We start from the raw sequence: 104,566 nt of genomic DNA on the forward strand, positions 1-104,566 counted from the left end.
AGATCGGCGAGAGACGTGGCCAGTTGGCGCAGCAACAGGTGGCCGGGGGAGAGATGGAGCATGTCTGGATGCATGGCCGGCAGTACCGAGTAGCAACGGTGTCCCCGGTACAAGCACAACTGCGCAGCCGCCAGCTTTCCGTCCACGGACATGGATGCGATGAATGCCGTTTCACCACCGCACTGCCGCAGGACATCCAGCCAAGCGGTGGGTTCGGCCCCCTGACGGCGCGAGGCGGGATCGCGTGCCCACCGTGCAGCGTGGAGCATGTTCAGTCCGGGATAGACGTCAAGGAGTTCCTCGGCGGTACGGGTTCTGTGATAGCTCACACGGTATCCGCCGACCGACAGCCGCCGCTCACGCTGGGTGTGCTGGCGCCGGAGCGACTTGGTCATCGACGACATGTCCAGCGGCAGAGCGACAACCGCGCAAAGGAGGGTGGAATGACGCCAACCCGGTTGCCGCAGCATGGCCTGACCAAGCGGAGACTGCATGGAGACGTCCGACAGCTCCACAGACAACCCCTCGTGGGCCAGGCCGACGAGCCGATCCGCCAGGGCGGCTGCGACGGCAGGCTCCTGCGAGCTGGGGCCCACCGCGTCGACGTACTCGCTATGAGGTGCGGCCAAAGGGCGCACCAGCACCTTCCCTGCCTTGTCCCGCTCGCACACCAGAGCCAATGCGGCGCAAACCTTCTTCCCGTCCGCCGCAACGAGCACCAGCGGATCGGCCGGCGGCGTTAGCTGGGAAGCCCAACCCAGGAGCCAGCCCGGCGACTGGAACGGGGAGGCGCCACGATCGTGCTCGTACAGATCGCGCCAGCGCTCTGCCATCCACGCCAACGCCGAAGAACCATCGAGCACGTGGACTTTGATCACTGTGCCGACTCCCCGGTTATAGCCGGCCTGTTGGCGAGGTGAAAGATCGGTCCGTCCATCGGGGTGCTCCTGTGCAGCCGGTGCTTTGGCCGCAATCGTGGAAGCCTTCGCCTGTGGACAGTGACCGCTACCTGGCGGGAGGTCCGGTGGCAGCGGCTACCATGGCGATCACCTCCGCGGCCTGTGAGCACGGGACCGGAATGGGCCGACGGGCCGCAAAGCCCCCAGTTCGGCCCATGCATGCAAGTGGAGGGGGTTTCGCGGCTTCTGTGGGCAAATCGTCCAGCCCTCTCCGCACCTCGGTAAACGCGCTGGCGGACGCCTGGACGCATGCCGGGGAGTTACGCAGCGGGACGCAGGCCGTTGATCGTTTCCCAGAGAGTGTCGCGGTGGCTGCAGTCACCCCGGCAGATCGACTCCGACCAACTCGCCGCTGTGCGCAGCCATATCCAGGACGGCGGCCTCCTCGGCCTGATCCCGGTGCGCCAGCTCCGCGAGCTGAGTGCGCTGTGGCACGAACCCGCCGCCGGCCGGGCCCGCCGCCGACATCCTCAAGGATTTGGCGTGCACCGCACACCACGCCCTCAACAACCGCTCGGCGAGCCCGTCAGGAGGAACGCCGTGCACCTGACCACGAATCACAGGGGGCGTCGTCGCCATCGGAACCGTCCGGGTGATGCGCCGTACCGGCATGGCCTTCGATGCGGTGGACCTCCTCTTCCTGGCAGGTCCTCGTCGTCGCCTGGCCCGCACTCCTGCTGCCCTGGAAGTTCCCAGGAAGACGCTGACAGCTGACTCCCGACAGCCTGCCGCGGCGACCACGTCGAGGCGACGGCAATCGTGCTCGTGTTGTCCGTGAAGGTCGCGGTCTCCGGCGGCCGAGCGCTCGTGCCGCTCACCCTCGGCGCCGCGTTGCTGATCCACTTCACGGGACTGTCCGTGCACGGCGAGTTTCAGGGCTGCCGCGTCCGGCAGCCCTGTGCAGCACGTCCTGCCCCAGGCCGCAGCGAGAAGCAGGGCCCGATCAGCTGGAACTCGATGAGCAGCATGGAGATCACGGAGCCGTCCGACCGCCAGGTTGGACGGCTCCGCATCGCTTCACACGTGCAGGATTACGTCTACGGGACCTGGAGCGGCGCGTTCAGCGGGCGGGCCGAACATGTGCTGGCATGCGTCGAAGCCTTCGACGAGGGTGGGCTGATGGCTTTGTCCACGCCACTGCTCGGCGGTGATGATCGCCTGGTGCTCCTCCACCAGGCGGTCGCCGACGGCGAAGCGGCGAATGCCGTTGGGCGCGTATCCGAACTTCTCGGACACATGGCGGGAGACGGCGTTGTCCGCGAAGGCGGTCGAGGTGACGCGTTCGGCTCCGAGGCAGGCGAAGGCGAGGTGGAGGGCCGCGGCGCGCATCTGGGTGCCGAAGCCACGGGCCTGGAAGCGCTGACCGAGCCAGAAGCCTGTGCGGGCCTCGCGGGTGATGCGGAAATCGCGGGCGGAGAGGTTCTGCTGACCGATGACCTGGTCATCGTGGAAGACGGCAAGGAGGAGGCGCCAGTTGTCCTCGTGCCAGTCACCGCGGGCCCACCAGTGGTTCTGCAGCACGTTGCGGGCAGTCTGTTCGGGGGTGCCGGAGGCCCATGGCTGTGGGAAGTAGAGGATGCCGGGTGGGTGGACGCCATCGGCCGCTACCTGCGCGAGGTCGTCGAGCTGAGTCTCGTTGGGGACACGCAGAACCAGGTCGGGGGTGGTGAGGGTGAGCTGGGTGAGCGGCCAGTGGCGCATGCTGGTGCCTCCAGGGGAGTTCAGAAGCCGTCGATGCCGATCACATTGCCGAACGGATCGGTGAGCTGCGCGATGCGGCGGCCGGTGCCGTCGCCGACGTCGAGGGGGCCGCGGTGGTGGGTGCAGCCGGCGTCGAGGAGGCGCTGGCGTACGTCGCCGACGTCCTCGACGGCCCAGTACGGCACGGGGCTGCCACCGCGGGGGTTGTTCTTCTCGTCAAGCATGTGGAAGCCGAACTCGACACCGGCAACCTCCAGCCACGCGTAGACGGCGTTGCCGTTGATGTCGAGATGGACGTCAGTCTCAAGGACGCCTGCCCACCACCGGGCGGACTTCTCGGGGTCCTCGGCGAAGATCATGATGCTGCGAATGCCGTTGAACATGTTGTCTCCGTTGTCACTGTTCGACGCCATGGAGCGAGCGCAGACCGGTGGCGTCGGCGAAGGCGGCCAGCGCGGTCACGAGGTCGGCATCGCTCCACTGGGCGCCGCGATCATTGATGCACCGACGGTAGACCTGGCGGACCGCGCGAGGAGGCAGATTGCGTCCCTCGGTCTGAGCGAGGTAGGCCAGGGTGATCAGGTCGGGCAGGCCGGTCAGGTCTGGGCGCAGGGTTTCGGCGTCGATGAGGGCGAGGTGCCCGTCGACTCGGCGGCGGCAGTGGTCGGCCTTGAGGTCGAGGTGGCCGAGGGGGACGTGGGCCTCGCCGTGCGCGGCGGCAGTCAGTTGCAGCAGGCGTCGCCATGCTGCCGCGTCGCGTATCCAGCCCGGGGCGGGCTCGCCCATGGTGGTGGCGAGGCGCCATGGGGCCATGGTGTCGGAGACAGCTTGGGGCCACCGTGCGGGCGCGGTGTGGATGGTGGCGACGGTGGCGATCAGTTCCTCGAAGCCGCCTGTGCGGTCGATGTCCGCGGGGTCGTCGAGGAAGTCGACCATCAGGGTGCGGGTGGCGTCACAGGTGCTGTGGAGGTCCGGCAGTACCCGCTCGGTGGCGAGGAGCTGGTAGGCGAGGGCCTCGCCGAGGTAGGCGGCCTCGTCCCCGTGGCGCTTGAGGAGCTGGCGGGGCGGGGCGCCGAGGGTGAAGGTCGCGGTGCGGTAGCGGGCGGTCAGACAGCGCACCGGCCCGGGGACGGTCGGGTGCTGGCGCTGGATCAGGGACCGGGCCTGAGCTTCCGCTTGTGTGCGATCGGTGGTCAGAGGGGTGGCGAGCCACCCGTCGGGCCGCACGTGGGCGGCGCCGGCGAGTGGCCCGGCCAGCACGGTGCTCATGCCACCGCGTCCTGGGTGATGCCGAGCGCGGTGAGGCTGTGGTCGTAGCAGCGGGCGGCCAGGTCGGGACGCTGATGTTCGCCGTAGACGGCGAACAGGGCGTAGACCGGGGAGTCGAGCGCTTCACCAATGTGCCAGCCCTGGTAGGAGCCGCCGACGACGTCCCAGATCTGTGCACGGCCCTCGAAGAGCGCGATCAGGTCCTGGTAGTAAATCTCGATGCCGAACGGGAAGCGCGCCATGGCCTCTTCCCGTCCGGTGGATTCCACCGCCTCCCATGCCGGGCCGGTGATGTTCCAGGCGTAGGACTCGATGCTGCCCTCGGCGCCGGGTGGGTCGAGCAGCCGCAAGACGGCGCGGCGGGAGCCGACGGGGCCGTGGAGGTAGTCGTGGATGCCGGAAGCCAGGGCGCCCATCCGGGTCGCGATCAGCTCGCGAGCCAAGCGCGGCAGTTCCTCGGCGAGCAGCGCCCGAGCAGTGGCCCACTCGCCTTCGGCCAGTGGTTCAGTGATCGGGGTGGGCCCCACCTGCTGGGGGTCGGCGAGGAAGGCACGCTGGTCCGCCAGGGCGCGGGCCTCGGTGGCCTGGTCGAGGTGGACCCACTCGGCGTGGGAGGTGGTGACGGCGCCGGGGCCGCGGGGGACGGTGAGCCGGTCACCGGGGCGGGGGCCGTGCACCTTGAACAGGTGCTGGAGGGCGTTGGCCGCCTCGGCGAGCGCGGTGTGGTCGGCGTACAGGAACGGGCCGTGCGGGCTGCGCGGAGCGGTGAACCCGTTGCCGCACAGGGCGACTTCGCGCACGCCGTCGAGAGGGCGGAGGTAGTCGATTAGCAGTCCGTTGAGGATCTCGATGCCACTCTTGCGGTTGCGGGGGCCGTCCATGCCGGGCAGCAGGTTGTTGTCCGCGCCCAGCGCGCCGTAGGGGACGGTCTGCGCGTTGTTGGACACAATCGCGAGTCGCGGTGGCTTGAGGGCGCCGTCGGTGAGCTGCTCGATGTAGAGGTCGGAGACGTCGGCGTCAACGCCGATGAACACGTCGCTGTCTTGGGCTCCGGCAAGCCGGATGAGGGGCTGGGCGACGCGCTGTTCCCAGAACAGGGTGCGAGCGCCGGCCGGGTAGAGGGTGATCTCGATGTCGCCGACGGTCAGCGGGGTGGTGTGGTCCAGGCGGTGCACGGTGAAGCCGAGGACCGTGATGGCGTCGGTGACGGCGGCCGGGGTGGTCATGCCTGTGTAGACCGGGACCGACTTCGGCAGCAGGTTCAGCGAGGGCAGGTGGAAGTGGTCCAGGTGCTCGTGGCTGAGAATCACGGCGTCGGGGGCGGGCATCGCCGCGGTGTCGACCGTGCGCGGCGGCCAGATCGGGAACTCCAGTTTCCCGGCGCCGAACGCCTCGGCCAGGATCGGGTCGAGCAGTACCGTGGAGAGGCCGTCAGTGATGTGCCACGTCTGGTGGCCCAGGAATGTCAGCTCCAGCCCGGTGGGAGCGGCCATGGTGAATTCTCCTCTACGTGGTCGTGGGACGGTGGGGAGGCGGGACGGCGGCGGCCGGGGACGATTACGGCGTCCCCGGCCGCCGCCATGTCACCAGCCGCGGCGTATCACCGGTGATACGTGGTGGGTGCGTGGCTGGTGGCACCGGTCGCGGCGAACGCCTTCACGCGGCGCTGCAGGGCGCGCACCGCCTGGGGCGTCACCTTCGGGGTGGTGATCGTCTTCGACTCGCTCATTGCGGCTCTCCTCTCGCTGTCCTCGGCCCCGCCCTGCTGGCGGGGTCTTCTGGGAGTACAGCTCAACCGTTCGACCTGGCATAGGAGTTGGGTGTAGTCCCGCTGTAGTCCCGCCGCCACGCGCAGTACGCTTCTCGTCACGCAGGATGATGGGATTGCGCCCGTGGACGACTTGATCCGCCACCCCCTGACCTATGCCCGCATCGCACGCGGATGGTCCCTAGAGGACCTCGCCCGCCGGATCCGGGACGCGGCCCTTCGGCGTGGCTTGCGCTCCGGCGTTGACCGTCAGCGGATCTGGAAGTGGGAGAACAACAGAGCCACTCCCGACGCCGACTCTCAGCTACTCCTCGCCGACGTGTTCGAGATCGACCAGAGCCTCATCGACACCCGCAGCTGGCCGAACTGGCTACCGGGGCGCGAAAGCTCGATTCCTCTTGGGCCGCACAGCACCGTTCCCGCTCTTCGAGAGGCCCTGCGAACTTCCATGGACCGCCGCACCTTCCTCACCCACAGCACCGGCGCCCTCGCCGCCCTCTCCCACCAGTGGGCCACCACCGAACCCGAGGTCCTCACCGCCGCCTTGGACGGCAAGCCCGTAGATGCCGAACTCCTCGACCTGCTGGAAACCACCGCCACGAAGCTGACCAGCCTCGTCACCGAGCAGCGCCAGTACACCGGCAGACTCCTCGAAGCGCACCTGACGACCGTCACCGAACTCATCGACGGCCGTAACTACACACCATCAGTCGGCCAGCGCCTGAACACACTGGCCGCACGCCTTGCCCTGACTCTCGGCTGGTACCGCTTCGACCAGGGCAAACACGCCTCTGCCGGCAATTACTGGCACGGAGCCCTGCACAGCGCGCACGCCTCCGGGGACCGTGATCTGGGCGCCGGCATCCTCTCCGACTTCGCCTACCAGGCCACCTGGCTCAACCAGCCCCACACAGCGGCAACCATCCTCTCCAAGGCCCTCACCCGCACCGACCATCCGACCGCACGCTGCTCCACCTGCGCCTCGCCCGCGCGCAAGCAGCACTTGGAGAGTCTCGCGCATGCCACCAGTCCCTCACGAAAGCCGAGCGGGCACTGGCGACCTCTGCTCACGAGCCATCACCACTCTGGTGTTCGTGGATGTCGACCGCCGACCTCCTGGTGGACTCCGGGCAATGCCTGCTCGACCTGGGCCAGACCACGCGAGCGCACCAACTGATCGGGGAAGGAATGGATCTGCTCCCTCGGGCTCGAAGCAAAACCCGAGCAGTGTTCCTGTCCTTCAAGGCGGGCAGCTATCTCACGGCGGGCGAACCTGACCATGCGGCCGCCGCCGCAACGGAGTCGCTCACCCTGGCCAACAAGATCGGCGCTCCGCGATGTGCGGCTCTCGTCCGCAGCCTGGTGCCCGGATTCAAGAAGCACGTCGGAGCCGAAGGCGTGGATGAATTCCTTGAACGTATGCGGGCCAGGTGATACGAGAGGCCATCTTCCATCCCTCTCTGGCGCTCGCCTCTGGAGCATGCCGCGACTGGCCGCAGTCGATCAGAACGAGTAGGGCCGGTAAGTGCCGCCGAGAGGGTTGGGCGGTCGTCACTGGGCCGCAGCGGAAGCTCCCCGGCCCGCCGATCCCCCTTGCACTCCGCACATCGTGGGTGGGCTTCGCCAAAGGCATCCGCAGCCGCTATTACGGCGACCGACGCCCCATAAGCTGAGCCACCGTCGCCCGCCTCACCATCGTCGGCCGCCCCCGATCTTCTAACGACAACGGCGGTAGCAAGGCTCGCGCGGCCGAGAGGCGTGGCGCTCAGCACTCTCGACAGCTGGCCAGCCTTCTCACGACGCCTACAGGCTCATGGCCCACCCCGATGGCTGGCACGAGCTCGCCCTTGTCGACGCTGCGTGCTGGTGCCTCCGGAGCCCTGCCACCCGGAACGTCCGCCCGCCGTGCCCTCGAGCGCGGCGGGCGTACTGCGTCCAGCTACCTGCCCGACCACCCTCCGCTGGGCGTCGTCACAGTGCTGCTCACCCTTCCGCCCCTCGGCAGGCTGAAAAACGGCCTGCCTCATTTCCCGAACGGAACTGGTGTCCCGGCAAAGCGCAGACGACCCTTCGGCTACCGCCTGCTCGCCCGCCACCGGGCGCTGAGATCCTTGAGCTCCTCACGGAGCTTGACGGCCTTCTGCTCCGGGGCCGCCCAGGACGTTGCGAAGATCATGTACGGGCCGTCCCCGTAGGGAACGAAGCCGACTTTTTCCCAGGTCTGCTGCAGCCGAGTGCGGGCATGCTGAACCTCGTCGTGAGTCATGCCGTGGGAGTCGATGGGCGTGGGGTGGATCAACACCGCGCAGCAGCCACCGGACAAGCGCCGGATGCCGTCGGAGGCCATGATCGGGCCGAGCCCGAACCCGCGCCAGGCTTCCGTCAGTTCGACGCGGTAGACCACCAGGACGTCGGAGCCGCCGAAACCACCCTCGGTGATCTCGTTGAACTCCTCTGAGTAGTCGTCGTGCTCGGCCGAGAAGATGACCTCAGCCATCTCGTAGAGGTTCTGGGACTGCTCCTCCATTGCCCAGAACGGGTTCTGGCTGCCGCCCCAGCGGACCTTGTAGAACTCCAGCGTGCCCACGTGGAGGCGGTGCTCGCATTCCTCGCCTTCATCGACGAAGCCGTCCGCCTCGTAAAGCGCCTGCCACTTCGCCGTGCAGTCTTCACAGGGCGGGATGCGGTCCAGTCCGAAGCTCTCGCCGAGGTGGGCTGTGACGGTCCACTTCTCGATGGTGTCCTCGTACTCATGGTTCCCGAGCGATGCATCCAGCCGGTACGTGAGCTCGATGTAGTCCGGGTTCTGGAGCATGTCGTTGATGGGGCGCACTGCGGCGGCAGATGGAGTCACGCCCGCAGCCTAGCGGTCAGCTGCCAACCCGGGCAGGACACACTTAGCGGCGTTGCCGCATGAGCTGGTGCACACGCGATAGCCGAACCCGCAGAGGCCGTGGGGCGCCCGCACCCCGCCCACCGGCCAGCTCCGGCTCCTGGCCCCTACCGCAGCCAGGACCGGAGGTGGTCGGGCGGCGAACCGGCACAAGATCGAGTTCTCCGCCTTCGCCCCACGATGATCAGTGACGGGGGACATCGTGAACGTCGACCATCTGAATGACGACCTTGTTCTGCTTGTCGATCTGCACGTTCTCCTGGATGCCGACGACGTGGAACGTCGAGCCGCGAGGCATCAGCCGCTCCCGCTCCTCGTTGTCCCAGTAGGACACCGCGGCCACCGGAGCGCCGCGGCTAGAGACGATCTCGAAGACGACACCATGTGATGTCGTGCCGGAATCACCGCTGGAATCCCACCACTTGTTTTTGGAGAAGCCCGCCGCGATGTCAGGACAGTGGGAGACCGACATGTACGACGGGTCCCGGTAGACCCCGCCGACCTTGAAGTTCTCGTGAGCCCACTCCAGGACGCGGTCGGCTTTGCGGACTTCCAACGGAGGGGTGTAGCCGCGGTAGGTGATGTGCGGCTGCTCCGGCCGCTTGGCGTGCTCCAGCCCCGCGTCCAGGTGCGTGGTCACTTCCCGCAGCGGGACGCTCATGCCCTTGACCTTCTCGTCCGGCGACCTCCCCTCGTACAGATGCTTGTTGACCTCGGTGTAGTCGTCCTCCGTATACCCGGTGACGTACTTCTCCTGGTCATCGGTCAGGGCCTGCGACCAGCGGAACGACTCATCCTCGAGCTCTTCCGCCTCCTCCCAGTCCAGCTTGTGGCGGGAGATCGCAGCGGTCAGCCGGTGTCGCCTCCACGGTGTCCCTGGCTGACGGTTGGCCGCGGCCTCGATGACCTGCTCGGCCTGGTCGGCGGGAAGGCGGTCGTAGATGACCTTGCCGTCCTCGGTGCGATAGCTCCAGGGGGAGTCGGCGAGGGCCTGGTAGCGGTCGCGGTCCAGGTCGGTGAAGACCACCCGGGCATGCGGGTGCCCGCCGTCCTCGTCGTCGCCGGGATACACGGTCGCTGAGCCAGCGAAGCCGTCCTGGCTCCACGCGACGCTCTGGCCGCCGTCCCCGCGGCGCACCACCGTCGCGTCGTCCGCGCCCGCGGCACCGGCCAGCACCCGAGCCGAACGCCCCTCGGGAGGCAGTGGCACCTGCCCCGCTCCAGGACCTGTCTCCTCTACCGTGGGATACGGCGTCTCCGCGTCTCGGTCTGCCAGCAAACGGCGTGATGCCTGCCCGCACTGCTTCGCGTTCGCGGCGCACTGCCCGGCGCGGTCGTCATCACCACCGCGGGCCGCCTCCCGCGCCTTGTCAGCCCACAACTCCGCCTGTGCATACGCCTCGGCGGCGGGGTGCCCCTCTCCAGCCTCCGCAACGTCGTGGGCGAGCGTCGAAGAGGCGGCCCGCCGCGCAACGCGCACGCTCGGATGGGAGGCAGTACACCGCCGCCCGCCCTGGGGTATGGATCGGCACACGCATGCCCTCGCTCTCCCCGGGCCGGCCTGCCGACCCGGGCGTCGAACCAACAAGGTCCGAACACGATGCGAAGAGCGGCCTGTGGACAGAGCGCTTCGCCTGGTCCCCGACGGGCCATCGGGAGCCGTCTATCCTCCGGCCCCGCGCGCTAAGCGACGGTGCGCGGGGCGGAGCGCGCCGGCTGGCCTTAGGACAGGTAGGCGAGGACCTGGCTGTAGGCGTCGGCGTGGAAATCGGCCGGCCGGACCCATCGCACTTCGCCCGCCGTAGCATCGAGCGATGCCTTGCCCAGGGCGCGGGCCACCTCGTCCGGCGCGGGCACGAGAATTCCCGGGCACAGGGCACGAGGTGGGTGCCTGAGCCGGGTGCTCATCGGCACGGACGGGTCCGCGTGATGGGGACTGCTGGACCAGCCACGGTCGCTGGACCAGGCAAGAAAGGTGCCGTCGGAATCAGGATGGGCAGGTGCGGGATGTCCCGGCAACAGGACCCAGGCCCCAAGATGCCCAGCGGTGTCGAAGTCGACGCCCCAGCCTTCCCCGCCATCCGCCTCACACGTGATGTCAACAGGAAAGCCAGCCCGCGCCAGAGCACGTACCACGGCGTCGGCGTAGCCGATCTGCAGTCCCGGTGCACATGAGAGAAGGTCCCGCCGAGCATCCCGGGCCGTTCGGGTCGCCGCCCAACTGAGGACGTCACTTCGGGCCATGGTCCAGGAAGGGGCGAGAGGAGTGAGAAACCGCTCGGCGAACTCCCGTGCGGGCAGGCCCCGAAGACCAGTCCCGCGGCACGCCCCGCACAGACAGGTCTGTGCCATGGACGAGTTGGCGGGGTGGTAGTGCGGCCGGTGCACAGCGTGGTCCGCATCTTCGGTCTCGAGCCATCCCGTGCCCTGACAGCCGGAACACGAAGCCTGAGCGGGGGGCGCGGTGCCACCCAGGGCATCGCTGAGCAGGGCCCGGGCAGCAAGGACTCGGTCACCGAGCGTCCGGACAGAGAAACTGCCGTGCACGGCTTCGGTTCCCCATGGCCGGGGGTAGGGAACGGACCGGATCCGCAGCCCGTCGGGCGTGTAGATCCACATCGTCCGCTGCGAGCGATGGCCGGCAACCGGCCTGATTCCGTACACCACATCGGGCACCGCGGACAGCACACCGAACCCGTGGCGAAGCAGCGGCCGCAACGGCCCGTCGAGCGCCGCAGCCACCGCGAACACGTACCGCTGCGAGGCAGCGTGCCACGGCCCCTCGGCCTCCCAGATTCGGCCGGCCCCGCACGGTGGCTGCACGCCAAACCAGTTCTGGTACGAGCGGCGCCCGGCGAGCCGCGCCATGTCTCCGATGGCACGCTGCACTTGTGGCAGCAGCATGTCGGTCATCGCCATCGGCACGCGAAGCCGCTCCGGATCCAGCACCTCGCTCTCGCCGGCAAGGGCATGCAAGTCCGAGCAGAACTCGACGCAGACCTGCGGCGTCGGCCAGTCGTCCGCGGCCGCTCCCACAAGCCATCCGCGGAACCTCTCCCGCCAGCTGTCATGCACGGACGCATCGGCCACCACGGCCCGCAGCGCCTGACGTGCGGCATCGGCGGTCACTGGCTCGGTGAGGCTGCCCGACCGCACGAGAGCGAGAGCCTCGCTCAGCGAGAGCCCGGGATGCCGGGCCTGCAACTCCCGTGCGCGCTGCTGACTGGTCGTGCGCTTCTTGGTCACGATGTCGCTTCTCCCCGCAGTGACATCACCACCACGCCGCATGCCACAACGGAAATTAGGGACAATAAAGGGAAAATGCCACCACGGGGTCCGCAAACCCTTGCCGACGGTGTCATCGACGGGCGTGGACGACGATGACGGCGGCCTTGGCAGTACGTGTCTGGCCAGATCGCCAGCTTAGCCACGCGCCACCGCAGGCAGCAGGCGAATCCCGGGTTCGCGCTCCCATGCGCCCCCGCCCTCAGGACACCTCACGGCGCGGGAGCGGAAATGCACTCCTACAACGCCAGGCCAGTCCGCACGGCCATCCTCACGACCGCGGCGTGCTCGCACCGCTCCTCAGGCCACCGGCCCACACATGAAGGGCAGCGCCGTGGCCCGCCGGAAGCTCCGTGACTGCGACGGTGGCGGTCCGGGCTGACCGAAGGCCACAGCCGCAAGTCCCATCGCACGTGGCCGCGGTGAGAGAAGAAATTGGTGGGCCCCCACGCACTCGCACAGCGCGGGGAGCCCACAGACAGCCTCGCACACACCCCCAGAATCGAACAAATCAACGCCAGTGTGTCGCGCGACCCAAGCTCGACGGCCCCTGCCCAGTACCCCACGTCCACGTCCTGCAGCCGAGCCGAGCACATCCATAGACCAGGCGCGGAATGGCGCGCCTCCTGCAAAGCGAGAAGTACCGGGCACCGCCCGGTCGTTCGCAAGAACTCGACCTGTGAGACATCCGCTGGTCGCGTGCCCGTTCTCCGAAATCGCCAACCGGTTCAGGGCCTCGCAAGCGGCGGATTCCGACCAGCAGACCACCCGAGCGCCCCGCACTGGCGACCGCCACGGAGGCAGTCCGCAGCAGGGCCTGGCCCAGGTTGTCTACCACCACGGCAAGGGAGTAGATATGGTGTCCCTGGGCAGAGACTGCTGCCTCCGTCCGCACTGAGTTGGCCCGGACCCAACGGTGCGACATGGCGGAAAGAGACGCATTCGTCACGTCAGTTCAGCAAGACATATTCCTGCGTCTGTCGGCGCGCTGGTCCGGGGCGTCGTGCCGCGGATGGGTCACAAATGAAAGCCAGCGAACGTCAGCCTGTACGCCTTCGCACCCGCTACACCGGCGAGCCGGCGGCCGCCGCGCGGACCTTCTACCGATACCACGGCCAGCACTTCGGCCTGGTCCCCGATGCGTCCGCCCACGGCCAGCGCATCCTCGAAGCATCCCTGCTGCGAACCCTGGCACATCCTCACCCGACACTCCCCGCACTGGAAGTGGCCGGGGCAGCATACGGTCTGACGGGAGTCAGCCCCGGAGTCGACAGCTTGGTGCTGTGGCCGGCCCCGGAGCACCTGGCGGAGCTTCTGGCCCGGCTGCTGCCGACCCGCACGCCCGACGGCGAAGTGATCGGGGTTCCCGGACTGCGCGCACGCCCCCGCCCCACCCGCCCCAACGACAGCCTCATCCTCGCGCGGGCCGGGCACCGCGCCTACGTCGAGCTGCGCTGGCCCTCTTGGATGCCGCACCGGCCGAAGGTCGAACTCGGTCGTGCCCGCGACATCGCCGAGGCTGCCGGCCGAGAGCCGTTGTGGGAGACAGACGCGAGTTCGCAAGACGAGCAGCGGGCCTGGGCCCGCATCACGGCGGAGATCGACGCCTCGGACATCGAGCTGTGGAGCCGCGCTCTGCGCCGGCTGGGCTTGGCCATCACCAGCCCACCCGGCTGGGAGCACCGTCCGCCCCGGCACGAAGAACTCGAAGGCCCCGATCCCGCGCGGATCGCTCCCCGTGCGAGAGGCCCGCGAGCGGACGGGTTCCGCGGAGTGGTGGCTGTGACCTCCAGTGACGGCAAGGGCGGCCGCGGCTGCACCACCATCACCTACATCATGGCCTGCGTCCTCGCCTACTCCGGAACACGCGTTGGCATTCTGGTACCCGACGACCACTTCGGCCTGCCTGCGCTGCTCGGGCACCGGGACAGGACAGAGCAGTGGCAGGACATCGGCGACCACCTGCCGAATCCCAGGGCGCTGCGGATGGCGACGTTGCCACAGGACACCAAGGCCGCCGAGCAGATGATTGCAGCGGCACGCAACGACTACGACGTCGTCATCGTCGACGCCGGCAACGCCGTCCAGCAACGGCATCTCGCCGCAGCGGCCGATGCGGTCCTGGCGCTGGCCGATGGCAAAACCCAGTGGTACGACACCGAGACCATCGACCACCGCCCCCCAAAGCCCCGGTTCTGGGAATGGATCGACGACGAGTTCCACGACTTTCTCCACCGGCACGACAGTGTCCGCCGCGGGCTGCTGGCCTACCTCGACGTGAGCTTCGAGGCGTACGTGCAGTCGCGGGCCGAGGACGGGGAGACCGCCGTCTACGACGCCTCAGACACTGACGACGTCGAGCGGTGGTGGCTCGACTACGACGGGGACATGCGCCAGATTCATCGGGACGACGACGCCGGCTCGGAACTTCCGGCGGAAGAGGAATCGCCCCACCTCCGGGCATGGCGTGCGGACTACATCGCGTTCCTTTCCAAGGAAGGAGCCGAGCGCTATCCGGACGAGTGGCCGGAGGTAGCCCAGATGTGGGCCGAACGCAACCGGCAGCGCAACTTGGCCGGGCTCGCGCCTGGCATGCCGAGCGAGGACGAAGTGGCCGCCATCTTCGCCCAGTTCAAGGCGGAAATCGAGGACCGGGCCCTTGCAACATGGGGCCAGGAGCTGTGGCAGCAGGAGCTGCCACTGTGGAAGGCCGCCGATGAGGATGAGGAAGAGCAACTCCGTGAAAAGTTCGCTGACCTGATCGAATACCTACACCATCCCTGGCCCGCGGATCGAGTAGTTGAGGAGCTTCGCACTCAGTTCTGGGACCTTCCGGGTGGTGTGCCCGTTGTTGTCGCGCTCAATCACGTACGTGACGACGCCGATCAGCACCAGCTCGCTGACGTCACGGAAGCGCTGCGGGGGCAGGGCTTCGCCGGGCTTGTCCTCATTTCCCGGCACCCCGCGATGGAGTCCTGGGGTGGCGGGCGCCGTCCACTGCACCGGCAAGCTGTCGCCGTGGGCTGGGAGCTCGTTGGCCAGGTGGCCGAGGCGCTGGGAGCTCGCGCATGAGGGCGACCGGCACGCCGCATGCCGACGAAAACTGCTATCCCTCGATCCGGTGTCCCCACCGGCTGTGCCCTTACGTGCACCGTGCCGTTTCCTGGGTAGGTGCCGTCGCGCTCACTCTCTTGGTGCTCACGCTGACCGATTCCCGGGAGCAGCAGGTGGCGATTTTGTTGGCGGCCCTCGCGCTCTTCGTGTTGCTGGCACTGTCCACCAGCCGGAAGAGGAACGACAGCAGCCCGCTCGCCAGCGTGATCACGACCGAGCGCGAAGCGGCAACGCCCGGGCACGTCGCGCATGGCTGGGCCCGGGCCGCCGTTGCGTTCGACTTCGCACGCTTGGCGGGGTTCATCGCCATGGCTGTGTGGATCCCGTCGAGCACCTTCTCCCTGGCCCCTCGCGAGGGCGAGGGGAACATGACATCGGTGGTGCTGACGCTGCCCATTGCCCTGTTGGCGGCGGTCGGCCTGTTCAGGCTGGGATCCCTGCTGCATCGCCGGGCTACGAAGCCACCAGCGCGGACACGCTGATATCGCCACGGCTTGAGACGCGTAAATCGGGGGCAGCCTGCAGAGGCTGCCCCGACTCAAAATCGTGGACATCGCCCCGTACCGCTGCGTGTACGGAGTCTTGGAGGGGAGCCGTGTTCACGGCACCACGGTGCGAAAAGCACCCGATTAGGGTGTCTCGTGCTGGTCGTCGGCCTTCGGCTTCCCGGCATTGAGCAGGATGTCCGGCGGGAGAGGCATCCCGGGGCAGGGGCTTGTGCGGCGAGCCTTGTCCGTTGCGCCGCTCACGGCGTACCCGCGCTCGATGAGGAGGCGTGCGACGGCTGCGGCATTCTGCTGAGGGGTGTTGTACTTCGGACCGCCGCCCTTTGTCTGTCCCATCCACGTCATGAGCCCATCTTGCCCTAGGCAACAGCTAGTTGACTCACGATGCCGTAAAGAGGCAGGGACCGCCTGGCTCAGGTGGTTGGCGCCGCAGGGCTAGTGAACCGGGAAGCTCTCATGGCCACGGTGATCTCGGCAGCTTCGGCTGCATCGCGATGGCGGGCGGTCAAGGGTGGCCCGCCGGCGAGGTGAAGTTCGACAGAGGCAAGTCCCAGGCGACGCTGCCACGGGCCCTGGACCCTGACGACCTGCTGGACCTTGTCGGCCAGGCTGAGATGCACGACGTTACGCAGGAACATCCCCCGACAGGCGCTGACATGGGACGCGTCCGAGAAGTACGACAGCGCGTGGCTGAACGGGGTGACCCAGCGGGCACGGCGCGGCACAGGACGGACGCTCCGCAGAGCCGTGATCGCGTCCGTCCCGTACAGGCGGGCGATCAGACGTTCGGCGTCTTCTCGGGTAGAGACGGGCGCGATGAGCTGCGCCTGCCGATATCCGGCGACCGCCAGCCGGATGCGAACCCAGTCCCTCCGGCGCCACAGCACGGGCTGTTCCAGGATCACGGCCTGAGTGCGCCGGTGGCGGAAGGTCTGGTGCTGAGTGTTGAAGAGGCCGAAGTCGGCCCGGAACCCACCAGGTTCAGCTGTCAGCGTCCAGCCGTGCCAACGCGGCCAGCAGGAGCCGGTCAACCGCCAGACCGGGCCGAGAACACCGGCTACCGACACCAGCGCCAGCGGCTCCTTCGACACCACGTACGGTGCAATCCCCACGACCACGAGCACGGCAGCGCACAGGATCGTGTGGGCATCCAGCAGCAACGACACCGCGAGATCCCGCGGCGCCACCTTGAGCAACACCTGCCCGCCGACCGTCGCAGCCGATGGTGCGCCGCGGACTGCCGCAGGGGTCCGGAGGTCCGCGGCCATGCGCCCGCGCAAAGCGGCCAGGAGCGTCTCGGCCTGCTCGGTTCCCAGATAGGCGAGGTCACTGGACTGGCCGGAGCTTGACAGGCGCAGCGTGCACACCCCGATCAGGCGGCCCAGTAGCGGACGACGAATGTCGGCCGCCTGGAGGTGTGCGAGCTCGAAGCGGCGCCGTTGCTGGAAGAGCAGGCCGCAGCGGTAGTGCAGCGCGTCGGTGGTGAGCCGGTAGGACGTCGCACGCCAGGACGTATAGCCGTAGCCGGCGCCGGCCAGAGAGACGGATACGGCGATCAGTACGAGGATCCATCGCGGCCACCCCTGAGCGGCGTGGAACCACTCTGGGAGGTCGCGGAAGACGAAGCCGACGATGGCGCAGGTCACCGCCCACGCCCGGCGCCAGGGGGTGATGGGGTGCAGCCGCCCCTCAAGGACGGTCGTGGCGGTCAAAGGGCCACCTGCCGTTCGACGCCGAGCCGGGTGAGAACATCGCGCACCCTCTCCGCCTCCGGCAGTGCGAGGTCGTGCACGCACACCTTGTGAAAGGCGCCGGTGGTCACCGTCACTGAGGCGAGCTGGAACCTGCGCTGCAGCGGGCCGGATGCGATCGCGACAGTCTGGATCCGCCCGTAGGACAACGCGACCTCACAGCGGCGGAACAGGCCGCCGCGGATGAGCAGGTCATTGTCGGCGAGGTGGTACCCGGACCGCTGCCAGACGGCACCCATACGCCACCAACGCCACAGGCCCCCACAGGCCAGGGCGCCGGCGACGTTCCAGGCCGGCCAGGCCGGAACGGCCGGCAGGACGCGGGGCACGAGCACGCCGAACAAGCCGCCCACCGTGAAGCAGGCAGCCAAGGTGGCCAGAGAGAGCATCACGCGCCACCGTGCCAGGGCGGCCCGCGGCAGCGGCGTGTACTTCACAGCCTCCAGCTCACAGGGCGGGCCGGTCACAGCTGAGGTCGTCAATAGAGCTCCTCCAGATATTGGTCGCCCTCCGCTGGTGCGCAGGGAGGCGGTCGATCAGGGCTTGCGGTGCCGCTGCCGCGGCGATGCTGGGGCGCCCGGAGGGGGGCGCCCCAGCACTGCGTCAGGTGCGGTTCTCGGCCATCGCATCCAAGGCGGCCTCGAGGTAGTCGCGGACCAGGGCGGCGAACGTCTCCTCGTCGGCCTGCTCGACGCCGAGCTTTTCGGCCTTGGCGACCTTGGATCCGGCCCGCTGGCCGACGACCAGCAGACCCGTCTTCTTCGACACGCTCTCCGTGGGGCTGCCGCCCGCGAGCTTGATCAGGTGCCGCATCCCAGCGCGGTCGAACCCGGCCAGGCTCCCGGACATCGTCCCGGTGACCACGACCGACTTCCCGGTCAGCGGTCCGCCGGTGGTGGTGTCTCCGGCGCTGCCGGAGGCGGAGCCGGTCAGGTTGACGCCCGCCGCGGCAAGCTTGGCGACGACCTTGGCCGTACGCGGCAGCTGGGCGGCGATCAGCGCCGCCTTCTTCGCGCCGATGCCGTCCACCGCCCGCAGCGCGGTGGTGTCGGCGGCGAGCACAGCGCTCATGGAACCGAAGCGGTCGGCCAGCCGCTCCGAGATTTCCCGGCCCGTCCCGATCAGACCCAGCGAGGTCAGGACCTGGTGCAGCGGACGGGCCTTGGCTGCCTCGATCTGCCCGGCCAGCTTGTCCGCCAGCACGGTGCTGCCGCCCGCCGCCTGGGCGAGCTGGTCGTGGTTCAGAGCGAAGAGGTCCCCGATGTCGGCGACGTAGCCATGCCCGATGAGGCCGGAGATGACCGACGGCCCCAGGCCGTCGATGTCCAGCTGGTCGCGTCCGGCCGCGTACAGCAGGGCCGCGGGCAGTCCGCACGACGTCGTCCCGGCGGCCGTCGCCGCGCAGCGCCACCGCTCCTGGCTCTTGTCCAGCCCGCCGCCACACACCGGGCACGTCGTGGGCATCTCGATCGGCTCCGCAGCCTTGGGCCGCAGGTGGACGACCGGGGCGAGCACCCGCGGGATGATGTCCTGCGCGAGGATCACGGTCACCGAATCGCCCAGCCGGAGGTCCAAACGGCCGATGTCCGACGGGTTGTGCAGGGTGGCGGAGGAGACCATGCTCCCGCCCAACTCGACCTCCGCGAGCACTGCCCGCGGCGCCAGCACTCCGGTACGGCCGATGGACCACTTCACGTCCAGGAGCTTTGTGACGCGCTCCGCGGGGGCGAGCTTGTAGGCGACCGCCCACAACGGAGCACGCGCGTCACTGCCCGCGGCGGCCTGCTGCACCAGGGAGTTGGCCTTGATCACCACCCCGTCGATGCCGTACGGCAGCGAGGCACGCTCAGCTTCGATCTGCTCCACACACCGCTGCGCTTCGGCGACGGTGGCGACCACACGGAGCCCGTGCACGGTGGCCGCGGTGGTCTGCACTCCGGCGGCGGCCACCTGCTCCATCAGCTCTGCCTGCGTCTCCACGTCGGCCAGCGGCTTGCCGGTGCCCAGCGGCAGGGCGACGGCGTGGTAGGCGAAGAACGTCATCTCCAGCCGGTAGAGCCGGTTCGTGGCCCGCAGCGTGCCCGCCGCAGCGGCGCGCGGGCTGGAGAACGGCTTCGCACCGTGCTGTGCGCGGATGGTGTTGGCCCGCTCGAACTGCTTGAAGGTGAACACCACCTCGCCGCGGGCTTCGAAGGTGAAGGGCTCAGCGAGCTGTTCGGGCAGTCCGTGGATGTCGTTGCTGATGGCGTGGCTGACGTCGTCGCCGTGCCGGCCGTTGCCACGCAGGAGCAACGCGACCAGACGGCCGTTGACGTAGCGGGCGACGAGCGCAACGCCGTCGAGCTTGTTCTCCACGGTCAGTCCGCGGGAGCGGGAGGGGTCGAGCTTGGCGTACCAGCCGGAGAGTTCGTTGGGCGTGGTGACGTTGTGGAGCGAGCCCATGGGCACCGTGTGCGGGACGGCTCCCGGGGCGAGCGCGCCTTCGGCGACCTTGCCGGTGGGGGAGACGGCGCTGACGTGGCCGGGGTGTGCTCTCTCGTAGGCGGCGACCTCTTGGCGGAGACGGTCGTAGGTGGCGTCGTCCAGCGGGGTCTCACCGTCGGTGTGGTAGGCGGCGGAGGCAGTGCGGATCAGCGTGACGGCATCGAGATAGTCGTCGCGGTTCTGCATCGGGGCAGCGGTGGTCAAAGACAAGCGGAACCTTTCGCAGGGGTAGGGGGCCGCCCGCCCGGCTCTTGGCCGCATCACGCGGTAGATGAGCAACGGGCCGACAGATGAGAGAGGCATCGCCGCACTCAGGCGAGGCGGCGACGTCGATGGGAATGCGCGGAACCGCGCCGGGTGGGGCGGGGCCCGTGGGGCCTATGCGGTGGGGAGGGCCGCGGTCGCGTGAATACTCCGCAGCCTGCCCTCGCCGTGCGGGCTCCACAGCGTTCGGGATGGGGCCGTCCTGCTGGCGGGCCCGGCTGAGCGCCGGGCCCATGCGCAGCTGGTCAGGAGCGGGGGCGCAGCGCGACGAGGGGGATGCCTTCGAGCACGTCGGTGGGGCCCCCTCCGCGCCGGGACTTGGCGAGGCGGGCGGACGAGGTGGGCTCAAGCGTGAGGTTGGCGAAGGTCTCGCCCTTGCGGTTCTTGCCGGTACTTGCGACCGTGCCGACGAGTCCGTTGAGGTACTTCGGACGCATGTTGCACAGCTCGACGGTCGTTCCGATCCGCACCAGGCTGCCCCGGACGGTCCAGACGACCTCCCGGCGCAGCTTGCCCAGCCCCTGGAGGATTTCCAACTCCTCCGGCGTCGCGTGTTCGCGGATGTAGGTGGCGCAGTCGACGGCGCGGGATTCGGTGGTGGAGGTCAAGCGGGTTCCTTACGTTGTAGGCGTTTGTCAGCGGGAGAAGACGCAGGCCAGCGGCACCGTGAGCGAGTAGCTGGTGGCGCCCTTCGGGATGCGGCGGGCGTAGACGTGGTGTCCCTGGAGCGCCCAGAGCGAGTTCTCGTCGATGACGACGACGGCCACCGGACGCCGCGAGGTGAGGTTGATGCTGTGGATCTTCCCGGTCAGGTCGTTGAGCTGCCTGTCCTGGAGCCGGTCCAGGCGGATGTCCTGACCTTCGGTGAGGGAGTCCATGCGCTCCTGGTCCAGCCTTGCCTGGCCCTCCTTGGCGGCCTGGGAGAACAGGTCGAGGTCGTCGAGGGTGGCGCGGTCCGCGGCGAAGCGGACGACGTCCGAGAACGTGGTGGTGGTCATGCGTGGACCTCCTGGCCGGTGAGGGGAATGTGGGCTTGGAGCAGATCGAGTGCGTCCGCCTCGAAAAGGCCACGGATGCGGTCGTGAGTGTCGCCGGTCGGCTCGCGCTGGGCGGCGCGCAGCCGCCTCAGAAGGTCACGGCCAGCCCCTTCAAGGGCGCTCATGCCGTGGCCTGGCCTTCGTCGTCGTCGGGGCCGGAGGCCCATTGGCCGAAGGCACTCATGCGGGCCGCGTATCGGCTTCGGCATCCGGGTCGCGGTGGCTCCAGGCGAAGCCACGCAGCCAGGGAGGGGCGTGGACGCCGAACTCAGTGGTGACGATGAACGGGTCGATCCCCACGTGGTAACGCTGGCGGCTGCGGGATCCTCCGTTGACGGTCCCATCCGCGCGCGGGCGGTGCCCGATGACATCGACGCTGTCCAGCAGCCAGGCACCGAGGTCGCGCCGGGTGTAGGTCAGCAGGAGCTCGGCGGGACGCATCGGGAAGTCGTAGTCGGTGTGCCCGGGGGCCAGATCGTCGGCAGTGCCGGTGTAGCGGAGGATCCGCTCGGCGCAGTCGTCGACGAGATTCAGTGAGAGGGGCAAGCGGGGCTGTCCTTCCGGGACGTTGGCGACCTGCTCTGGTGGCAGGGGACCGGCGGGCCTTTCCCGGGGTGCTCCGGCGGGGCGCCACCCTGGAGAGGGCGGCGCCCCGGGGGAGGGGAAGAGAGCGTCCGGCAGTGGCGGAAGGGGGACTACTTGGACGGGTCGACCCGGATGGGCATCAGCAGGTGCCGGTAGGTGTCCTCGCCGTCGTCGGCGGTCAGCACGATCGGCTTGCGGGCCTGCCCCTCCTCGAACTGGCTGACGTGCAAGGTGACGGACTCCCTGCTGGTGAAGGCGTCGAGCGCGGCGAGCAGGAAGGTGGGGTTGAAGCGGACGCTCATGCCCGCGACGTCGGCGTCCGTGCCGCAAGTGAGAGTGAACGGGACGCTCATGCCCCTGACCCGGGCCTGCTCCCCGGGGGTGGCGATGACGGGGGCGAGGGCGAGGGCGAGCGTGCCCTCGGCGCGCCAGAGCAGGGCGACGGGACCGTGCGTGTCGCCCACGGCCTGCACCATGGCCAAGCCCTTCTTGGCGGCCCGCACCAGCGTCGCCCGGTCCATGCGGGCGCTCGCGGTGAACTCGGTCGGGAAGAGCGCAGAGTAGTCCGGGAACAACCCGTCCCGGGCGCGCACGGTGACCGTGGTGTCCCCCAGCGACAGCGTGGCACGGGGGATGTCGCTGTCCGCGCCCAGCAGGCCGATGCCGACCGGGCCGTCGTAGGTCTTGAACAGCTTCAGCAGCGAGGCCAGGACGGACGCGGGGAACAGGACGCTCAGCGGCTTGTCCGGTGGGCGGACGGTCGCCTCGGCCTGAACCCGGCCTTCGGCCAGGCGGTAGCGGTCGGTCGCGGCCATGATGAGGGTCTGGCCGGACAGGGTGAGATTGACGGCGGTGAGGACCGGCAGGGTGTCGTCACGTCCGGCGGCCGGCAGGACGCGCTTGAGCTCGGCGAAGAACTTCCCCGCCTCGACCGTCGCCATGGCGGGCACCGGCTCCGGCGGCAGGGTGAACTCCTCGCGCTCCAGCGCGGCGATGGGCACGGTCAGGTGCTCGGTGGACAGCAGGTCGCCGGTCAGGGACACCACGGTGCCTTCGGCCTGGCTCTTCGTCTCGCCCGCCACCATGGCCGCCAGAGCCTTCTTCAGCTGTGCGAAGTGCAGCAGGCTGCTGCCCTTCTTGGCCCGGCCCGCCATGGTGACCGACACGGCCGTTTCATAGTCGAACGTGGTGAGCGTCGCGTGCTTGCGGCCCGTCTCGACGAGCACGCCGCGCTGGGCCTCGATGGGAGCCTTCGCGCAGACGCCGAACTCGGCGATCTTCAGGGCGCGGGTGAGCTGGCCGTGGTCGAGGATCATGCGTGCGGTCGGCTTGGCGGGGGCAGAGGTGGCGTTGACGGTGGACTGCGGGGCGGTGGCGGGGGACGCGGAGATGCTGCCTCCTTGGCGGCGGGGCGGGGGATGGCGCCGGCGGCGGTGGGACCGTCGGCGCCGGGCGGTTCGGGGAGCGAGAGCGGCGGAGCGTGCGACCGGTCCAGGCGTGCGGGACTTCGGCCGCGGCGGGCGCTGTCTTCGGTCATCCGGGCCGCCGGGCGCTCCGGCGGCTTTGTGGCGGCACGGCGGCGCGCCGGGGCCGTGGACCCGGCCGCCGGGTGGACCCGGCGGCCGGGAGCGGTCAGGCCGCCAGCGCGAGCAGCTCGTAGGCTCGCTGCTTGGCCTTGTTGCTGTCGCTGGAGGAGGTCACGGCGCGCACCGCACGCATCTCGGCGGCGCGGACCGGGTTCTTTCCGGCGGGGGCGACGTGGTCCAGGTAGCGGGTGACTGCGTTGTACGCGCCCCAGCGGGTGCCCTGGATCGCGGTCTGGGTGGGGTCGTTGAGGTAGATGTTGCGCAGGGAGTTGAGCCGCTTCCGGTGGTTATCGATCTTGCGCTTACCGGGGTTCGGCTCGTCCATGGGCCAGATCTGCTCGCAGACCTTCTCGAACTCACCAAGGGTCATCGACTCATTGATCAGCTTCTCGGCCTCGCGCTCGAAGGACTCGACGTAGGCGAACATGATGTCCAGGGCCTTGCGGGCCTCGGCGATCTTGCCCTTGGCGCTCTTGGTGTGGCGGATGGAGTAGGACGCCTGGGCGTCGCGCTCCGCCATGGCCTGCGTGTTCGCGCAGACGACACGGGTCGGGGTCGCCAGGACACGGAAGGCGCTCTTGCCGTCGTGGCTGTTGAGACCGGCGATGTAGAGGTCGTGGCGGTCGAACCCCCCGATCTGCACGCCCATCGGCAGCTTCATCGTCACGAAGACGTTCTTCCCGCCGTGCAGCGAACCAGCCGTCTCGAAGTGCGCGCCGGACTCGTCCACGAGAAGGTTGAGCATTTCGCAGTGCTCCTCGTTCTGCACCGGCTCATAGACGCTGCCTACGCTGCCGAGGTACTCGGTCCCGCCGGTCTTGGGATTGGTGCGCACAGTGGCGAACTGGCCCGGCATCTCGACCCGAGTGGTGCCGTCTGCGGTGATCTCGGTGGCGCTCACGTCGCCGAGCTTGCGGACGTTCCAACCGGCCAGGTAGCTCAGGGACAGAGCCTCCTCGGCGGTCAGTGCGTCGCGGGTGACGGTACCCAGGCGGTGCCAGGCGTCGATTCCGTTGGCGGATACGAAGGAAGTGGTGCCATCTGCGTGAACCTCAAGAGCGTGCGGCAAGAGCGACTCCTCAGTGTGCTTTGTGGGGCGCTCCTCGCGCCCTCTGACACTTAAGATATTACTCTGGAGCGTGCGTGAAGTCAAATGTTAAGCGTCAATACTGCGTCGGTGTGCCTCGCGCGCCCACTGCACGCCCGGGTGCTCGAGATGGGATGCAGTTCTGCCCGGACTCCGGCCGGGCCGGAGCCGAGCCCTGCAGATGCCCAAGTCCTCGGGAATCCGCAGGAGCCCCCAGATACGCCTGGGTGCCCGGCGACGTGTCCGCGAGCCGGAGTGGCGATTCTCTGTTGGTTGGCCGCTGCCCCGACGAGGCGTTCAGGCAGCGCACTGCTCACGGAGCCGCAGCTCACGCAGCGGCAACGGGCGGCTCGTTCCCCCACGGCGGTCACGCAGGATCGCGACATCGCCGAGGAGCTCGCGCAACTCCTCCTCCTTCGCTTCGGCGTGGGCGTAGCGCTCGGGAAGGGTGGCCAGGAGGTGCTTCCACTGTCGATGGCCGGCGCGCACGCAGGAGCCGAAACAGTTGTTGTGGGAGAACCCCAGTTCGTACAGGCGTGGCGGCCGGAGGCCCAGGGCACGGACTTCCTCCAGGAGCTCGTCCTTGGTGGCGTCCGGACCGTCAGCGAGAGGGAACTCGGTGCGCCAGGGCAGCCAGTTGCGGACGATGGCGGCAATTCGACGCCGGTCACGGTCGTTGGGCTCGATCCCCACGTAGGCGATGGTGTCCCCGGGCGGGGCATGCTCGTCCATCCACTCTCGGCACGGCTTCTGCTTGAGCCAGTAAGTGCACGGAGCGAGCCGGTCATTGCCCAGGAAACGCTGGTCGGCGAATACTTCCCAGGGCGTGCGGCCGTCCCGGACAACCGTGAGCTCCAGCCCCAGTAAGTCGGCAACGTCCTTCGAGAACCGCCACAAGTCCGGGTCTTCGACCCGGGTGTCGGCGATCAGCAGGGTGACCTGCTCCCCCGGGTACCGCTCGGCGACGCGTACGGCGGTCAGGGCGGATCCGGCCCCGCCGCTAAATTGGATTACGTGATGCGGCAAAAGGGCCCTTTCAGATGAGGGGATGATGGCGCGGAGCTGTCAGGCGGCGCTCTGGTCGGAGTTCTCCGGCCGGGCGTGCGGCGGGGGAGAGCAGATGCCCAGGTCCTCGAGCATCCGAAGAGTCCGCAGCTGTGCCACGGTGCTGGCGGCTTTGTCTGCCAACCGGTCGCGGAGCTCCTCGAGCTCGGCGCGAGCTTTGAGGGCTTGCGTGTGCAGGTCGCCCTGACTGAGCACGTTGCCGCAAGCGACAGTGGCGTTCGGTCCCAGGTCCCAGATCAGGAAGTTCACGGCTGCGCCTGCAGCCGCGATGGGGTCGAGGTCCTGCAAATGCCAGGTCCACCGACGAGGGTCGACGCTGCAGGTACGCAGGTGCTGGGCCGCAGCGCGGAACATGCCGCCGGTGCCGCCGGCGCACTCGTACAGCGAGCTCACCGCGGGCGGGTGGGCACCCATCGAGAGCCGGCTCATGGCGTCGGCGACATCGGAGGTCGTGTGGAACTCGCCGAGCCAGGAACGGTCGCCGCGGTGACGCAGGGCGGTGATCGTCCAGGACATTAGGTCGGTGTCGGAGCGTAGAGCTGGGTCGCGGTCGCCGGTGTGGTGAAGGATCCCGTGTTTCAAGGCGGTCAGGGCAACGGCCTTGATCGCGTAGAGGGTGTCGGGGGAGTGCTCGTCCTCGGCCCAGCGCAGAATCGGGGCGGCGGTACTGATCAGGTCGGGACGCTGCACCCAGTGCACGGAGGCGACTTCGCCGACCGTGTCTGGCCACTTCTCCGCGGGCTGGTTGGCGATGAAGTCCGCCAGCTGTTGGGCGTGCCAGGCGCCTTCAGTCTTGGTCGGCCACAGCGCGAGGGTCGCGACGATGCCAGCAGGTATGTCCAGGCGTTTGGCCCCGTGGGTGCGGTGCCAGGTGTCGGCGATCGCCTCGCCGAAGGCGGCGTCGGGGGAGCGGCGGGTGGGGAACCGAGGTGTGTGCCGGGCGGGGCCGGCCGGGCTCGACTCGGGGTGGTGGTTCAGGCAGTGCCTCCTTGGTGGCGGGATGGGTCGGCGCAAGGGAGGACAGCCACCGCGGCGCGCATGGCTGCGGCAGCCTCCCGGGCCGTGCGTCCGGGCTGTGCGCTCATTCGTCGATCAGGCGCCGGTGCAGGTCACGGTCCGCGAGGTCATGAGCAGAGCTCGACCGGTCGGCGGGCACGCCTTCGGGCAAGGCGAATTCGCGGTTAAGCGCGTGGTGTCCCCGGGCCGGCGCTGTGGAGGCGGTCAGACCGGGAGGGAGGAGCCTGCCGGTCCGGCTTGCCTCTGGAGCGCCGGCATCCGCGGTCAGCGCCAAGAGAGACAGCACCTCACCGGGGACGAAGCGGACCGTGGACAGCTCACGCCGAGCGGGGGCGACGGAGCGCGGCATGATCCGGCCCTCCACGGGCGGATTGGGGTTCAACAACGCGAGGATCTGGAGCAGCACATCCGCAGGCACGTCGGAGAGCTTGAGCTCCTCGGCCCGTGACCCGTCGCTACTCAGCCGTACTCTGCCGGACGCACGGGCCCGCGGGGAGTCGGGAGTGAGGGGGGTGTGCGCCCACCACGAGGAATAAGTGCGGGCGGCCGATTCAGACTCGTGGGACGCAGCGTGCAACGCCGGCAGCGTGTGCTCCATGCGTCGGTTCAGCACACGGCGCGCATGCTCGTCCTCCCGGGCCTTGCGCTGCTGAGCCAGAGCAACCTCGAGAGTCTTGAGGTAGTCCGGCAGCAGGTACTGCGCGATGCGGCGCGCCATGTGGTCGGCCGACGTGTTGATGCCGACGTTGACGGGGCTCGCGGTGGGGCCGCAGTACCCGCGCGGGTAGACGCCGCTGACGGTCAGCATCCGCCCCGCGTTTCCCTTGCGGTGGCTGCGTTCGTGGCGGAGGCCCAGTTGCAGACCTCGAGAGTGGAAGAGGTCGAGACTCAAGTAGCAGGCCGGGTTTGCCTGGTGGGTCCATCCGCCGCCTTCAACCCCAGCCTCGTTGAGCGCGTCGGCCAGGTGATGGCCGATCCTGTCGGCCTGCCGGCGGCGCTCCTCGTCCTCCAGTTCCCTGCGTCGTCTGATCTCGATGAATGCATCCAAGGGCAGAGGTCCTTTCGTACCCGGTGCTGGGATGACGAAGTCTGGTGCGGGCCGGCTGGCCGTCAGACCTGGAAGGGGAAGACGTAGGTGAAGCAGTCAGAGCCGTTGCCTTCATGCAGGAAGGTGATCCGGTTGCCCTCGATGCGGCACATGCTCGCCTTGGGCCAGGCCGTGTACGTCTCCTCGTGCTCTGCGCCCGGCCGCCTCGCCCGGATACGCGTGGAACTGATGCCAGTCACGGTGCGCGGCCCGGACCGGTCGGGGAAGCGGTAGTTTTCGACCTCGAAGGTCGTGCACTGCGTGGCGCGGCGCTTGAATTCGGCAAGGCTCAATGGAGCGCTCTCCTCCGGGGTGGGTTACGCGGGCAGTGCGCCGCGAGCAGGTTGCAGTCGTGCCAGGTGGCGGCCGGGCGGTCAGATGGCCGCGGCCGGGGCGCGGTGACGGCCAAGGCGCTCCAGGAGCGGAAACTCGCCGGGATGCCGCAGGAAGAGCGGAGGGAGGACGAACGGGCCCTCCCACTCCCGTTCCCGGCGGTTCAGGTACCACTGGGCCTCCTCGAACGCCTGGGTGTAGGCACTTCGCCGGACCTGGCGGCGACGCCACATCCGGCCAAGGCCAGTCCATGCGTCCGCGACGTACCGGTCAGCTATGCGCTGGTAGAGGAACCGGGCGCCGGCCAGGTGCGGGCGGGCTGCGCGGGCAGCGTTCTTCTTGAGTTGGCCGCGCTCGCTGACCGCGTCTACTGCGCGGTCGATGGCCCGTGACACTGCTGCCCACGCGGCGGTTTCGTCGCGCTGGCGCCGAAGTGAAGACCAAGCCGTCGCAGTCGGAGCGGAGTTGGAAAGGGAAGGGGGCATGGCGGTGTCCTCGGTGGGAGGCAGCAGGGAGGGGCGGCGGAGCGCAGACGCCCGCGTTCGGTGCGGTCCGGCACTCGCACTGGAAGTCAGAGACGCGGGGCAATCCCGCGACAATTAAGAATATACACACATGTGCGCGACATGTCAAACTATAAGCGTCGAAAGTGGGGGTGAGTCCTAGGCCGCCCCTCACCCGCGACTCAGAGCCCTTGTGATCCCAGGACGGTCGGATCGAACGGGGCAGCCTGGCCCCGCCGGGGCCAGGCTGGATGGGCTAGCCCTTCGGTACAGGCTTGTGCTTGCGGATCTTCCAGGTGGAGGTGAGCGCCATCTCCTTCTTGCCGCAGCCAGGGCAGTCCACGAAAGCTCGGGAGCGGCGCTTCTGCCGGTCATCCAGCAGATTCCAGCCATCCAGGCCCGAGGCGCCGCAGACTGCCTCCGGTGCGACAGGGGCGGGCTGCGTCCATTCGACGGGGGCCTCAGGGAAGCACATCGAGCACATGACGGCCTCGCTGCTCCCGCTCGCCTGCTCGGCGAATGTGCGGTATCCATCGCGCCACTCCATGCCGGACAGCTTCGGCAGCCATGCGACCGGGGTGTCCCAGCGCAAGGACTTGCAGGAGCGGGAGGCGTGGATGTGGCCGCCGTTGGACAGGCACAGGAACATCCGAGACCAGCCTCCGCGTCGGTCCCATTCGGCGGCCAGGGTCGCGCCTGCCCCTTGGAGGAGAGTTCGCGTCTCGTCCCGCAGGGACTCGATGGCGTCGAGTGCGCCGACGAGTCCCGCGGCGTATGCGCCACTGGCGGCCACGCCGGCCATGAGCTTGGTGCGCATGTCAGGCTCGGTGCCGTCGGTGAGGTGCTGGCGGGCGCGCTGCTCGGCCTCGTCGTGGGTGATCGGCCACACCTGGCGATACCCGCGGCCGTAGGGCTCGGAGACCTTCGACAGGCACAGGGAGCCGTAGAGGCGGTCCCGCGCACGGTCAAGGGCGGTGTCGATGCGGTCGACCTCGGCGGCGACTGCGGCGTTCAGGGCGTCGATCTGCGGCTCGGTCATCACGGCCAGCGTCTGGGCGGTGGCGGCCTGGGCATCGGCGAGGGTGGCGGTCATCGAAGTCCTTCGACAGGAGGTGGGGCAGTGCCCGTCTGACAATTTAGATATTACTCATATATGCGCGCAGAGGCAAATCTAAGTTGTCGATACTCGTCTTTAATGGGTCGGCACAGGGCCCAACCATCGGTGCACATGGCCGCCAAGCGGTGAGACTGCGGTGGCAGTGGGCATCAGGCAGTTCGTTCGGGTCTGCGGCGGTTGCTCTGCGCCGGGGAGTTAACCGGCAGGAGGCGGTTTGCGACCCGTCGGTCGGCGAGGCGGCTACTGCAGGGCGCGATTGAAGTAGGCGTCGACGTCGGGCCCGGTGCAGCCGGGCGTGCACGGCGACGGCGACAGACCGGCGAGGAGTTCGCGGACTGCGTTGGTACCTTCGGCCGCGATCTGGATGGTGTCCCGGTGCGAGGGGTAGCTGAGGGCCGCGCGCAGCACCTTTCCTGACCGGGCCCCGACGATGACGTGCCCTTTGACGCCGTGCGGTCCGGGCGCGGCCAGGTGGAGCAGATGCTTGACCTTGCCGGTCTTCCAGGTCAGATGCAGATCCTTGGCGTGGGCCAGGAGGACGATGCCACGCGTGTACGCGGTGAGGCCGTACGGGACGACGGGCACCGGCCTGTGGCCGGTGCGTATCTTGACGACGCTGCGGGTCAGCGTGATGGTCAGTGTGTTGTGGCCGGCCCGCTGCGCGCGGAGCAGGTCGGAGTGCAGGCACGCGCGGGTGGCCGGGTCGTGCAGCGGGATCGCGTCGATCACGCGGGAGTCGCCGCCGAAGAGGTCGCTGGCGTCGCCGCCGTCGGGGCCGTAGCCCTCGGCGTACGCGTCGCGCGGGGCCTTCTTGTGGGTGGAGTTGCCGGTCAGGTAAGTGCCGCTGCCGTCCCTGACCCACCACAGGGAGGCGTAGACGGGCTCTGCGCTCTTGGACTGGTCGTAGGTAGGGCGCAGTGTCTTGCGCGGGGAGAACATCGCGTGCGTGGCGACGTCGATGACCTCGTTCAGGGCAAACTTCAGTGTGATCACGGTCGGTTCCTTCGTGTTCGGTCTGGCTCGGTCGCGCTCCGGGCCCACGGGCCTCCGGGCCGGACGGTCGGGGCAGGAATCGCGAGATGGTCAGCCGTCGGCGTTGTGGAGGCCGCGCACGGCCTCCACAACGCCGACGGCGAGGACGTCCAGGCCGTCGGCAGTTCCTTCGAGCGCCGCGGAGCGTCCAGCCGTAGGCCGTCTCATGTCCCCGGCAGGCTGAGCGGCTGCAGGCCGGTGTGCCAGGCCCACTTCGCCTCGAAGACGTCCTTCTGCTTGTCGACGACGTACGCCGGCGCGGTCACCAGGAACTCCTCCGTCACCGGTAGGGTCTTTCCGCGTTCGCGCTTCCACGCGCGCACCGATCCGAACTGCTCCTCGACCTCCAGGCGCGCACCGATCCGCGCACCCACCCGTTCCACGGTTCGGGCAAGGTCGGCAGGCCGGTCGGTGCGCAGCCGGCGTACCGACCGCAGCCACTCACCTGGCTTGGCGGGGTCCTTGGTGCTCGGCGGCAGAAGGCGGCGCAGGTGGTAGACGGCCCAAGGGCACGAGGCCAGTTCCTGGGCGAAGGCGTCCAGCACCGGGCGGTCGCTTTCGCGTGCGGCATCGAACTGCTCAAGCAGAGAACGGCGCCCGAAGAGCTGGGCGTTGGGGTTCAGGCGCATCGCTGTGTACTCCAGGCGCAGCACCCGTCCGGCGATCTCGGGGAAGGCTCGCATCCGGTCCAGGTGCGCGGCCATCGCGCCCATCGAGACCGGGTAGCAGCAGAACGTGCAGTAGCTCTTCTTCCAGCGCACTCCGAGGCGTTCGAGGAGGAAGTCCTCGCACCGCTGCCGCCCCCAGCCCAAGTCAATGAGCGGGTACACGCCCGTACGCAGCGGGTTCTTGTTGGCCAGGCGGTCGCGTTCGCGGCGGCCGGTCTCGTCAGCGTTGAAGCCGATCATCTGGCGGAACGGGCGGCCGCCAGTGGCCAGCTTCAGCCACCGGTCACCGACGTCGCCCTTCGCGCGGATACTGCATTTGCGAATGCCTCCCTGCTGAGGCACGGTGCCGTTGGACTCCATCTCGTCCCACAGAGACCACCGGCCGCGGCGGATGAGACGCTCAGGGCTACGGGAGTCGTCCAGGACATCGATCCCGGCCTGTGCCGCCTGGCCACCGCGGGCCAGCTGCACCAGCCGGACGCCCCGGGCCTTCAGAAGGGGAAGGATGAAGTGCTCGGCGTCGGCGTCCGAGTCCGGCCACTCGTCGCCGGTCGCCATCGTGATGACGCACGCCCGTTCGAGATCGACGCTGTGGCGGGCGGGGTCGTCGAGCATGGCCACCAGGTAGGCGGTGGAGTCGACGCCGCGGCCCCAGTTGATCACGTACTCCACCGGTGCCTGAGTGCTGGCCGGGGTGTCGAACAGGGCTGGGGTCGGAGTGAGTAGTGCGGTAATTGGCAGCTCCATACGGAAGATGGGGAACCGGGCGATGGCCCGCCCGGACGGGGCAGGGCCGTCTCACGGTCCCGCGTTCGGTGTGAGGGCCAGCGCTGGTCAGCTGGCGGTGAAGGTGGCGCACTCCATGAAGCGGTGCTCCGCGTGGGGCCAGTTGCACAGCCGGCAGTAGATGTGTGCTTCAGCCTGCTGGTCCCGGCAGCCGGTGTCCCCGCACGTGGCGCATTCAGTCGAAGGCGGCTCCTGCGCGCCCGGCCCGCTCGGGCCCGAGCAGCGCTCCTCGGCCGCCGAGGCGACTGGCCGCTCCGGAGCCATGACGAGCTCGAGCAGCTCGCAGGCACCTGCCAGCAAATGGTGAGCGCGTCGGATGCGCTCGTCCCTCAGCCGAATGCGTTCCAAGGCGTCCTGCTCGGGGGCGTCGATCGGGATGGTGTGGGCGTGCAGGTCGCAAAACTTCGTCAGCTGCTCGATGGTGAAGGAGCCGCCGTTGTTGCAGCCCGCGAAGATGCGGCCGGTCATCGTCTGGAGGTTCACCGATACCTCGACGTCGGAAGATGCCAGGTACGGCAGGACGTCGTGGTGAACGTGCTCGGCGAGACCGTCAGCACTGATGGCCCACACGGTCAGCGGGGCCGGCGGCTGGCTGCCGTCGCAACCACCGTGACGGCCGACGCGCTCGTAGGTGACACGGAACTGGGTCTGGGTGGTACCCGGTTTGGCGGCCATCTCGTCGAAAGACGGAGTGATAACGGCCTGCTCGGGGGAGCGCAACTCATGGCGACCGGCCTGCCAGTCCGGAGCCGTGGCCATGTTGATGCGCCGCTCGGCCTCGGCGTATGCATCGATGATGCTGGCGAGTTCGGCACGAGTCAGGCTCATTGGGCATCGTCCTTGCGTGTGTAGAAGCGGCGGCCAGGCGTCTCGTGGCGGTCGAGGAGCCCGGTTTCGTGGTGGTGGGCGAGCACGCGGCGGGCGGCACTGTCGTACGGCCCGGGTAGCCCGGCGGCGCGGAGGACGCGCATGGTGCGCTTCTTCGTCCACGGGCCGTCCTGCCGACGGATTGCTGCCGCGACGATCTGGCGGCGCTCGTTCTCTATCGGGTCAGTCACTGGTCGCTCCCGTCGCTCAGGCCGAGGGTGGCGAGGAGCGTGCGGAGGCCGTCGGCGTCGGTGGCGCGGCTGGCCACGTACCGGCGCGCGGCCTCGTTCTCCTCGGGGGTGTTGGCACGGAGCGGGATGGTGTGGCCGCGCGGCTCAGGCTCCGGCCGGCCGATCCCGCGGGTTGCGGCGGATCACCGGCCCTCACCGTCCTCGACCCACGAGCGGGTGGACGCCAGCCCCTCGATGAATCCGGCGAGGACCGCGGCGGACGTCTCTGAGCGTGTGGTCAGCAGCAGCCAGTCGGCCTCGATGTCGCCTCCCTGCTGAGCCCTGCTGCGGCCGCTGGCGTACGCCAGGAGGTACGCGGTCGGGTCGGCGCCCGCCTCGGCTCGTGCGGCAGCCGCGTCGAACGCGGTGTCAGGGCGCAGCCTCATGCGACACCTCGCAGCGTCTCAGAAGGGTGCGAGCCGTCGGCGGTCGGGGAGTGCTGCGGGCAGCACTGTGGCGAGCGGCCGGACAGGCAGATCTCCTCGGTCAGCCGCATCTGTTCGGAGGCTTTCTCGTCCCACTCCACGCGGCGTTCTTCGCGCAGCCGGTCCAGGTTGCGGGTGACCGGAATGAACGGCGACCCGGGGTGTCCCGGCCAGCGATTTCCACTCACCGGGTCGAAGTTCATGTTTCGGTACTTGATCCAGAACTCGTGGTGGAGCCGGCACATTTCCCGCGGCGGACGGACGGAATACCGCTGGTCGGGCGGGAAAAGATTGTTGGTCCCCATGTGGCGCATGCGGCGCCATCGGACTCCTTCCCAGCGGTGCCACTGCGCCTTGATGTCGTCCGGCACCGCGACATCCAGGAAGGTGTCGGGAGGTCCCGGGCTCATGAAGGGGTCGGGAGCGGATTGGGTTTTGGTATGTGTGGTCATGGGCCTCTCTGGGCGGTTGAGAGTTGGGCGGATCCTGCCGCTTGGGGCATGGGCGGGTGTGACGCCCCCGGACGCGCTGGCGGCAGGCAGGGTGGGTGTGGGCGGGGGCGTCGGGCACCGGTCCTGCAGAGTGCGAGGTGTTCGCTGGAGGGCGGGGGATCACCCTGCGTCCTCGTTGCGGTGAATTTGTCGCTGTCTTCGTCCGCTGCACCGACGGTGTTCAAGCCGAGCCAGGTGCTGCTCACACCGCTGTTCTTCTATGCGGCGAGTGGGCACGTTGGCGTCGGCGAGGTCGGCTGGCAGCCCGTCGGAGTAGCGGGCGGGCGGCTGTGGATCGGATGGTTTCGAGGTCGTACGCGAGGGGCCGGCCCCGGGCCACCAGCAGGCAGGTGGTAGCCGTCAGCCCTCATTGGCGGCAATAGCCGAGCCCCGTTGTAGAGCACCGGCGTGTTCCGGGGCACTCTCACTGCGCCGCGGAGCTGCCAGCGCGGTGAGACCGATCTCGCCGTACGCCTCCGGATGGTGGGCTGCATGCCGGAATCGCTGGCGCACCAGCTCCGGCATGGGGAGGTGTATTGATGTCACGTGGTGAGCCCCCAGGCTGGAGGCGTCCAGGAGCGCATCGAAGCCATCGTCATCGGTGATCGTGAAGTTGTCCATGGCGCTCCATTACTTCGCACACTCATCGTGCGGCTCGGCCTCTCAGGGGGCGGTCAGCGGTCCCAGGCGGCACCAAGGGCGAGCAGGGTGCGGCGGTATTCGATGCGTTCGCTCCAGGCCACCGGCCATGCGCCAACGCCGTGGTGAGCGCCAGCGAAGGCGCCGGTGAGGCATGCGATGGAGTCGGAGTCGCCGGACGAACAGGCGGCCCTGCGCAGCGCGGTGAGTGGCTCGTCGGGGAAGAGGAGGAAACACAGCAGGCCGGTGGCCAGGGCCTCCTCGGCGATCCAGCCCCCTCCCGTGGCAAGGCAGGGATCGGCTTCAGGCGATGGGGCGGCAAGTGCCGCATCTAGGCGGTCGAGGGCAGCCAGGACCTCGTCCCAGCCGCGGGCGATGAAGGCACCGGGTGTGCGCCCGGGGCCGCGTTTCCACAGAGCGCCGAGCCACCGCTCGTGGTACCGCATGCGGTTGGCGTGCGCGTACTGCCGCAGCAGATGTGGCAGCACGGTTGGATTGGCACCGTTCGCCAGCAGGCGGACAACGTGCGCGGTCAGGTCGGACGCGGCCAGCGCAGTGGGGTGGCCATGGGTCAGCGCGGCCTGGAGCTGAGCGGCGCCGGCCTGTTCCTCCTCGTCCAGGAAGGGGACGAGACCGACAGGGGCGACGCGCATGTTGGCGCCGCAGCCCTTGGAGTCGGCCTGGGTCGCGGCGAGCCATGGTGTCCCCGACTTCAGCAGGGAGCAGGCCCGCAGACAGGTGCTGCCGGGCGCGCGGTTGTTGTCCGGGGCGTCGTACCACCGCACGAACTCCTCGATGATGGCGCGCTGCAGCCGTATCGGGCTGATGTGGCCGTCGGAGCCGGCAGTGTGCAGGGCGCGGCCGACGGCGATGGTCATCTGGGTGTCGTCGGTGACTATCGCCGGTGTGGGAAGCTCCATCTGCCGCCAGGGGCCGGCGGCCTCCTGGATTGAGGGGATGTCGGCGAACTCGGTGGGGTGGCCCATCGCGTCACCGAGCGCGAGCCCTATCAAAGCCCCGGTCGCTGCGTTCTTGGGGTGGATCTGCGCTGATGTCTTGGTTGTGGGCATGCACTCCTCCGTTCTATTGCCGGTGGTCTCCTGGTCTCCTGATCGGGCCCTGGCCCGCTCGCAGGGGGCGGGCGGGCCGAGGCGGGCTGGGACTAGGGTCAGTTCCCGCTCTGAGCGACCGGGCCGGGAGCCTGGGAGGGCCGGATGGCGCGCCAGATGTGCAGTGAGGGGTCGCGGTTGTCCAGGCGGAGGAACAGCCCCGACCGGACGGCCGTGTCGCAGCCCGCTACCGCGTGGGCGAAGGCACGACGGTCGCCAGCCAGGTGGGCATGCTCGTCAAAGGCCGTGTTGATCGCCTGAGAGAGCAGGGAGTACCGGCGCTCCAGGGTGTCGACCACCTTGCGCACCCATGCGTACGACTCGTCCGGCAGAGTGGACAGCAGCACTTCCAGCGGCTCAATGTCCCCGCTCGCCAGCCGGGTCACCTCCGAGACAGGGCACCCCAGAACCTTGGCTACGTCCTTCGCGGGGTGCGTGTTGAGCCTCTTCAGGCCGCAGTACCGCCAGATGTCCACCTCGTTGGCGTCGGTGGCGATCTTGTGCAGGTGTACGTAGTCGGCGAGCTTGGCCTTGGCCCGGACTCCCGAGTCGAACCGCAGGACGTACCCCTCAGCTGTGAGACCGGACGATCCGTCGGGGTGGACATTTGCCTCGGCGCGGGCCATGAGCTCGCTCAGGTCCATCGATGGCCAGGTGCGCACGACGGATCCGATGCCGTCCCAGTGAGCAGCGGCCTCCTCCAGGTCAAGCTCGACGCCGTCTGCTCCGTATGCGCCGAGGAGGACGAGGTCCTCGCGGTCTCCGTAGTCCACGACGATCCGGTTGCCGGAGTAGATGATCTCCGCCAGGTACGTGGTGCCGGGCTGCAGACGGGAGGTGTCCGAGGCATCGAGCCACCCCCGGGCCCGGTTGGCCTGCGTCGAGTGGAAGGAACCCTTGGTCGCGGCGTGCCAGCGGCCGTTGAAGTGGAAGATGATGCACAGGCTTCCGTCGACCTTGTCGTAGATGCGGAACGGCTCCTTGGGCAGCGGCTGTGCGTAGGCCCGGCCGTTCTCGTGCTCGGCGACGTTGAAGAACTTCTCGAACGGCATGGCGACAACTGTGCTCGTCCGCTCGTCCACAACGAGGCCGCGGCACCGTGTGGTCACGGCGTTCCACGCACCTGCGTACTGGCACGACTGGGTGTAGTTGAAGATCGACAGCGGAAGGTGCCGGTGCTGCTTGCGCACCACATGGCCGTCTGTGATCGCCTTGGCCAGGTCGTCCGGTGAGAAGAGAGTGGCGAGAGGGATCACGGTGGCCTCCAGGCGTGCAGGGACTGACCCGCGGTGAAGCCGCGGCGAAGAAGAAGGTGGTGCCGCCGCCCCGCGCACGCCGGGTTGGGGGACTGCGTGCGTCAGGGCGGCGGGTCATCGACCGGGACAACCGGTCGGGTTTGCCGTGCCCATGGGATAGGGCCGGCGAAGGAAGGGATCCCCTTCCGACGCTTAAGATATTACAGCAGGAGTGCGCGCCACGCAAATCTTAAGCGTCAACGGAACGGTGAGGCAGGGGGGCGAGGGCATTGCGAGGCCCGGCCAGGCTCAGACATGCCAGCGCCGCACCAATGACAGCCACTACGGCCGGCGCCAACGGCCCACGGTCACCGATGAGTCCGGCCAGACCAGTTCCCGCAGCCTGGCCCAGGCCCAGACAAGCGATGAGCCAAGCGGATGCCTCACCAAGCGTCCCATCCGGCGCGAGATGCTCAAGGCTCGCGAAGCACACAACCAACAGCGGTGCCAGAAACAACCCCGGAAGGAATGCCGCAGCTACCGCAGGGACGGGCCCGGTAACCGCAAGGAAGGGAAGCAACCCCACAAACAGACCGACCGCAGCCCCCAGGAGCTGCTCGAAAAGGGAAGCCGACCAGATGCGGCGCCCGTACACGAGCCCACCACTGAGACTGCCGACGGCAAGAGCGGCCGGTATGAGGGTGGTCAGAGCTGGCGCCTGGTGGAGCTCGGCCAGCGACAGGGCAACGACGTTGAGTGCCCCGAGAGCCACCCCGGCTCCCAGCAACGCCACTGCGAGGACGCGGGGCCCAGGGGCACGCAGCGGCCCGAGCCAGTCGGCACGCACCGTCGGCACCGGCCGCAGCCGACGCGAGGGCGGCGCCGCGGCGAAAAGCAAGGTGCCGAAGAGACCGAACAAGGCGGTAGCTGCCAGCACCACCGATGGCCCGACGGTTGAGCACAGGACAAGCACGAGCAACGGGCCCGCGATGAACACGACTTCCTGAGCACAGGCATCCAATGCGAATGCAGCCCGTTGCTGAGCGGGGCTGCGTGCGACAACGGGCCACAGCACCCGCATCCCAGCTTCGAGTGGTGGCGTCGCCAACCCTGCCGCTGCGGTACACGCGGCCCCCACGACAGGCTGACCGGCAGGATCCTGCAGCGCGAGCGCAGCGAAGGCACCGGTTGAGACGAGTGCAGTCACGGTGAACGTCGGTATGTGCCCGCGGCGGTCCAGGAGGCGGCCCCATAGCGGTTGACCGACGGCGGCGCTCACACCGTAGACGGCGGCAAGAGCACTGGCCAGACGCGTCGATCCGCCGCTGGTGCGGACCACCAGGAGGATGGCCAGCGGTGCCATGGCGACCGGAAGGTGCCCTACGATCGCGCCGGCCAGCAGACGTTTGACGTGGGGGAGTTGCAGGACACTGCGGTAGGTGACGGGTCTGCGGACGTCGGCGCGCGGCGCGGGTGCGGTGCGGGTGGTCATGACGGGCCGGTTCCTGTGGGTGTGGAGTGAAGACGAATGGGGTGGGGTAGTAGCGGAGATGGCTGCGCCAGGGTGTTCAGCTGGCCTTGGGGAAGACCGGCGGTGTCCAGCCCATATAGGTGGCGTTCCACTTCGTTTCGAACTGGTCGGCGTCGACGATGTCGATGTAGCCCGGCCGCAAAATGTCGTTCGAGGCAACCTTGTTGTGGCCGAGATAGACCGCGATATGCCCCGCTGGGTGGTGTGTGTCCCAATACATCAGGGCGCCCGGCGGGGGCTTGCGGTCTTTGTCGTGACGCATCGACTTGGGGACAGTGGTGTAGTGGTCCCTCGCGTAGTTGACGCCGCTGGCGTGCCAGCCGTAGACGATCGCGGTGTAGGCCAAACAGCGCTGCTCCCAGTTCTTCGTGGAGTTGCGGCCGGCGTGCGCTTTGGCCCAGGCGATGGCCGCGGCGACCGACCTGGGATTGTGCAGGGTCCAGGTCTGTTTCCCGTCGCTGAACGTGCCGCCCGCTCCGCCGCTGCCGCCCTTCGAAGGCGGCGCGACACCGCAGGCGTTCTTCTTGCTGTGGCTGGTGTCCCCGCCCCCACCTCCTTCGTTCGCGGCAGGGGCCTTCTTGTCTGAGCCGGAGGATTTGCCGGCGCGGTTGAGGTTGACGCCGGCTTCCTTGGCGAGCTTGCGCATCGGGGTCTCGTGACCGGCATACAGTTCCGGGTGGGCGGACCCCTGGACCTTCTGGGCAGCCGTCGCGAGCGGCAGCTTCTGCCAGTTGGCAATGTCCATGAGCCCGGAATTGCTGCCGCGGCCCGCAAAGAACGACTGCGCCGCGTACGCCGGGTCCATGATCTGGGCCTTCGTGCCCCAGCCCATACCGGGCCTCTGCTGGAACAGGCCCACGGAGTCGCGGTCACCGTGATCGAGGTTTTGCAGGGTGGATTCCTGCATCGCGGTCATCAGAGCGATCAAGGTGGCCCGGCCGGGCAACTTGAGCTTGACGGCGACGGAGTCGATGGTCTTGGCGTAGCTGATCTGCTTTTTGTGCAGCGATCCGCTGGCATGGTCACCGCCGGCTGGGGAGACGGCGGAGGAGTCATCCGTTCCTGCGCCGGCGTCGGTGCAGCTCGCTGCCGACGCGCCTCCTGCAGGAACGAGCAGGCCGAGGAGCATCAGGCCGATGACGAACACGGCGAGGGCGATGGCGGAGAACTTGAGCTGGAGGCCCTTCTTGACGAGGCCGGTGGCTTTGAGGGCTGTGTGGGCGACGTCCTTCCCGTCCACGCCTACTCCTCGATGCCCAGCACGCGGGTAACCATCCACGGTGCGCTCGGGTCGGCCCGCGAGACCTCGAGAGTGAGGTGGCGGGTGTAGGTGTAGGGGTCGGTGCCCTTGACCGCGATGGTGACGGTGGCCTGCCGGTAGACGCGTACGGAGGTGTCGGGGGCGGGCCGCTGCTTCTCGGTCGGCTGGGCTATCTCCACCTTGGTGGGCTTGGCTTCGAGTGCTTGGGCGGCGACCAGATGGTCGAAGTCCTTGTCACCGTGGCGCTTGAGGTTCTCGACGAGAGGAGTCGAGGCGTAGGGGGCGGCCCGCTTCACTGCTGCGGCGTGGGAGCCGTCCTGGTAGGGGAGCCGGGTGGTGTAGGCGTTGACGAACTCCCTGGCCACCTTGTCGGGGTCGGTGAGCTCCACCGTGGGGTGGGCCGCAGGCGTGGACGGCGTTGTGGAGGGCGTGCTGATGGGCGCAGCCGGGCCGGCCTTGGGCTTCGACGTCCGGGCGGGCCCGTCGTCGCCCGGCCACAACAGAGTGCCAACAGCGATCGCGGCGGCGACGACCAGCGCGAGCGCTGGAACGGCGAGCGTGGTGGGAGGCTTGCTGCGGGCGTGCCGGATCGCTTGCTCACGTTCCATGCGGCGGGCTGAGCGCCAGCGCTTGGCGGCCCGGCGGCGCTGGCGGCGGGGCAGGTCGGCGAACTCGTCGGGCAATTCGTCTTTGCGTAGCAGGTCGCGCCACTCCGCGGCCGTGCTTGGTGCGCCGGCCGGACCGCGGGACGGGCGGTTGATGGGGGGGCCGGTCGGCTCTTCTTCGTGCTGGTCGTACGTCACAGCAGGCTCCGTAAGAGGAAGGCGGGCAAGGCGAGATGGCCCTGGGGCGTTCCGGCCACAGGGGCCGGATCGCCCCGGGATCTCGCAGGAAGGAGAGGGAGGGGGAGTGCCGCGGGCTCTGGGTCAGTTGCGGGAGGTTCCCGGCGGCAGCGACCGTGGTGTGCCGGCCGGGTTCACCGAGGTCCGGCCGGCGGCCGACCCGGCTGCTCGGCCTGCTGCATGTGCGGGTGCGGACGTGGTCGGCGGGGGCGGGAACTGCCGGAACCTGGCACCCACGGGGTTGGCCGGACCGGCTCCGTCCTTGACGACCGTGCCCTGGATGACCCGGTCCCCGACGGCCTTGGTCTCCTCGGGTACACCGGTACGGGGCGGCGCACCGGGCCGCACTGTGTAGCCGCCGCTGCCCGGCGTGCCGCTTCCGGGACGGCCCGGGCCACCGGGCCCGCGACCACCGTCGGGACTGCCAGGGCCGATCGCGGCCGGGCCGGCTTCGCCGGCCTTGCGCTGTGCCAGGTCGGCCTTGGCACGACGGGCCGCCGCTGGGTCGTTGCCGTCGTGGCCTTGCCTGTCGAGCCTTTCGATCGTGCCGGGCTGGGCCGCGTAGTCGCCGCCAGCGCCGGGCTGGGCCGCGTAGTCGCCGCCGGCGCCGGGCCGGCTGGGCGGGGGCGGGAAGGTGCGGGTCTGGTGGGTGCGGCTATTCGTTGTCGAACGACTGCTTGTGGAGCCGGAGCCGGAGCCGCTGTCCGGGGCGGGATGGCGGTCCATGTCACCGAAGCCTGCACGCTTGGGCTTCAGCAGCTTGCCCATTCTGTGCATCTGGCGCATACGGCCAAGGGTGCTGAGGATGCCGCGGCCGGCCATCTGCGCTCCACCAGCACTGACAATGCCGTCGAGGCGCCCCTTGACGCGGAACGCCATCACCGCGGTGGTGATGTTCAGCGCGGACGCCATCAGCCATCCGTAGGAAGGCAGCAGCTCGAGCATGGCGACGGAGACCACCATCACCGTGCCGAGCAACATCGTGGAAGTGAACGAGACGACGACCAGGCCGAGCAGCATCTCGAACCACTGGACGCCCCAACTTCTCGGCTTACCGGGTATGCACCACAACGTGGCGAAGGCGACCCCGCACACGAGCAGCATCAACGCGCCGATCAAAGAAGCAAGTGTCGCGAACGCCAGGGTGATCACCAGGGCGCAGAAGATGACTGCGGAGACATTGCCGAGGAGCAGCACACCGATCCGGCCGCCGGGCGAGTGCCCCTGGATCCACTGCTCCGCCTCGTCTCCCACCTCGTCTTCGATGTTGTCGATGATGTAGTCCTCACGGGCGTCCATGTCCGTCCCGTGCTTGAGGATCTCGTTGCCCCATTTCTTGCACGCGTTGATCGAGCCAAGGTCCGCAATGCACCAGGGAGTTGCCACGTAGGTGCGCCAAACGGCATCGGACGCGCGCCGGATGGTGTCGTCCTTCGACTTGCCGGACCATGCGGGCTCAGGGGTTTTGAAGGGCATGGTCGCCTTCCCCTGACTGGACAGGCCGGAGCCGATCGTGGTCATCGCCACGTCTGAGCCGAGCTGACGCCCATGGTCCACGCCCTTGACCCAGGTCTGAGGGGCCACCAGGAAGGTGGTGGCGATCACCGCGGAGGCGAAGACCCAGGCGAGCTGGCCGAGCATGCTCTGGTCCGAGCGCTTGGCCCAGGCGATGAACATGCCAACAGCCACTGCCGTCGGCATGAAGACCTTCAACATCGGCCCTGCCGCCGCACCGATGGCATGGGAGATGGTTTGTTCCACCTCGGGCAGGCTGACGACGTTGAAGCACCAGGAGGTGACCACGACAGCGGCCTGGCCGATCATCGTCAGGACAATCATGAGGATGGTGCCGACGCCGTGCAGCCAGCCATCGATGAGGTCGCCGCCGACGGCGCTGTCGGACAGCTGCTTGTCGAGCTGGTAGACGTCGGCGTCGTACATCTCATAGAGGGTGCCCTGGCCGTGCGGATGATCCGGCGAGGGCATCAAGTCGCCGATACCGGCCGGCTTGTACTTGTCATCGGCGGCCGCGAACGGCGCGAAGACGGCGCAGGTCGCCAGGAGCGCAGCGGTCGGGGTGAGCAGAGCCCGAGCCCGCGGCATGCGCACCCACAGGTACAACAGGACGGTACGGAATCGTTTCAGCAGAGTCTTCATCACCTCTCCTCCCGCCCACGAGTCACCAGGCCACTGGATGGAGCGGCGTGGCAGGAACCGAAGCCGGCTGCCGCTGAACGGGGCATCGCCGCGGCGGCCGCGGCTCGGTCCCGGCGATGAATCGTCATGCGAGGCTGCCTCCTTGGCACGGCGCGGTCGGCAACAGCCGGGCCACAGCGGATCGGTGTCATGCGGATTCCGATGCTGCAGGCCCCGGGCTGTGGACAGAGTCGGCCGGTTCCGCCTCCTCGTCCTGGCCAGGCGGGGCGTCGTCCTTGCGCAGGTCAGGGCCGGTGGTGTCCCCGGCTTCGTGGTCTTCGGCCTGGTCCTTGGGGTTGGTGGACAGCGCGCGCAGGAGCTCGGCGCTGGGCGCGTCGACCTGCATGGTGGCGACCCGGTCCCGGCGGTCACGCACGATGCAGTGGCCGTGCCGGATCTCGCCGTGCGCGGTCTTGCCGACACCGTGGATCAGGGCTCGGGTCGATTCACCGACGGGCAGCCGCAGGAGCTCCGCCATGGCGTCCTGCTGGGAGGCGGTGCTCTGCTCGAACGCGAAGACCGTCGTGATCGCCTCCAGCACACCGTCCATGCCCAGCAGACTCTTGGGGTCCTGGGTGTCGATGGCGAGGCTGGTATCGAGGGCGCGGCCGGTACGTGCGATGTAGTCGACGAACCTGCGGCCATCGTCCGTGCCGGTCAGGACGTGCACCTCGGGAATCGAGATGACCTTGGGCAGATCGCGCAGGTCCGGCCGAGCCGACGTGTTCAATGCGTACGCGATCAATCCCCGCATGAGGGCCAGCGAGACGCGTTCGTTCATCGTCATGTCGCGTGGTGCGGTGCCCATCTGCGGCATCGTCAGCCCGGGAACCTGCACCAGCCACAGACCCGGCTCGGGACGTAGAGGGGAGGCGCCCGGACGCGGGGCACCGAGCAGCGGAGCCCCCAGCGGCGTACGCGAGAGCTCTTCCAGCGCCTCGCCAGCCTCGGCAGCCAGCTCATCGGCGCTGTTCTTGAGGAGTTCGACGACGCGCCAGGTCGCCGCGTCGGAGTGGGCGGCTATCTCGTTGCAGGCACGCAGCAGCCGCGTCTCCACGCCGGCATTGCGCAACCGCTCGGGCAGGATGATCAGAAGCTGGGAGACCACCTGGAGCGCGGCGTCACCTTGCGGCAGAAGCCGGAACAGGTCTGCGACGGCCGGGGTTTCGCTGCCGCAGGTGACGTGGTGCGAGGCGAGACCGAGATACTCGCCCGCCTTGACCAACCCTCCTTCATCGCCCTTGAAACCGAGCATCAACGCAAAGCTGCCCTTCAAGGCCGCGATGAGGGTGGCCAGCATCATCGACGTGGTCTTGCCTCGGCCACTGCGCCCCACGAACGCCGTCGTGGTCGCGTCGCCCCTCGCACTGCCGGCGGTGATGTCGATCCTGCACACCCCGGGCGTGGTTCCGGTGAGCAGGCCCATGATCGGCCCCTCGTCGTCACCGGCCTCGCTCCCACCCCAGAACATGCTCGCGGCGAGTGCGTCGGTGGTGCGGATGTGCCGCAGGTCATCGACGCGCAGCATGTCCCCGATCTGGGACTCCAGCCACAGTTCGCGCTGCTCCTCGGAGGCGACAGTCACATCGATCGACAGGCCGGCGTAGTGGCCGATGACCGCGTCGGTGCGGGCGCGCAAGTCCTCCAGTGACTCGGTGGACACGACGATCAGACGCGGGTGGTCCTCGAGCAGGGTGCGGCCGTCGCGGGACATGCCCTTGCGCAGTCCCTCCATGACCAGCTCGGTCTCCTCCGTCTCCGCGAAGGTCTCCCCGGCGCTCCCCTCGGCAGCCGAGCGCCGCTGCTCCTTGGCGCTCTGGCGGACCTTGTCAACGGCCTTGATCGCCTGGCCCTTGCGCCACACCGTGAACCGCACGCTGGCCTCGGGACACACCAGGGCATCGAATCCGGTCTCGGGGTGGGTGTAGGTGATCTCGCTCAGGCACCGCAACCACTCCTGCTCGCCGGGCGTGACAATCTGCTCAGGAAACTCCGGCATCGCCAACACCGACACCCAGGCCGCGGTCTGCCCGCGGCCGTCGATGAGCCGCACATGGTCGGCGTGCGGGATGGCCTTGGACTGCGTCAGACGCACCAGGGAGGCGCCAGTGACGGTGGGCAGACGGGGCGGGGCGGGCTGAGGACGGTAGGACTCGCGGCTGATCGCCCAGGCCAAGAGTTCGACCGGCGCGATCCGCGCTCGCCACGGAGTGGCTTCCAGACGCCGCTCCATGCGGCGGGCGAGCGCGTCCAGCTGGGCGAGCTCCGCCTTCTCCAGCCCCGTACGGCCAATACCCAGCGCGTCACTGGTGGCGCTCTTGACGGTGGCGCTGGTGGCGGAGTCGCGCTCGGCGATGCGGATGCCGAGAAGGATGTGACGCTGCGGCAGGTCGAGGGCGTCCAGGCGTTCCGCCCACATCGACGCGACCGCCTCGACATCGCCGGCAGTGAAGATCCTCCGGGCCTCCTCGCGGTAGATCTCGCCGTCCAAACGCGCCCAGATCACCTTGAGATGGCAGTCGTAGCCGGGCAGCACCTTGGCCAGAGCCAGGCCGGCAGCGTCCTGCTCGGCGTCCTGCACCGCTTCAGGCATCAAATCGGTATTCGAGGCCGACAGGACATACCACGCCTCGGCGGCGGTGTCGGTGACCACGAGTCCGTCCGCCAGGGCGACGAGCTTCGGCTCCTTCATCATGCGCTCGGCGCCCAGCCCGAGCATCCGGCCGAAGCGGGAGACGGACTTCTTGGCCGCCTTACTGGTGGTGCTCATCGTCAATCTCCTTGCGTACGCGGCATCTGGAAAGTGGAGGCGGCCGGAGCGGCGGCCGGCGGCCGGCCCTTTGCACGCCGCAGCGGTCGGGTCAGGCCGTCGGCGGGGGCGGGGGCTTGGGTGGAGGCCAGCTGGGCGGCCTGGAGACCGGTCAGCTGCAGGAGCTGCACGGGGCTGTCACCGCTGCTGCTGATCAGGTGCATCTGTCCGGCGCGAAAGGGTTCGTCCTGCGGCGGCGCAGCACCCGGTGTCCCCACCAGGTGCCATGTGCGCGGGGTGGGAGCGGCCAGCAGGCGGGTGGTGAACAGGCTGCGGGCCACATGCGCGAGCGGAATGGGTACGGCCCGGCAGGCCAGTACGACGCGGATCCCGTACAACCGGCCGGCGCCCAGTACTGCCGTGAGGGCGTCCAGTCCGGTGCCGCCAGGAAAGGGGTAGTGCCGAAACCGCAGCAGGGCGTTGATCGTCAGGTCGCTCTCGACCACCACGACGCGCGGCGCGCCCGAGCGCTGCCCGCGTACCTGGGCGGCCAGGTGGTACAGGTGACGGTGCACGGCGGTGGCATCCCCGTAGAGATGGATGCGCCGTTGGTCGCGTGCCCAGGTGTGCTGGCCGGCGACATCCAGGACATCGACGTGCATCCCGCGTCGGGCATACTGCGCGGCCAGCGTGCGCAGCGCCATCGTGGCGCCCAGACCCGGCCAGGCGACCAGCAGGGTGTGGCCGGCTGCGGGGCCCAGGTAGACCGGGGCGGCTCCGTCTGTGAGGCCGAGCAAGGGGCCCGGCCCCTGATCGATGGCATCGGCGGTCAGATCGTCAAGCCTTACCCGCGGTCCCGTCGGGTGCGGCCCGCTCACGCGGACCCCCGCATGCCGGCGACGTCGGCGGCGGCGGACCGGGCGAATGCCCGGGCCTCGGCGCTGGTGAGGTACAGGGCCTGGAACGGGGTGGCCTCGCTACCGTCGATCACGTGGAACCGGCCGGCGCCCGGCGAGGTCGCTGGCGCCTGAGCGCCGGGTGCCAGGCGCCGCCACAGCGTTTGGCTGCCGTGACCGAGGATCCGAGTGGAGAAGGATCGGTAGCTCACGGGCCCCCGGACCGCCAGACCGCCGCCGGTGTCCCCGGCCAGGACCGTCCAGCCGCAGGCGCGGCCGGACGCCAGCAGCAGCGCGAGCGCTTCCACACCCGGGGCTTCCTCGAGCTGGGTCTCCGGCCGGGTGCGTAGCCAGTAGTGGCGCAGCGCGTCGATGACGCCGTCGAGTTCCTCGATGACCAGGACGTGGCGTTCGCCCCAACCATCGGCCGAGCCGCGGGGGCCGCCGCTGAGGTCTGCCGCAGACATCACGAGGTAGTCGTGGACGGCGGCCACATCGTTGAGGTGCCGTGCGAGGGGCAGGTCCCGCGCCCAGGTGTGTTCGGCGTGTGTGAGGTCGATGATGTCGGTGCGGGCGCCGCGGGCGAGTGCCTGGGCGGAAAGGGCCCGCAGCACCGTGGTGGTGCCGCCCCCGGCGCCGGTGGCGACCAGAACGTGCCCGGTGTGTACGGGTAGAGTCACCGGCTGGTCGCCGCTGGCCAGTCCGATCAGCAGGTCGTGGCCGGCCAGCAGGGGCGGGGTGAAAGGGTCGTTGAAGCGGACCGAGCCGCGCAGGGTGTTCAGGGGCATGGTGGGACGGCTCATTTCTCAGCGCTCTTCGAACGGCGCTGCTTCTTGCGGTACTTGGCGCGTGCCTTGGCCACGGCGTCGGGTCCGTAGGCACGAAGGCGCGGGCGGATGCGGGCCGGCGGCCCGTAGGACTCGGCCCGGTCCGCGTCCTGGACGTCTTCATTGGCGAGCAGGGGCGCGAAGGCGGGCAGGTCGGCGAGCTGGGGTACCTGCTCGCCCAGCCGCCGGGCGCGCAGCTTCAGGCCGGGCTTGGGTGAGGGGATACGCCCGCGGCCGATGACGGGGCGTACACCGGTGTGCAGGTAGTTCAGGCGGATCGCCCAGAGAAGGAGATTGGTGCGCCGCCAGTAGGTGAGCGAACGCTTCGCCCCGAAGTAGGTGAGCCCCAGCGGGGGCAGCAGGAACAACGGGGTCAGGGACTGCGCCGGCAGGCCGAACAGCAGCAGCCAACCGCCCCAGTAGAAAGGGAAGATGACGGCGCCATAGCGCAGGGTGGTGCGCGGCAGCCCCTCGCCGAGATCAAGACCGAGCAGCTCGTGCTGGCGGGTCTCGATGTCCCAGTGCCGGGAGTAGGTGTGCGTGGTACGCATGCCGGCCCCGGTCAGCCGGTGAAGACGGAGGCGAGCTTCTCGCCCAGCATCTTCAGAATCGCGACGGTCTTGGTGGAGCTGAAGATGAAGAACGCGACGACGGCGCCGCCCACGATGTGGGTGATCAGCGCACCGTGCTCCTTCTTGGCCCAGTGGCCGAAGGCCCGCACGGCGAGGACAGCGATGAACAGGGATCCGACCGTGGTCAGGATCCACGAGACGAGGGGGTTGGTTTCGCCCATGGTGCAGCGACTCCCTTGCAGTTGAAGGTGAGCGGGAAGGAGGGGAGGGCGCCGGGGACACCGCCGGCCGCGCTGTGCAGGGTGCAGCTGTCAGAGCTCAGGAATCGGCACTCACCTGCTGGACCTGCCACCGGGCTCCGCTACTGGCGGAGACCCGGATCAGAGTGATCCGGTAGGTCTGCTGAAGCTGGGCGCCGGCGAGTCTCCAGCGCACCGTGGCGGTGCCGACCCGCTTGTCGCCGGACCCGGCGTCGACCGCCCAGTTGTCCAGCGAATCCAGGGACATACCGCTGCCGAGCGGGGCGATATGCGATCCGGGTGCGGCGGTCTGACCCTCGTTGCCGGCCGCCCAGGAATCCAGGAAGTCCTTGACCGTCTGCCGAGTCCGCCCGGCCATCGCCGAATCGGCATCCGCTTCGGACCTGGGTGAGTAGGAAGCCGCAGTCGGCATGCCGATCAGAGCGGGCTGACCGGTGACCAGTACCCGGTCGCCGACCTGTGCGACGGGCACCTCCAGGCCCTGCCACCGAGAAACGGTGGCGTCCTTCTTCTTGACCTTGACCGTGGAGCTGACCCGCACATCGACCACGACCCGGGCGTGCTTCCCACCGGTCTGCGTGACCTTGCCGGGAATCGTCTGCGCTACCGCCTGCGCCCCCTGACCATCCCAGCCCATCTTCAAATCGGCGTCCTTGGGCAGGTCCATGGCCAGGTCCCTGGCCCGCAGCTGGGGAGCCTGCGAACTCCACGTCATGTACGAGCGAGCGAAGCGAGCGGCGACCTGCTGCGCCTCTTCGGTCGGCACGTCGTGCTTGCGTGCTTCGCTCTGCGGGTCGGCTTGCTGGGATACGGCAGGCGGCTTGGCGGGGAACACCCAGCTGCGCACTCCGGTGAACGCGGCCAGCCCGATCACCGCCCAGATCGCGACACGGCCGGCCCGGCGGGCGAAGGAGCGGCCCGAAGACTCGGTCTCCTCAGCCCATCCCCCGTGGCTCCAGCTCGGCTCCGCCGGTGCCGCTCCTGGCGTTGGCAGGGTCTCGAACGGTGCGTCCTCGCCGGGCGCGTCGGCTTTGTGCTCACCGCCCTTGGGTTCTTTGGCGGGAAGATTCAGCATCTTCCGCAAAGTGCTCATGAATTGCTCCTCGGCCCATCGCGATATCCGGCTCCAGCCGGGCGGGTGCGAAAGGTGCTCACACTCGCGCTCTGCGGCGGGAATCTCACACGAGAAAGCTATGAGCGCGGGCCTGTGGATAAAGTCCAGCGCCCCGGAGCCTGGATGCCGACGCACATGCCAATGGCCGCGAAGGGAAGCTCCCTTCGCGGCCATGTCAGGACCGGAACTGCTATTGCCCTCGCGTTTCCTTCAGGGGCACATGCCCTTCAGGTGGACCTTCCTCGGAAGATTCCTGAGCGCTCCCCTCTTCGGGTTCTTCGCCCCATCCGAGGTTGTAGTAGGCGGCGATGGCAGCCATCGTGAACCGCTCCTTCCCGTCGTCCTGCATCGCGCCGACGGGGAAGTCTGCGCGCCGCAGCTTGTGCGTTCGCATGGTGTTGGCGTTCACCTGCACCCCGCGGTCGGCGAACCGCCGGGAGATCTCCGCCAGCGTCAGCAACTCCGGACTGGTCTCAGGCACCGTGGACGCTTCCTCCCACTCCGCCGGTCCGCCCCCGACAGCCGGCGCGGCCTCATCGCCTGCCCCGGCGGCGTCGCTGGACGGCTCACTGCAACGGGCCTCCTCCGCGGCAGTGAAACGCTCATCGAAACGCTCCTGCGCGTTGCGGTCCTGACCTGCGGAATCCCCCTCCAGAGCGGGCCGCGCGTCCGCGGTCTCCTGGACGTCCTGCGGAGCCTGCTTGGTAAACAGCGGGCGGGAGACCTGCAGCAGGGAGGGCAGCCGCTGCGGGCTGCGCACAGGAGGCGAACCGTACAGGTCCTCGGTGGAGTAACCGCGCTCGGCGCGCAGCTTGATGCAGTGGTCGCGAAAGGCGTCGGGCTCGGCGTACGGGACCTGGATCCACACGCGGCGGTTGCCCTCAATGACGAGCATCCGGCCCGCCTTGTCGACGGACTCAGGAACCGGACTCGTGTTCACAATCATTTTCCACTGATTGGCATTGAAGTTACCCAGCATCAGCAGGCGGAACATATTCCGCAGGCCGCGGTTGCCGACTGCAGATTCCCGCAGGTCCTGGAAGACGCCAATGATCGTCACGTTCACATGGCGGCCCATGCGCATGATGGAAGCGATGTCGCCCCAGATCGGGTCGCTGGCCGGATCACCCTTCTCCTTGTTTTCGTTCCACCATTCCTTTGACGCGTCACCGAACTCATTCCCCTCCTCCAGGATGAGGGTGAGCCGGTCAAAATCCTTGCTGGGATTCTGCTGCTTGACGTAGTTGCGCGCTTCGACTTCCCGGGCAGCCCACGAGATGGCTGCCCGCATGTCGCCGATATTGCCCGGGTCGTTGTAGAGGTGGATTCCCTCGACACCTTCGAAGCAGTTGATCGACGCCATCTTCACGTCGATACCGATCACGGTGGCCCGCTGGGCCACGAGCTGCGTGATGATCATCTGCAGGAAGCTCGACTTACCGCCACCGGAGCCCACCGACAGACCCCACATGGCGCTCTCGCCGGTCATCTCCTTCATCAGGCCCTCGGACCGCTCGTCCAGACCGAGGATCAACTGACCGGGCCGGCACTGGCCGATAGCCTGCTGCACCTCGGGCGCGAAGAAGTCCACCCGGTCCGGAATCTCGTAGGTGACCTTCTTCTTCTGCGGCTGGAAGAGCACGTAGAACGGGTGGCGCTTGAGGTTCCACTCCCCAGACCACTGACCGCCGAGCCGGGCGTGGACCAACTCCCGCAGCATCTCCTTGTGGCCGTCCTGCCCGTGCCAGCCGTCCGGCAGGGCGATCTTCACGAACGACCGGTCGAGCGGGATCGTCACCGCGGCCAGCCGCTGGGCGTCGTCCCAGGCCGGCATGACTTCCTTCAACGCCAGGGACAGTGGGACGACCAGAGTCTGCATGTGCCGACGACGTGCACGACCACGGACGTGCAGCACACCGATGACCAGGCCGAGGACCACGGCTGCGGCAGCCGACCACCAGATCACCCGCTCGTGCTCCCCCAGCCGCCACCAAGACCACGCGGCCCAGCCCGCCCAGCCCAGCAGGACGAGGCGCAGCACGACATGCTGCCAACGCGGCAACCCGCCCGGCGCGCGCGGCTGATCGGTCAGTGGCGCGCCGCTCAGGAAACGTCCCACGAACGTCGCGGCGGTCTCGACTCCTTCCTCGATCTGCCGATCCAGCTCCGTACGTGCCATGCGTCCGCTCCTCGGGTCCTGTCTCGTGCCACCCCGGCCAGCCGGGAGATCACCGGACGCTAAGACCGCGGTCCTGTGGACAAGGGACAGACGCGAGAAGCGCACGGACGGAAGCAATGGCTCGTCCGGCAAGAAGCAGCACGGGCGCGGCGTACAGCTGCGCACACCTCATCTGCGAACGCAGCAGCCCGCTGCCCGCGATAGCAGCCGTCTGCTGTGCGTGCTGCCCTTGCCAGCAGCTCATGGCGCCGCTGCTGCAGCTGAAGCAGCACGACGTGCGTTGTTGCCCTGACGGCTCCGGCAGGGCAACAACGGGCGCGGCGGCAGGCGGCTACTCGTGGCTATCAGCGACGGCAAGCTGAAGGCGCTTCTTCTCGGCTTGCTGCCTGACCTTGTAGACCTGGCCGCGGTTGACCGTACGGCCGAAGCGCGCGAGCCAGGTGACGATCGCGCTGTCGTCGGCACCGGCGTTCGCGCCAAGGGCGTAGCGGATCGCATCAGCGTTCGTCCGCGCCTTCGCCACTGCATCACGATGCGCCTGCGAGTCCGCAGCGAGCTCCTCAGCCACATGTGGGTCGTTCTTCTGCTGCGTCTTGCCGGGCGGAGTGGCGGCGCTGTCGTCAACAGCGGGGCGCGGGGCAGCACGCGGTGTCCCCTGGACGGTTGTCTCACGCGCGGAGTTCTCATCGTCCTTGTGCTGTTCCCGGTGCCGGCGCTGCTCGTCAGCCGCCGCTTCGGCAGCAGCACCACTGCGGGGGTTACCTCGAGTCAGGGCAGCGCGCGGCTCGGCTGCTGCGCCGGCCGGCTCCTCCGCGTGATCCTCGGAGCCAGACGGGAGAACCTCGGTAGGGCCCGGGGCGCCGGCCGCGGGGGAGCCCGGGCGCAGGGGCACGCCGAACCGCGCGAGGCGCAGCGGCAACATCTGGTCGATCGGGGCACGGCGCCGCCATTGCCGGCCGTACTGCGAGCGCAGCTTGGCCTGGTGGACGAGGCGGTCCTGTTCGTCACGGATGACGGTCGAATAGCGCCGGAGCTCCCACAGCCGCATCTTGCGCCAGAGCAGAAACGTAGGCAGCGGTGAGAGAACCCACCGGACGGCGCGGACCCCGTCCATGTGCTGGTCTGCGGTGATCGCGCCGAGCCGGCCTACCGCATGCCGTGCGGCTTCGACCGAGACGACGAAGAGCAGCGGAATCGTGGAGTGCATCGCAACACCGATCACGTCGGAGGCCGCCGCGGCGTTGAAGCCAATCGTCGCTACGGTCAGCAGCCACGCGGCCTGACGAAGCAGAGGCAGCGGGATACGCAGCCACGTGAGCAACAAATCCAGGGCGAGCAGCGAGGCGATGCCAGCATCGACACCGATCGGGAAGTACGCCGAGAAGGATCCAAAGCCCTTGCGTTCGGCGAGATCTCGAACCGCGGCGTAGGACCCGGAAAATCCGATGGCAGCGATGATGATCGCGCCGAGCACGACGACTGCGATCAAGGCACGCTGCGTTCGGGTCAGCCTGACGCTGCGGTTGTAGGTGGGCACCACGCCGCTCACTCCTTTGATCACTCCGTACGTACGGAGTGTGCGGAGCGGCGCCTGTGGACAGAGGCGGGGTCGGCCGTGGGCGACGTGGACAAGCTCCCCCTACGGAGCATCCTCAGATGCAGGCAGCAAGTCGCCGCGGCGGAGCCATGCGCGAACCTCTTCGACGTCGCGGGCGCCGCTGCCGTCCTTCGCGGGAAACGGGTCGCGGCACCAGTCCGGGTAGCGGCGTTCGAAACCGCGCAGACTGCCGATGCTGATGCCGAGCTCCCGTGCCAGCGCGGTGGGTGCCAGGCGCTGCGAGAGCACCGGGCCTGCCCCCGCGGACAGTGCGGCGGCGGCCTTTGCCCTATTGAGTCCGGGAACTTCGGATGCCCACTGGGCATGCACGCTATGGCCGGAGGCGACCGCCACACGAACGCGCTCCACAACGTCGCGCTGAGCCAGGCTCAGTCCGTGCTCGTCGTGGAGCTGGACAGGCTCGTCCTTCTCCTGCTCATACACGGCCAGAAGCCAGGAGCGAAGCTCCGGCCACCTAAGTTCACCGCTCGGCAGCGGGTCGTTACGGCGAAGGAGCCAGGAGCGAACCGCGGGCCACGAACGCACGGTGGTCCGCCCCTGGCGCGCGGCCGGCGGAAAGGGGTCAGTCGTCTTCTCCGGCGTGAAAGTGGCTGTGTAGTACTGCACAGCCTCTCGGGCGAGTCCGAGCGCGTCGGCCAAACCCTTCACCGTCACGAGGAGTTCAGGCGAGGCAGCACGTGCGCGCTGCGCAATGTCCTGAGGCCCTCGCCGTTTCTCGGTGAACAGGTGCGGATGATCCAGAAGCCAGGCGAGTACTCCGTCGCGGTCGCGACAGGGGTGGTTGCCGCGCCGGCCAACGACGGGCGGGAAGTCGTCGTAGGCGTCGATCCAGTCCTGCACGCCCTCTTCGGGGCGGCGGGCCGCGCTGGCGATCTCCTTCCGGGTAATCGAGCTGGGCAGGTCTGCGAACGCCTGCTCCAGGTCGTGTGAGCTGGTCAAAGGAATCTCCATGGGGGACAGGGGAGGGCGAGATGACGCTCCCATCACGTCTAATTTACTCACAAGTGGGCGCGGTGTCTACTTTCTCTTACTCAGAGGTTGAGGGCAGACGCTGCCACTGCGGTTCGCACATCTCCAGGTGGCACTCGACGCTGGCACTGCCGCCTTTCGCGGCGTAGACCCTGCTCCAGATCGTGGAGCGACTGCGGGCCTTGCCCGAGGCGTTGTACGGGCCTTCGTACCAAGTGAGGGTCATGCCGTTGCGCAAGAGCGTGTCGTTGTTGGCGCGATAGCGCTTCATGTCATTGATGAGCTGGGTCTCGTCGGTGTATGTGGCGGTGATCGCGGCGCGGTACAGCGGGGTACTCGGGCCCATGCCGATGTTGCGAGCCAAAGTGGCCTCCTTCGTAGGGTTTTGAACGCGGCCGACGGCAGCGTATGGATGGAGGACGGCACTGGTGTCCCTCAGCTCCCGGCTGCCTCGGTGAACGTCTGGCAGCCGGTTACAGGTAGCCCAGGCGAGCCCCTGTCCTGGCGCGCAGCTGTGTGGACACCTCGGCCGCGCGGTCTTCGCTGACGCCGAGCGTGGCAAGGACGTCCATGGCGCGATTCTCGTGTGCGGCAGCGCGGGCAAGGTCTTCGCGAGCTCGGTAGACGTCCTGCAGCGCCCGTGCGGCCCCGAGTTCCCGTGCGGCCGCGATCAGGGGCTGGAGCTGGTCGAGGTTCTGTTGCAGCATCAGCGCGACGTGTTCAGCCACGCGGTCGCGGACAGCCTGGACGGAAGCCAGGCACTGGGATTGCTTGCTTTTGATGTACTGCAGTTCCCAGCGTGTGCTGTCCTCGCTGCGGAAGTGGACAGAAAAGTTCAGGGAGATGCGGAATCGCGTGGCGACGTCGGCGGTGAGACTGACCGTCGAGGCAGGACCGTCGTAGCTGAACGTCGGGCGAAACGTCACGAGAGTTGGCCGGCGGTCGAGTTCGGAGCTGAACGTTAGCTTGGGAAGGCCCTGGCGGTGGTCGTGCGGCAGTGCTTCGATGTTGTGGCTGTCGGGTATGACGGGCCTCTTCTCGGTAGGGCGGAACCCGGGCCGACCTTCTGTTGGCCCCAGGAAGTGGAATGTCTCAGTTGCTGGGGAAGAGGAGCACAGGTGGTACGTCTTCGTCGGCGTGGCGCGGTCCGCGCCCCGGCGGTCTGGTGTCGGGGCACCCGGGCGGGTGGGGGCTGCGCCGGGCGCAGCCCCACGGACGTCACCAGCGAGCGCGGCGGACGGCCCGGTAGATCTTGCGGTGGATGATGCGCAGTACGGCGAAGACGCCCACGGCCGCGAGCCCCGGCAGGGTGATCAGAGTGGCGACCAGGCTGCCGTTGATCAGGACGCCGAGGATAAGTCCCGCTACGGTCAGGAAGGCCAGTCCGTCCATGAGGAGGGCGAGAGCCGTCAGCTTCGAGGCGACGGAGCGTCCTCGGCTGCGACCATCGGGGTAGATGGCGAAGGCCAGCATCCAGAGGCCGAGGCCCATTACGCCCACAAACGCCACCACCAGAAGAGGCGTCACGTCGCTCAACATTGCGGGCAGAGTCAGGGCGAGAGTCGCAAAGCGCAGCAACGGCACGGCGCGGTGGGCGGCCGGACGGAAGAGGCGGGACTCGGTGTGAACGCTCATGTGGGTGAACCCTCTCGAAGCCGGAAGTTCGGGGGGCCTCCGCGCCCTCCCTCATGAGCACTAATTTACTCTCATAAGTTCCGTACGTCAAATCATAAGGGACGCAATCTCACTTGTGTGTGGCGGCCAGTGGTGCGCAGGATCAAGCGGCCCTTGCTGAGCGCCTCAGGTGCGGATAGGTCTCTGCCAAGTCCCGCTCGTGCTCAGGGCAGTAGTCGTCTCCCACGGCCTTGGGGGCCGCGCAGTACTCCTCCCACGGCATGCCGTAGGCGGTCTGCCAGCCACACTGCCAGTGCAGCACATCGGACTCCTCCGCAACGCGCGGCAGCAGGCTGGGTGCGCGGGCACCGAGCAGCACAGCGCGCCAGGACGCCGTCAGGGCTTCGGCCTCGCCGTCCTGAACGGGGTACAAGCCGTAGAAGATTGCGTCGTCGGTCCAGTCGCGCAACCCCAATTCAGCCTGGCCGAATTCCCAGTCGTCGTACAACTGGCCCACAACACAGCTCAGGCCCGAGTCGATGTCGAGCACCGTGGTATCGATCCGGCCGCGCCAGCCGCACGGTCCGTAGTGGTCCAGGAACCTCACACCGTTGTCAACACGCTCGTCGACGGACAGTAGCTCCATGCTCATGTAGCCCTCCAGGGGATCGCATGTGGTCGGGGCAAAGCGGACGGGGCCAGCCCGGGGCGGTGGTGTCCCGGCGCCGGCGGGCCGTTCTGGGCCCTGCCGGGGCCAGGTAGCGCCAGGCGCTACCTACGGGCGGGCCAGCAGGGCGGCGCGGACGACACCGTCGATACCCTCGCCCATTTCGCGCTGCGCCGCGTGCCTGACCTCGGTCTCAGGAGAGGGCGAGCCGTCGGTGGGGAAGTCGGTATAGGTGAGGGGCTGCTGTACGTACGCGATCTCGCTGCGCACTGCCCGCAGCGCCGCGCGGAGCTGGTCCGGAGTGGCGGTCTCGATGAGAGTGTCGAACTGCTGCGGGTCGCTTTGGATGCTCATGGGGCCTCCGTTGTGGGGATGTGAGGGTCGGGCGGGGCGGTTCTGATAGGGACCGCCAGGGGCGTCAGACGACGCGCATGCCGACCAGGCGGGGGCTGGTGTCGCGGTAGCCGCACCACTCGTCGGCGCAGTCGCGGCACTGGACCGGGCAGCCGCACTCGTCACGGTCCAGGACATGCCACCCGGCGTCCTGGGCGTCGTGGTCGCCGTCTCCGTCGTCGAAGTACGGGGAGGGCTTGTCGCACTGGTCGCAGGTGATCCGCTCGTACTCCGTCACGTCCAGCGAATGGACGGGGGCCGGAAGCGGGGCGGTGGTCTCGGCGATCAGCACGGTCAAGGCGCGACTCCCTGGAGTTGGTGGCGGTGTGACCGGAGAGGCCAGCGCCGCCCCGATAGTCATTAGTTTACTCGCAAGTGCGCGCTCAAGTCAAATATTAAGCGTCGAACATGCGGAAGCGGCTGCTGCTGGTGTGGCAAGGGTGAGGCATTCCGCGCCCCTTGGGCGTCAGTCGTCTGCATGCTCGGCGGTGGCCCTACGGCTCGGGGCGGGCGCTAGCGGAGGGGGTACCCCCATGCGACCGGCGCCCCGCTTGCGACAGCGCGGCGCCGGGTTCCTATCTGGACTCACCTCAGCTGGCGAGGTAGGCCAGGCAGTCGTGCGTCCCTTCCAGGCACTGGATGACATCGGCCAGGGGCCAGATCGATGCGATGAAGTACAGGCCATCGAACTTGCTGTCCTGGGCGACGAGGGAAGTTCGCGAGAGGGCGCGGCGGACGATGCGCGTGTGCCCGTGCTCCCGCTGGCGCCAGGCGATCGCCAACCGGTCGAAGCGCCGGGACGCAGAGGCCCGTTCGGTCGCGTCACGCTCGACGAGCGCCTGGTGAGCCTTCGTTAGAAGCTCGACTGCCGCCGCCACTCGCTCGGGGTCGAGCGAACCGGGGCCGCTGACGTGGGCGTAGGCCGTGCGGAGGTCGGCGGCGATGTTCGCGGAGTCCGTGTTCATTGGCTAGCCCCTCGGTGTATCTGGATCGGCGGCCGTTCCGCTGTCCCGGTAGCCATTAATTTACTCGTATGTGCGCGATGATGTCAAACATTAAGCGTCGCACTCATTTGGCTCTTCTCGGGTTGAGTCGCTTAAGTCGCTGCGCATTGCCCGTTGGGCCGCCTGTTGCATGACAGGGGGCTTGAATGCCGAAGGGGCGCTGAGACGGCCTCGGTGGCTGCCTCAACGCCCCTTCGGGGGAGTTCACCGCTTGGCGCGGCGCTTAATGGTGCGCTCGTAGTCCGCGAAGCGGGCCTTGGCGATCACGGAGCGGTCTGAGGTGCGCAGGACGATGCCCTCGGGGCGTCCTCCGGCACCATCATCGAGGGCGACGCGCGTGGTGGGCAGGTGGCCGCGCAGGAAGGCGAGCATCCCGTCGATGTCACGCGGGAGGGTATTTGCTTCCGCAGTCGCCAGGCGCGGCGTCATCTCGACGCCCTCCGTCTTGGCCAGCCGGGCGAGTTCGTCCTCGGCGAGGTACCGCTGGCCGCTGTTCTCCCGCCACGAGGATATGGAGGCGAGCGGCTGGTCCAGGACGTTCAGCGGGATCTCGGCGACGTCGAAGAGGCGGTGGCCGATCGTCAGGTCGCCGGTGTACTGGCGGCTCGCGCTTCCGACCTTGCCGCCGTACACCTCCAAGTAGTGCACGCGGATGCCGGCGCCGGGCGGGGTGATGCGGTCGGCCAAGGAGCGCAGGGAGTCGACGATGCCGAGCTTGGGGTTGAGGATCAGGTCGCCGCGTGCGTGGAGCAGTTCCTCGCGGCTTCCCAGAATGTAGCTGCCATCCGGGAAGCTGATGATGCGGGCGTTCGTGCCGTCGACCTTCTCGGTCAGATGGACGTCGCCGGTGAACGCGGTGACCTCGTCGAGCAAGTTGCCGTTCTTCGGGTCCAGTTCGTGGTACGTGAAGATCGGCGGGTACTTGGTCGCCGAATTGAGGGCGGCGAGGTCGAGAGTGCGGATGTCAATCACAAGCGCTCCCAGGGGTTGTTCGGTAATCCCCGGCTGCTGATTGCAGTGCCGGCGGCGGTGGGATTCCCCACCAACAAGAAGGAATTTACTCTCAAGTGCGCCAATATGTCAAATCTGAAGCGCCTCCACCTTGGGGCGCCTCGTGACGTTCACCTGCTGACGGGGCGTGACTGGGCGTCGTGCTGCGCCCCGGATTCGGCGCGACCGAGTCGGCCTCCGGCCCAGGCTGCGCCCGTCGATGCCGACTGCTGCCCAGGTGTGCGCTGCAATGCCGTCGCCTGGTCGCGTTCGGAAGTCGCCCGGGGGTCTCCGGGAAGTCTGTTCGGGCGTCGCGGAGTCCAAGGTGTGGTCGCGTTGGCTGGATGCTCGATGGCTGCCGTGTCGTGGCCGCTATTGGGTGCGCGAACGCGTGTGGGCTGGGGCTGGCGGTTGGGGACGGGGTGCACTTTCCCGGCCATTCATGTGATATCTTAAGCGTCACAGCTTCGTGCGAGTGGTGTCGCGGAACGTCGCGACGCACAGCGAGAAACCAGACGATCGCTGCGGCCGCCAATGCCGCTCGACGAAGCCCACCTCGATGCAGGTCCGCTGCCCAGAACCCACAGATGGGTCGACGGACATCGCCACGCTTGCCCGCTATCGCGCACCTTTCCACCATTGCTGAACACATAGGAGCTGCCTTGACCGAAGCCGCCCGAGCCCACTGCGCCCACTGCCTCATGCCGATCAAGCCGACCCGCGCTGGTTTAGCCCCTGTCCACGATTTCCCGTACGCCGCATCCAACTACGGTCAGTGCAAGGGATCAGGGAAGGCGACCCTCGCAGGCCCCGGTATCCCGCCGGCTGCATGGGGTGCAGAGCCAGGCTGCACGTATGTCGAACTCGGCGTTCTCCCCTCGCCGGTACCTCACGTCCATCGGGACGGCTGGACCATCACCATCACCGGCGTCCGCTTCACGCACGGATTCCACTGTTCGAAGTGTCGGAAGGTTGTCTACCTCGCCACCGAAGGCGGCACCATCCAAATTGGATTCGATCCCCGAGGTCGTCCGTTCGAGAAGCTCCGCCCCGGAGGCCGCGCCACCTACAACGGCCCGTGCCCGAACGGTTGCGGCGAGCAGATGGTCATTGGTACCGGCTGGTCCGACGCTCACTCGGCGAGGCCCGTCGCAGACGGATGGACCGTGCAGTACCGAGAGTGGGAGCGGCTACGTCGTGACCTCGGCGTCACCACCCCACACATGACCCGTAGTGACCTCGCGCGCCTCACGCGACGACGCTGACGGCTGTGCGGCCCAAGGGTGCACATCACTAGACGTGTACTGCGCCACCAAGGGCCCCTGCTCGATCATCCGCGAACTCCGTGCTGGCGTCCGCCCGTCCGTCTACCGCGCCTGACCGCGATCCGACTCCGGGGCCGTCAGGCCCCGGGCGTTCAGCGGTACCGCCTGTCCGCTCTTCCAATCCGTACACCGCGCCGCCCACTGCGGGTCGGCCAAGAATCCGGGGGCTGGCCCGGGTTCGTGAAGAAGAAGGAGATCGTCATGGCTAACCGCCGTGCGAACAACATGAACAACGGCCACCCCGACCACATGATCGTCAGGTGATGGCGGTGACACAGGAGAGGAGCCGTCTGCTGGCCGCGGTGAAGCGGCCGATCGCACTGGCTGCCGCGGTCACCGTGTGGCACGCGGACGTGATGGTCGCGTGGGTGGCCGGGGTGCTGTTCAGCATCGTCGCGTACGGCGTGCTGATGGTGCCGCTGTGGATGGCGGCCGCCATGGCGCTCGTGGTCGGCCTCGGGGTGTGGATCGCTGCAGGGCCGCTGTGCTGGGGGCCGACGTCGAACTGGTCGGTCCGGATCCGGCGGTGGGGCGCACCGGACACGGTGTACTCGCCGCCGCCCCCGATGGATCACCTGGCCACGCTCCTGGCGGCGAAGCCGGTGTATCCGGCGCCGGAACGGAAGTCACGGTCCACCGAGCCCCGTCCACTGGCGGCGTACGAGCTGGTGGGCCGGGAGCCCTGCTGGCGGTGCGGCGAACCCCCGGTGGAGGGCACGCACGCCTGGGACGACCGCGGCGACTTCCAGCTGCTGTCCAACCACACCTTCAAGTGCGGCAACGGACACGGCTGGACGAACAGCACCGACGGCGGCTGACGGCTCCCCGTGCTGCCCCAACCCCTCGCCGGGCTGGGGCAGCGCGGAGGCCCGGCCAGCCTGGCCTGCACCGCCCGCCTCCGGACAAGGACCTTCCTCATCTAGGAGGCGTTGGTTCGTCGCGCCGTGCGGAACTACCGCAGGCTGAAGGGAGGGCGAATGCTGGCTATCACTATCGCTGCTGGATTCGTTGCCGGGTATGTGGCGTGCTGGAATGGGCTGCCCGGCTACCTTCACAACCGATACGTCGCGCTTGTGATGGCGGCCGGTCGCATCGGGGACCGTGCCCGGTCAACGGGACAGTCCGGATTTATGTGGTGGTGTCTCGCCGCGCCGCTGCTGTTTGTCGACATCGTCGTCCTTCATCCCCGCAAGGGAGGTATGCGTCTGTGGCGCGAGATTCTGATGGCTTTCCGCCAGCCCCCTGCTGAGTGATCACGGACCGTACCGAGGAACGAGACCGGTCTCTTCGGCATCTTCACCGCCCTCGCGCTCATCGCTTCGATCGCAGCTTGGTTCGCCGCTCCGCGCGAGGCGTACGCCTTCGCGTCGGCCAAGGACGGTACTCGGCCCGCTGGAAGATGCCAGGCGCCCAGCTCCCGGCCCGACGAGCCCGGGGCGTGCGCCTGGAGGTGATCTGGGCCGGGCCCGGCCCCCGACCCGACTCCAGAGCCCGTTCCGGGACACGCACGCTCCACCCCCACCACCAGAAACGAATCGAGGACTATGAACATCGCTGAAGTCAAAACTCACCGGGCTTACCGCCATGTCGACGGCCGGAGCCGATGGGTCAAGGTGACCCGCATCTGGACGGATGACGACGGAACGCGCGTGGCGTTCGACATTTTCGGCAGGGACAGGCGCGGGCGACCCGTGACGATGCGCAGCGCGCTGCGCATCGACAATTTCGCGAAGCTGTACGGCCCGACGTAGCACGCACCCTCGCGCCCTGCATAGTCGTCGTGCCAGACCAATCCACCTCGTTCGTACGCCCGTGCATACCGCCCTTGGGCGCGCCGCTGACTGGACGGGAGACCGGGCCTGCGGATGGGTCCACACCCTCCTTGGCCCTATCGACCCGGCGGGGCTGCCGGCACACCTGCCGCGGTGGGGCTCACTCCCCATAGCTGACCCACCGCCGCACCTGGCCGATCCCCGGTAGGTCTGCTGCGGTGTTTCTGAATGCACCGGCGGGGCTGGCCTGGGCCTGATCGCGGGGCCGACCACACAGGGGGCAGCGCGCCGCACTTAGTGTCCCCCTGCCACCGGGGCCCGGCTGTCGCCGCTCTTGCGGTGCGACGATCGCTCGTCGCGCAGGCAGGAGTCGATGTCGTAGGGAGCATGCCGCCGGTGAACTGTTCGTGGCTCTGCCCGGCGGACAAGTTCAGCATGTCGCTCGCCCACTTGATGACTTCGTCAGGACGACCCGAGAGAGGCCAGGGGGAGCAGATGACGGTAGACGTTCCGAAGGCGTGGGCGCCGGATGTCGTGACACCAGAGCACTTGCGGGCGCTCACCACGCTGGGCGAGAGTTCCGTTCTCGTCGCCGACCGTGCGGGCATGCCGACCGTGGTCACACCTGACGCCGCGTTTGACGCTTGCTTCGCGGGGAGAAGCGGCTGCTTGCCACCAGCGCCGACCTCCTCGACCTCGACGCCGGCCTGCGCGTCTCCTGGCGGGCCGGGCGCCTGACGGGGCCCGTGGTCGACGTCTGCACCGCCGAGGCCGCCGCTTTCAACGCCGCTGAGCGGAGCCGCGCGTGAGCACCCGCAGTTTTCGGCACGAGTCGTACGACCTTGACATCAGCCGCCGCCGGCAGGCGGGAAAGGCCAACGTCTCGGCTCGCCTGGGTAGCTCCCGTGTACCGGCTGACCGACCTCGCGATCAGGCGCTCCGCCGCAGTGTTGGAGCCAATCACGGCCAGGGGAGTGGACGTGGTCTCGGAGTTGCTCGGCTTGATTCCTCAGGCAGACCCGCGCGGTTGGGTGTCACCAGCGAGAGGACCCCCGGGCACATCCAGCGACGGGACTGGTGCCGGGGTGACGGTGCCCGGATCTCCCTCGCGGATCTTCCCGCAGGACTTGAGCGTGCCCACGTCGCCCACGATGTGGGCCTCGATCTCCTCTCCCCCGTCGTCGGGCAGGATGGACACCGCCACGACCTTGGACCTGCTCAGGCGTTCGCCGACGACCACGCCGCGTCGCTCGTTGCCGCTGTCCGGGCAGGTCCAGGCGACCCATGAGGGGGTGCGGAACGGTGCGGGACGCGGCTGCGGGATGGCGTCCTTGGAGAGTTCGTGGCGGAGTTCCTCCAGCAGGCTTGGACCGGCCTTGATCTTGTTGAGGTAGACGACGTTGCCACGTTGGTTGACGGCCCGGCGGAACCGGTCTTCGGTGATCACGTGGCGGCGGGTGCGGGGCAGACCGCCGATCCACTCATCGCGCACCGCTTCGAAGTCGGATCCGGTAAGCAGCACGCGCGTGCAATAGCAGCCATGACGCAGGCGGATGCGGTGGTCCTCGATGTGCCAGCGCATGGGGACTCCGGAGGTCTCCAGCCGCGCGTACGCCCACCTTTTCAGCCGGACGGTGGCCCGGTTCATGGCCTCCTGAAAGCGGTGGCTTTGGGTGTAGTTGAACGGGTCGCCGGGCTTGGGCACGGAGGTAATCCACTGGGCGGCGCGGATGGCGTGCCGGTCCCAGTCGCCTTCGAAGGCTTCGGTCCAGCTGGCGTTGTGGATGGTCTCCGGCCGTTCGGTGACGGTGCCGTCCTCGGTGATCCAGGCAGATAGGACCAGTACCTTCACGGGTGTGCGGGCGAGCTCGTAGAAGACGCCGCTGCGGTCGAACTGGGAGGTGATCTGGATGCGGTCCGAGTCGGCGGCGAGGCTGATGTAAGCCTGCCAGGCGGGATCGTCGTACTTGGCCCATGCCTCGGACGGGTCAACCTTGGTCCACACACGGCCGGCAGGGGCGGTGTCGCGGCGCCGGCAGACAGTGAACTTCTCCCGGAGTTCGGGGATGCGGGCGGAGTCGCGGTCGATGGGGTTCCAGTTCCAGGTGTTCAGAGTGGCTTCCTTTAAGGCGGCGCGGTCGGCCGCGGTCGGTCGACGGGCACGGCGGGCAGAGGGGCAAGACCGCGTCGAAGCCTTGTCGGCGACGAGGCAGAAGGCGCGGGCAGTGTCGCGGGTGCACTTGACGGGCAGCGTGGCCAGTCGGCGAGAGAGGCGGCCAGATGCCGCAGGTGGTGGCCGGAGGGTTGCAGCCGCTATGTCGGTCGGCCCCGCCGTTCACCGGCCACTTGGTGCGCACTCAGAGGTCGTTAAGTCCGTTTCTGGTAGCGGCCTCGTCCGGGTTGGGTGAGGAAGCCTTGGCGGGTGAGGCGGGCGAGGCGGCTGCGGGTGATGTTGACGGATGCCTCGTCGGTGGGCATGTGGAGGAGTTCGTGCAGCTCGCGAGCTCGGAACTGCTGGCGGGGGTGCTGGTTGAAGGCGTTCACGATGGCCTGGTATGTGGCGTTCGGCTCGGGTGGATCGGGTTCGGCTCCCGCTGGTGTGACCTCCGTGATGATCTTTCGGGTGGTGGCCAGATCTGTGAGTCGCGCTTCGCTCTCGGCCAGGGCCGCGGTGAGGTGCTCGATCTGGCTGCGTAGTTCTGCGGCCCGGGCGGTGGCCTCTTCCTGCTGGGCCTGAAGGTCGGCCAGGAGTTCGGAGACGTTCACACGGCCAGCCCGGGGGTGTCGCGCCAGGTGGGAGTGGGCGCAGTGAGGCGGCGGGCCATGTTCGCGGTGGAGGCCCAGTAGACGCGGGAGGCGGAGGCGTCGAGCCGGTGGTCGTACTCACGGGCCAGGCGCCGGTGCAGCATCAAGGTGCCGTTCGTCTGCTCGACCACCCAGCGCTTCGGCTGCGGGACGAATCCTTTGTCCTGGTCAGCGGGGTTGCGGCGGACGACCTCGACGTCGATGTCCAACAGGGCGCCGTGGATGATGACGTCGTCCTTGAAGCCCTGGTCCACCAGGGCCTTCTCCAGACGGTTTCCGCACCGCTCGGCCGCCTGGTCGAGCAGTGCGGTGCCGGCGGTGTTGTCGTGCGCGGAGGCGGCAAGGACAACGACGCCGATGATCAGCCCCAGAACATCGACGGCCAGTCCCCGCTTGCGTCCCGACACCTTCTTGTTCGCATCCAGCCCCGTCGTGGTCCTCGGGACACCCGCTGCGGCACGGACGGACTGGGTGTCGATGACCACCAGGGACGGGTCCTCTAATCGGCGGGCCTTCTCCCGCACCTGGCAGCGAAGGAGTTCCTGGATCCGCTGGTCCAGCCCGTCCCCACGCCACAGGTCGAAGTAGTAGAACACCGCCGACCAGGCCGGGAAGTCATGTGGCAGGAGGCGCCACTGACAGCCCGTCCGGTTCTGATAGAAGATAGCGTTCACGACCTCCCTCAGGTCGCAGGACCCGGGATCTCCGGTCGCCGACCGCGCCACCCTGTCCTGCTTCCAGGCCGTGATCATCGGCTCGATCAACGCCCACTGCTCGTCCGATAAGTCGCTGAGGTACGGCTCTCTCTTCACCCCCCGCATCTCAACATGGACATGCCCACCAGATGGCCCGTGCCGCGATCAGTACCACGATCGAGCGATCACAAACCGAGGAATATCGGACTTAACGCCCTCTCAACGGCCGCGATGGGGTGGGTTGCGTAGGGCTCGCGCTGAATTTCCGCGCCTTCCTCATCGAGCATCCAGGTGATCCGGTGCGGGTTGTCCCACAGCGAGGAGACATCCAACAGACGCTCCTCGTTCGCGGTGACGGTCCACACCTCTGCCTCAGTCCACTCCCCGCCGTCGTATGCCGGGCGTTCCTTCGGGCCGACGCCTGCGACCACAGCAGTCGCGGTGCCGTCGCCGTTGGAGCGCAACCAGGAGTAGGCGAGACAGTTCTCGAAGCCGGAGCCGGGGTGCCAGGTCGGAGCGTCCGCGAAGGCGTCGTCCGGGAAGAGCAGGAGCACGCCCGCCATCCCCACCCCGTATGCGGTGGAGTCGGGGGTCAGGGTCTTGTTGACGGCGCGTTCGATGTGGCGGCGAAGGCTGCGCTGCATGTTGGCTCCTTGGGTTCGCGGCCGGGGCTCCCCTCGACTCTGAAATTAATTTACTCCCTTCTGCGCCATTGAGTCAAATCTAATGCGTCGCCCGCTTCAGAAGTTGCGGCCGGTGAGGCTTCGGGCGTGGCGGAGCGGCCGCGGTCCCGCGTGTGATGATCAGGCGCCCGCAATGGCTGTCGGGTCCCGGGGCTCCCGATGTGCGGCGTAACTCGTGAGCGCCCGGCGGGGTCGGCGTCTGCTCCAGGTTTCATGGCCCGCCGACCGTCGCTTGCGGTGCGTCGAGGCCGGCCCTACTGCCGAGAGTTCGCTGCCGAGCCGCGCCACTCGGCCGGCTCCAAGTCGAGTCAAGGATGGCCGGTTCTACGCACGCCACGGCCCGCAGTCTCGGGCCTGCGGAGCCGCCGCTGCCAGCTCATCGGCCAGAACGTGCCGAACGGGCTGATGCCATCAGCCTTCCTGGCCGGTCCGCTGCGTCTGTCTCACGCTGCCACACCGACCCCGTGGCTACCTTCTGACCGCAGAACTGGCTACCCGCTCTCTGCTGCTGTTTTCCCGGGACAGTTGGGGGGCTGCTGCTTGAACCCTGTGGTCCGCTGCTGTTCGGGAGTGCTACGTGTGCTGCTCAGTGTGGACGCTGCCCTTCGAGCGCAGTGCTGCCTGCTGCCGAACCGTCCTGCTGCGTTACCGTGCTGCTCCTCATCGCTCTTGGTGTCCCCACAAGCCCGCTGACGCCGGCCACCGTGAAGTTCAGGTCACACCTCGCGAGGCCGTGGGGCAGAAGGTTGGATACCCGTGAGCGGGAGGCACTGCGTTTGTGGGTGGCCGGGGTACCTCGACGGCGTTCGATGCCTCGCAGCCTCCCCCAATGAGTGCTCCCGCCGCCCCTGACCGGAGCTGAGATTGAGGTGCAACGCAGGGTGCCGGCTCCACAACGTAGAAGCGCAACACTGAGCTGTGTTGCGGTCTGACCTGTACGAACCCCCGTCGAGGACGTTCCACCGACGCGTGTTGCAGGTGCGTGGCCCAGCTCTGGCAAGCCGAGGGTGGCGGCGCCTGTACCGCCGACTGCATTCGTCCCGGGTGCCGACGGGAGCTGCGCAGAGCGCCCGCATGGGCCGACGTCCCGTACCTGGTTCCGCACGGTGGGCGCCGGCGCTGCGGCCGACTGCATCAGGCCACGGTGCGCGGCTCACTCCAGCCAGGCTCCTGCATGCGCTGCTGCCCTTGGCGCGGTGCGGACGTCTGGCCAGGGGATCGGCTTAACTGCTGCCGTCGGCCATCTGGAACGGCACTGCCTTCGGCGCTACCGCTACGGTGTGGCCGGGCCGTGCGGGCGCGCTGCTGCTGTTCACGTGCCTGCGACGTTCTGCTACAACGCCCGTGCGCCGTCTGCTGCTCTGGGCTTGTGCTGCCGTATGCCGGTTGATCTCGAGCGGTGCTGACCGTAGGAGGTGACCGAAGCTGCCGATCGTGGGATGGCGGTCGGGTTCCCCTACGGACGTTGGCGCGCTGCTCGGCCCGGATCGCAAGGCGCTCAGGTGGGAGGAGATTTCAGACGGTGGTCGGAGCACTGGAGGAAATGCGTCGGCACCTGCCGCCGACTTGGTGCAGCCCGTCGACCGCGGTGCAGCGGTGGCGCGGGTTGTTCAGTCGGAGTGTGCTGAGCGTGAGTTATCCGCCTTCTCCGAAGACTAGATCGCGGCGCTGTGCGGAGCCGTGTAGGGAGGCTGCGGGTTCACCTGGCCCAGAGGCCGTCCAACGGTGGCGGACGCCAACACCAAGAGGAGCGGCGGCGCCCCTGCTTGCGCTGGCTGGGTGCGCGTGCCAGGGGACGCTGCCACTTCGATCACGCGAACCGACTGGGCCCGACTTTGTGGCAATCACTCGAGATTCACTGCCACAGGCAGCGGCTTCGCTCTGTCCATCGGACTGCACATTGCCCATGGCCCCACGGCCACAACACAGCCAGTCCGCGGGTGCAACTCAGGATGCAACAGGCCACTGCGTTGCGCTCCTGACCTGTGTAAATGGCGCCGATCAGAGCCCGTTAGAGGTATTGCACGTCGCGTTGCACCAAGCGCGCGGTGAAAACACTGTGCGCTCCCGTGCCCGGCACCGAAAGCTGGCCATGGCCTTTCGGAGGCGCGCGGCTGCGGTTGCACGGGCATCAGCCGACACAAATTACGACGCCTAAGATTTGACGCGAGCGCGCGAACTAGAGTAAATTAATGCTTGTTGTCGACGCCTTGCCACCGAGTCCCAGGAGTCCTCATGAAGACCTACATCTTCGGCATCATCGCCGTCCTCGCACTGATCGCCTCGGCCGCAGCATGGTTCGTGGGTCCGTGTGAGCTGTACACCTTCGCACCGGCCAGCAAGACTCCGGCCCGATGCATGATGAAGTAGCCGTTGGCAGGGCCGGTACGCACTCCGGCCCTGCGGCCTCGCGCCACGCCGGTGCCGCACTTCTCCGACCTGTCTGTGGTGCTCGGGGCAATGTCCCGAGCACGTCCCAGGTAGAGGTCTCGGAGCGCGTCCGCGCCCTGATCGAGGTTGAAGCGTAGGACTCTCCGTGCTGCTGTTGCGCCGATTTGGTGCGCAGAGGGGGTGGCTCGTTGGCGGGGCGTAATCACCGAACTCACATCGGCTCCCCGAGGTCTGACGCCTCGGGGAGCTGCCGGACGCTGGGCGGGCTGTCGCGCGTAGGCGGGCTGCCGCTCAGCGACGCTCGCCCTCGCCAAGGGATAACTGCATCACCTCTGACCCCGTCACGCCGGCACTGGAGGTTTTCATCGATTACAAGTACGTCCGCGTCAGCGTATTCGGCATCGGCCAGGCTGACCTGCGCACCGTAACCCTGCTCACCGAGGAGGACATCCAGAGTGCGTACGGAGAACAGCCTGTGTACATCACCAAGGACGTCACGAGTGTGACCGTGACCTTCGACGACGCGGGGCCGGTCTTCACATACTTCGCACAGTGCCCGGCCGACTGGGGCGAAGCCTGACCCTCCGGTCTCGTCTTCTGCACCCTCCAGGGTGCGATCGTCGAAGTTCCGTCCGCTCCCCGGGGTCTGATTGGCCTGATGCCTCGGGGAGTAGGCGACGAGCGGGTTGGCCGCTGATCGGCTCTTACATCGCGGAGACGCCCAGGACGTCCGATGGGGTTCGCCCACAGCCGATGAACGGGCCGTACCTTCCGATGCGGTGCCGAACTCGCGATGTTGCGTAGAGGAGCACAGAGAAAGAGGACCGAAATGGGAGCCGAGTACTTTTCCGTCTACCAGGACGGAACCGCGGTTGAGCACGCGTTCCGAGACGCCGTCGAAGACGCCGAGTACGAGCACGGCCACGGCGGATACACCGGCACCATCGCCGAGAAGCGCTTCTACAAGGTCGTCGCGCAGACTCCGATGTCACTGGATGAGGCCGAGGAGTACGCCTCGAAACTCGTTGTCGGCGAGGATGCACTCCTCGCCGACAAGTGCGGCCCTGCGGGCGCCATACCAGTACTGACCGATCGGCGCAGAGTCCGCATCGTCATCCCCGAGACCCGCCAGGGATTCAAGACCAAGGAGGAGGCCGCCATCGTGGCCCTCAAGCAGAGCGGGGACCTCAAGGAAGGCGAGAAGCCCGCGTACGGGATCCAGGGCATGTACCGAACCCACCCCCGCTCCGGCTATCTGGTCTCCGGAGAGCTGGACGTCCCCTTGGCAGGCGGACCGCTGGAGCACCGCGGCTGGCTGTTCTTCGGATTCGCCTCCTACTGACCTGGTCGGCACTGCCGCGGCCGGTTGCCACGGGCGCGCCCAGCTGCTGCCGACCCTTCCGACCTGACGAGGCCGGCCGTCGACGGGCCCGCTGTCCGGGGTACGGGCCTCGTCGGCCGCCCGCTCGCCGCTGTCCGTGTCGCACGCCTGGCAATGGCCGACGAGCACGGTTTCGTCCGCGACCAGGTGCTGGTCCTTTGGGTGCCCGCCGACGGGCGGCCGGGCCTGTCTCGTTGGCGCCTCCCGTTCGGCTGAGGCCACGGCCGTCGTTGTGTCCCCGGCAAGGGAAGCTTGCGGGGCTGGCCCGACCCGGCCGGCGGCCGGCGCGCTGGGCACGGTCTCGCCCGGCTCGCCGTCGGTGCGGCGGTGGTGTGTTGTGCGGGCTGCGGGGGAGGGGTTGGGGCCAGACGACAGGACCGAAGTCCTCCACCCGGAAGGGGTGGTGTGCAAGATCGTCTGGCCCCTCCACGAAGCCCCTCCGTAGGAGTGAGCCCTGCGGGTAACTATAGCGGTCTGGCGTGCCGCAGCCCGGGGTGCGGCATTGCCGGGGCTACCGGGGCGTGTGCTGCGCTGCTCCTGGGCTGTCGCTGTCAGCATCGGTGGCTGGGGTCAGTTCGCGAGGGTGACCAGGATGGCTCCGGTGAGACCGATGCCGGCGGTGCCTAGTCCGTAGAGGGTGACGGGGCGATGTGCGGATTCGCCGTAGAGGCGGAGTATCAGGCCCAGGCCGGTGAGGACGATGCCGACGGTGAGGAGTGTGCGGAAGGGCTCGGGCATGGTGGACTCCTTGACGGACGGGGCGTAGTGGAGGCTGCCGGTTGGCCGGTGCAGTGCTGCGGTTGCGGGTGTAGTTGTTCTATGTGGGGTTTTTGCCGTGGCGGGTGAGCCAGGCGCGGACTTCCTCGAGGTCGCGTGCGCCGTCGTCGTCTGCGGCCGGGAAGGGGTCGTCGCTGTCGAGGGTGTGGTTGCTCGCGTAGTTGTAGAGCGAGCCCCGGCCGATGCCCACGGCACGGGCGAGGGGAGCCATGAGCATGCGGCCGGGTGCCGGCTGGCGTCGTTTGCGGGCGGGGGCGGGCACGAGGGCGGGGACGTTGGCCTTCAGGAGGGCTTCGGCCGTCTGTGTGCCGATACCGAGCCGGGTGGCGAGTTGCTCGACGAGGCCGGCCCCTTCGGCTGCCTGGGGGTCGGTCAGGAGGGCCTCGGCGGTCTTTGTGCGGATCTTGAGCTGGGCGGCGAGCCACTCGGCCAGGGGGGTCTGCTCGGCGGTCTGGGGGTCCTGGTCCAGGATCCAGGCGCGTACCTCCGGCCAGCTGCGCCTCCGCTTGCCGTCGGCGGCCGGGAAGGGGCGGTCGGTGGTGCCGGGGCGGTAGTTGGCGGCGTAGTAGTTGACCGCCTGCCGGACGACGCCGAGGACTTCGGCCATCTCGCTGACGCTCAGGCGCAGAGCGAGCGGCGGCAGTGCGCGGGCGCGTTCGGCGAGGTTACGCGGGCCCGGGGGGTTCTCCCTCTGCGCGAACGGCTGCTTCTCAATCCAGGCGAGCACCGCCTTCTTCTTCCGTAGGCGTGTGCCGTCAGGGCCGCGGGTGCCAGACGGGAAGGTCGGGTCCTGGGCCCAGTTGCGCAGGACCGAGGCGCGTTGGCGGCCGGTGGCCTCGGCGATCTGATCGGTATCGATGTCCTCGGGCAGGGCGGCGAAGGCTGCGCGGATGTCGGTGAGGGGCTTCACGGGTGGGTCTCCTGGTCGGGGGTGAGGAGGCGGTGGGCGATCCCTCGCCCGTGGCCACGCTCTGACGTCGGGCGGGTTAAGTGTGCGCGGTGCGGGTGCGGCGGTTGGTCATGCGCTGCTTGATCTGTTCCTGGGTGGGCGGAGTCCAGCGGTGCCAGCCGGCCGCGGTGGACCACCTCTGCAGGTGTTCGTGCTGGTCGATGCCGCAGTGCCGGCATGCGCTCGGGGTGGCGGGCATGGGCGAGGTTCCTTCGGTCAGGGCCGTCAGGTCCGGGGAGGGACCTTCCGCGTATGGGTAATTTATTCAAAAATGCCGAAGGCGTGTCAATGCTGCCCGGTGCGGCGGGCTTCTGTGGGCCCGGCCGTCGGGCCTTGCGGCCCGCCAGGGGATGGCATCCAGCCTCGGGCGGCGGCGGGACCGGCCGGTGGGGCCCGGGGCCGCCGCCGCTCAGGAGCCGCGAGCGGCTTGCCACGCGCAGGGGAGGCAATACCAGACCACGAGCCAGTCCTCGCCGAGCGCTGCGCCGGTGGGGTGGATGTCCCGCTCAGTTGCCGTGCCTTCGCAGCAGGTGTGGCCGATCTCGCACTCGGGGGCGGTCGAGAGCATGGCTTCGAGGGTGGCGGTGTCGGTGCGGTCCATGGGCTTCTCCCCGGGTTGGGCGCTTCGTGGTGGCGGTGCGGGACTTGCCTCCCCTCAGCCATTAATGAGTAATTTAGCCATGTACTGCGAAGGTGTCAAGCCTGGGGGTGTGCGTGTTCCGTCAGGTCATGGATCGATCGGGGAGCATGCGCCGATGCCCGTGGATCCGCCGGGGACGTCGTCGGGTGCCGTGTCAGCCACAGCCCTGAGGCAGGCCCGGGGCGCGGAGCGGGGACAAAGGACGGTGCCCCGTGTCACGGCCGGACGGAAGGGAAGGGCGGTAGCGACGGGGCGTCAGGGTCCGGCGGCCATGCCACGCGATGCGACGGTGCGCAGTGCGGCGGCTGTGGCGTGCGGCGGGGTCAGGTACTGCGTGACCGCCTCGGTCCGAGCGGTGAAGGTGGCCGGTCAGTGGGATCCGTCCTCCTTGCCTGCGACCGCCTGAGGGTATGGCGGTGCAGCGCGAGGAGCAGTTGCGCCGTGCGCTTTGCGTTCTGGCGCTGGGCGGGTCAGCTGTGCGCGGTGCGGGTGCGGCGGCGCTCGATCATGCGCTGTTTGATCTGTTCCTGGGTGGGCGGGGTCCATCGGTGCCAGCCGGCGGCAGTGGTCCACTGCCGCGCGTGTTCGAGGTGGCCGATGCCGCAGTGCCGGCAGGCGCTCGGGGTGATGCAGGGCATGGGGCGAGGTTCCTTCGGGTCTGGGGTGTCAGGTGGCCAGGGCGGGGCCGAGCGGGTGGCGCGCCGTGGCCCGGTGTCGCTGAGGTGGTGGCGGATAGCGGCGCCCGGTGCCAGGTGAGCGGGCTTTGCGCCCAGCGGTGTACTACGACGTGAAGCCGTGCAGGCCCGGGCACTTCGCGGTGCATGCGGGGCAGGTGACGCCGCAGTCGTTGAGCAGCTCCTCGTGGTCGCGCCAGCCTGCGGCGCGAGCCGCCCGGGTTCCCTCGATCCGGCCGCCGGGGAACGTGGCCTGGCTCCCACAGTCCGCGCAGATGGCCTTGTGCTGGTCCAGCTCACCGGCGCGGGCGGCGAGCTGCTTCAGGACCATCTCGGCGTGCTCCACGTGCAAGGCCGCGTGCTCGTACCGCAGCGCGCGCAGAGGCTGGTCGTCGTAGGCGAGCGCGAGGGCGTCGGCGAACAGCGCCCGGCCTGCCGGGTCGCCGTCGAGCAGGAGTCGCACGAGCTGTTCGAGAGTCTGGACGGTCATGACGTGCCTTCCTGGTCGTCGGGGCCTTTGGCCGGGGGTGCGGGCGTTCGTGCAGCGGGCGGACGTGGTAGAGCGGGATGGGGCCGGCTCCGCGCCGGAGCCCCCGTTCCAGGGCCCGGAGACGGTTGCGGCGCCGGGCGCCCTTCGACATGGCGGTTGCCCTGGTGTCAGCTCACTGACGGCTGGAGCGCGTCGAGCATGCGGCCGTCCACGTCGTTGCCGACATCTTCCCGCGCAGCGTACTCGGCGTCGACGACCTCCTCGTGGGAGAACGAGAAGCTTCCGCCACCGTGGTATGCCGTGACATCGGGGCCGGTCTGCGCCACGGCGCTCACGTCCAAGAGGTCCAGCAGCGCGGCCCTGGCCTGATCCAGGGTCAGGGAGTCGCTCTTGATGAGCTGGCGGAGTGTGTCCTGTCGTTCCTGGGCGCGCTGGTCCATGGGCTTCTCCTCGGGTTGGGCGCTTCGTGGTGGCGGTGCGGGGCTTGCTTCCCCGGTACCGCCAATAGGTAATTTAGCCAAATATTGAGTTAATGTCAACTCTGATTCGGGTCACGGACCGTGGCTGGGCCTTGGTGTGTAGGTCGGGGGCAGGATGCGCCGTGGGGTAGGTGGCGCGGATCCCGAGAGAGCTGGCGCCCGGGATGGCGGTAAGCGGGGAGTGCAGCGTGAGGTCAGAAGCTGTGTCATATCCCTGGAGCGCACGGGATGATGGTGAGGTGAATCCCCTCTTCGTGCTGGCCGTTGGACTCTCAGCCGGATACGCGCTGCGGTGCTGGCGTCCTGTTCAGCGGGCTTCACGCTGGGCGGAGCGTCAGGAACACGGGTCTGCTGCATGGTGGCTGGCTCAGCCCGTTGGCTGGGGCGATCATCGTTGTGTGGTGCACACATCCGAGACGGAGTTTCACCAACGCCCGTTCGTGGCGTGCATCTGACCAGCATCAACCTGCTCCGCAGTTCGATCGGAACTGGGTGTCCAAGCGGCAGTTCGACAGCCCGTCGTGAGGTTGTGACACAGCTTCTCACCGGTCGGTGTTGCGGCGGGCTATGGCCGAACAACTTCCAATCGCCGGCGCGAGGCGTCTCGCAGGCCCAGGCGCGGTGTCCGAAGATGCTCCGATGCCCGGCCGGGATACCGAGGTATGCGGTCGCGCCGGGGCCGAGTCACCGCGGAGGCGTCCCGCCCTCGGGTCGGGTCAGGACTCCGCGACCGCCGGCGTGCCGTGCGGCAGCCCGGCCGTGGGGCGGCCGGGCTGTCTGCGGCGTTACTGGTTGCGGTGGACGGATCCCGGATTACGGGGGGTGGTAGGGGCGGCGAGGATCCCTTCGGCCAGGCGCAGGGCCTCGTAGTCGGTGGCGGCTTCGGGGTTGAAGGCGGTGTCCCCTGTGTGAGCGAGGTAGGCCCTGGCGTTGAGTACCTCGATTAGGGCAAGGGCGACATCTTTGGTGAGCAGGGCGGCGAGCGCGGCAGGGTCCTTTGCACGGACCGCGTCGTGAACCTTGTCCGCGCCGGCGTTGAGCAGGGCGGCGAGCGCGGTTCGGCCCTTGGCGCGTACGGCGTCGAGAGCTTCGTTCGCGGCGGCGGGGTCGGGCATGTTGGTCTCCACGGGCGTCGTTATGGCTGTAGCAGTTGTTCCGGTGGTCGAGCCGGTGGCTTCGTCCGGTGACTGGTCTGCGGGGGCGCTTCTTGGCCAGCATCGTTGGTCTCAGTGCTGGGTGGAGGATGAATCCGGAATCCGCGTGGGTGCGCGCCGTCGGGTACGGGAGCCGGCGTCGGAGTCGCCGACGGTAGGCACCCGGGACCGCTGGGCCTAGGTGGGCCGAGAGGGCCGCGGCCGATGCCCCGGCGTGCGTGCGAGGTAGCCACGCAGCCGCCTGCTGCGTGGCGGTCCTCGTCGGCTTCGCCGTGGATGCACACCGTTGCCTGAAAGGGCAGACCAGCGCCCGGTGTTCGGATAATTCGGAGGCGCCGGCGATCACTCGGGGGTGCGGCCAGTCAGCGGTCATACGCGTCGGTGGTCAGGTCTACGTGCCCCTCGCGTGCCTCGTACGCGGCCCGCAGCGCGGCCGCGGTCTTCTCCGGCGGGATCGCGACGATTCCGTAGAGCAGCTGCATCGCGTCGGTGACGTCCTCCACGGTGACTTCTCCACGCGCGGTCAGGCGCTCCTGGGGCATCAGCCTGCGCCAGGTGACGTCGTAGAGGGCGCGGCGTGCGAGGGAGATGGCTGCGTCGGCGGCGGTGCGGAGCTGCTGGTCGAACCGGGCCGTGAGCTCCGCATCCCGACGGTGTCGGCTTACGCGGGCCGCGAGCGGCGCGGCGAGGGCGCGGACCGCGCGCCCCAGGAAGACGCGCGTACGGGCGTTGGCGAGGTGGGGCTGCTGGGTCGCGGTCATGGGCTTCTCCTCGTCGGGGTGCGGCTTCGCAGTGGCGCGGGGCTTGCCTCCCCTCAACCACTGGTGGGTAATTTAGTCATGGAATAGCGGCATGTCAAATCGCGGGGAATTCGCGCGCGTTCCGTCCGGACGTGGTCGGCTCGGTGCGGTCTGCGGCGACGTCCTGCTCGACCTCACGGCGCCATTCCCTGTTCTCGCGGGCGCGTTCGGTGCCGTGGTGGAGTTCCTTGGGGTTGTGTCCGTGACAGCAGTAGTCGCGGCGCTTGCCCTCGCGGGTCATCATCCGTGCCATTGCACTCTCCCTGCAGGGGTCGGTGGGCGCCGCCGGGCTGGGCCGGATCCGGGTGGCCCGGCGGCGGGTGGGGTTGTGGTTCGGGGCGGGGTGCGGGCCCCGCCCCGGTCGGGTCAGGCGTGGGTGGTGCGGCCCAGGTGGATGGCGGCCGCGTTCGGCGTGCCGCTGTAGGTGCGGCCGCCGGTGGTGACCGTGATCGCGCGGGGCCGGACCCGGTCGGGGGTGTCGTAGCGGGCGAGCAGCGGGGCGGTGATGGTGTGTACGGCCGTCTTGGAGGGGCCGCCGCCCCAGGTCACGGTGATGTCTCCCCGCTTGCGGTCCTGGCCGCAGCGTACGGAGAACTTCACGCCGGGGAAGGCGGCACGCAGCTGGCGGCGCAGGTAGGCGGCGGTGGCCTTGGTGGAAACCCGCATGTCGGCCTGGTTGAGCTCCTCCTCGCCGATGACCGGCGTGACGGAGGTGTGGCGCACGTGGTAGGGGCCGGTGGTCCGACCTTCGAGGGTGCGCAGCTCGTAGCGGGGGGCGGGGATTCCGCGCCGGACATCGCGGGTGCACCAGCGGCAGCTGCAGGGGTGGACGGTCCATTCGCCGTGCGCGGCGTCGACGCTGCCGTGGTAGGTGACGCGGGCCCCGGGGGTCAGGCGCAGTGCGCGGTACTCGGGGGTGTGCAGGTCGCTGGTGCTGAAGACGGTGTCCGTGCTGCTCATGGCGGGCCCTCCCTGGTGACGTTCGTGGCGGCGGCCAGCGGGGCTTGCCTCCCCGCACCGCTTGATAGGTAAGTTAGTCAACTGATGCGCAAGTGTCAAATCCGCTGGACCTCAACTCCTGTCCGGATCCGGCATGTTGACGGTCAACACCCCGGGCCCGGTGCACAGTCGGTCCGCAGGCATGGCCACCGGTACGGTGAAGTGGTTCAACTCCGAGAAGGGCTACGGGTTCATCTCCCAGGACGACGGAGGCCCCGACGTCTTCGCCCACTACTCGAACATCTCCGGCAGCGGCTACCGGGAGCTCATCGAGGGTGAGCCGGTGACGTTCACCGTCGGCCAGAGCGCAAAGGGCCCGCAGGCGGAGAACATCGCCCGGGGCTGACCCAAGAGGCGTAGGGCGGGGCCGTCACGTCGGTGACGGCCCCGCCCTGTTGTTGCCGCATCGGAACGGCCGAACGCAGCTCCCGCACCTCGGCCGCCCCACGCCCCACGCCCCCGTGGGGCGGTCCTCGCCCTGCCGCCGGGGTCAGTTGCTGGGGTGTAGCACGACGGCCGGCACGGCGCCCTCGGGTGCGCGGTCTTCCTCGTCGTCCGGCTCGGCGTCGTACATCCGGCCGTAGTTGCCGCCGCCGGAGGTGTCCGGCGCGTACAGGCCCGTGCTGACGTACAGCGCCGCCGGCGACCAGCGGGACTCGTCAGGGTGGTCGGCCGGGGAGATCACCACAAGTGCGTCATCCGGCATCTCGCAGAGGGCTGCCAGCTGGCGGCGCAGGTCGCCGAGGCGGAAGCCGATGAGCTCCCTCGGGCGGGGCTCGACCCAGTTGGGCGCGACGCGGGCCTGGTGCACGGTGTAGCCGCGGTCCGCATACGCGGCGGCCTCGGCGTCGGTGATGGGTTCCAGTATCCGGGAGGCCGAGGGGCGGCCATGCTCGCGCTGCCAGGCTCCTGCCCGCCAGTGGCCGGCGGCTATGCCGAGAGCGGGCTGGTGCAGGTGGATGACACCGTCGAGTCGCAGGCAATCCAGGCTGGCGAGGCCGTCGACTTCGAGGGCGCGGCAGTCGACTTCGACGTAGTTGTCGGTATGCATCAGGGGGATCTCCGTTCGTCCGGGTGTCCGGGGCCAGGCCGGGCGGAACTCCGCACATACAGGGCCGGGAGGGTGCCAGCTGGGCACAAGCGGGCGGGGCTCCCGGTTCGGACGGCTTCGTAATGGCCAGTGCGGGGCTTGTGGGGGCGTGTGGGGCCCGGCCTCGAAGGCCGGGCGGGCTGGGTCAAGAAAGGCGGGTGCGGCGGTATTCCTGCATGCGGCCTGCCCACCAGGACCGAGGGGTGGCGCCGCGGGCGATGTCGTTCTTGACGGAGGCCGGAATGTTGCAGCGCCCGGGGCGTGCCGTACGCCAGGCGACGATGTCGGCCTCCAGCAGGGCTGCGTCATCGGGGTGCTTGGCGGTGAACTCAGCCCACACGGCTGCCTGGCGGGCTTCGATGGCGGCAACTCGAAGGAGGCGGGCGGCTTCGGCGGCGGTGAGGGTCCAGCCAGTGACCTTTTTGCAGCAGCCGCGGCCGACGGTCATCGTCTGGCCGGTGACTCGGTTCTCGACGTCGTAGAGGTTCTTGAGGGAGCGGGGGCAGTGGTCGCACTTTTGACCGGCCTGGCTGCTGCGGATGCCGATGAGGTTCCAGTCGGTGGTGCCGATCTTGGCTGCGATGGTGGTCATGCGCTTCTCCTTCGGCGAGGGCTTCGTGGTGGCCGGTTTGGGGCTTGCCTCCTCCAGTAATGAGTAATTTAGTCATGTTGAGCATTGGCGTCAAGTACCTTATGTGCTGCGGCGTCCGTTGCGTGTGCGATCTGGCCGGCGCTGCGCCATCGCCCGCACCCCGCCAGCCCGATGCGCCCGGCCTCGTCGAGTACGCGCACCGCACCACCGCCGTGGTGTCCCCATGCTGACCTGAGGACCGCTTCGGCGCGCCTGTCGGGCCGGCGTAGCGATCCGTGCAGCGCTGCTTCTTCCGGCACCCCAGGCCGCCGACTGCAGCACCCTGAGCGGATCACCGGCAGGGCGTCGCGGGGGCGCTTGCCGACCGCCTACGGGCGGCTGCTGTGCTCGCGCTGCCAGCCCTGCGCGCCGGTGCCCGGAATCACGCGCCTGCTCGCATGCCGGGGCGAGTGCAGCTGGGTGGCGTGCCGCATGCATGTACCGGCCGGGGGAGCTCCGACCGGGTACAAGCGGGCGCGGACGGCAGCGGACGGCGCTGGCTTAGATCAGGCCGAGGGTCGGCACCAGGATGCTAGGCGCCAGGTCGATGACACCGTCGGCGTACCGCTCGCGCATCATCGGGTCGGCCTGCACGTGGCGGGCGTCGACCCGTACCCGCATCCGGGTGCGCAGCGGCAGCTGCGGCTCAAGGTCGGGATCGAGCACCGTGGCACGCCAGTTTTGAGAGGCGACGACGCGGTCACCGGGCTGTACCTGCTCGATCAACGCCCTGCGCAGGCGCGGCCCGGCCGCCAGGTAGGGCGACAGGCTCTCGCGCAGCGCGCCGAACCTCTCGTTTTCCGCCTCGCTCGGCGAGCCTCGCACGAGGGTCACCTCAAGGCGGGTGAATTCGCTGAGCCTGTCGCTGAAGTCGGGGACCGCCGCGGGTGATGTGCCGGTGGCCAGCAGGTCCACGGGCTCGTTCCAGATCGGGCGGTTGTAGATGTCCGCGTCGTCGGCGGTGAGAACGGCGACGTGTACGCCTTCGACGTCGTAGACCTGGCGCACCGTGCCCGTCCGGCCACGGGGTCCGGTTGCGGTCTTTCCGAGCCATGGCGAGGTGCGGACCATTTCGACGTGCGGGATGAGTTCAGAATCGGTGTTCACTGGCGTGACTCCTGGGGTTCGTGGTAACTGCCGGTCCCGGTGGCATGACGTCGTATGCCGGGCGCGTCAGTGGGCGTCGCGGTCGACGCGGCGGCGCTGCGAACGCGGGGCTTCGCCGCCAGTGCGCAGCGCGTGGCGTACAGCGGCCCGGTCGCGCTTGTGTGCGGCCTTCTGGTGTCCGGTGCGGCCGCCCTCGCCTGCGAAGCGGCCGCGGTGGCCGGCGCGCCGGTCGGTGGCCTGGACGCGGTCGGGACGGTGGTGCCAGGTACGCGCCATGGTTCGACTCCCGGTGCTTCGTGGTGGTCAGTGCGGGGCTTGTGGGGGCTCGTGGGTGAACCCCCGTGGCCGGGCCGCTGTGCAGCCCGGCCACGGTTGTCAGCTGCGCTCGGCGCGGCTGCGGACGGCCAGCAGCCGCAGCTGTACCCAGTCGCAGCCCACCGAGACGCGCATCGAGTTGTCCGGCTGCAGCTGGAAGTCGCCGAGCGGGGTGTGCGGGCCCGCGGCGGCGCGGAACGCCTCGAACGCACGGAAGGGGTCGCAGAACACGCCCTTCAGGCAGCCGCCCATGTACTCCTCACCCTCCTCCAGTACCCACACGGCGGACACCGGGCCGGTGACGCGATAGGGCTTGAGGGACAGCGAGTCGCCCCCCGCCTTCAGTCGTACCGAGCCCTCCGGCTCTTGGCGCACACCCTCGACGTGCTCGTACAGCCCCCGCACCTCGGTGATGAACTCACGGAGCCCGAGGGCGAACTCGTCGAAGGCGCCGAGGATGCGACCACCCTCCATGTACTCGGCGCGCTCCAGGAGCCATACAACCGGCCCCTTGGTGACGGCGGAGGGCTGCTGGGTCTGCGTCGCGATCATGCTTCTCCTTCGGTAGGGGATTCGTGGGGCCGGCCCGAGGCTTGCCTCCCCGCACCGTCTAGTAGGTAATTTAGTCAATATTGGATCATGCGTCAAGTTGGTGCCGCCATCCACTCGACCCCCACGCATTCCGCATGCGCACTGACTGCCGCGCACTGCCGCACGGCCGAAATCGACGCGGATGCCTACCCGTCCCGCCGCCCGCGGATTAATCAGGGTGAGCCGATGAGGTCGAGGGGGGGTTCGCCCGGAACGCGGCGACTTGACGTCATGGCGATAGTTGGCTAGATTACCTATCAGGCGTTGCGAGAAGGTAAGCCCCGCACCGGCCACCCGCAAAGCGCACACCTACGCGACGAGAAGAACTGAACACCGCGCCTGTGAAAGGGCCCAAGAACACGGGTCCCTTCACAAGTCCGTGCCGATGCCGAGGGGTGCTTCGACAGCACCCGCAGACCCGGAGGAACTTGATGAGCAAGGAGCTCGCCGCCGCCATCGAGCGGGACGACCTGCTGGAGGGTGCGGGGATGCATCCGGACGACCGCAAGACGTGCTGGACCCACCAGACCTGGGCGGCCGATTGCGAGGACCGGCACATGCGGCCCACAGCAGGCCGGCTCCTCGCGGAGGCCCTGGAGCTTGAGCGCATCCGCGCCGCACGCTGAGCAGCGCATCCACCTCCTGGCGGAGCAGCGTCAGCCGGTCCGCCGCTGCTCCGCGTTGCCCGCGGAAGCCCTGTTGATACGGCACTCGTGAACGCTGCTGGGCTGGGGCCGGCTGTCCTGCCCATGCCCGAGCACTGAGCCCGGGTCGCGACCGACACGGCACGCGCGCTCCTCGAAGCTGGCGACACAGCCAGCGCCTTCACCCATTCACTCAGCCCTGTCTCCTCGAGCTCGCCGCGGCTGTAGCGGTCCTGTAGGCGTCGTCACTTTCCGGTGGCGCGCTGGCAGGCGGGGCAGGTGACGGGGTTGTCGTCGGCCAGGAACTCGCCGTCCTCGGCGATCCTGTTGCATGCCGTGACGCGGTCGGCGAATCCAGACGCGTACCCGGCGGCGTGGGTGTGTCGGCCACGCGGGAGGCGTACTCGCTCGGGCCACTTCGTGCTCATAGTCGGTGTCCTCTCTGCGGGGTGCCGCAGTTGCGGGACCAGTCATTGCGGTTCATGACGCGGCCCACCTGCGGGGGAGGGGGCCGGGGTGCGGTGCGCAGGGCCCTGTTGCCGGTTTGTGGTGCTATCAGGAGCACATGGCGTAGGCGTCGTCATAGGCATCGGGCTGGTGGGGGTGCTCGCCACCATGGCCGAGTACGTAGGCGCGCAGTATCTCGGCGGGGACATGGGGGTACCAGCGGACGTCGTCGTCTTCGTAGTGCGCCTCGCGCAGTTCCCAGCGGATGTCGGCGGTGGCGCTGGGCTCGGGTGCGGGCCAGTCGGCGGGAGCGTGGCGGGGGCCGTCGAGGAAGTCGGGGCCGAAGTCGATGCCGACGCACAGGGTGGTGTAGGGGCCGGGGTAGTCGGCGGGTACGTCGAAGAAGCTGTCGCGGTTCCAGCGGTAGAGGCGCTCCGGTGCCGGGGTGGGGGTGCAGGTGGTCTCGGGTCCGGCGGCCACGATGATCCACTGGTCGTCGGCGAGGAGGATGCGGTGGGGGACGCCGCGGGTGCCGTGTGTGATGGCGGCGTCAGTGAGCGTGGTGATCACAAGTCCTCCGGTTTGCGCGGTCGCTCGCGTGGTGGGTGGTGGGCCCCTCGACCATTAGCAGGTAATTTAGCCAGATCGTGAGAGCATGTCAAGTCATGACGGCCGGGCGCTGGACGGCTGCCGCGATCTAGATGGAGGATGCGCGACGTAGTACGGCCGCTTCTGGCTCATCCCGATTGGTGTCGGGCACCGGCGCGCTTGCGGTCACAGAGTTCTCCTGCGCTGCCACGCCAACCCCGCCGGCTACCTTCCGCTCGCAGCAAGGGCTACCAGCCCCTGCTGCCCTCCCGGCGGGGACGGGGGATGCAACCTGCTGCTTCGAACCCTGCGATCCGCTGCTATTCGTGAGTGCTACACGTGCTGCTGAGTGCGACTGTTACCTTCGGCAGCGCCGTGCCGCCGGCTGTCGCACCGTGCCGCCGCGCTGACGTGCTGCTCCCCATCACGCATGGTGTCCCCACTCGGTAGCCTGCTGACGGTGATGGCCTCCGAAACGCACCGTCACGCCCCCAGCGTTGTGTCTCTCGGGGCGGTCGGGGCACTCGACGGCGGGCAGGACCCGCCGGCTTCCTGCGGCCGCTCGCTCCGGTGCAACGCGGGGCGTTGGCTTTGCAACGCAGATGCGCAACACCGAGAGGCGTTGCGGGGCTGACCTGCGCAAACACTAGCCGAGGACTGTCTGCCGGAGCGTGTTGCAGTACGCGACCGACGAAACGTGAGCTCTGTCTGCCGGACGGCATTCGCCCCAAGGAGATGTAGCCACGTACGTGGACCGATATCCCGCTCTGCACCTGGTTCCCGCACGGCACGAGTCGACGTGGCGGCCAACTACACGTGCGTAAGCCGCCGCGGCTCACTTCGGTTCGCTTGCGCCACGAGCCGAGGTGTGCGGCGGCCTCTGGCAGTGGATCGACAAACTGCTGCCTTCGGGCATGGTGCAAAGTCGCTGCCCTGTGGTGCTGCTGCTTCGGTGTGGCCAGACCATGCGGGCGCGCTGCTGCTCACGCCGCTGCACCGTAGGAGCGCCCACGCTGCCTGAAGGCGCGAGATTCGTGCTGCTACCGCATCCCAGCACCGTCCATTGCCCTTGGCTGTGCCGTCGTACCCCAACTGGTCTCTTCACGCCGACAGAGCCAGACGTGGGCCCGCCGGTCGCGATCCCCTCCCTTTCGAGCTCCTGCCGGCCTTCGACAGGTCCAGTACGGACAATCCGCTTGTGGCAGGGCACGGTGTGCGTCCGTGATCACTAGGTGCCCAAGCAAAACGACTCCAGGCGCCGATCAGATCGGTTGAGAAGCGCGAGCAGCGGTCAGCCTCATCCACCGACTTCGCCTGCGGCTGCGGGGGCTCCAGTCAGAGTGTGGTGATCTCGGGAGTTATTCGCCGTTCGCAGCGGGACCACGGCGCTGCGCTGTCCTTTGGCAACGAACCTGGACCGATTGCCACCGAAGATGGACCAACGCCGTTTCTTGACGGCGAAGATGGACCGCCGCAGGTCAGGAGCGCAGAGCCCACCCGCAGTAGGGTCGGCCCAAGTACGGCGTCCTCTGCGAGCAAGCCAGCCCGGATATGCCCGCCGTTCGTCTGCCAGTCCACTCCACAGCTGACTCCATCGCGCTGACTTGCGGCGGTCCATCTTCGATGACACAAACAGCCGTCAGTCCAACTTCGATGGCAACCGGTCCGCCTTCGCTGTCACAGGTCATGCGCGGAGCCGCTGCAACGCGGCCAGCCTGTGAGTGCAACGCAGGATGCAACGCAGAGGTGCAACACGACTGTGTTGCACCTCTGACCTGCGCAAAGATTGCTGATCGGGAACCGTCAGGAGTGTGGCACGTCGAAGGAGGTCTGGCAGCGCGGCAGCGGCACGAGGTGGGAGGTGCCTGGAGTCCAGGGGCCTCGGCCTGCCGAGGGGTAGGTGTCGGGGGCGCCAGTCACTGCGTGCCCTGGAACGTCCACCAGCCGTCGTATCCCGGCGGAAGGCACGGGTAGTTGTCGAGCATCGGCCGCAGGATCGCGAGGTGCTTTTCCATCTTTTGGGGCTCCTGGGCTCCCCAGTAGCGCTTGCCGTCCCAGCGGCCGTGGCACTCGCCGCCGTGGCGGCCGTCCAGGTCGGTGGTCAGGATGTCGTGCGGGTCGTCGAGGTTGACAGGCTTCCGCAGGTAGTGGCGAATCAGCATGAGAGAGCCGATGCACGCCTTGGTTACGCCCTTTTCCCGGCGGTACCAAACGGCGTTGGCCTGCCCGCTGAGGTTGTAGTAGGGGTGGATGCCGCCGTGTTCGCGCAGCTCAGCGGTCACGGTGGACAGGTCGATCGCGAACGGCCTGCGCGAGATCAGAAAGCGGGATTCCTGGATCATGCGGCTCCTTCGGGTTCGGGGGTGGCGGGGAAGCGGCGGGGGTCGGCCCAAGGGCCAGCGCCGTTGTCAGGCCGTGGGGGATGGGGAGATGCGTTGGACGTGAGCGAAGGTCACGGTCTCGGCGGCATCGAGGTCGAAGCCGCGTTCCCCGGAGTGATGGACAAACTGGTATGTGCCCGGCGGCACGTCCACGACGGTGTCGCTCCAGCCGAGGTTGGCGGGGTCGCCTCCCCGGGACTTCCAAGCCTGGAAGTCGGCGATGGAGTAGGCCCACAGGTCGGTGCAGATACCTGCCAGGCGGGTGCTCTCGGGGAGCGACGGGTTGTCTTCATCGTCGGCGCGTGGGCTGGCGATGATGTAGCTGTCCGGACCCGTGCGGTACAGGCCGAGGCCGCAGTTGCTGGCTGGGCCGAATGCGCAACCGATGGCTGCCATGGCCTTGACTGCCTGAGCCTTGCCGAGCGCGGACTCGTAGCTGGCCATGGTGTCGTCGTCCCAGTTGTAGACGGGGCGCAGGTCGTCGGTGACAAGGAGCTTTCCGGACGGTACGTCGATGGTGATCTCGGTGGTGATGCCGTCCGGGTGGGGGCAGGGGTCTTTCACCTCGGCGACATCTCCAGCGACCCTGGTGCTCGGGTGGATGCCACAACTGCGGCAAATGGGCGTGGAGCCAGCGATAAACAGTTCTCCGTTGAGTCGGGCCGCCTCTACTTCAGCGTTGTCGGGGAGCCAGTGTCCGTTTTTGGCCTTCAAGGGCAAGTGCAGCATCTCGATGTCCATGAGGTCTGGGCTTCCTTTCGTGGTGGTTGGTCCGGCGGGTCCGTCCCGCAATCTCTGGTGGGTAATTTAGTCAACCAGTCCTGAACTGTCAAATTGGCTTCGTGCAAGGAAGTTGACGCCAGGCGCGGGGCGTTGTTCGGCTGCCTGCGGCCCCGGGCTCCAAGGTGCCGTGTCGTCCTGCGTCGCGGCTGCCTCTGCTGGGCGGGGAAGCCCACGGAGCCGTGCCTGCCGGGTGCCCCGGTCGCGGCGGGTCTGAAGTCCGCGGCCGTGGCCCTGCTGTACTTGGTGGACGTCCTTCCCGCTCCCGGCCCGCCCGCTGCGCCTGCCGACGAGCCCGTTACCGACGAGCCCGATACCGGCTCGGACGGTGCCGTGCCTGCCGCAGTCCCCGGCGGCGCGGGCAGTCGCTTGGTGTCCCTGACCATCGTCTCGCCCCGCGGCGGCGTGTACCACCGTTGGTGGGCAGGCGCCGGCCGAGCTGTTCAGCGGTGTTCGCTGGTGTTCGTCTGTGTTCAGCGCGGTGCTGTGGCTGGCCCGCCGGGGAACGCCGTGTCGGCTCCTGGTTCCTGCCTTGCTGGTCGCCGTGTTGGGTGTGCTGCTCTTCGCTGCGTGCCGGCTCCGCCGCTTTTGCCCGCGGTCGTCTGCCGGAGTGCCGGTCGGGTGGTTTTGTGTCGAGCGTGTTCGTCGGGTGCTGCCCGGCAGATTCGCTGCGCCCCGATCCGATTGCCTTGTTCTGGGCTGGTGTTGCCTGTCCGGCCCGTGCTCTGCCTTCCTCGCCCTGTTGTGTCGGGCGCCGTCAGTGCAGTTGACACCGCTCCAGTCTATCGGCTAAATTACCTACCTGTGGTGCGGGGGTGAAGATCTCCGGGCCGGCCCTTTTTTGACTTTCTGCGAGGTGTGCGTCATGGAGAAGCTGCCGTTTGGGATCACGATTCACCGGGTCTTCGAGGATGGGGTGGTGGAGGATCTGGCCTGTCCGAAGGGGCATGAGATGAGGCTGGCGGTGGGTTTCGTCGAGCGGGTGATCGCGAAGGGGCATTGGGTCGTGATTGTTCCGGAGGGGTGGTCCGGCGTCGTTGCGGAGGTTTCCTTTCCGATCGGCTCGGGGTTGTTGTCGGAGATCGTGTTCAAGGCACTGAGCGCGGGGCAGGGCGCGGTGGTTTTGCCCGAGGATGTTGAGCGGGGGAAGGTCCTGCCGGTCCTGCGGTCCCTTTCCGGCGATCGGTCATAACGAACGGGCGAGCGGGCTGCGGACGTGCTCGTTCGTGGCCCCGCTGTCGCCTCGGCGGGCCGCGCGATTGGACCCGGCTGCCTGGACGCGGGACGTGCCCGCGGTCCTGGCCGCGCTGGAGGGATCGGAGCTCGGCGCGTTCTACCTCGCCGCGGCCGCCACCGCCGCGCGCCACCCCGGACGGCACCGCGGCCTCCCTTCTGGCGTATCTGCGCGGTCTCGCCGCTCCGCCCCGGCGCCTTCCGTCGGCCGGTGAGGCAGGAGGCGGAGAAGGAGGCGGCGATTGCTCAGGAGGGAGCTGGCCGTCTGCCTGGCCACGAGGTGGCGGGCCTGTTTGCGGGGGGTGGTGCGCACCGTCCACCCGCCCGGCGCCGGCGGCCGGCCGTTCGGCTGGGTCCGTGCCGTTCGGCTCGGTCTGGCGGGTCTGGTGCGCCGCGACCTCGAGGCGGCGGCCGCGGCGGCCCGGCATGTGGTCTTCGGCATTGACTTGGATGAGGTCTGCGTCGGCGACGCGGCGGCTTTCTGCGGCCGGCGTCTGGCCCGGGGTGTCCTCGGCTTGGCCGCGGCGGATGCCGCGACCGGCGTGCGCCTGGCTGAACGCGCCCGCGCGTGAGTTCGGGGCGAGCGGCCCCACGGAGCGCCATGCTGACGCTTTACATTTGACACAGAGGCGCTTTTGCGAGTAAATTATTTCTCATCGGCCGAGGGGCCCTGGATAGGCAACGGCCACCCTTCATCGCAGGAGGCACAGATGACCCGCTACGTACTTCGCTCCGGCGAAGCCACCCACGGCCGAGTGATCCACAAGAGCCACGCGTGGCACCGGCAGGACGTCGTCTGCGGTGGCGCCGTCCTCCTCAACATCCGGCTCACCAAAGAGGAGGTGACCCGCCGCCTCGAAAGGGGTTCGATCCTGTGCCCTCGCTGCTTCCCCGCGTGACAGCCACCCGGCCAGCGCAGCGACCGGGAGCAAGACGCAGCGACCCGCCCGGCCATCTATCGACGTCGCCCCGCTTGGGCGGCAGCCCATCCGTGCCTGTCCGCCGTCCGGTCGCGCTGCACCACCGACAGCGGCACCTCGGTGGTCTACGACAGTGACCTTGGCCGCAGCTGATCTACGGGTGCACCCGGCCCCGAGCACGCGCCCCAGGGAGCGCCACCGTGCCTGTGCGGCCTACGGCAGGTAGCGGCCGCACCGGGGCCGCGCCCCGGCAACCAAGACGCGACTTCGTGCTCATCAGACTTCCGACGAAGGGATCCGGCCCCGTGCCCACCCCCTATGACCCGTCCTCCATGGACGTCTACACCGCGCTCGACGAGGGCGCCGAGCCGATGGGGGTCACCGCGATCGCCCGTTCCATCTGCGGACGCCTCGGCATCAACTGCTCCCCGCGAGCAGGTGAGTCGTCCCAGGCTGCACTGCGCCGGGCTATCAGGGTCCATGAGATCCGTTCCCTGCTGGCGCGCGGGATGCTCGGCCGCGACGTCGTGGCCCGCTACGCCGACGAGTGGCGGCCTTCATGTACCAAGCGGCGGGATCAGAAGCTGTGGACCAGCGCCGGCAACGCCCGGCGCTGGGACGGCTGATCTCCATGCCCATCCAAGGGGCTCCCGTCTCCATGGAGCGGCCGGAGAGGGAAGTGTCCAACATCGGGGACCTGTTCGCGCACGACCTCGCACTCGCCTGCGTCGGCAAGCCGTTGGAATGAGCCGCCGGCAGCCGGGCGCCCAGGAGGCACTGCTGCTTCCTGGGCGCTCGTCCGTGTTCGGCGGGCGTTCGCAGATGACCGGCGGTGTTCGCCGTTGTTCGGCCCGGTGTCGCCGGCCTCGCCGCCGACCTCGCCGGGCTCCGCTGTGCCCGCTGTGCCGCCTGCCCCCGGCCCGTCGCCCGGAACAAGAAGACCGGCGTCCCCTACGTCACGAAGGAGCCCTCTGTGAGCAGCCAACCCGACCTCCCCCCGTTTCTCGCCGACATGGTCGCCGGATCGAAGAAGCTGTCATCCGATCTCACCCTGACTGGGCGCGACCTGCTCGAAGCCCGCGCCAAGGACGCCGCTCGTGAAGCCGCACAGGCTCTGGTCGGTAACCTCCTTCCCGCAGACGCCACTGCGGAGGCCGTCACTCAAATCGCCGACGCCATCGCACGCCCCCTCGTGCAATGGCTGCGGCAGTACGACCAGGCCAACGATTATCTGGCTGATGTCCGTGACGACTTCGGTAAGCGCGTTGGCATCGCGGAGCGCAAGCTGGAGTGCATTCAGAAGTGGTCCGACACCTGGGACCTGTCGGCGGGCTCGGAGGAAGAGCTGCGCAGCATCTTCGCCTCACCAGACGGCCGGGTCTGATCGCAGGAACGACGAAGGCCACCGCCCGGTGGGTGTGCCACCTCGCCACCTCGCCACCAACTCACAGAAGGAGCACCACACGCCGCCGTGCGGACGTTTTGGCCCGGCCCGCGACCCCGCGGCGGCGAGCAGCTCGTCGACGGACACGCCCCGGCCCGAGTTCCGGCCGGTGGGTCTGCTGTTGCTATCCGGCCCGGCCTGCCGGGGTTGCGCTTCAATCGTCGGCGACGCTTAAGATTTGACTTCGGGGCTCCTTGTGGGTAATTTAGTCATTGCTGCGGCGGTGTTTTCCGCGGCCCGCGTCTTCTGCTCGAAGCAGCCTCTTGATGGCCCCACGACTAGGAGAACCACCATGGTCATGTTCACTGGCACTGCCGAACAGTTCAATGAGCGTCGCGCGCAGGCCCTCGAACTCGCCGAGCAGGTGGCCGCGTTGCTGGACCGGATCGATGCCCTGGGTGTGGGTGCGGCCACTGGCCAGTTGCTCACCCCCGGTGGCACCATCCGTCGCGCGCCCGGGCGGCCTGCCAAGGGATGGACGGTGTCCTGAGCCGGGATGACCAGGGCGAGGCCAAGGCACGGCAGCGATGAGTCGCGGCGTGCGGGGCGCGCCCTCCAGAACTGTCGTCCCCGTTGAGCGCCGCTCCGCTCCGCTCCGCTCCGGTTCGGCCCGGGGCGGGGTGGGGTGGGGTGGGGCCGCCGCTGCGCTGCTGCTGTCGCGCTGTCTCCAGTGCCGCCGCCCGGCCCCGGCTGCCCGGCTTCCCCGCCCGCTTCCGCGGTCCCTACCGCGGCCGACGTCCCGCCCTGCCGGACCCTCAGCCGGCCCGTGAAGAATGCCGTGCCCTTTTGGAGGCTTTGATGTCCCGTACCGATCACCATCGGCGCGTCCGTCCGCTGCGCGCGGGCAACCCTGCCCGGCTGATGGTCGACGACCAGGCCGCCGTCGGTAAGGGCGTCCTGCGGTCCGCTGGCCGCGACGAGCACGGGTTTCCCGAGTACAGCCGGGGTGTGACCGTCTGGGCCAAGCCGGGCCTCCGTAAGGCGTTCCAGAGCGCCGCTCACCGCCGTGACCGGCGGGCCGTCCGGGAGGCGCTCGCCACCACCGCCTACCAGCGGGATCCGGCCCGCCGCCAGGCCATCCGCATGGAGCGCGCGCTGATTCCCGCCGCGCGCCGCAGCGTGAACGGGGACATGACCTGATGCCCGAGCCCACGCACTTCGAGCGGCCGCCGGCGGCAACTCAGCCGGAAGCCGGGCCGATCGGGAGCCACTGATGATCACTACCGACAGCGACGCCGTGCTCGGCGGCGCACGAGAGACGCTGAGGAGCGCGAGTTGAGCCAGAGCATGGGCCAGTCGGGCAGCGCCGGGACGTACGAGAGCGATCTCGCGGCTGCCAAGCGGGCGGGCACCGCCTGGGGCTGCATTTGCGGGGAGGACAACCCGCCGTCGTACGACGCCTGTCACTTCTGCCAGCGCCCGTCGTGGACGTGCGCGGCCTGCGGGACCGTTAGCACCTGGGGCCGCGGCGAGTGCGGCGAGTGCGGCAACACCATGCCCGCCGAGCTTCTCGGGGACCGCGACAAGGGCTTCGAGATGACCCACGAGGAGTGGGTCACGATGCAGGTCGGGCCCCGCGTCGTCGGCGGCCTTTACGACCACGGCCATATCGCCGGTGCGTACGTGGTTCTCGCCGTCGACCGCGGTCCCCGCACGAGCTGGCCGACCTGGCAGATCACGGTCCGCTACGACCGGGACGGGCAGGACACCACGCACTGCACCGGCTGGAACCCCGCCTGGGACCGTGTCCTCTTCCGCCCCGCCAGCTCCGCGGGTGAGCAGGCATGACGGTTACGAATTCGCCGCGAGGAGCCCCTGTGACGATCCAGGCTGTGACGACCGCCCCCGAACCGCTCCCGGAGCAGTTGAGCGCCCGCACCGAGGGGCCGGACCGGCGCATCCCGGAGGCTCCAGCCCTCGATACCCCGGTCGAGGCAAAGGTGCAGATGCCGGAGACCGTGCCGGAGGGCACCCCGGACAATGCGCGCCGGTTGATCGGCACGCACGGCTCCGGGCGCGCGTACGTGACCGGGGACGGCACCCGGATGCGGATCGAGTCGGCGGACGGCCGCATGGCGTACACGCTGCCCACAGTGCCGGACGACGCGCACCAGGGGACAAGGGATGGTTTCGCGGCGCTGGCGCGGGAGTTGGCCGGGGAAGTGGCCAAGCGCGGTGCAGGTACGCCGGAGTGGAGCGAGCGACTGCTGGACATGTGGCCGGGCGAGCCGCAGGAATTCAAAGAATTCCGACCGGTCGGATACGCCCCGGGCGTGATGCTGGCCTGGACCGTGGCCGGGGTCGCGTACACCGGCCAGGTGTGGGCGAACCGAGTGCGGTCCGGGAACTGGAACGGCAGCCGGGGCGAAACCTCGGCGGTCGTGGTGGCCACGGTCGACGGTCGTCGGGCACGGCGTGACGAGGCGGTGTGCCTGCCGCTCGTCCACGGCCGAAAGCACGCGCATGCGTTCGTGGCCACCGCGCGCGGGAACGCCGATGTCGAGGTGATCGCCCCATGGTGCGCGTCCGACGGCCTGTTCGATGTGGTGACCACGGCCGGCGACCCGGTCGAGGGATGGGAGTCGGAGGGCGGCTACGTGCGGGTTGTCGAGCCTGCCGATCTCCCGGCGGTGCACGACGTCCTCGCCGAGCTCGCCCCGACGTCGACGGCCGTGGACGCCGACACTCCGGCGGAGGTTCCGGCCGGTAAGCACTGCCCCCGCTGCGACCGGAACGCGCTCTACGGCATCGAGTGCGCGTACTGCGGCCACATCATCATCACGGCCCTGGTGATGAAGCCGTGCCACCCGCCGGCCTGGTCGGAGGGGTGCTGCCCGGTGTGCTTCACCACCGATCCGGAGGTGTGGGAGGTCCACGGCCGGTTGCTGTGCACGGTGTGCGCGCAGGGCCGTAGCCGGTGGGGTGACCGGGTGAAGGCTGCACCGGGGTGGCGTGAGTGTGCGCGCCGTGTCGTGGCGTGGGCCGACAACCCGGGCGAGCCGTCGTACGCCACCGCGTATGCGGACGACGCCACCGGGGGACCGGCCGCACCGTTCGACGCGATGTGCCCCAGCTGAGCTGCGCGCACGCTCGCCCCTGACCGACAAGGAGTTCCCCGTGACCGATGAAGGAGAAGCCGAAGCGACCAAGCGGGACACGTCCCGCCGCTACCTGGTGCCGGTGGCCCGACTGGAGCTGCCCGGCGAGCCGGACCTGGTGCACCTGTCCTTGTGCCAGTGGTTGCCGCGGGTCGAGGAGTGGGCCACTGGCCTGGCTTTGTGCGGTCGCTCTGCAGAGCAGGGCGCCTTGCCCGAGGACATGGCCGTGACGTGCCCGGAGTGCGAGGCATACCGGCCGAAGTACCAAGCCGTACTGGACCGCGAGCTCGCGTAGTTGGACAGGACGCGGTGGACATCGAGTACGCCGGCTACCTGGCCCTCAAGGCCGTGCTGCAGCGCGCGCACGCCGACCAGGAGCGGGCACCGGCCAGCGCCGCCCGCCAGGAGGCGTTCGCCGATCTGGAGCTGGAGGAGACGATCAAGCGGGAGTGGGCCGCCCGCCTGCCCGACCACGACGTCGCGGGCCTGCTGTGCGAGCTGGTAGCGACCGTCCACGGCGCCGGCGGCGGGCTGTTCCGCTGGGCCCGCGCGGTCCGGTACGCGCTGGCGGGCCTGCTGCGCCGCGACGTCGAAGCGTCCTCCCCGACGGCCGGGCACCTGGTCTTCGACGTCGACCTGGACGAGGTCCGCCTCCGCGATCCGGTGTTGCCCTTCCTGGGCCCGCTCCTGGCCCGGGCGGTCCTCGACCTCGCAGCGACGGTCGCCGCGGCCGGTGTCCCCCTGGTCGAGCGGATGCGGGCGTGGCCGCGATCGACGCCGCGGATGCGCACCTGCACGACTGGCTGCTCGCCGCCCACCTGGCCGCGCACCCACCCGCCGCCGGCACCGACACCGCGGCCGCGGGCGCGGGGGAGTGGTGGGACCGGGCGGTCGAGGTCACCGTGCGGCTGCTGGCCGACCGCCCGCCGGCGGAAGGCGCCCGGCTGGCCGCCCTGGTGCTTGAGGACTGCCCACCCGAGCGGGCCGCCGACCTGGAACAGCGGGCGCGCGCGGCGCTCGGCCCGGTCCCCTCCGCAGCCGACATCGACAAGGCCCTGCCCGCCGGCGCCGACCAGGCCGACGGCGCGGCGGAGCCGCTCGCCTCCTGGCTGCGGGTGTGGGACTGGTCACCGGTCCTGCAGGCGCCGCTGCTGGCCGGCTTCGCCCCGCTGCTGGCCGCGCTGCGCCGCGTGAAGCCGGCCGGCCGGCCCGCCCGACCCGCGCGCCCCCGAGCACGCAGTGCCGGTTAAGTACACCGTCGCGCTGGAGGAGCAGGACCTCGCCCGGCTGGCCGCCGCGGCCGGCCCGCGCGCGGCGGCCGCCGCCTTGGCCGGCGCCGAGGATGCAGGCGCCGACGGCTACGCCACCGTGCTGCACCGCCTCGTGGAGGCCGACCCGGCTGCCTGGACCGCCGACGTCCCCGGGGTCCTCGCCACCCTGGCTCTGCCGGAGCTCGGCGCGTTCTACCTCGCCGCCACCGCCCTCGCCGCGCGCCACCCCGACACCTTCCCGACCGGCCCGGTCCCGGCGGCCCTCGCCGCCCTCACGCTGCGCCGCTCCCTGCCCGCCTCCGCCGCCGGCCAACAGCCTTCCACCGCAGTGGTGTTCGCCGACCAGGCCGTGTTCTGGGGCGCTGGCGGTCATGCCTGCGCCCGCCCGCCGCTGGGCTGCCCCGGCGTCTGCTCGTCGTGTGCCGCCCGGTGTCTTCCCGGTCAGTCCGGTCCCCGCCGCCCTCCATCGATGTGGCGCTTAAGATTTGACTTCAAGCCTTGATGTGAGTAGAGTTGTGTATGTCAACGGGGGCGATCGATCCCGTTGGCGCCTGACGGGAGGGATCGGCCGGTCTGTGCCGTCAGGCAGGCTCGCAGCTGTGGAGCTGGCCCGGGGGGTACCCGGGCTGGGGGTTCGACTCCCTCCGGGTCGCGAAGTGTTGGTGTGTGCCCCTCCAGAGGCGCAGTCCCCGTTGAGAGGGCACGCACCGGCACGTTGTTCGGGCCTGGCTGATTGATCCCCGGTCAGGTTGAAGGGGGGAGGACGCTCCCTCTGGGACGGTAGCTCAATGGTCAGAGCAGCCCTGCGGGGCTGGATACGGGTTCGAGTCCCGTCCGTTCACGACGTGCTAGCGGGAAGGTGATGCTTCCCGGAACCGGGCCTGCTGGCACGCTTCGCCTGCGGCTCCTGGGGAGGAGCCAACGGCGGACCTGCCTCGGGTAGGGGAAGGTGATGGGCAAGCCCTTCGCGGGCCCTACCTGATCCGGTCCCCGACCGAGGCAGGACATGCCCTCGTGGAGTAGTCCGGCTCATCTCACCCCGTTCTCAGCGGGGAGACCGCGAGTTCGAATCCGCCGAGGGTACGCATTACCGCGCAACGCGCGTGCTGGCTCCTGTCGTTCAACGGAGAGGACACCGGACTACGGATCCGGAGATCGAGGTTCGAATCCTCGTAGGAGCACACCACGGCCCCGGGTACGCCCCGGGGCCGTTCGCATGCCTGCGCCCGGCACCGCCGAGAACCTGCCCACGCCTGCTGGCTGACGCGGACTTCCTAGGCGACCCGCGGCGGCCCACCCCGCCCTCGACGCCGGCGGCCGGCGCCGGCCGCGGCGCCCCGTCTGCTGGAGCTGATTGCCGCCCGCCCCGGCCCGTGTTGTTCGCAGATCTGGTCTGACTGAGCAGGGACGAAGTGCTGGAGCTGCACGAACACCTCCGCGGTATTGCCGCCCTGACAGCCAAGCTCAGGGGCGCTGGGTCTCCTGACCTCATGAAACGGTCCGGCAGCGCCCTCTTCCCTTGGCCGGGATGGCGCTGCCGGACCCCTCCTCCACCCATCGACCGGCGCGGCGCGGCCGCGCGGAAGGGGCTTCGGCATGCCTCCCACATGGAGAGGGGCGCTGCCCACGGTAGCGCCCCCATGCGATGTGACGCGTGGGATTCACTCGCACGGCACAGGGCCGCGGCGGAGGCGGCTCGACGAGGGTGTGCGCCGCCATGCCCGCGGCGGCCTGCTTGGTGTGCTGCTCCATGCCCGGCAACGCCGCGGTGACCGTGCGGTGTTGCTCCCCGCCCGGCTGCTGCCGTCTGAGAGCTCCGGTCCCAGGGCCTCCCGCCGGCCGCTCGGCCCGTGCCGTTGCCGACCTGCCGGCGATGTGGTCCGAGTGCCCCGCGCTCGCGGTGCGCGGTTGACGCCGGCCCGTGTTGACGCCGTTGGCTGGCCGGGTGTTGCGGGGGAGCGGGCAACACCCTGCTTCCGCCCTCTGGCTGGCGGGTGTTCGTCACCCCGGCCGCTGGGCGGGCCGGGCGGTGATACTGCGGTGAGGCGACCCCGACCGGTACGGAGGAACAGGTGGGTCAGGACGAGTTGCGGCATCCGGCGCTGACCGGCGCGCCCTGGCCGGTGATCGGCGTACGGGTACGCCGCGGAGACTGCGGCCCGCGGGCGGCGTCGTGGCGGCCGGCTCCGCGCACGGTGCTGGAGGATGTCCTGCTGCCCTGTACGTGGCCGGAGTTGGAGCGTCTCGCTGAGATCGCCACCGGCCGCAGCCGGGCCCGGGTGTACGTGCAGGACTTCGGCGCCGCCGAGCCGGAGCGGCGCCTGGTGCTGTGCCTGCGAGGCGCTGCCGGGGCCGTACGGGTCGAAGGCCCCCTGGCTCCCGTCGCCGAGCTCCTGGCAGCCCGGGCCCGCGCCGCTGTGCTGCGCGTCGCCGCGGTGCACCGCGAGGCCGGCCGCGTCGAGGATGCGCAGGTGTGGCGGGGGCGGGCCCGCGGGATCCTGAAGGACGGCCGGGCCGCTCGCCGCGGCCGGAGCGTGCGGGCCGCCTCGGCCGGACTGCCCACCCTCGGCCGGCACCCCTGAGCCGGCCGCCGTACGCTGCTGACCTGGTGGCGGCGGGACCAGCCCGGCCGCCGGGGAAGACACAGACGTCGCAGGGTCGAGCAGGGTCGGGGGCTGACCGGGTCATGCCGCGCCGGAGCCGGGCCACCTCGTGCGACTCCACCCGCAACGCCCCCGCCGCCACCCTGCCGCCCGTCAGTCGGCCCCGCCCGCGGCGTTGTCGAACCGCGAGGCGCAGAGTCCGCCCCGATGACAATTAAGATTTGACGTGAGGCGCGGTTGTGGGATATTCTTTTGAATGTCGGAAGGGGGCGATCGACCCCTTCCTTCGTCAGACGGTGGGGAGCGGCCGATTCGCTTCCGTCTGGCAGGTCCGTAGCTCAGCCCGGTAGAGCGTCTCCCGTGTGGGGGAAGGCAGGGGTTCAAATCCCCTCGGATCGCGATGTGTTGGTGTGCGCCCCTCCAGAGGCGACGTCCCCGTTGAGAGGGCGCGTACCAGCACACAGAGCGAACCTGCCCGGTTGATCCCCGGTGCGGGTTGAAGGAGGGAAAGCGCGCCCTCTGGGACTCGTGGTGTCAGCAGCACGCCCCCGTGTGGGGGAAGAGCGGGAGCAGTACCCGCAGAGTTCACGACGTGTCAGCGGGAAGGTGATGCTTCCCCCGGCGGATCCGGTCCGCTGGCACGCGTCGCCGAAGGCTCCCGGGGAGGAGCCGACGGCGGCCCCGCCCCGGCCGGGGAAGGTGACGAGCAAGCCCGTTCGCGGGCCCCATCTGATCCGGTCCCCGGCCGACGGCGGGAAACCACGCCCTTGTGGAGTAGTCCGGCTAATCTCGCCCCCTCTCAAGGGGGAGACCGCGGGTTCGAATCCCGCCGAGGGTACGCACCAACGCGCACCACACGCGCGCTCGCTTGGCACTCCGGCCTCGACAGCGCGAACGCGCCGCCTCGCAGGAACACTCAACTCACCGCTTCCCCACGAGTGGTGGCCCGGCCCCGTCGGGACGGATAGGCGACCCGCGCGGCCCCACACCGCGTACCGAGCAGATGCTCCGCGTAGACACCACACCAGAAGGGGGCGACGTGTGAAGACCATCCACGCCGCTGAGCTGCCAACGTGGGGCGCAGCCTGGCGGACGACACTCACCCTCGGCGAGGCCGCCGACCTCATCGGATTCGACTTGTACGGGGACGACGACCTCGGCGCCGAACTGACCCGGGCGAGAGTGCCGATCGACGAGATCGGCCTCCTTTACGCGCGGGAGGAGCTGGAAGCCAACGATGCCGAAGACCGGTTTACGCCCCTGGAAGCTGGGCTCGACGCCGGCGGGCACGAAGTGCCGCCGGTGGTGGTCCTGCCCGGTGAGGGCCTGCGCGACGGCGCACACCGGACCGCCCTTGCCGTAGAGCGGGGATGGACCCACGTAACCGCCTACGTTCCTGTCTCCCGCGTGAGTAATGGGGACGGGGGAGGTGGCCTGACGGCCAAGACATCGTTTCCGGCCCCGCCAGCGGTACCCGCCGGGCGGCCGACCGCCTCGTCATAGACAAGGAAGCAGCACATGCAGCAACCGACCGACCAGCCTTCCGTACTCGCCCAGTTCACGCCTTCGCTGCGTGTGGAGCGGTTCGACGAGGTGGTGCAGTACGACGACGCGATGACGGCGAAGCTGCCGCAGCGTACGTACGAGCGGCTATGGCAGGGGCAGTGCGGTCCGGACTTCACCGTCGAGGACGGCGAGACCGTCCGACCCGTCAGGCTGCGCGTCCGCTGGTTCCAGAACGGCGACGCCACGCCCCGATGGAACAGCATCGAGGTGACCGGCCATGTGGTCCTGCCCGACGAGGGCCTCGGTCGCCTGCCCGTCCGGGAGATCTGGACGCACCACCACGCCAGTCGGGGACAGGTCCCCGACTGGTTCCTCCAGTTTGTGAGCGCCAACCCCCCGGCACCGCGTACCACCACGGCCGGCTGACATACAGCGGGGACCGCTCGCGGCCGCACCGGGGCCGCCTACGCCTACGCGAGAGAGCGCCGGGATGAGGCCCGTCGCTCCGGCGACCCGGCGGTGCCCGCCACAGCGGCCCGCACGGCCACGACCCCGCTGCGCCGCACCGGCCGAACGGCCGAGGTCGCCGCCCGCCGGCGTCGCCGCCCGCCGGCGTCGCCGCCTTCGCCCGCCGACATCCTGCCTCCCGCACGTTTCCCTCACCCCTTGGAGGACCATGCCTCACGTTGGATGGCTGCTGGACACGCTCGCCGAATGGGACCCCGATGCCGACCCGCACGACGAGGGGCCGGAGTTCGACTGGCACGACATTGATGGTCTCCTCAGCATGGCCCACAACGCGGGCGTCGTCTGGGCGCAGCCGCTGGCCATCTGGCCGTTGAACGCGCACGAGGCCCTGATCACACTCGATCTGCCCGACTGCGGGCCGCGCCTCTGTTCGCTGGTCGAGGAAGTCGCCTTCTACCTGCCCTCGCTGCCCAAGCGCACGGTGGCCGACGCCGTCTGGCACGCCCTCACCGCTGTCCGCGATACCGGAGCGAACCTGGTCGCCGAACTGGAACGCGCCTGCTCCTCATCGCAGGCGCCGTCCAGCACGTACTGACGAGCCCCGGCCCCGGCACGCTCGCCCCGGGCCGGCGCCCGCCGTACCGGGGAGCCTGAGCCTGAGCCGGGCCCGGGTCTACGTGCGCGACCTCGCCGAGCACGAGCCGGACGGCCGGCTCGTGCTGTGCCTGCGGGGCGCCCTGGGCGCGATCCAGGTGCAGGGCCCCCTGGCGCCCGTGGCCGACGTCCTGGCCGCCCGGACCCGCGCCGCCATGCTGCGCGTCGCCGCGCTGCACCGTGAGGCCGGCCGCCCCGAGGAGGCGCAGGCGTGGCGCGCGCGGGCCCGCCAACTCCTCAAGGACGGCCGTGCCGCCCGCCGCGGCCGAAGCGTGCGGGCCACCTCGGCCTGCCCACTCTCGGCGGGCGCCCCTGAACCCGCCCGCGCAGCACCGCGTCGTCTTCGGCCGGTCGCCCCGGCCCATCCCGCGTCCGCCCCGGGCCGCGTTCCCGCGGCCTCCACTCTGCCGTCGCCCGCCCGTAACAGCCACTGCTCGCCCGCGCTCCGGGAGCCGGCGCCTCCAGCCCGCGCTGCGCCGTCGCCCGCCACGGCCGGTCCCGGCGCCGGCCTCGCCCGGTACTACGCCGTCCGCGGCCAGGAGCCGCGGGCGGCACGCGGGCGCCGGCCGTGGAGCGGGACGGCGGGCCCGCGCGGACGAGGCCGAGGAAACGGGACCGGGTGGCGCTGGCCACGCCGCGCGGGTGTGGGTGCTCGCTTCCCAGCTGGCGGTCAAGAACGCCGCCCTGGAGGAGGCGGGCGCGTTCGCGGCTCGGGCCGCAGCGGCGGCCGCCCGGTCGGGCGACCCGGTGTTCCTCGCGGCCGCGGCACGGGCAGCCGCCACGCCGCTGCGCCGTACGGGCCGCGCCGGCCAGGCCCTGCAGCTCCTGGCGCAGGCCCACGACCAGCTGGACGCCGTCCGCCGGCCGGGCCTGGCCGTGCTGGACGTGTCGGGGATGGTGGCCCTGTCCGCCGCCTACACCGCCGCGCAGGCCCGTATGCCGTCCATGGCGGGGGAGTTCGCCGACCGGGCCGAGCAGAGCACGGCGCGCCTCACCCACGCCGTGGCCGGGGCCCGGGTGCCCGCGGGCGAGCTGTCGCCGGCGCAGTGCGTCTTGTACCGGGTCGGGATCCACCGGGAGCTCGGCGACGTCGACAAGGCCCTCGCGTACGCGGTGCGCCTGGATCCCGCCGTACTGCCCACGCCGGAGCGCCGGGCCCGCGCGGCCACCGACACGGCCCGCGCGCTCCTGGCCGCCGGTGACGTGCCGGCCGCGTTCGACCAGCTGCAGCGGGTGGAACGGGCCGCGCCGCAGGAGGCACGCCGTCCCTCGGTACGCGCGCTGACCGCCGACGTCGCCGCCCGCCGGCCGGACCTGCCCGGCGTGAGGGCCTTCGCCCGCCGCACCGCCCCACCCCTACGCCTGACCACCTGATCGCCCCGGGCCGTCCCGCCCGTCGTGACCCGCCCGCGGCGCCGGCCCCGCGGCACCCGGCCCCCGCCGGCGTCCAGAAGTGTCCATTTCCGTCCAGCCGCATCCAGAACGGGCCCACAGAACCTCGTCGGGCCTGCTCGGTGTCACCCCGTGGTGTCCCCCTGGTGACCTGTGCTTTTCGACGTCGGCGGGCGTGACAGGCGCCGTACGGCCGGAGGCCGGCACCCGAGACACCCTGGACGGACGGCCGGCGCCCAGCCGGGCTGCTGCGCCCGCAGCCCGCGGTGCGCCCGGAAGGTGTTGCGAGCCCGAATCCTCCTTCGCCGTTGCGCCTGTGGGCCTGGGGGAAGGCGGGCTGGGTGGTCGCCCGCAGGTCCCGGCTCGATGCGGACAATCCTGTGCAGTGGGAGGCCGAAGCACTCGATCCGGCCGGGCTGCGGCCCCTGGTCGCCGTCGCCCCGTACGTCGGCAACGCGGTCTTCGCCGCTCGCCTCGCCGAGGAGTCGGGCGCTCGGGCCCGGTGCGCCGGTCAGGGGGTGCTGTGCGTCTCCAGTACCTCGTAGCGGCGGTTGTGGTGCTGGATCTCGGCGAGGCGGATCGCCCAGCCCTTCTCTGCGTCGTAGCCGGCCGCGGTGAGTTCCGCGCCCAGGTGCCCGGCGGCCAGGTAGGGGTTGTTGAAGGGCCGGGACGTCCATGTGCCTGCGTCCAGGCCGGTGACCTTGGCCTGGTAGCGGTTGTCGTTGTCCGTGATGGCTCCTCGTCCGGTGTGGGGTTCGCGGGGGGGTCAGAAGAACTTCGTGGTGTCCGGCTTCTGGTTCCGTCGCTGGGCGTGGTCGATGAGGATGGTGTTGGCGGTCGGGGTCCACCAGAAGTTGCGGTCGAGTTCGTCGGTGCCGTCCGGTGCGGTGAGCGTGCCCCGGGTCAGGCCCCGTTCGATGTTCTCGTTGGTGACGCCGAGGGCGGTGGCGAGGTGGTTGGTGTAGACGCGCCGGTTCCTGGTGGCGGGGTCGGTGGTGGGGGCGGCGGGGAGCCAGCGCCCGCGTCCCTTGGCGCGGAGCTCTTCGACGATGCGCCCGTCGGCGTCGAGGTAGCCCAGTGCCTTGCCCAGGGCGAGGACGACGTCGACCGGGAAGCGCGGCCGGGTACTGGCCGCCAGGGCCGGGTCCAGGGGGGTGCCGAGGGCCTCGGCCACGGCGTGCAGCGCGGGCTTGGTGGCGGGCGGCTTGCCGTTCATCGCGCTCTGGCGCGGCGGCTTGTGCCACCGGTACACGGTGCTGCGTGAGGAGAGCCCGAACGCCCGGCCGATGTCGGTCAGGCTCAGGGGCTCCTGGCGGCGGGCCAGGTCGATGTCCGGCTGGTCGGGTGTGCTCATGCTCAATGCCATCCTGTCTCTTATAGCAATCACGGCCGAGGGTATGACGGCGGTCCGGCGCGGAGCCGGGTGCCCGGGGCCCCGGCGGGAGGCGTCACTTCGGTGTGCCGCCTGCGGGCGCGGGGCCGGAGACGATGAGGCGTCCGTCCTGGGCGGGGTGGTCCCGCACGGTGAAGCGCTGCTCCAGGTGCTCGCGGACGGCGTCGAGCTTCTTCTTCCGGAGCGAGCCGTCCGAGCCCCATGCGGCGTGGCTCTCCAGGTAGTCGACGATCACGCCGTGCGTGTGCGAGGTGCGGACCTGGGCGCCTTCGGACCAGCGCTGGCCCGAGCGGCGGCCGGTGGCCGTCCGGCTCAGGTCGAAGACCTTGCCGAGGTGGTACCGGACGCTGGAGTAGGAGGCGGTGGCCATGGTCGGGTCCTTCTTCCTGGGTGATGGCGGGCGGGTCCTCGTACGGGCGTTCAGGGCGTCTCGTAGGGCTCCTCGACGAACGCGGCGGCTGACTGGGCCCATTCGCCCCGGTCGCTGTGGGCGTCCGGCTCGGCGGCCGCGCAGAACAGCGCCCGCTTGACGCACTCCGCGCGCAGTCCGTCGTACCCCCAGCGGGCCACGGCCTCGGCGCGGATCTGCTGCACCTCGTACGGCGTGACGAGGGCGCCGGTGTCGTGCATCGACAGGTACAGGGCCATGGCCGCGAAGCTCAGGTGCATGAGGGTTCTCCTTGAGGACGAGGGGTGCGGGTGCGGGTGCTGGGGGCCCGGCGGTGTCGCCGGGCCGGGGGCTACGAGTCGCGTTCCGCGTTCCGCTCGCAGCTCCCCCGCAGACCCAGACGTCGGGCCAGTCCTTCTCGCCCAGCGCCTCTCCGGTCGGGTGCGGGATGCGCTCGACGGCCGTGCCCTGGCAGCCGTAGTACCCGAGGTCGCACGGGGGGAGGGGTGCGTCGAGGATGCCGTCGAGGATCTCAAGGTCGTTCGTCATGCGCCGCTCCTTACGTCCGCGTGCCTTCCGGCCCGCCCTGTTGTCTATTAAGACTGTACATCCAGTGCGGCGCGAGTGCAAGTCTTAATAGACAGAGGGGCGAGAGCGGCCCGAAGTCCCGCCCGCCCTGGGCCCAGGGGTGCAAGGGGGCGGTCAGGGCGTAGGTATGGGTGTGCAGGGTGCTGCCGATCGCGTACCGGGCGTGGAGGCGGCCGTGGGCGCGGTCGAAGGTGATCCGGGCGCGGCTGTGCCGCGCCGCCGTACCCCGCAGGGACGTGCGGACGTCGGCGGGACGCAGGCCCGGCACCGGGGGCGCCGCGCCTGCCCGGGTTGCTCCCGAGGAAGGCCCCGGTGCGGTCGAGCGAGTGCCGGTAGAGCGTCGCGCCGGTGGCGGGGCGGACGTCGAGCAGCGCCAGGGCCTGCGGCGTATCCAGCACGTGGCCGGGCAGCGCCGTGTAGGCGTCAGGCCCGGCGGGGGCGAAGACGGCGTGCGGGTCGATGCCGAGCAGCGCGCGCACCGCCTCGTCGTCGCGCTCGGGCAGGTCACTGCCGAGGGCGGCCCAGGAGCGGGGCCGGCGCAGTCCCCGGTGCCAGGTCGTGCCGTCGGCGGTGCGGACGGTGTCGCGGTCGGCGAAGCGCCAGACGGCCGGGCGGGCGCCGGGGTTCATGTCGTACTCCCGGGAGAGGCGGGCGAATCGCGTTGTCTATTAAGACTGTACATCGGTCCGTGATTCATGTACAGTCTCGATAGACAATACGGCGGGGGAACCCCCGAGTAGAGGAGGAAGACCATGGGCAACACCGTGATCAACTGGCAGACCGGCGCGACCTACGCGTGCCCCCGCTGCAACCACGACTCGGCGGCCGACCCCACCAGCTGGAAGGTGTTCACCTGCTGCAACTGCGGCACCCGCTTCGCGCGCTTCCCCCGCCTCCAGCGCTTCCTGCGCCACGTCGGCATCACCTGCGAGTTCTGCACCGAGCGCCACCCCGTCGTCGTCGACGGCAAGCCCTTCGGCTTCCTGCGCATGCGCCACAACGGCATCGGCCTCCACGCCCACCACCAGGTCGAGGTCTGGACGTACGACAGGGACGAGGAACCCCGCCACAAGGACGGCGTCCTCTACGAGACCACCTGCCCCACCCGCACGGAAGCACTGGCCGCTCTCGCCCGCGAGCGCATGAACAGCGTGTACGACGGCGGCGAAGACGACTTCAGCCCCGTCCTCGCAGTCGTCGCCGACGAGGAATTCGATAAGTTCTACGCCGTCGGCCACCTCACCAAGGAGCAGCAGGACGGCCTCGCCGACGGGACTCTTGAGGTCTACGGGGTAGGCGTCATCCGCACCCACGACGCCCCCAGCCGCCTGCGCGGCTGGTTCTACGCCGACACCGACACCTTCACCTGGGGCCTGATCGCGCCCTCCGGCCTGGAGGGCCTGTACACCAAGGACCTCCCGGAGCCCCTCGCCGCGCACACCCCCACGGTCTGACCCCCGCGCCCCTTCCGGCCGCCGGGAGCGCCGCACGCTCCCGGCGGCCGGAAGGCGGGTTTTTCTCCCTCTCGACCCGCCGCTCACCGCCGGGCGTACGCCGTGGGCACCGCACACCGCCCGCCCCCGCCGTAATCCACCGTCTGTTCCTCCGACTCGACCCGGACCCCGACCACCTCCGGCCCGCGCGAGCGCGACGCGGCCGGCCAAGGGGGTCCGCCGCCGCTGGGTATTTCTACTTTGCATAGAACGAGGCGCCGTCCGGGTGCTGTTCGACGTGCTGAGCGTGGTGTGGCGCACCGGCGCTGACCTCACCTGCCCCGCTGGCGCCGTCCCGGCCGTCGGCTGTGCTGGCCGGGCCGGCTTGATGCCCGACGACGACGTCCTGACCTGCTCGCCGGCGCCGGTGCGCCCGGCCGGACCGGGACGCGGCCGCCGCACGGCCGGGCCGCCGCCCGGGCCGTGCGGCCCGCCTGTACGCCGAGGTCCTCGACGCGGCGCGGGAGTTGCTGGTGCCGCTGCCCGGCCGCGCCGCGCGGGTCCTTGAACTGACCGCGCTGGAGCGCCCGGGCCCCGGTCACGTACGGGAGGTGGCCCGGTGGGCGGACCCGCGCGCGACCGCGTTCTTCTTCCGCTCCCGGCCGGCCGCGGCCTGGCTGCCCCTGCTCCAGGAGCACGCTCCGCATCTGCTGCGCCCCGACCCGGCGGCCGGCGGCCGATGGCCGGCCGCGGGGTTCCTGGAACACCTGGCCGTCGCCGCCCCCGCCACGGCCGGCGCGTGGCTGGCCGAGCACGCCCTGACCGTTGCCGCCGGGGGCCCGGCCGCGCTGGTCGCGCTGGTGGACCTGGCCGCCGGTGATGCCGCGCTGATGGGGCCGGCGCTGGTGCGCACCGTCCTCGACGAGCACGCCGCCGCCGGCACCGGGGCCGGCACCGGGGTGGGGGAGGGGGCGGTCCTGGTCCGGAGCCGGGTGCTGCGCCTGGCGGCCGA

Annotated in this window: 112 protein-coding genes, 5 tRNA genes and 2 pseudogenes (1 of these 119 running past the window's edge); 36 read left to right on the top strand and 83 right to left on the bottom strand. The window is 69.3% G+C overall.

Annotation, left to right across the window (positions count from 1 at the left end):
* The 6 genes from ABR737_RS01200 to ABR737_RS01225 all read right to left on the bottom strand — a co-directional run.
* Nucleotides 1-878 carry the 5' portion of a GNAT family N-acetyltransferase gene (locus tag ABR737_RS01200; RefSeq protein ID WP_350248274.1) on the bottom strand. 181 nt of this gene lie to the left of the window's left edge, so the window shows 878 of its 1,059 coding nt (coding positions 1-878); its start codon is at nt 876-878; the stop codon falls past the left edge of the window.
* 1,098 nt (nt 879-1,976) lie between these two features.
* A complete protein-coding gene (locus ABR737_RS01205) occupies nt 1,977-2,660 on the bottom strand; it encodes a GNAT family N-acetyltransferase (RefSeq protein WP_350248275.1) in 684 nt (227 codons plus the stop codon).
* A gap of 20 nt (nt 2,661-2,680) precedes the next feature.
* On the bottom strand, nt 2,681-3,073 hold the full coding sequence (locus tag ABR737_RS01210) for a VOC family protein (RefSeq protein WP_350248276.1): 393 nt from the start codon (nt 3,071-3,073) through the stop codon (nt 2,681-2,683).
* Nucleotides 3,057-3,929, bottom strand: coding sequence for a hypothetical protein (locus tag ABR737_RS01215; RefSeq protein ID WP_350248277.1), 873 nt, complete (start codon nt 3,927-3,929; stop codon nt 3,057-3,059). The genes ABR737_RS01210 and ABR737_RS01215 overlap by 17 nt, the downstream gene beginning before the upstream one ends.
* Complete coding sequence (locus ABR737_RS01220) at nt 3,926-5,422, bottom strand: MBL fold metallo-hydrolase (RefSeq protein ID WP_350248278.1); 1,497 nt, start codon at nt 5,420-5,422, stop codon at nt 3,926-3,928. Before ABR737_RS01220 ends, ABR737_RS01215 begins: the two co-directional genes overlap by 4 nt.
* A 107-nt stretch (nt 5,423-5,529) precedes the next feature.
* On the bottom strand, nt 5,530-5,658 hold the full coding sequence (locus ABR737_RS01225) for a hypothetical protein (protein ID WP_350248279.1): 129 nt from the start codon (nt 5,656-5,658) through the stop codon (nt 5,530-5,532).
* Between the two features lie 163 nt (nt 5,659-5,821).
* On the opposite strand from ABR737_RS01225, the pseudogene ABR737_RS01230 reads away from it, so the two are divergent.
* Nucleotides 5,822-7,131 (top strand): annotated as a pseudogene (locus tag ABR737_RS01230) (helix-turn-helix transcriptional regulator).
* A 640-nt stretch (nt 7,132-7,771) separates the two neighbouring features.
* On the opposite strand, the gene ABR737_RS01240 reads toward ABR737_RS01230, so the two are convergent.
* From ABR737_RS01240 to ABR737_RS01250, 3 genes are all read right to left on the bottom strand, one after another.
* Nucleotides 7,772-8,551, bottom strand: a complete 780-nt coding sequence (locus ABR737_RS01240) for a hypothetical protein (protein ID WP_350248282.1) — start codon at nt 8,549-8,551, stop codon at nt 7,772-7,774.
* Nucleotides 8,552-8,774: 223 nt separating this feature from the next.
* Complete coding sequence (locus tag ABR737_RS01245) at nt 8,775-9,800, bottom strand: ADP-ribosyltransferase (RefSeq protein ID WP_350248283.1); 1,026 nt, start codon at nt 9,798-9,800, stop codon at nt 8,775-8,777.
* Nucleotides 9,801-10,312: 512 nt separating this feature from the next.
* Complete coding sequence (locus ABR737_RS01250) at nt 10,313-11,836, bottom strand: hypothetical protein (protein WP_350248284.1); 1,524 nt, start codon at nt 11,834-11,836, stop codon at nt 10,313-10,315.
* Between the two features lie 1,062 nt (nt 11,837-12,898).
* On the opposite strand from ABR737_RS01250, the gene ABR737_RS01255 reads away from it, so the two are divergent.
* Together ABR737_RS01255 and ABR737_RS01260 are read left to right on the top strand one after the other, a co-directional pair.
* A complete protein-coding gene (locus ABR737_RS01255) occupies nt 12,899-14,947 on the top strand; it encodes a hypothetical protein (RefSeq protein WP_350248285.1) in 2,049 nt (682 codons plus the stop codon).
* A gap of 122 nt (nt 14,948-15,069) precedes the next feature.
* Nucleotides 15,070-15,471, top strand: a complete 402-nt coding sequence (locus tag ABR737_RS01260; RefSeq protein ID WP_350248286.1) for a hypothetical protein — start codon at nt 15,070-15,072, stop codon at nt 15,469-15,471.
* Between the two features lie 147 nt (nt 15,472-15,618).
* Here the strand turns inward: ABR737_RS01260 and ABR737_RS01265 are convergent, their stop codons facing one another.
* The 46 genes from ABR737_RS01265 to ABR737_RS01490 form a co-directional block, all read right to left on the bottom strand.
* Nucleotides 15,619-15,840: a hypothetical protein gene (locus ABR737_RS01265; protein ID WP_350248287.1), complete on the bottom strand. Its 222-nt coding sequence runs from the start codon at nt 15,838-15,840 to the stop codon at nt 15,619-15,621.
* Nucleotides 15,841-15,908: 68 nt separating this feature from the next.
* The gene (locus ABR737_RS01270) at nt 15,909-17,207 is read right to left on the bottom strand and encodes a PH domain-containing protein (protein ID WP_350248288.1); all 1,299 of its coding nucleotides are present in this window, start codon (nt 17,205-17,207) and stop codon (nt 15,909-15,911) included.
* Nucleotides 17,204-17,728 carry a PH domain-containing protein gene (locus ABR737_RS01275; RefSeq protein WP_350248289.1) on the bottom strand — a complete coding sequence of 175 codons (525 nt, stop codon included), beginning with the start codon at nt 17,726-17,728 and terminating at the stop codon, nt 17,204-17,206. Before ABR737_RS01275 ends, ABR737_RS01270 begins: the two co-directional genes overlap by 4 nt.
* Before the next feature lie 121 nt (nt 17,729-17,849).
* Nucleotides 17,850-19,940: an NAD-dependent DNA ligase LigA gene (gene ligA, locus ABR737_RS01280; protein ID WP_350248290.1), complete on the bottom strand. Its 2,091-nt coding sequence runs from the start codon at nt 19,938-19,940 to the stop codon at nt 17,850-17,852.
* 299 nt (nt 19,941-20,239) lie between these two features.
* Nucleotides 20,240-20,602: a hypothetical protein gene (locus tag ABR737_RS01285; protein WP_350248291.1), complete on the bottom strand. Its 363-nt coding sequence runs from the start codon at nt 20,600-20,602 to the stop codon at nt 20,240-20,242.
* 27 nt (nt 20,603-20,629) lie between these two features.
* A complete protein-coding gene (locus tag ABR737_RS01290; protein ID WP_350248292.1) occupies nt 20,630-20,992 on the bottom strand; it encodes a hypothetical protein in 363 nt (120 codons plus the stop codon).
* Nucleotides 20,989-21,156: a hypothetical protein gene (locus ABR737_RS01295; protein ID WP_350248293.1), complete on the bottom strand. Its 168-nt coding sequence runs from the start codon at nt 21,154-21,156 to the stop codon at nt 20,989-20,991. Before ABR737_RS01295 ends, ABR737_RS01290 begins: the two co-directional genes overlap by 4 nt.
* A 55-nt stretch (nt 21,157-21,211) precedes the next feature.
* Complete coding sequence (locus ABR737_RS01300) at nt 21,212-21,577, bottom strand: hypothetical protein (protein ID WP_350248294.1); 366 nt, start codon at nt 21,575-21,577, stop codon at nt 21,212-21,214.
* Between the two features lie 149 nt (nt 21,578-21,726).
* The gene (locus tag ABR737_RS01305; RefSeq protein WP_350248295.1) at nt 21,727-22,932 is read right to left on the bottom strand and encodes a DNA polymerase III subunit beta family protein; all 1,206 of its coding nucleotides are present in this window, start codon (nt 22,930-22,932) and stop codon (nt 21,727-21,729) included.
* 316 nt (nt 22,933-23,248) lie between these two features.
* Nucleotides 23,249-24,271, bottom strand: coding sequence for a DUF932 domain-containing protein (locus ABR737_RS01310; protein WP_350248296.1), 1,023 nt, complete (start codon nt 24,269-24,271; stop codon nt 23,249-23,251).
* 315 nt (nt 24,272-24,586) lie between these two features.
* Nucleotides 24,587-25,315 (bottom strand): hypothetical protein, encoded by a 729-nt coding sequence (locus ABR737_RS01315; protein WP_350248297.1) that lies wholly within the window; start codon nt 25,313-25,315, stop codon nt 24,587-24,589.
* 39 nt (nt 25,316-25,354) lie between these two features.
* Nucleotides 25,355-26,368, bottom strand: coding sequence for a DNA methyltransferase family protein (locus ABR737_RS01320; protein WP_350248298.1), 1,014 nt, complete (start codon nt 26,366-26,368; stop codon nt 25,355-25,357).
* A 67-nt stretch (nt 26,369-26,435) separates the two neighbouring features.
* Nucleotides 26,436-27,419, bottom strand: coding sequence for a hypothetical protein (locus ABR737_RS01325; protein WP_350248299.1), 984 nt, complete (start codon nt 27,417-27,419; stop codon nt 26,436-26,438).
* Nucleotides 27,420-27,481: 62 nt separating this feature from the next.
* Nucleotides 27,482-27,751 carry a hypothetical protein gene (locus tag ABR737_RS01330; protein ID WP_350248300.1) on the bottom strand — a complete coding sequence of 90 codons (270 nt, stop codon included), beginning with the start codon at nt 27,749-27,751 and terminating at the stop codon, nt 27,482-27,484.
* Nucleotides 27,752-27,832: 81 nt separating this feature from the next.
* The gene (locus tag ABR737_RS01335) at nt 27,833-28,186 is read right to left on the bottom strand and encodes a hypothetical protein (RefSeq protein WP_350248301.1); all 354 of its coding nucleotides are present in this window, start codon (nt 28,184-28,186) and stop codon (nt 27,833-27,835) included.
* A 364-nt stretch (nt 28,187-28,550) separates the two neighbouring features.
* Nucleotides 28,551-29,387, bottom strand: a complete 837-nt coding sequence (locus ABR737_RS01340) for a hypothetical protein (RefSeq protein ID WP_350248302.1) — start codon at nt 29,385-29,387, stop codon at nt 28,551-28,553.
* A gap of 264 nt (nt 29,388-29,651) precedes the next feature.
* A complete protein-coding gene (locus tag ABR737_RS01345) occupies nt 29,652-30,404 on the bottom strand; it encodes a hypothetical protein (RefSeq protein WP_350248303.1) in 753 nt (250 codons plus the stop codon).
* 203 nt (nt 30,405-30,607) lie between these two features.
* Nucleotides 30,608-31,858: a hypothetical protein gene (locus ABR737_RS01350; protein ID WP_350248304.1), complete on the bottom strand. Its 1,251-nt coding sequence runs from the start codon at nt 31,856-31,858 to the stop codon at nt 30,608-30,610.
* Nucleotides 31,859-31,945: 87 nt separating this feature from the next.
* Nucleotides 31,946-32,725: a hypothetical protein gene (locus tag ABR737_RS01355; RefSeq protein ID WP_350248305.1), complete on the bottom strand. Its 780-nt coding sequence runs from the start codon at nt 32,723-32,725 to the stop codon at nt 31,946-31,948.
* Nucleotides 32,722-32,955, bottom strand: coding sequence for a hypothetical protein (locus tag ABR737_RS01360; RefSeq protein ID WP_350248306.1), 234 nt, complete (start codon nt 32,953-32,955; stop codon nt 32,722-32,724). Before ABR737_RS01360 ends, ABR737_RS01355 begins: the two co-directional genes overlap by 4 nt.
* Before the next feature lie 182 nt (nt 32,956-33,137).
* Complete coding sequence (locus ABR737_RS01365) at nt 33,138-33,380, bottom strand: hypothetical protein (protein WP_350248307.1); 243 nt, start codon at nt 33,378-33,380, stop codon at nt 33,138-33,140.
* Entirely contained in the window at nt 33,377-33,829 is a 453-nt protein-coding gene (locus ABR737_RS01370) for a hypothetical protein (protein ID WP_350248308.1), read from the bottom strand. Before ABR737_RS01370 ends, ABR737_RS01365 begins: the two co-directional genes overlap by 4 nt.
* Before the next feature lie 441 nt (nt 33,830-34,270).
* Nucleotides 34,271-34,531, bottom strand: a complete 261-nt coding sequence (locus tag ABR737_RS01375; protein WP_350248309.1) for a hypothetical protein — start codon at nt 34,529-34,531, stop codon at nt 34,271-34,273.
* 53 nt (nt 34,532-34,584) lie between these two features.
* Nucleotides 34,585-35,619 (bottom strand): ADP-ribosylglycohydrolase family protein, encoded by a 1,035-nt coding sequence (locus tag ABR737_RS01380; protein ID WP_350248310.1) that lies wholly within the window; start codon nt 35,617-35,619, stop codon nt 34,585-34,587.
* 98 nt (nt 35,620-35,717) lie between these two features.
* Nucleotides 35,718-36,914 (bottom strand): RNA ligase, encoded by a 1,197-nt coding sequence (locus ABR737_RS01385; RefSeq protein WP_350248311.1) that lies wholly within the window; start codon nt 36,912-36,914, stop codon nt 35,718-35,720.
* Between the two features lie 229 nt (nt 36,915-37,143).
* Nucleotides 37,144-38,385 carry an MFS transporter gene (locus ABR737_RS01390; RefSeq protein WP_350248312.1) on the bottom strand — a complete coding sequence of 414 codons (1,242 nt, stop codon included), beginning with the start codon at nt 38,383-38,385 and terminating at the stop codon, nt 37,144-37,146.
* Between the two features lie 76 nt (nt 38,386-38,461).
* Nucleotides 38,462-39,664 carry a peptidase M23 gene (locus tag ABR737_RS01395; protein WP_350248313.1) on the bottom strand — a complete coding sequence of 401 codons (1,203 nt, stop codon included), beginning with the start codon at nt 39,662-39,664 and terminating at the stop codon, nt 38,462-38,464.
* A gap of 2 nt (nt 39,665-39,666) precedes the next feature.
* A complete protein-coding gene (locus tag ABR737_RS01400) occupies nt 39,667-40,488 on the bottom strand; it encodes a hypothetical protein (protein ID WP_350248314.1) in 822 nt (273 codons plus the stop codon).
* Nucleotides 40,489-40,611: 123 nt separating this feature from the next.
* Entirely contained in the window at nt 40,612-42,684 is a 2,073-nt protein-coding gene (locus ABR737_RS01405) for a hypothetical protein (protein WP_350248315.1), read from the bottom strand.
* Nucleotides 42,685-42,871: 187 nt separating this feature from the next.
* Nucleotides 42,872-45,493 carry an ATP-binding protein gene (locus tag ABR737_RS01410; protein ID WP_350248316.1) on the bottom strand — a complete coding sequence of 874 codons (2,622 nt, stop codon included), beginning with the start codon at nt 45,491-45,493 and terminating at the stop codon, nt 42,872-42,874.
* A 2-nt stretch (nt 45,494-45,495) separates the two neighbouring features.
* Nucleotides 45,496-46,269: a hypothetical protein gene (locus ABR737_RS01415; RefSeq protein ID WP_350248317.1), complete on the bottom strand. Its 774-nt coding sequence runs from the start codon at nt 46,267-46,269 to the stop codon at nt 45,496-45,498.
* A gap of 77 nt (nt 46,270-46,346) precedes the next feature.
* The gene (locus ABR737_RS01420; protein ID WP_350248318.1) at nt 46,347-47,156 is read right to left on the bottom strand and encodes a cell division protein FtsK; all 810 of its coding nucleotides are present in this window, start codon (nt 47,154-47,156) and stop codon (nt 46,347-46,349) included.
* An 11-nt stretch (nt 47,157-47,167) separates the two neighbouring features.
* On the bottom strand, nt 47,168-47,746 hold the full coding sequence (locus ABR737_RS01425) for a hypothetical protein (RefSeq protein ID WP_350248319.1): 579 nt from the start codon (nt 47,744-47,746) through the stop codon (nt 47,168-47,170).
* An 11-nt stretch (nt 47,747-47,757) separates the two neighbouring features.
* Nucleotides 47,758-47,988, bottom strand: coding sequence for a hypothetical protein (locus ABR737_RS01430; protein ID WP_350248320.1), 231 nt, complete (start codon nt 47,986-47,988; stop codon nt 47,758-47,760).
* A gap of 97 nt (nt 47,989-48,085) precedes the next feature.
* Nucleotides 48,086-49,120: a conjugal transfer protein gene (locus tag ABR737_RS01435; RefSeq protein ID WP_350248321.1), complete on the bottom strand. Its 1,035-nt coding sequence runs from the start codon at nt 49,118-49,120 to the stop codon at nt 48,086-48,088.
* 211 nt (nt 49,121-49,331) lie between these two features.
* On the bottom strand, nt 49,332-51,320 hold the full coding sequence (locus ABR737_RS01440) for a hypothetical protein (protein WP_350248322.1): 1,989 nt from the start codon (nt 51,318-51,320) through the stop codon (nt 49,332-49,334).
* Between the two features lie 331 nt (nt 51,321-51,651).
* Nucleotides 51,652-52,860, bottom strand: a complete 1,209-nt coding sequence (locus tag ABR737_RS01445; protein WP_350248323.1) for a DUF2637 domain-containing protein — start codon at nt 52,858-52,860, stop codon at nt 51,652-51,654.
* A gap of 99 nt (nt 52,861-52,959) precedes the next feature.
* On the bottom strand, nt 52,960-53,889 hold the full coding sequence (locus ABR737_RS01450; protein WP_350248324.1) for a hypothetical protein: 930 nt from the start codon (nt 53,887-53,889) through the stop codon (nt 52,960-52,962).
* 76 nt (nt 53,890-53,965) lie between these two features.
* Nucleotides 53,966-54,271: a hypothetical protein gene (locus tag ABR737_RS01455; RefSeq protein ID WP_350248325.1), complete on the bottom strand. Its 306-nt coding sequence runs from the start codon at nt 54,269-54,271 to the stop codon at nt 53,966-53,968.
* Nucleotides 54,272-54,380: 109 nt separating this feature from the next.
* Nucleotides 54,381-54,833, bottom strand: a complete 453-nt coding sequence (locus ABR737_RS01460; protein ID WP_350248326.1) for a hypothetical protein — start codon at nt 54,831-54,833, stop codon at nt 54,381-54,383.
* Nucleotides 54,834-55,125: 292 nt separating this feature from the next.
* Nucleotides 55,126-55,542, bottom strand: a complete 417-nt coding sequence (locus tag ABR737_RS01465) for a hypothetical protein (protein WP_350248327.1) — start codon at nt 55,540-55,542, stop codon at nt 55,126-55,128.
* 142 nt (nt 55,543-55,684) lie between these two features.
* Entirely contained in the window at nt 55,685-56,173 is a 489-nt protein-coding gene (locus tag ABR737_RS01470; protein ID WP_350248328.1) for a hypothetical protein, read from the bottom strand.
* A gap of 123 nt (nt 56,174-56,296) precedes the next feature.
* Nucleotides 56,297-56,542 (bottom strand): hypothetical protein, encoded by a 246-nt coding sequence (locus ABR737_RS01475; protein ID WP_350248329.1) that lies wholly within the window; start codon nt 56,540-56,542, stop codon nt 56,297-56,299.
* 64 nt (nt 56,543-56,606) lie between these two features.
* A complete protein-coding gene (locus ABR737_RS01480; RefSeq protein ID WP_350248384.1) occupies nt 56,607-56,873 on the bottom strand; it encodes a hypothetical protein in 267 nt (88 codons plus the stop codon).
* A gap of 298 nt (nt 56,874-57,171) precedes the next feature.
* Nucleotides 57,172-57,546, bottom strand: coding sequence for a hypothetical protein (locus ABR737_RS01485; protein ID WP_350248330.1), 375 nt, complete (start codon nt 57,544-57,546; stop codon nt 57,172-57,174).
* A gap of 243 nt (nt 57,547-57,789) precedes the next feature.
* On the bottom strand, nt 57,790-58,557 hold the full coding sequence (locus tag ABR737_RS01490) for an RNA ligase family protein (RefSeq protein WP_350248331.1): 768 nt from the start codon (nt 58,555-58,557) through the stop codon (nt 57,790-57,792).
* 1,606 nt (nt 58,558-60,163) lie between these two features.
* Here ABR737_RS01490 and ABR737_RS01495 point away from each other — a divergent pair.
* The 4 genes from ABR737_RS01495 (at nt 60,164) to ABR737_RS01510 (ending at nt 62,481) form a co-directional block, all read left to right on the top strand.
* A complete protein-coding gene (locus ABR737_RS01495) occupies nt 60,164-60,718 on the top strand; it encodes a hypothetical protein (RefSeq protein ID WP_350248332.1) in 555 nt (184 codons plus the stop codon).
* 159 nt (nt 60,719-60,877) lie between these two features.
* Nucleotides 60,878-61,153, top strand: a complete 276-nt coding sequence (locus ABR737_RS01500; RefSeq protein WP_350248333.1) for a hypothetical protein — start codon at nt 60,878-60,880, stop codon at nt 61,151-61,153.
* A gap of 291 nt (nt 61,154-61,444) precedes the next feature.
* Nucleotides 61,445-61,651 (top strand): hypothetical protein, encoded by a 207-nt coding sequence (locus ABR737_RS01505; RefSeq protein WP_350248334.1) that lies wholly within the window; start codon nt 61,445-61,447, stop codon nt 61,649-61,651.
* 665 nt (nt 61,652-62,316) lie between these two features.
* Entirely contained in the window at nt 62,317-62,481 is a 165-nt protein-coding gene (locus ABR737_RS01510; protein WP_350248335.1) for a hypothetical protein, read from the top strand.
* A gap of 200 nt (nt 62,482-62,681) precedes the next feature.
* Here the strand turns inward: ABR737_RS01510 and ABR737_RS01515 are convergent, their stop codons facing one another.
* The 4 genes from ABR737_RS01515 to ABR737_RS01530 form a co-directional block, all read right to left on the bottom strand.
* The gene (locus tag ABR737_RS01515; RefSeq protein WP_350248336.1) at nt 62,682-63,677 is read right to left on the bottom strand and encodes a hypothetical protein; all 996 of its coding nucleotides are present in this window, start codon (nt 63,675-63,677) and stop codon (nt 62,682-62,684) included.
* Nucleotides 63,678-64,039: 362 nt separating this feature from the next.
* Nucleotides 64,040-64,438 (bottom strand): hypothetical protein, encoded by a 399-nt coding sequence (locus ABR737_RS01520; protein WP_350248337.1) that lies wholly within the window; start codon nt 64,436-64,438, stop codon nt 64,040-64,042.
* Nucleotides 64,435-65,298 (bottom strand): IS5 family transposase, encoded by an 864-nt coding sequence (locus ABR737_RS01525; RefSeq protein WP_350248338.1) that lies wholly within the window; start codon nt 65,296-65,298, stop codon nt 64,435-64,437. Before ABR737_RS01525 ends, ABR737_RS01520 begins: the two co-directional genes overlap by 4 nt.
* 59 nt (nt 65,299-65,357) lie before the next feature.
* Nucleotides 65,358-65,816: a hypothetical protein gene (locus tag ABR737_RS01530; RefSeq protein ID WP_350248339.1), complete on the bottom strand. Its 459-nt coding sequence runs from the start codon at nt 65,814-65,816 to the stop codon at nt 65,358-65,360.
* A 2,274-nt stretch (nt 65,817-68,090) separates the two neighbouring features.
* Here ABR737_RS01530 and ABR737_RS01535 point away from each other — a divergent pair.
* Both ABR737_RS01535 and ABR737_RS01540 read left to right on the top strand, forming a co-directional pair.
* A complete protein-coding gene (locus ABR737_RS01535) occupies nt 68,091-68,225 on the top strand; it encodes a hypothetical protein (RefSeq protein WP_350248340.1) in 135 nt (44 codons plus the stop codon).
* Between the two features lie 850 nt (nt 68,226-69,075).
* On the top strand, nt 69,076-69,588 hold the full coding sequence (locus tag ABR737_RS01540) for a hypothetical protein (protein WP_350248341.1): 513 nt from the start codon (nt 69,076-69,078) through the stop codon (nt 69,586-69,588).
* Nucleotides 69,589-70,197: 609 nt separating this feature from the next.
* Here ABR737_RS01540 and ABR737_RS01545 read toward each other — a convergent pair.
* The 11 genes from ABR737_RS01545 to ABR737_RS01595 all read right to left on the bottom strand — a co-directional run bounded on the left by ABR737_RS01545 (nt 70,198) and on the right by ABR737_RS01595 (nt 76,550).
* Nucleotides 70,198-70,365: a hypothetical protein gene (locus tag ABR737_RS01545; RefSeq protein WP_350248342.1), complete on the bottom strand. Its 168-nt coding sequence runs from the start codon at nt 70,363-70,365 to the stop codon at nt 70,198-70,200.
* Between the two features lie 79 nt (nt 70,366-70,444).
* A complete protein-coding gene (locus ABR737_RS01550; protein ID WP_350248343.1) occupies nt 70,445-71,314 on the bottom strand; it encodes a hypothetical protein in 870 nt (289 codons plus the stop codon).
* 76 nt (nt 71,315-71,390) lie between these two features.
* Nucleotides 71,391-71,552, bottom strand: coding sequence for a hypothetical protein (locus ABR737_RS01555; RefSeq protein WP_350248344.1), 162 nt, complete (start codon nt 71,550-71,552; stop codon nt 71,391-71,393).
* 210 nt (nt 71,553-71,762) lie between these two features.
* Nucleotides 71,763-71,954: a hypothetical protein gene (locus ABR737_RS01560; protein WP_350248345.1), complete on the bottom strand. Its 192-nt coding sequence runs from the start codon at nt 71,952-71,954 to the stop codon at nt 71,763-71,765.
* A 509-nt stretch (nt 71,955-72,463) separates the two neighbouring features.
* Nucleotides 72,464-72,631 carry a hypothetical protein gene (locus ABR737_RS01565; protein ID WP_350248346.1) on the bottom strand — a complete coding sequence of 56 codons (168 nt, stop codon included), beginning with the start codon at nt 72,629-72,631 and terminating at the stop codon, nt 72,464-72,466.
* Between the two features lie 142 nt (nt 72,632-72,773).
* The gene (locus tag ABR737_RS01570; protein WP_350248347.1) at nt 72,774-73,157 is read right to left on the bottom strand and encodes a hypothetical protein; all 384 of its coding nucleotides are present in this window, start codon (nt 73,155-73,157) and stop codon (nt 72,774-72,776) included.
* Nucleotides 73,158-73,324: 167 nt separating this feature from the next.
* Complete coding sequence (locus ABR737_RS01575) at nt 73,325-73,597, bottom strand: hypothetical protein (RefSeq protein ID WP_350248348.1); 273 nt, start codon at nt 73,595-73,597, stop codon at nt 73,325-73,327.
* Between the two features lie 824 nt (nt 73,598-74,421).
* Nucleotides 74,422-74,763 (bottom strand): hypothetical protein, encoded by a 342-nt coding sequence (locus ABR737_RS01580; protein WP_350248349.1) that lies wholly within the window; start codon nt 74,761-74,763, stop codon nt 74,422-74,424.
* A gap of 389 nt (nt 74,764-75,152) precedes the next feature.
* Entirely contained in the window at nt 75,153-75,551 is a 399-nt protein-coding gene (locus ABR737_RS01585) for a hypothetical protein (protein WP_350248350.1), read from the bottom strand.
* Between the two features lie 94 nt (nt 75,552-75,645).
* Nucleotides 75,646-75,843: a hypothetical protein gene (locus ABR737_RS01590; protein ID WP_350248351.1), complete on the bottom strand. Its 198-nt coding sequence runs from the start codon at nt 75,841-75,843 to the stop codon at nt 75,646-75,648.
* A 113-nt stretch (nt 75,844-75,956) separates the two neighbouring features.
* On the bottom strand, nt 75,957-76,550 hold the full coding sequence (locus ABR737_RS01595) for an LPD29 domain-containing protein (RefSeq protein ID WP_350248352.1): 594 nt from the start codon (nt 76,548-76,550) through the stop codon (nt 75,957-75,959).
* 181 nt (nt 76,551-76,731) lie between these two features.
* On the opposite strand from ABR737_RS01595, the gene ABR737_RS01600 reads away from it, so the two are divergent.
* The gene (locus ABR737_RS01600; protein ID WP_350248385.1) at nt 76,732-76,935 is read left to right on the top strand and encodes a cold-shock protein; all 204 of its coding nucleotides are present in this window, start codon (nt 76,732-76,734) and stop codon (nt 76,933-76,935) included.
* Nucleotides 76,936-77,079: 144 nt separating this feature from the next.
* Here the strand turns inward: ABR737_RS01600 and ABR737_RS01605 are convergent, their stop codons facing one another.
* From ABR737_RS01605 to ABR737_RS01625, 5 genes are all read right to left on the bottom strand, one after another.
* Nucleotides 77,080-77,640, bottom strand: a complete 561-nt coding sequence (locus ABR737_RS01605; protein WP_350248353.1) for a hypothetical protein — start codon at nt 77,638-77,640, stop codon at nt 77,080-77,082.
* Nucleotides 77,641-77,824: 184 nt separating this feature from the next.
* Nucleotides 77,825-78,271 (bottom strand): hypothetical protein, encoded by a 447-nt coding sequence (locus ABR737_RS01610; RefSeq protein ID WP_350248354.1) that lies wholly within the window; start codon nt 78,269-78,271, stop codon nt 77,825-77,827.
* A 540-nt stretch (nt 78,272-78,811) separates the two neighbouring features.
* Entirely contained in the window at nt 78,812-79,417 is a 606-nt protein-coding gene (locus ABR737_RS01615; protein WP_350248355.1) for a hypothetical protein, read from the bottom strand.
* Between the two features lie 66 nt (nt 79,418-79,483).
* Nucleotides 79,484-79,693 carry a hypothetical protein gene (locus ABR737_RS01620; RefSeq protein WP_350248356.1) on the bottom strand — a complete coding sequence of 70 codons (210 nt, stop codon included), beginning with the start codon at nt 79,691-79,693 and terminating at the stop codon, nt 79,484-79,486.
* 99 nt (nt 79,694-79,792) lie between these two features.
* Nucleotides 79,793-80,284, bottom strand: a complete 492-nt coding sequence (locus tag ABR737_RS01625) for a hypothetical protein (protein ID WP_350248357.1) — start codon at nt 80,282-80,284, stop codon at nt 79,793-79,795.
* A 470-nt stretch (nt 80,285-80,754) separates the two neighbouring features.
* On the opposite strand from ABR737_RS01625, the gene ABR737_RS01630 reads away from it, so the two are divergent.
* A complete protein-coding gene (locus ABR737_RS01630; RefSeq protein ID WP_350248358.1) occupies nt 80,755-80,949 on the top strand; it encodes a hypothetical protein in 195 nt (64 codons plus the stop codon).
* A 263-nt stretch (nt 80,950-81,212) separates the two neighbouring features.
* On the opposite strand, the gene ABR737_RS01635 is transcribed toward ABR737_RS01630, so the two are convergent.
* The 4 genes from ABR737_RS01635 to ABR737_RS01650 form a co-directional block, all read right to left on the bottom strand.
* Nucleotides 81,213-81,395, bottom strand: coding sequence for a hypothetical protein (locus tag ABR737_RS01635; RefSeq protein WP_350248359.1), 183 nt, complete (start codon nt 81,393-81,395; stop codon nt 81,213-81,215).
* A gap of 127 nt (nt 81,396-81,522) precedes the next feature.
* Nucleotides 81,523-81,984 carry a hypothetical protein gene (locus ABR737_RS01640; RefSeq protein ID WP_350248360.1) on the bottom strand — a complete coding sequence of 154 codons (462 nt, stop codon included), beginning with the start codon at nt 81,982-81,984 and terminating at the stop codon, nt 81,523-81,525.
* A gap of 1,934 nt (nt 81,985-83,918) precedes the next feature.
* Nucleotides 83,919-84,344: a hypothetical protein gene (locus tag ABR737_RS01645; protein ID WP_350248361.1), complete on the bottom strand. Its 426-nt coding sequence runs from the start codon at nt 84,342-84,344 to the stop codon at nt 83,919-83,921.
* A gap of 66 nt (nt 84,345-84,410) precedes the next feature.
* Nucleotides 84,411-85,124 carry a hypothetical protein gene (locus ABR737_RS01650; protein ID WP_350248362.1) on the bottom strand — a complete coding sequence of 238 codons (714 nt, stop codon included), beginning with the start codon at nt 85,122-85,124 and terminating at the stop codon, nt 84,411-84,413.
* 904 nt (nt 85,125-86,028) lie between these two features.
* On the opposite strand from ABR737_RS01650, the gene ABR737_RS01655 reads away from it, so the two are divergent.
* The 23 genes from ABR737_RS01655 to ABR737_RS01765 all read left to right on the top strand — a co-directional run bounded on the left by ABR737_RS01655 (nt 86,029) and on the right by ABR737_RS01765 (nt 100,297).
* Nucleotides 86,029-86,355: a hypothetical protein gene (locus ABR737_RS01655; RefSeq protein WP_350248363.1), complete on the top strand. Its 327-nt coding sequence runs from the start codon at nt 86,029-86,031 to the stop codon at nt 86,353-86,355.
* 343 nt (nt 86,356-86,698) lie between these two features.
* Nucleotides 86,699-86,968 (top strand): hypothetical protein, encoded by a 270-nt coding sequence (locus ABR737_RS01660; RefSeq protein ID WP_350248364.1) that lies wholly within the window; start codon nt 86,699-86,701, stop codon nt 86,966-86,968.
* 138 nt (nt 86,969-87,106) lie between these two features.
* Complete coding sequence (locus ABR737_RS01665; RefSeq protein ID WP_350248365.1) at nt 87,107-87,295, top strand: hypothetical protein; 189 nt, start codon at nt 87,107-87,109, stop codon at nt 87,293-87,295.
* 326 nt (nt 87,296-87,621) lie between these two features.
* Nucleotides 87,622-87,942 carry a hypothetical protein gene (locus ABR737_RS01670; protein ID WP_350248366.1) on the top strand — a complete coding sequence of 107 codons (321 nt, stop codon included), beginning with the start codon at nt 87,622-87,624 and terminating at the stop codon, nt 87,940-87,942.
* A 347-nt stretch (nt 87,943-88,289) separates the two neighbouring features.
* Complete coding sequence (locus ABR737_RS01675) at nt 88,290-88,700, top strand: hypothetical protein (RefSeq protein WP_350248367.1); 411 nt, start codon at nt 88,290-88,292, stop codon at nt 88,698-88,700.
* Nucleotides 88,701-89,052: 352 nt separating this feature from the next.
* Entirely contained in the window at nt 89,053-89,250 is a 198-nt protein-coding gene (locus tag ABR737_RS01680; protein WP_350248368.1) for a hypothetical protein, read from the top strand.
* Between the two features lie 308 nt (nt 89,251-89,558).
* On the top strand, nt 89,559-89,900 hold the full coding sequence (locus tag ABR737_RS01685; protein ID WP_350248369.1) for a hypothetical protein: 342 nt from the start codon (nt 89,559-89,561) through the stop codon (nt 89,898-89,900).
* Nucleotides 89,901-90,035: 135 nt separating this feature from the next.
* Complete coding sequence (locus ABR737_RS01690; RefSeq protein ID WP_350248370.1) at nt 90,036-90,548, top strand: hypothetical protein; 513 nt, start codon at nt 90,036-90,038, stop codon at nt 90,546-90,548.
* A 29-nt stretch (nt 90,549-90,577) separates the two neighbouring features.
* The gene (locus ABR737_RS01695; protein ID WP_350248371.1) at nt 90,578-91,837 is read left to right on the top strand and encodes a hypothetical protein; all 1,260 of its coding nucleotides are present in this window, start codon (nt 90,578-90,580) and stop codon (nt 91,835-91,837) included.
* 40 nt (nt 91,838-91,877) lie between these two features.
* A complete protein-coding gene (locus tag ABR737_RS01700) occupies nt 91,878-92,153 on the top strand; it encodes a hypothetical protein (protein WP_350248372.1) in 276 nt (91 codons plus the stop codon).
* Nucleotides 92,154-92,619: 466 nt separating this feature from the next.
* Nucleotides 92,620-93,108, top strand: coding sequence for a hypothetical protein (locus ABR737_RS01705; RefSeq protein WP_350248373.1), 489 nt, complete (start codon nt 92,620-92,622; stop codon nt 93,106-93,108).
* Nucleotides 93,098-93,631 (top strand): hypothetical protein, encoded by a 534-nt coding sequence (locus tag ABR737_RS01710; RefSeq protein WP_350248374.1) that lies wholly within the window; start codon nt 93,098-93,100, stop codon nt 93,629-93,631. Before ABR737_RS01705 ends, ABR737_RS01710 begins: the two co-directional genes overlap by 11 nt.
* A gap of 272 nt (nt 93,632-93,903) precedes the next feature.
* Nucleotides 93,904-93,972, top strand: a tRNA-OTHER gene (locus ABR737_RS01715).
* Between the two features lie 165 nt (nt 93,973-94,137).
* Nucleotides 94,138-94,212: transfer RNA gene (locus ABR737_RS01720), tRNA-Glu, on the top strand.
* A gap of 26 nt (nt 94,213-94,238) precedes the next feature.
* Nucleotides 94,239-94,310: transfer RNA gene (locus ABR737_RS01725), tRNA-Arg, on the top strand.
* 891 nt (nt 94,311-95,201) lie between these two features.
* Nucleotides 95,202-95,711: a hypothetical protein gene (locus tag ABR737_RS01730; RefSeq protein ID WP_350248044.1), complete on the top strand. Its 510-nt coding sequence runs from the start codon at nt 95,202-95,204 to the stop codon at nt 95,709-95,711.
* A 346-nt stretch (nt 95,712-96,057) separates the two neighbouring features.
* Nucleotides 96,058-96,132, top strand: a tRNA-His gene (locus ABR737_RS01735).
* A gap of 363 nt (nt 96,133-96,495) precedes the next feature.
* Nucleotides 96,496-96,570 (top strand) — tRNA-OTHER (locus ABR737_RS01740).
* 203 nt (nt 96,571-96,773) lie between these two features.
* Nucleotides 96,774-97,235 carry a hypothetical protein gene (locus ABR737_RS01745; RefSeq protein WP_350248043.1) on the top strand — a complete coding sequence of 154 codons (462 nt, stop codon included), beginning with the start codon at nt 96,774-96,776 and terminating at the stop codon, nt 97,233-97,235.
* A 15-nt stretch (nt 97,236-97,250) separates the two neighbouring features.
* Nucleotides 97,251-97,664: a hypothetical protein gene (locus tag ABR737_RS01750; RefSeq protein WP_350248042.1), complete on the top strand. Its 414-nt coding sequence runs from the start codon at nt 97,251-97,253 to the stop codon at nt 97,662-97,664.
* A 250-nt stretch (nt 97,665-97,914) separates the two neighbouring features.
* Nucleotides 97,915-98,301: a hypothetical protein gene (locus ABR737_RS01755; RefSeq protein ID WP_350248040.1), complete on the top strand. Its 387-nt coding sequence runs from the start codon at nt 97,915-97,917 to the stop codon at nt 98,299-98,301.
* 707 nt (nt 98,302-99,008) lie between these two features.
* On the top strand, nt 99,009-99,734 hold the full coding sequence (locus ABR737_RS01760) for a transcriptional regulator (RefSeq protein ID WP_350248375.1): 726 nt from the start codon (nt 99,009-99,011) through the stop codon (nt 99,732-99,734).
* A 359-nt stretch (nt 99,735-100,093) separates the two neighbouring features.
* A complete protein-coding gene (locus ABR737_RS01765; RefSeq protein ID WP_350248376.1) occupies nt 100,094-100,297 on the top strand; it encodes a hypothetical protein in 204 nt (67 codons plus the stop codon).
* A gap of 221 nt (nt 100,298-100,518) precedes the next feature.
* Here the strand turns inward: ABR737_RS01765 and ABR737_RS01770 are convergent, their stop codons facing one another.
* The 4 genes from ABR737_RS01770 to ABR737_RS01785 all read right to left on the bottom strand — a co-directional run bounded on the left by ABR737_RS01770 (nt 100,519) and on the right by ABR737_RS01785 (nt 102,750).
* Complete coding sequence (locus tag ABR737_RS01770; RefSeq protein WP_350248377.1) at nt 100,519-101,106, bottom strand: hypothetical protein; 588 nt, start codon at nt 101,104-101,106, stop codon at nt 100,519-100,521.
* Between the two features lie 94 nt (nt 101,107-101,200).
* Entirely contained in the window at nt 101,201-101,515 is a 315-nt protein-coding gene (locus ABR737_RS01775) for a hypothetical protein (RefSeq protein ID WP_350248378.1), read from the bottom strand.
* Between the two features lie 50 nt (nt 101,516-101,565).
* Nucleotides 101,566-101,814 carry a hypothetical protein gene (locus ABR737_RS01780; RefSeq protein ID WP_350248379.1) on the bottom strand — a complete coding sequence of 83 codons (249 nt, stop codon included), beginning with the start codon at nt 101,812-101,814 and terminating at the stop codon, nt 101,566-101,568.
* 315 nt (nt 101,815-102,129) lie between these two features.
* Entirely contained in the window at nt 102,130-102,750 is a 621-nt protein-coding gene (locus tag ABR737_RS01785; RefSeq protein WP_350248380.1) for a hypothetical protein, read from the bottom strand.
* A 123-nt stretch (nt 102,751-102,873) separates the two neighbouring features.
* Between ABR737_RS01785 and ABR737_RS01790 the strand changes: the two genes are divergently transcribed.
* Together ABR737_RS01790 and ABR737_RS01795 are read left to right on the top strand one after the other, a co-directional pair.
* Nucleotides 102,874-103,575, top strand: coding sequence for a hypothetical protein (locus ABR737_RS01790; RefSeq protein ID WP_350248381.1), 702 nt, complete (start codon nt 102,874-102,876; stop codon nt 103,573-103,575).
* Nucleotides 103,576-104,087: 512 nt separating this feature from the next.
* Nucleotides 104,088-104,566 (top strand): annotated as a pseudogene (locus tag ABR737_RS01795) (hypothetical protein); the annotation flags it as partial.

Origin of the sequence: Streptomyces sp. Edi2 (assembly GCF_040253635.1) — a bacterium.
Lineage (GTDB): Bacteria > Actinomycetota > Actinomycetes > Streptomycetales > Streptomycetaceae > Streptomyces.

What these genes read in the sequence shown, in the direction of transcription:
- ABR737_RS01205 (WP_350248275.1), bottom strand. Translation starts at nt 2,660, where the DNA reads ATGCGCCACTGGCCGCTCACCCAGCTCACCCTCACCACCCCCGACCTG.
- ABR737_RS01210 (WP_350248276.1), bottom strand. Translation starts at nt 3,073, where the DNA reads ATGGCGTCGAACAGTGACAACGGAGACAACATGTTCAACGGCATTCGC.
- ABR737_RS01215 (WP_350248277.1), bottom strand. Translation starts at nt 3,929, where the DNA reads ATGAGCACCGTGCTGGCCGGGCCACTCGCCGGCGCCGCCCACGTGCGG.
- ABR737_RS01220 (WP_350248278.1), bottom strand. Translation starts at nt 5,422, where the DNA reads ATGGCCGCTCCCACCGGGCTGGAGCTGACATTCCTGGGCCACCAGACG.
- ABR737_RS01225 (WP_350248279.1), bottom strand. Translation starts at nt 5,658, where the DNA reads ATGAGCGAGTCGAAGACGATCACCACCCCGAAGGTGACGCCCCAGGCG.
- ABR737_RS01255 (WP_350248285.1), top strand. Translation starts at nt 12,899, where the DNA reads ATGAAAGCCAGCGAACGTCAGCCTGTACGCCTTCGCACCCGCTACACC.
- ABR737_RS01265 (WP_350248287.1), bottom strand. Translation starts at nt 15,840, where the DNA reads ATGACGTGGATGGGACAGACAAAGGGCGGCGGTCCGAAGTACAACACC.
- ABR737_RS01290 (WP_350248292.1), bottom strand. Translation starts at nt 20,992, where the DNA reads ATGACCACCACCACGTTCTCGGACGTCGTCCGCTTCGCCGCGGACCGC.
- ABR737_RS01295 (WP_350248293.1), bottom strand. Translation starts at nt 21,156, where the DNA reads ATGAGCGCCCTTGAAGGGGCTGGCCGTGACCTTCTGAGGCGGCTGCGC.
- ABR737_RS01305 (WP_350248295.1), bottom strand. Translation starts at nt 22,932, where the DNA reads ATGATCCTCGACCACGGCCAGCTCACCCGCGCCCTGAAGATCGCCGAG.
- ABR737_RS01340 (WP_350248302.1), bottom strand. Translation starts at nt 29,387, where the DNA reads ATGACCGCCACCCTCGCCGATGCCCAGGCCGCCACCGCCCAGACGCTG.
- ABR737_RS01350 (WP_350248304.1), bottom strand. Translation starts at nt 31,858, where the DNA reads ATGGAGCTGCCAATTACCGCACTACTCACTCCGACCCCAGCCCTGTTC.
- ABR737_RS01355 (WP_350248305.1), bottom strand. Translation starts at nt 32,725, where the DNA reads ATGAGCCTGACTCGTGCCGAACTCGCCAGCATCATCGATGCATACGCC.
- ABR737_RS01365 (WP_350248307.1), bottom strand. Translation starts at nt 33,380, where the DNA reads ATGAGGCTGCGCCCTGACACCGCGTTCGACGCGGCTGCCGCACGAGCC.
- ABR737_RS01370 (WP_350248308.1), bottom strand. Translation starts at nt 33,829, where the DNA reads ATGAGCCCGGGACCTCCCGACACCTTCCTGGATGTCGCGGTGCCGGAC.
- ABR737_RS01375 (WP_350248309.1), bottom strand. Translation starts at nt 34,531, where the DNA reads ATGGACAACTTCACGATCACCGATGACGATGGCTTCGATGCGCTCCTG.
- ABR737_RS01380 (WP_350248310.1), bottom strand. Translation starts at nt 35,619, where the DNA reads ATGCCCACAACCAAGACATCAGCGCAGATCCACCCCAAGAACGCAGCG.
- ABR737_RS01390 (WP_350248312.1), bottom strand. Translation starts at nt 38,385, where the DNA reads ATGACCACCCGCACCGCACCCGCGCCGCGCGCCGACGTCCGCAGACCC.
- ABR737_RS01405 (WP_350248315.1), bottom strand. Translation starts at nt 42,684, where the DNA reads ATGAAGACTCTGCTGAAACGATTCCGTACCGTCCTGTTGTACCTGTGG.
- ABR737_RS01410 (WP_350248316.1), bottom strand. Translation starts at nt 45,493, where the DNA reads ATGAGCACCACCAGTAAGGCGGCCAAGAAGTCCGTCTCCCGCTTCGGC.
- ABR737_RS01420 (WP_350248318.1), bottom strand. Translation starts at nt 47,156, where the DNA reads ATGCCCCTGAACACCCTGCGCGGCTCGGTCCGCTTCAACGACCCTTTC.
- ABR737_RS01425 (WP_350248319.1), bottom strand. Translation starts at nt 47,746, where the DNA reads ATGCGTACCACGCACACCTACTCCCGGCACTGGGACATCGAGACCCGC.
- ABR737_RS01430 (WP_350248320.1), bottom strand. Translation starts at nt 47,988, where the DNA reads ATGGGCGAAACCAACCCCCTCGTCTCGTGGATCCTGACCACGGTCGGA.
- ABR737_RS01435 (WP_350248321.1), bottom strand. Translation starts at nt 49,120, where the DNA reads ATGAGCACTTTGCGGAAGATGCTGAATCTTCCCGCCAAAGAACCCAAG.
- ABR737_RS01440 (WP_350248322.1), bottom strand. Translation starts at nt 51,320, where the DNA reads ATGGCACGTACGGAGCTGGATCGGCAGATCGAGGAAGGAGTCGAGACC.
- ABR737_RS01450 (WP_350248324.1), bottom strand. Translation starts at nt 53,889, where the DNA reads ATGGAGATTCCTTTGACCAGCTCACACGACCTGGAGCAGGCGTTCGCA.
- ABR737_RS01465 (WP_350248327.1), bottom strand. Translation starts at nt 55,542, where the DNA reads ATGAGCGTTCACACCGAGTCCCGCCTCTTCCGTCCGGCCGCCCACCGC.
- ABR737_RS01470 (WP_350248328.1), bottom strand. Translation starts at nt 56,173, where the DNA reads ATGAGCATGGAGCTACTGTCCGTCGACGAGCGTGTTGACAACGGTGTG.
- ABR737_RS01475 (WP_350248329.1), bottom strand. Translation starts at nt 56,542, where the DNA reads ATGAGCATCCAAAGCGACCCGCAGCAGTTCGACACTCTCATCGAGACC.
- ABR737_RS01485 (WP_350248330.1), bottom strand. Translation starts at nt 57,546, where the DNA reads ATGAACACGGACTCCGCGAACATCGCCGCCGACCTCCGCACGGCCTAC.
- ABR737_RS01495 (WP_350248332.1), top strand. Translation starts at nt 60,164, where the DNA reads ATGGCGGTGACACAGGAGAGGAGCCGTCTGCTGGCCGCGGTGAAGCGG.
- ABR737_RS01500 (WP_350248333.1), top strand. Translation starts at nt 60,878, where the DNA reads ATGCTGGCTATCACTATCGCTGCTGGATTCGTTGCCGGGTATGTGGCG.
- ABR737_RS01505 (WP_350248334.1), top strand. Translation starts at nt 61,445, where the DNA reads ATGAACATCGCTGAAGTCAAAACTCACCGGGCTTACCGCCATGTCGAC.
- ABR737_RS01525 (WP_350248338.1), bottom strand. Translation starts at nt 65,298, where the DNA reads ATGCGGGGGGTGAAGAGAGAGCCGTACCTCAGCGACTTATCGGACGAG.
- ABR737_RS01530 (WP_350248339.1), bottom strand. Translation starts at nt 65,816, where the DNA reads ATGCAGCGCAGCCTTCGCCGCCACATCGAACGCGCCGTCAACAAGACC.
- ABR737_RS01535 (WP_350248340.1), top strand. Translation starts at nt 68,091, where the DNA reads ATGAAGACCTACATCTTCGGCATCATCGCCGTCCTCGCACTGATCGCC.
- ABR737_RS01540 (WP_350248341.1), top strand. Translation starts at nt 69,076, where the DNA reads ATGGGAGCCGAGTACTTTTCCGTCTACCAGGACGGAACCGCGGTTGAG.
- ABR737_RS01545 (WP_350248342.1), bottom strand. Translation starts at nt 70,365, where the DNA reads ATGCCCGAGCCCTTCCGCACACTCCTCACCGTCGGCATCGTCCTCACC.
- ABR737_RS01555 (WP_350248344.1), bottom strand. Translation starts at nt 71,552, where the DNA reads ATGCCCGCCACCCCGAGCGCATGCCGGCACTGCGGCATCGACCAGCAC.
- ABR737_RS01560 (WP_350248345.1), bottom strand. Translation starts at nt 71,954, where the DNA reads ATGGACCGCACCGACACCGCCACCCTCGAAGCCATGCTCTCGACCGCC.
- ABR737_RS01565 (WP_350248346.1), bottom strand. Translation starts at nt 72,631, where the DNA reads ATGCCCTGCATCACCCCGAGCGCCTGCCGGCACTGCGGCATCGGCCAC.
- ABR737_RS01570 (WP_350248347.1), bottom strand. Translation starts at nt 73,157, where the DNA reads ATGACCGTCCAGACTCTCGAACAGCTCGTGCGACTCCTGCTCGACGGC.
- ABR737_RS01575 (WP_350248348.1), bottom strand. Translation starts at nt 73,597, where the DNA reads ATGGACCAGCGCGCCCAGGAACGACAGGACACACTCCGCCAGCTCATC.
- ABR737_RS01585 (WP_350248350.1), bottom strand. Translation starts at nt 75,551, where the DNA reads ATGACCGCGACCCAGCAGCCCCACCTCGCCAACGCCCGTACGCGCGTC.
- ABR737_RS01590 (WP_350248351.1), bottom strand. Translation starts at nt 75,843, where the DNA reads ATGGCACGGATGATGACCCGCGAGGGCAAGCGCCGCGACTACTGCTGT.
- ABR737_RS01595 (WP_350248352.1), bottom strand. Translation starts at nt 76,550, where the DNA reads ATGAGCAGCACGGACACCGTCTTCAGCACCAGCGACCTGCACACCCCC.
- ABR737_RS01600 (WP_350248385.1), top strand. Translation starts at nt 76,732, where the DNA reads ATGGCCACCGGTACGGTGAAGTGGTTCAACTCCGAGAAGGGCTACGGG.
- ABR737_RS01605 (WP_350248353.1), bottom strand. Translation starts at nt 77,640, where the DNA reads ATGCATACCGACAACTACGTCGAAGTCGACTGCCGCGCCCTCGAAGTC.
- ABR737_RS01610 (WP_350248354.1), bottom strand. Translation starts at nt 78,271, where the DNA reads ATGACCACCATCGCAGCCAAGATCGGCACCACCGACTGGAACCTCATC.
- ABR737_RS01620 (WP_350248356.1), bottom strand. Translation starts at nt 79,693, where the DNA reads ATGGCGCGTACCTGGCACCACCGTCCCGACCGCGTCCAGGCCACCGAC.
- ABR737_RS01625 (WP_350248357.1), bottom strand. Translation starts at nt 80,284, where the DNA reads ATGATCGCGACGCAGACCCAGCAGCCCTCCGCCGTCACCAAGGGGCCG.
- ABR737_RS01630 (WP_350248358.1), top strand. Translation starts at nt 80,755, where the DNA reads ATGAGCAAGGAGCTCGCCGCCGCCATCGAGCGGGACGACCTGCTGGAG.
- ABR737_RS01635 (WP_350248359.1), bottom strand. Translation starts at nt 81,395, where the DNA reads ATGAGCACGAAGTGGCCCGAGCGAGTACGCCTCCCGCGTGGCCGACAC.
- ABR737_RS01645 (WP_350248361.1), bottom strand. Translation starts at nt 84,344, where the DNA reads ATGATCCAGGAATCCCGCTTTCTGATCTCGCGCAGGCCGTTCGCGATC.
- ABR737_RS01650 (WP_350248362.1), bottom strand. Translation starts at nt 85,124, where the DNA reads ATGGACATCGAGATGCTGCACTTGCCCTTGAAGGCCAAAAACGGACAC.
- ABR737_RS01655 (WP_350248363.1), top strand. Translation starts at nt 86,029, where the DNA reads ATGGAGAAGCTGCCGTTTGGGATCACGATTCACCGGGTCTTCGAGGAT.
- ABR737_RS01665 (WP_350248365.1), top strand. Translation starts at nt 87,107, where the DNA reads ATGACCCGCTACGTACTTCGCTCCGGCGAAGCCACCCACGGCCGAGTG.
- ABR737_RS01680 (WP_350248368.1), top strand. Translation starts at nt 89,053, where the DNA reads ATGGTCATGTTCACTGGCACTGCCGAACAGTTCAATGAGCGTCGCGCG.
- ABR737_RS01685 (WP_350248369.1), top strand. Translation starts at nt 89,559, where the DNA reads ATGTCCCGTACCGATCACCATCGGCGCGTCCGTCCGCTGCGCGCGGGC.
- ABR737_RS01750 (WP_350248042.1), top strand. Translation starts at nt 97,251, where the DNA reads ATGCAGCAACCGACCGACCAGCCTTCCGTACTCGCCCAGTTCACGCCT.
- ABR737_RS01755 (WP_350248040.1), top strand. Translation starts at nt 97,915, where the DNA reads ATGCCTCACGTTGGATGGCTGCTGGACACGCTCGCCGAATGGGACCCC.
- ABR737_RS01770 (WP_350248377.1), bottom strand. Translation starts at nt 101,106, where the DNA reads ATGAGCACACCCGACCAGCCGGACATCGACCTGGCCCGCCGCCAGGAG.
- ABR737_RS01775 (WP_350248378.1), bottom strand. Translation starts at nt 101,515, where the DNA reads ATGGCCACCGCCTCCTACTCCAGCGTCCGGTACCACCTCGGCAAGGTC.
- ABR737_RS01780 (WP_350248379.1), bottom strand. Translation starts at nt 101,814, where the DNA reads ATGCACCTGAGCTTCGCGGCCATGGCCCTGTACCTGTCGATGCACGAC.
- ABR737_RS01785 (WP_350248380.1), bottom strand. Translation starts at nt 102,750, where the DNA reads ATGAACCCCGGCGCCCGCCCGGCCGTCTGGCGCTTCGCCGACCGCGAC.
- ABR737_RS01790 (WP_350248381.1), top strand. Translation starts at nt 102,874, where the DNA reads ATGGGCAACACCGTGATCAACTGGCAGACCGGCGCGACCTACGCGTGC.